The following is a 115,343-nucleotide window of genomic DNA, read 5'->3' on the forward strand; positions in this document are numbered from 1 at the left end:
GATATCGGCCGTGCCACCGGCACGCTCCTGACTGGCGGCAAGCATTTCCTCGTATTTGGTGATACGGGCCTTGCTCTTGGCCTGACGGGCCTTGGGCGAGGCGCTGATCCATTCCTGCTCGGCGGCAAGGGCGCGCTGGCGCGAGCTCTCTTCCTTCTCCTCCTGGGCAAGACGCTTGCGCTTCTGGGTCAGCCAGGATGAGTAATTGCCTTCGAAAGGATAGCCACGACCGCGCTCGATTTCGAGAATCCAGTTCGTGACATTGTCGAGGAAGTAACGGTCATGGGTGATGACCATGACGGTGCCCTGATAATCGCGCAGGGTCTTTTCGAGCCAGGCCACGCTCTCGGCATCGAGATGGTTGGTCGGTTCGTCGAGCAGCAGCAGGTCAGGCTTTTCGAGCAGCAGGCGGCACAACGCCACGCGACGGCGCTCACCACCAGAAAGCATGGTGACGGGGCTGTCGGCAGGCGGGCAGCGCAGGGCTTCAAGCGCGATCTCGAGCTTGCGATCGAGCTCCCAGCCGTCGCCGGCGTCGATCTTTTCCTGCAACTCGGCCTGTTCGGCCAGAAGAGCGGTCATTTCATCGTCGGTCATCGGCTCGGCGAACGCCATCGAGATCTCGTTGAAGCGATCCACCGCGTGCTTCAGGTCACCGAAGCCGAGTGCCACGTTCTCACCGACGGTCAGGGACTCGTCGAGCTTGGGCTCCTGCTCCAGATAACCGATGCGCGCGCCTTCGGCGCCCCAGGCCTCGCCGCCATATTCCTTTTCGATACCGGCCATGATCTTGAGCAGCGTGGACTTACCGGCACCGTTCACACCGAGCACACCGATCTTGACGCCGGGGAGGAAGGACAGGGTGATACCCTTGAAGACTTCACGCCCCCCGGGATAGGCCTTCGTCAGGTCCTTCATGACATAGACATACTGATAGGCGGCCATGACGGATCTCCTGATGAAATGGTCGGTCGGAAAAGACGAGAACGCGGCTCGAGTGCGCTCCTGTACGGAGCGAAAACCCCTGCGCCCGGCAGGACTCGAACCCGCAACCAAGCCGTTATGAGCGGCCTGCTCTAACCAATTGAGCTACAGGCGCACAGGTTAGGCTCGGAATCGCGCAATTCCCTTCTTTTTGCAAGACGGCGCGGCAAAGAAATCCGTATTCGCCCCAAATTCCCGGTGTTAGGGAAATCCAGTGTTCGACCACCCGGGACCGGTGGCCAGATTCTTTTCCAACGCCTGCTGCAGTGGGAATGCACCCCATGACGACACAGCCTTCTCTCCCCGATGATTCCTCGAAGCCGCGTATCGCGATACGCTATTGCACGCAGTGCAACTGGATGCTGCGCTCCGCCTGGATCGCGCAGGAGTTGCTTTCCAGCTTCGGAACCGACCTTGGTGAGGTCGCACTGGTGCCGGATACCGGGGGGCATTTCAGCATCACGGTCGGGGACGTGCTTCTGTGGGAGCGCAAACGCGATGGGGGCTTCCCCGGCCCGAAGGAGATCAAGCAGCGTCTGCGCGATATCATCGCTCCGGAGCGGGACCTCGGTCATGTGGACCGCTGAGAAACGCCGAACGATGACGCGTATAGAACACATCAAAACGGAAAAACGTGGCGATGTTAACAATATGTCCGGTACATAACGTTACGGCGTCTGTGCAGCGTCCTGTCGAACCGCTAGGATCGCACCATAAATTCAACCCTTCCAGGAAATGAAGTGATGGACGTCACCAAAATCTCCCCCGGCAAGTCTGTTCCCGACGACATCAATGTTGTCATCGAGATCCCTCAGGGCTCTTCGGTCAAGTATGAAGTCGATAAGGAGAGCGGCGCGGTTTTCGTCGACCGCTTCCTGTTCACCCCGATGAACTACCCGGCTGCCTACGGCTTCATCCCCAACACGCTGGCCGCAGACGGCGATCCGGCTGATGCGCTTGTGCTCGCTCCGGGCCCGATCGTTCCGGGTGCGGTCATCCGTGCACGTCCGATCGGCATGCTGAAGATGGAAGATGAGAGCGGCCAGGATGAGAAGATCATCTGCGTGCCGCATGACAAGATCCATACGCAGTACACCGATGTAAAGACCATCAACGATCTGCCGGAAATCACGCTGAAGGCTATCGGACACTTCTTCGAACGCTACAAGGATCTTGAGCCCAACAAGTGGGTGAAAGTCTCGGGCTGGGAAGGCCCGGAAGAAGCAAAGAAAGCGATTCTTGCAGCACTTGAAGCTGCCAAGTAATCAGCTCTCGCTGTAATAAACAGTGACCGGAAAGACACACCGTCTTTCCGGTTTTCTGTATCACAGGGCTGTGAGGCCATATACCGCCCCAGTCATGTTGCCAAATCTAAATCAAATGTAATAAAAGGGTCATGTTGGGATCAGGAAGGAAATCCTCTTCCCTCAAAGCACCGGAACCCTGCGTTATCCATCCGACTGGCGGACTGCCCTCATGTCTCTTCCCCGTACTTCCCTAAAGGCGCTGGGTGTCGTCACCACAGCCCTCGCCACCTTCTCAGCCATCCCGTCAGCTCAGGCGCAGTCGCCTCTGGCGGGCGGCGCACCGAACAGCACGGGTCTCGCCCCCGCCGTTCGTGTCTCGAGCCCGATCGGCACCGTCAATTTCCAGAACTCCTCCGTCCCCCCGCTGCCTCATCCGGAAGCGATCTTTGACGATCCCTGGGGCTGGAATACCTGGCTGCGCCAGCATGGTGTCGCGATCCTGCTCGACACGACCAACGAATTCGCTGGCGCCATCACCAGCCCGACCAAGAATCTGGGCTTGAAACAGGGGAGCAGCAACGCGGGCCAGTATGGCTTCGAAACCGATATCGACTGGGAAAAGCTCGCTGGCGTAAGAGGGTTTTCAACCCACACCATGATGGTCGGTCGCTACGGCATCCCCGCCAGCCGCATGTTCGGTGACAACCTGAACCCCAGCCAGGAAATCTATGGCGCTGGCGGCAACGTGGTCGTCCATCTCGTCTATGTCTATGGCGAAGAGACCCTCTACAACGGTCATCTCGATATCGCAGCCGGTCGTATTCCCCTGCTGACCGACTTCTCATCGAACCCGCTGTACTGCAACTTCATGAACAATGCTTTCTGCGGTAACCCGAAAGCATCGTCCGACAATACCAGCCACTCGTCCTATCCTGACTCGAACTGGGCCGCCCGCATTCGTGTCCGTCCGTCGCAGTACACCTATATCCAGGCCGGTGTGTACTTCAACACGATGGGCATTTACGGCGTCAAACAGATGCGTACAGGCTTCAAGTGGAACGGCGCCGATATCAACGGCGAAGCCGCACCGGTCGAAGCCGGATGGGAACCCATCTTCGGCAAGGATAAGCTGCCCGGTCACTACAAGATCGGTGGCATTGTCGATACGGCACCTCATCCCGACGTACTCTACGATATCAACGACAATTACTGGGCTGTAACAGGTCAGGCCCGCAAGGTGCATAACAACTCGTGGTCTGCCTATGCCCTGGCTGACCAGATGATCATGCGCCACAAGGGTAATGGTCCCGATGCCGGCATGACCCTCCTTGGCGTCTTCTACAATAACTCGCCCGTCACCCAGACCCGCGAGCGCCAGTTCTCTCTCGGCGTGCTGGATCGCGGCTTCTGGAAGTCCCGTCCGCTCGATGCCTGGGGCGTGAACTTCAGCTACATCCAGGTCTCCAAGAAGGTGAAGACCGCGCAGCAGATCCAGCAGAGCCTCGGCTATCAGACCCTGCTGAACGGGTCATTCTTCCCGCAGACCAACGGGATGGTGATCGAAGCGATGTATCAGATCCGCGTATGGCGCGGCATCACCTTCGCTCCCGATTTCCAGTACTTCATCCGTCCGGGTGCCCAGCAGGGCCTGAAGGACGCAGCGGTTCTCGGCTTCAAGTCCCATATCGAAATCTTCTGACCGGTCTCCGGCCCGAAAGGGCTGGATTATTCAGCAGGTCTCAACGAAAAAGGCCGGATCGCTCAGCCGATCCGGCCTTTTTCATGAACAGCGCCCGGGCAGCTCAATCAGCCAATGACTCGGCGGATCAACTGGTCGTACAGAGCAAGATAGCCGTTCAGCGAGAGATGTTTCTCCGCATAGCGGCGGGCCTCATGACGCAATGTCCCGGCCAGATCCCGGTTTTCCAGTACTTCCAAAATCGATTCTGCAATTCGATCAGGCTCCAGGAACGGGGCGAGAAGCCCGGTACGCCGGTCCGTGATGAATTCCTCGACTGGTGCGGTACGGCTCCCTACGATCGCACAGCCCGTGGCCATCGCCTCACGCAGCGACCAGGACGCTACGAAGGGATAGGTCAGATAGACATGGGCGTCTGATCGCCTGAGCGTCAGACGGAACACGTCGTAATCGACCTTGCCCATGAAATGCACGCGGTCCATGTCGATCTGCCCCTCGATCTCGCGCAGGAAGATATCGCGCCAGCTCCCTGCATCTGCCGGAGGCTGAGCGCCATAGCTGGTCCCGTCCCCCCCGATCAACACGATACGGGCGTCCGGACGTTCGCGCAGCACACGGGGCAGTGCTCTCATGAAGCTGTGGATGCCCCGATATGGTTCAAGATTACGGGCGACGAACGTTACGAGCTTGTCCTGTCGCCGTATCAGATGCGGGCCAAGCATCACATCACGCGTGAAGACCTCCGGCTCGGGCGCACAGAGATCCAGATTGACGCCTTCTCTCAGCAGGGCAATCTGGCTCTGTGCCCACTCAGGATAGGTGCCTTTCTGGAAAAGGGTCGGTGTCTGACCGTGCTGGTTCAGGTTGAGCGCCAGTAGATTGATGCTGTTCTTGATCCGTACATTCGGAGCCAGATCCGGCCTTGGCGGGAATTCGGGATCGAAATCTACGTCATTTTTGTCAGTATGGTAGAAAAACTCGAAGTAACCAAGAATAGGTGTCGCTGGATACACGTCGACCAGATTAAGGAGCTCTCCCCATCCATGATGGCCGATGATGATATCTGGCGTGTAACCTAAACCCTTGAGTGTCTGGGCCGCCCTGGCGACAGCCTCGGCACGGCTCAGCCCCATTTCGAGTTCCCTGAGGGAGGGATGAGTGTGGGGCGAGACAACACGCTCCTGCCGGTAGAGCACGCGCCTAACCCCCGGAAGATGACCCTCATTCGCCTCAGAGATGAAGACGATTTCATGCTCCCCTTGTTCGTGCAGATGCCGGACCAGATGCAGGAACTGACCGGGGAAATTCTGGTGCACGAAAAGGAAACGCAAAGCAGGCAGGCCTTTATGGTGAGTGACGCTCAGAATGCCGAAAAGGATCCTGCCGGGGCAAGACCCTTCGGGCCGTCATACTCCATGGTCGGTGCGGAAACGCCGCCTGTCTGGAGTACTACGAGGCGCGGAATGCCCAGTGAAGGGCTCGACGGAGACTATCGGGCGAGCGGATGCTTACCGCCCGCGACCGGTTTTCCTGTCAGCCTCAGGCTGTCTTGCGACGAGCCGGCGCTTTTTTGACTGGCTTGGGCGAACGCACTTCGTTTGCAGCAGTATCCTCCTTCGAGGGTGTCGTACCATGAGGCACGATTTCGAGCTGGAAGGCTTCGAGCGGAGCCAGGGATTCGGCTTCCAGCGTCTCGCCACCCTTGAGCGGTCCGATGCGCGTGCCATCCGTGAAAGTCGCGCTGATCGCCAGATCGTATTTCTCTTCCGCACCGTTCTTGAGGCGAACACACAGGCCGAGAATAGGCAGGGCCATGCCGCGTGAGCCGCAATATTGTCCGGCTTCTGCCCAGGGAGACAACCAGCCTTTGCCCAGAACCGCCTGATACTCGATGTCTTCGGGGGAAACGAGCGCCTGCGGGGCGATGCCGAAACCCTCGATCCAGTTCTGGCTGCCGGGCTCGCCCATCCAGTCTCCGATCTTGGCAAGGACATCGCCACGGCGCTGGATATGGGCGGCAAGCTCGGGCTTCTCGTCCTGCGCCGGTGAGGCTGCCGGGGCCGCGGCAGGGTTCGTCGCGGCCGGAGCCGCATGGGCACCGGGGGCTGCGATGACCGGCTCACCCGAGAGACGAGCGACCTGGATACCCGGTGCGGGGGTTGTACTGTCAGGGGCCTGATACGTGGTCACCATCACCTGGGCTGGCCCGCGTGACACGCGCACCAACGCCGCACCGGCACCCGCGCCATGGCTGCTGCTGATGATTCCGTCATCCTCGAAGGTTTTGATCGTCACGATGCCTGCCGGCATGTTCGGTGCCTGACTGACAGTCACCGCAGGGTATCCGTTGACGCTTTGCGCCGCGTATTCAGGGGGGAGGAACACGCAATACAGCCCGGCATCGAATGTCATCAGTGAAGCGTGAACCTTGAGCTGAACTACCTGCTCCGTTCCGGAAGAACTCGCGGAATTAGACATCTATACTGACCCATCATTGATTAGAACTGGCGTGGGAGAATTTTGCACAATGTGAACGCAAAACGCTCCAGAGGAATATCTGGGATGTATAACAGCGAAAACCCAACAGTAAAAGATATATCATTCAATGTGATAAATGTAGCAACACATTACTCAATAGAGACACAGGCATTCCAAGTGGCACGACGGATCCGCGCCCGCTACTCTGAATACGCTCGGATTGCGCGCCAAGATCGAAGCATACTGCCTTGAGGCGCGCCTGCCACAGATTGGACAATGCAAAACACCATGTTTCCGGCCAGACGGAAGGAATAAGGCCAAGATCGCATTCGAACGATTCGATCAGACCGATCGCCTCCTCCTCTCGATATTCTCCCGAAATCTGCACATGGCCCGTCGCCATGAGGCGCTCGTCGTCGATTGTATAGCCAACAACAACATAGTCGAGCGGTAACCGGCGCTGCGCGGCATCCTGCGCAAGCTGCAAAAGGATATCGAAGCCTTTTTCGCGCCCGATGGCGCCCGGAACACAGACGCGACGTCTCCCCCCGTCGAGGGGGCGTATCGGTTTGACGGCCGGATAGGATTCCGATTCGAGTTTCTGCAACTCAACGGTCAGCCCGCTGAAATGGCGACGCATGCGCCGCTGCAGATCATGCGTTCCGGCAACGACCCTATTCGCGTCTCTCAGGATCCGATCCGACTGGGCAACGAGTTCAGCCACAGTGAGATGATTGTCGATCAGCGAGCCTTGCTGGGCAACACAGGATTCGCACCCGGCAAGAGCAGGTTCGCCACAATAGTGATCTCCCGGTCCTACCAGACAGATACGCGGGCAGAACCAGATATAGTCATGCAGGACAATATCCCATCGCAGTTCGAGGGCATTGGCCAGGTCGTGCATGACCGGTGCATGTCCCAGCAGGTGATGCCATTCGATGCGAGCTGGCTTCATGCGGCGCAGGACCGTCACGAGATCGAGCCATTCCCCCGGCAGGGAAAAGACCAGATTCGTCGTATCGCCGCCGCAATCCTCGATACGGCATCCTTTCAGATGCGGCCGCAGGATCAGAACCTGCGTTCCTTCGGCCTCCGCCACTTCGCGCCGATGACGGACCACTCGTTCCACGCCGCCACCTGAATCATGGGTGACCATCACCAGGCACGATGCCGCGGCTTTTCGTCGGGCAATCATCCTCACCAGTCCGGCATTCCGCCTTATCGAGAAAAGGGGATCTGCCTCGATGAAGCGGGTGACCGATTCATCGTAACCCGGGTGCAGGAGGTTGAGCATCCGCAGATTGCGCTCAAGCAGGAGGGTGCGGGTTCGACCGAAGGAAACGGAGCCTACATGGCGCACAAAGACATCGGTTGCGGCCACATGGCGCCAGCCCAGTATGGAAGCGCGGCAGCAGAAATCATTCTCCTCACCATAGCCCTGAGCGAACACCTCGACATCCAGCAGGCCCGTCTGGGCGAGGCAGTCCCCCCTGATCGCCATGCAGAATCCGTTGCCCGTTGGCAGGTCGATCAGACCTGAGCGCGGCAGCGAAGCAAAAATGCGATCGAAGGATGTTGCGGTTCGCTTATCCGGCGTCGCATTGGGCCGCGTGACCGAGGGGTAGGACAGAATACTGGCGTCATTGGAAAATGGCGTGGCGGTTCCAATGAAGCTGTCACGATCCAGCCAGGCCAGGAGCCTGGACAAGCCCTTTGCGGGGATGATTGCATCGCTGTTGAGCAGGACAACATCGCGTCCCGCAGCACGGCTCAGCCCCGCATTGGCACTGGCCGTGAAACCCAGATTGCGCTTATGCCTGATCAGGGTGATACGGCCCTGACCCGCAATATCACGCAGATAAGCACTGAGCCCAGGCTCAGGCGAGCCGTCATCGATCACGAGACATTCAAGGCCAGCCACAGTCTCCGCCAGAACCGCCTCGATACAGCTGCGTGTCAGAGTCAGGTCGCGATAGGCGGGGATAACGACTAGGCAGCCCGGCGCGCGCTCAACTGGCTTCGCATGGCTATGGGGCCGCCCCTTTCTGATCGCCGGAGGCGTCTTGTCAGGGGCGGGGGTCAACTGCCCAGCGTCACGATCGAGAAGCCCGATCACTGCCGGGCCGATGGGGCTGCCGGTCAGAGCCTGGCCATACCGGTCTTCGATAACGATCTCGCCCTTCGGCAGATCGTCGAGAGCGATGCTGAAATGTCTGGGTCTTGCCAGCGGCTTTTCCAGCCTCGTCCCCTGCTCGAGCTGATCCGCCGTGAGATCATAACGGGCGCCCTTTCCCCGGATCAGGACATGGGGGGTGAAATCGGGATCGGCCGGATACCAGATCCACCCCTCGAGGTGGTGCGCCCGTATCGTCGCGAAACCCTGTACCTGACGGATGGCCACCAGATCGATGGGAGATCCGTATAATGGCTTGCCGTCGTATTCCACCGAAAGAGACGCGGCCTGTCTCCACTCCTCCGGCAGGTCGAACGGCAGGGATGCCGCCCCGATAACCGGCGTGCCATCGAGGGCGATAGCAACAGGCCCGATCGCCTCGCCGCGCAGGACCCCGTCATTGCCGGTAGCGCACCAGCCCGCTCGCCCTGAGTGCGAGGTAAACAGCCTGATCCAGGGCAGCACTTCATCGGCGGGCGCGTAATGGGAGAGCATTCTCGCAAAGACCGAAACCGCCTCATCCATACGGCCAAGATTCGACAGGGCGATGGCCTGCCCGACGAGCGCCTTGCGAATGATGAATCGTTTGGCGACCCAGGCCATACGCGTCGCGGCTTCCTCCCAGCGTCCTGCCGAGAGAAGCGCCATGCCATAGGCAAAAATGACGTTGGGATCGCGATGCGCCATGCGCGCGGCGCGACCAAGCCAGTAAAGAGCAGCAGCGGTTTCGCCGGCATGGACGGCATCCGTTCCCCGGCGATAGGCGTCCTGAGCCTTGGCATCGTGCCAGCGCTGCCAGTTTGCCCGGTCGCTGGCGGTGACCACATGTCCATAGCCCGACTGGACGGGAGGCGGGCGGTTGGTGGGAGGGCTGGCGCTCTCAGCCACGTCCACCGAGGCGACGTTCGAGTTTGGCGAGTTCGGCTGTCGCTTCGGTCACTCCCTGCGCCTGCGCGCGCTCGAGCCAGACACGGGCTTCCACCGGATTCACCTCACCCGCCAGGCCTCGCTTGAGGTATCGTCCGAGCATGAGTTGCCCGAGACCGTGGCCTCTCTCGGCGGCAAGGCGGAACCAGCGTTGCGCCTCACGTCGATCCGCCTGGACGTCATGTCCCCCGCCGAGCATCGCACCGGCAGAGAACATGGCCTCGACAGCGCCCTGTTCCCCCGCTTGGATATAAAGCGCGAGGGCGCGGGGATGGTCGTTCCCGCCGGGCGCACGACCGGAAACACAGATCTGGGCCAGCAGGGTCATGGCTTCTGCCATGCGCGCCTGTGAGGCTTTCTCGAGCCACTCGACGGCGCGGGCATGATCTTCCGGCACGCCGCGCCCTTCCAGATACATCCGACCGAGCCAGTATTGCGCATTGACGACGCCATCGGCAGCGCGCTGCATCCAGTAAGCGGCCCGCGTGTCGTCACGCTCCGTTCCTACACCTTCAGCATAACACACGCCGAGATTGAAAGCGCCGACCAGATCGCCATTCTCCGCGGCCCTCAGGAAACGCTGCTGCATGGCGGCACGATCCTGCTCGGAACCGACACCCGTCAAGGCAAGGTTACCGAGATCGGCATCAGCAATACGATCGCCGCACTCTGCCGAGATGCGGAACCATTTTGCAGCTTCATCGGGATCGGGCTGCACGCCGGTACCGGTCAGGTAGAGCAGACCGAGACCGCGAGCGGCAGCCCCATGCCCGAGTTCAGCGGCGATCTGATACCAGGTTGCAGCCTCGAGGTAGTTAGGGGCCATGTCCTCGCCCCTGACATGCAGATCCCCGAGTAACGCGGCAGCCTCGGCATCGCCGCCCATTGCTGCACGTCTGAGCCAGGTTTCCGCGCGGTCAAGCCTGCGGGCCACTCCTTTCCCCTGCATGAGGTAGAGAGCAAAGCGCGTCTGAGCCTGAACAATCCCGCGCTCCGCGGCCTTTTCGAAATAGCGCGCTGCGGCACCCAGATCGGGAGCCTGACCGATACCTTGCTCGTTGATCCAGGCCAGGAAGTAGAAGGCCGTGGCCAAACCAGCCTCTGCAGCTTTTTCAAGCCGCTCGGTCCCGCGCGCAAGATCCTCAGGCGATTGCGGGGAACTGTGCAGCGCCATGCCAAGGCCAAGGTGACCCTGAGCGGAACCGGCGGCCGAGGCCTTTTCGTACCAGTCCCGCGCTTCTGCACGGTCCTGCACTCCCTCCGGACCATTGGTCAGGACATAGCCCAGCAGAGCCTGAGCGTCAGGCTGCCCCGCCTCGGCGGCAAGGCGGCTCCAATGCGCAGCCTGATGAAAATCCGGCACACGCTTGAGAGGACGATTATCGGTGAGGATTGCCGGTCGGTTCTCGTCGAACCCTTCAGGAAAGCCCATGAGATAGAGCGTGCCGAGCATCAGCCGGGCCTGGACATGCCCCGCCTCGGCCGCCTTTCTCATCCATCTTGTCCCGTCTTCGAGACTGGGCGGCGTTCCCCAGCCTTCAAGATAGGCCTTCCCGGTACGATACTGGGCCTCGACACTGCCCTGAGTCGCGAGTTGTCCCAGCAGGGCGAAACCCTGCACAGCGTCTTCACCGGACTCAATCAGGGTGATCGCATGTTTGAGTCGGGCATCGCGCGAAACCATCGATGCCAGACGTGTCTTCAAAGCCACCCTGCTCTCCTCCGGGGATAATCCGCCTTGCTCAGTTTGGCTCCCGCATGCCGTTCTTGATTGCGGGCATCACCTTGCTGAACATGTATTGCAGCATGGTGCGCTTGCCCACCTGGATGTCAGCCGAAACCGACATGCCCGGGGTCGGGTGGAAGAACTCCGGCACACCATGAAGCGTGTAACGATCGATACGAAGCCTGACACGATAATAGCCGCTTTGCGAGGGGTCTTCGTCTCCCGTCGGGATCTGGCCCGTTGCGCCGCTCTTCATGTCAGCGGCGGTGAACGCATCGGCACTGATCAGACGCACCGTTCCCTCGGCCCCGCCATACTGCGTGTAGGGGAAGGTCGAGAATTTGAGGAGCGCGTGATCGCCCAGCTTGACGAAGCCGGCATCGTTACCGCGCAGGACAGCCTCGACCTCAAGGGCTGCGCCTGTCGGGACGATGGACATCAGAACCTGAGCGGGAGAGATGATCGAACCGACGGAAAGCTTGGCGATATTGAGCACAACGCCGTCATCCGGCGCCTTGAGCAGGATGAGCTTGTTGCGCAAGGCCGCCTTCTCGTAGTCGCCGACCGCCTCGTCGAGACGATGCTGCGTTTCGGTAAGCTGGGTATAGACCTGTGCCTTCCAGTTCTCGACATAGGCATCGCGCTCGGCCTGGGTTGCAGCCAGCTTCGATTTGGTTGCTGCGGCAGTCTGCTGTGCCTCGATCTGGGCGCGCTCGGCATCCATCAGCTCGCTCTGCGCGGCAAGGGTAGAAAGCTTGCTGCCTACCTGATCCGCCTGAAGACGGCGACGCATCTGCAGTACCTCATTGGCCACACGGCCACGGCTCTGGTGCATGGCTGCGCTGGCAAGAGATCCCGTCATCTGGCTCTGCATCGCCGCGATTTCCTGATCGAACTGATTGATCTTCGCGGTGTATTCCGCCTTGCGACGGGCAAAGGAAGCCGCCTCGCGCACCGAGGCGCTGTCGTTCAGATTGGGCTCGAAGTTCTTGCCTTCCGCCTCAGCATGCAGACGGGCGATTGTCGCCTGATACGCATCGCGCTGCGCCTTCAGGTTGACGATATCGGCCTTGCTGATGGTGGGGTCCAGATGAGCAAGCACCTGCCCCTTCTTCACGTACTGGCCGAGTTCGACATCGATCGAGCGGATGATCGAGATTTCAAGCGGCTGAATGACGAGGTTGTTGTTCACTGCCACCAGACGCCCCGGCGTGCTCACCACCTTGTTCAGCGGGAACACCCCTGCGGCAATCAGGCTCGACAGGAAAAGGGCTCCCACCAGCCAGATGATATAGCGAGCGGATGCCGTAGGCGGCATGTTGACCAGCGCAGCGCTTGGCGAGTGGAACTCGAGCAGCGCAATCGGCAGTCCCTGAGGCGCAAAAGGGTCGTCGGCCTGGCGGGGAACATGAGGCTGGATGTCCCGGCCTTCTTCCTTCTTGTCCTCAGGGACAATTTCCTGATTGCTCATGGCTTATTCCTCATCCATCAGCATGGGATCATCATTCTGATCGGTGTTCCGGTTATGGGTGCCGTGCTCATGGCGGTTCTGTTGCATCCAGAGCATGCGATAGATCTCACAGCGCTCGAGCAGGACGGCATGAGGGGCCACATCGACAACCTTGCCCTTGTCCATGACGCAGATCTGATGGCAATCGACGAGCGATGATAGACGATGCGACACGATAACCATCGTGCGCCCCTTGCCGATACGCTGCAGGTTGGCATTCACCAGCGCCTCACTCTCAGGATCGAGGGCCGAGGTCGCTTCGTCGAGAATCATCAGCTTCGGATCGCTGATAACAGCGCGGGCAATGGCAAGACGCTGCCTCTGACCGCCCGAAATATTCGTCGAGCCTTCCTCGATCGGCGTGTCGTAGCCTGCAGGCATACGGTCGATGAATTCCTCGGCACCGGCGAGACGGGCAGCGCGAATGACGTCATCCATCGTGTAGCCGGGCCGACCGGCTGTGATGTTGTCACGAACCGTACCACGGAACAGGAAGTTGTCCTGCAGCACGACGCCGAAGGAGCGGCGCAAATGGCTGAGATTGATCTCACGCAGTTCCACGCCATCGAGACGGAGATAGCCGGTATAGCTGCGGCTCACGCCCTGGAGCAGACGGGTAACGGTCGATTTTCCCGAGCCGGAACGACCGACGAGCCCGAGCATTGTCCCCGCCGGGATCTCGAAATTGACGTCGTTGAGCGCCTTGATGGTGGTCCCGGGATAGCTGAAATCGACCTGGGCAAAGGACAGGGCGCCCTTGATCGGGGGTCTCAGCCCGGAGGTCAGGGCCTTGGTTTCGGTCGGCTGGTTCAGTACGAGCCCGGCCTCGCCGAGCGAGGTCATGACCTCGTTGACGTCCTCGAGAATCTTGGCAAGCCCGACGAGCGGCGCAGCAACGCGGCCACCCAACATCATGAACGCCATCAGGGCGCCCGGCTGAATGGAACTGGAACCCGAAAGGATCAGATACGCCCCGACCAGGATGATGCCGCGATTGATGAACATGTCGAGCGGCATCACCAGCGTGCTCGGCCAGTTCTGCATGCGCCCGGCAGCGAGTTTCCAGCGGATCACGTCGGCTGTGGTCTCGTCCCATTTCTCGCGACGCGTCGGCTCGAGAGCGAGGGTCTTGACCGTACGGATACCGGCAACCGTCTCGTAGAGAATGGAGCTGCGCTCCATCTCGGCGCGGACCATCCTGTTATAGACGCGCGTCATGGGCCCGAGGAAGATCACGATGATCAGGCCGATCAGACCGGCGCAGGCAACGGTCATCCAGGCGAGCGTGGAGCTCATCCAGAACAGGATCGGCAGAATGACGAACAGCGTGAACATGTCGAGGAAGGTCGACATTAGCTTGCCGGTCAGGAAGTCGCGCACGCGATAGATCGACATGTAGCGACCGAGAATGCGCCCCGTCTGCTCACGCTCGTAGAATTCGAGCGGTAGGGCCAGAAGTCGGTTGAATGCGTGAAGGGAAATACGCGTATCGACGCGCGTGGTCATGACCAGCGTCAGTTCGCGACGTCCATAAGTGAGCAGGGTCTCGTAGAAGCTGAGCACGAGAACGATAGCGGTGATCGATACAAGGGTCGACATCGAGTGGTAATTCACCACGCGGTCGATCACCTGCATGACGATCATGGCCGGGAAGATCTGCAGGATTGCAAGAACCATGGAGGCGAAGAGAATGTCGCGCAGCGACTGCTTTTCGCGCATCACCACCCTGACGAACCACATCAGGTCGAATGGGGCATCGGCCTCGGAAAGATCGCGCCGGCGCTTGACCAGAAGGATATCGCCGGTCCAGACCTGCGTAAGGCGCAGCTCATCGACAGCGACCGGAACACTGCCCTCATCCCCCAGAGGGTCACGCAGCCAGACGATGTTCTTCTCGGGATCGGCGCGGACCATGAGAGCGGCCGAGCCATCGCGGAACATCAGGACGATAGGCGGCGTATTCTGCATACGGACCAGAAAGCGCCACTTGATGCGCATACCCTTGGCGACGGCACCGTTCTCGTTCAGCCAGCGCGCAAGCGCGGCAGGGGACGGCGACGCCTCACCCGGCTCAGCCGCGAAATCGCGCATGTCGAGATCGAGGCCATGGAACTTGGCAGCCGCCATGGCCGCACGGAGCCGGATGTAGACGGGATTCTGGGTTTCGCTGTCTGCAGCGACGCCATCACGATGCTTCACGAAGCTTCCTCTTGTGTTTCACTAAGCCGCTCAGACTTCAGGCTGCCCGAATAGCGCGAAAACCCCTCCCCCTGTCGAGCGAGAATCTTCCAATTTAACCATAAGTCATAGAAATCGCTGAACTTGGCGTCGAATCTGTTCATGTTGTGTAACAGTTACTGTACAAATTTCCAATCGTCCGCCGAAAAACTACATATAATTTAAAATCGGTAACGTGCTCTGACTAGCGCATCTTGTTGCAGTAACTCATGCATCTCTCTCACGCCCGTTTCCCCACATGTCAGGACAACTGCGTGAAAAGCGGGATACAGTCCCCTCACCTGTTCGATGAAGATCTGGTTGAGCGCTGCCGGGACCGGGCCAGGACCACGACAGCAGACACATGACTGGCCCAGAACCCCTATACGATGCGACGATGGAGCAATCTGCCGGAAAACGCGCCATGTCCCTTCCGGGGCGCAAAGCCCCTCCCCTGCAGCCAGGCAGGCCATCTCGTTTCTGTATCGTTCCATATCCGGCGTCATTTCCGCCAGATCCTTCAGGATTATCAGCCTGATTCGCCCGTCGCCCGCCATCAAGCTTCTCCTGGTTCCCGTGATCCCCGCTGTCAGGCTAGACCCTGTCTTTACTGGACAGAAGCGACCGCCTCTGAAAAAAGCAGCTTTCGCCATGTCAGCAAGCAAGACATGACCTGATTATATGATCTTTCAGCGAGATACCTTGCCATCATGACACGTCCCCATCTTCTCGACGCCCTGCGCGACCAAGTCCTGCTCTGCGACGGCGGCATGGGATCACGTATCCAGATGCTGGATCTGGAGGTCGAGCGCGATTACTGGGGGCAGGAAAACTGCACCGAGATCCTGACCCTCTCCCGGCCCGAACTCATCCGCGAGATTCATCGCGGCTATTTCGAGGTCGGCGCAGATATGGTCGAGACCAACACCTTCGGTGGCTCGATCGTCACCCTTGCCGAATTCGGCTTGCAGGACCGCGCCCGCGAGATCAACCGCAAATCGGCCGAGCTGGCGCGCGAGGCCGCCGAGACCTTCAGCGACGGACGTCACCGTTATGTTGTGGGCTCCATCGGCCCGGGCACCAAGCTGCCCAGCCTCGCCAATATCGACTACGACACGCTCGAGGCCGGGATCATCGAGCAATGCCGTGGCCTGATCGATGGAGGGGTCGATGCCTTTCTGATCGAGACCTGCCAGGACACGCTTCAGATCAAGGCAGCCGTCAACGCCGCCAAGGCTGCACGGCGCGAACTGGGCTCGGACGCCCCCATTTTCGTTCAGGTGACGGTCGAGACCACCGGCACGCTTCTGGTCGGCCCCGATATCGCCGCGGCAGCCACCACCATTCATGCGCTGGACGTGCCCCTCATCGGCATGAACTGCGCCACGGGCCCGCAGGAAATGGCGGAGCATGTGAAATGGCTGTCGGAGAACTGGCCCGGGCTGATTTCCATCCAGCCTAATGCGGGGCTTCCCGAGCTGGTGAACGGCACCACGCATTACCCTCTCACCCCCGGTGAAATGGCCAGCTGGGTCGAGCGATTCATCGTGGAGGACGGGCTCAATCTGGTAGGCGGATGCTGCGGCACCTCCACCCCGCATATCCAGGCGCTGGACGGTATGCTTCGCAAGCGCGGCCGGACCAGTCACCGCCCTGCCCCGGTCAGGCGCATTCACCACTGGGTGCCCTCCGTTGCCAGCCTTTATACCCAGACGCCGCTGCGTCAGGAGAACTCCTATTTTTCCATCGGCGAGCGCTGCAACGCCAATGGCTCCAAGAAATGGCGTGAGTTGCAGGAAGCCGGCGACTGGGATGGCTGCGTTGCCGTAGGGCGCGAGCAGGCCACCGAGGGCTCCAATGCGCTCGATCTCTGCACGGCCTTTGTTGGACGCAATGAAATTGCCGAGATGAATGAGGTCGTCACGCGCTTCACGTCTTCAGTGAATGCACCTCTGGTGATCGACTCAACCGAGACCCCAGTCATTGAAGCCGCACTCAAACTGCATGGCGGCAAACCCATCATCAACTCGATCAATTTCGAGGATGGTGAAGGCCATGCCGAAGACCGTATGGTTCTGGCGCGCAAGTTCGGCGCCGCGGTGATTGCGCTCACGATCGATGAAGTGGGCATGGCCAAGACGCCGGAAGACAAGCTGCGCATTGCCGAGCGTCTGGTCGATTTCGCCTGCACGAAGCACGGTCTGCCGCAATCCGATCTGATGATCGACCCGCTGACCTTCACCATTGCCACGGGCGTGGAAGACGATCGCAAGCTGGGTGTCTGGACGCTGGAAGGCATCCGGATGATCCGCGAGCGCTTCCCCGACATCCAGATCATCCTGGGGCTGTCGAACATCTCCTTCGGCCTCAACCCGGCGGCGCGCGCCGTGCTGAACTCGGTCTTCCTCGATCATGCCGTCAAGGCCGGCATGACCGGCGCCATCGTGCATGTCAGCAAGATCCGCCCGCTGCATCTGATTGCCGCCGAGGAAGTGAAGGTCGCCGAGGATCTGATCTTCGACCGACGCAGCGAGGACTACGATCCGCTCCAGAAGCTGCTGAAGCTCTTCGCAGGCCGAAAAGCCGCCGATGCCGTTCAGAAGCGCCGCGCCGAGACGCCGGCCGAACGTCTGAAGGACCGTATCGTCGATGGCGACCGCAAGGGCATCGAGGACGATCTCGCCGCGGCAATGGAGGAAATGCCTCCGCTCGACATCATCAACACCGTGCTTCTGGATGGCATGAAGGTGGTGGGCGAGCTGTTCGGCGCGGGCAAGATGCAGCTTCCTTTCGTGCTGCAATCGGCCGAGACCATGAAGACCGCCGTGGCGTGGCTCGAGCCCTACATGGAGCGTGTAGAGGGTCAGGCGCGTGGCACGATGGTCCTCGCGACCGTCAAGGGCGACGTCCACGATATCGGCAAGAACCTCGTCGATATCATCCTGACCAATAACGGCTACCGCGTCATCAATCTGGGCATCAAGGTCCCTCTGGCCGATATGATCGCTGCAGCGCGCGAGCATAACGCGCAGGCCATCGGCATGTCGGGCCTGCTTGTGAAATCCACCGTGATCATGCGCGAAAACCTTGAGGAGATGGCGCGGCAGGGTATCGATATTCCTGTCTTCCTCGGTGGCGCGGCACTGACGCGCAACTACGTGGAAGATGAATGCGCCCGCTCCTACGGTATCAATACAGCAGGGCGCGTCGCCTATGCACGCGATGCCTTCGATGGGCTGTCGCTCATGGACAAGGTCGTGAATGACCAGTTCGACGACTATCTGAGCGCCATCCAGACGCGTCGGGCAGGCAAACAGCGCAAGGTCGAGCGTGCGCCTGAGCTGGCCGAGACACGCGGCTTCGCGCCCATCGACAAGGACGCCGCACGCACCCGGCGCGCCCATGTGGCCGGAACGCAGCCCGTACCCGTGCCACCTTTCTGGGGTGCCCGTGTGGTCGAGGCCACGCCCGCCGCTGTGCTGCCCTTCCTGAATGAGCGCTCGCTCTATCAGTTCCAGTGGGGCTTTCGGAAACAGGGGCGCTCGCTTGACGAGTTCATGGTCTATGCCAAGCAGGAACTGCGCCCGGTGCTCAAGCGCATGCTGGCGCTCTGTGCGGAAGAAACCATTCTCAAACCCCAGGCCATCTATGGCTACTGGAAGGCCGCAGGCGAAGGCAATGACCTTGTGCTCTTTCACGAGGATGGCTTGACCGAGGCCGCGCGCTTCACCCTCCCCCGCCAGCCCCGCGAAGATGGCGAGTGCATCGCCGATTTCGTACGTGACATCGACGAAACCGAGCGCGATGTGGTGGGTCTGCAGGTCGTGACAGTGGGCCAGAAGGCCTCTGACCTGGCGCGGGACTGGTTCGAGGCCAACCGCTATCAGGATTATCTGTATCTGCACGGGCTTTCGGTCGAAATGGCCGAGGCCATGGCGGAATACACGCACAAGCGCATCCGTGCCGAACTCGGCTTTGCGGGCGAAGATGACCGCGACATGGAGAAGATGCTGGCTCAGTCCTATCGTGGCTCACGCTATTCCTTCGGCTACCCGGCCTGCCCGCGCCTTGAAGATCAGGAGCCCATTCTGAAGCTCCTCGATGCGGAGCGCATCGGGGTCTCGCTTTCGGATGGCTATCAGTTGCATCCCGAGCAATCGACTTCCGCTCTCGTCATGCTCAACCCGCGGGCCAAGTATTTCACGGTCTGACCCGGGTGTGATGCCGCGTTCCGTCAGGCGCGGGGCCATACTTGCCCGCAATGAAAACCGGCGTCGCATTTTCCCAGCAAATGCGACGTCACCCTACCCGGTCACTCCCGCGATCGGTCCGGAGAAACAAAGGCGATGGGACAGAAATGACACATCCGGATTTTTTCGCTCTGGAACAGCCCGAGATCAGGGAGGCCGCCGATCGCATTGCTGCCTATCTGGCTCTGACCAGTGTTGACGATGCGCCAAACCGGATCGACCTCGTCTGCCTTGCTGGCAATGGCTTACTGGCCTGCGTGGATCATGCTGCGAGCCTGGCGCGGCAACATGGCTGCCTGTTGCTGATCACCGGCGGCATCGGGCATTCGACCCCGCCGCTGGTGGCGGCCCTCGCTTCACGTCTCGATTGCGCGCCATCTGCCCTTGCCGATCTCTCCGAAGCCGAGTTGATCTCCCGTCTCATTGCATCGGATTCCCTGATCGCCCGTGACCAGATTATCCTGGAGACCCGCTCGACGAATACGGGAGAGAACGCGGCTTTCACGCGCGACACGCTCGATGAACTCGGGCTCAGGCCGCATCATGTTGTTCTGGTTCAGGACCCGCTCCTGCAACGCCGCACCGATGCGACGTTCCATCATGTCTGGCGCGAGCGACCAACACGTTTTTTCTCGTCCCCGCCTTTCACGCCCCGCCTTAGAGAGACGGCAACGTCGGAATCCTGGACGGAGGAGCGCTACCTATCCCTGCTTCTGGGAGAAATTCCCCGGCTTCAGGATACGACCACCGGTTATGGCCCTAAGGGACGCGGCTTTATCGGGCACGTTGATATACCCGGAATAATTCTAGAGGATCACGCGCGGCTTGCGGCTCTTTTCACGACGCAGGCGGGGCGCTAACCCTGTAACTCGGCATAGGGAGACATTCCCGTGCCGGACTACTCTGCGACTACTTCAATACGCGTAGGCGAGACCTGCGCGCAGGGTCAGGCCGTTCTGGATGCCGCTTGAGGTCCAGCGTCCTGCGACCTGCCCCTCACTCACGGTCTGATAGCCATACTGGTCTTTGTCGTGGCCATAGGATGTATAGGCATAGTCCCCCCCGGCCGTCAGATGCCAGTGGCGCGTCATGCGATAGTCCGCCCCGAGGCTGCCTTCCCAGCGCGGCCGCGTCGCAGCGCCCTTAACACGATAGGTCCCCGTGTCGAGAATCTCGGCCCAGCCAAACCGACCACGAAGGACCAGGCGATCGGTGAGCGCATAATCTGTATTCACGCCGAGACCAACAAAAAAGGCATTCTGGCCGCCAAAGCTATCGTAGCCATAGGAGTCATATCCCCCTTGAACGAAGGGGGTGATGAGCGCCTTGTCCTTCAGGAACAGGAAACCCTTGCCGATTTCGCCACGGCTATAGGTCGAGTTAGCACTCTCGCCCCCGCCACCCTGCCACGAATCGCTGCCATAAGATGAGTTGTAGCTGTACGCATATTTGTCATTGCGAGTACCGGAACCGAGGCGGAAAAGTGCCGAGGCATAGAGGTTTTCCACCCGCCCCACAGACACCATGGTCGAGGCGTCCACCTGAAATCCCGGGACCCAGCCGATACGGCGTGAGCGGGATTGCGACGTCCAGTGATAGGGGCGGTACCACTGCCCCCCCGTCGTCTGATACTGGTCGCCATAACCCCCTACCAGATTATCGAAGATCCCGGCCATCGAAAGGCCGATTTCACGATTGACCGCCACAACGGGAAGCGGATCGGCCATTGCTGCTGAGATCGAGAGGGCCGAGAGACAGGCAAGAGAGAAGGCTGACGAGAAGCGCATGAAGGTTCCAGAAAGAAACGAAATGTATCTTCCTGAAACCCAACTGCTTTACGAGGTCAATATGCCCGGCCAGCTTTCACGACAAAGTCATGATTTGTTATAAAAAGGGTAATCGATGTATCCCTCGTCGCCACGGCTATACCACGTCTTGATATTGTCCGACTGAAGCGGAAGATCCTCGACCAAACGTCGCGGCAGGTCAGGATTTGCGATGAATTTGCGTCCGAAAGCGATGGCATCGGCAATGCCGCCAGCGACGGTTTCGATCGCTTCCTCCCGTGTGTAGTCCTGATTGAGCACGAGTGGATTGCTGAATACTTCGCGAATCGGCCCATGCAGCTTGGGCTGGTCGGTCTTGCCGAAGGTTCCGTCCGGGCCAGGCTCACGCAGCTCGAGAAAGCCGATCCCCAGATCGTTCAGCATTCTCGCAGCAGGAACGAAGACGGTCTCGGGCGCGCTGTCGATGCAGCCCTGGGTATCCCCGTTTGGAGAAAGGCGCACAGAGGTACGCTCTGCGCCGATGGTCGCGATCACGCGCTCCGTGACTTCGCGTAGCAGGCGGATACGGTTTTCGGGTGACCCGCCATACTCGTCCTCGCGATGATTGGTGCCGTCACGCAGGAACTCGTCAATAAGATAGCCATTGGCGGCGTGGATCTGCACCCCATCGAACCCGGCGGCGATAGCGTTCCGCGCGGCGGTTTCGTATTCGCCCAGAATACGCGTGATGTCTGCCTTGGTCAGCGCACGCGCCTGCTCCGGGTCCTGCTTGCCGTCATAGGTGTGCAACGGTGCGGGCGCGGAGGTTGGCGAACTGGACACAGGCTGTTGGCCGGTCACGCTGGAATGCACCATGCGGCCCATGTGCCAGAGCTGGACGATAATCTTGCCACCCTTGTCATGTACGGCCTTTGTGACAGGTTTCCAGGCCTCGACCTGCTCCTGCGACCAGATGCCGGGGGCATAGGGCCAGCCCAGCCCCTCGCGGCTGATCCCGGTGGCCTCGGAGATGATCAGCCCGGCTTCCGCACGCTGGGCATAGTATTCTGCCATGACCGGAGTTGGCACGTGTTCACGCGTGCCACGGCCGCGGGTGAGTGGCGACATCAGGATCCGGTTCTTCGCATGGATAGTGCCAAGCTGGATCGGATCGAACAGAGTTGTCATAATGCAATGTCCTCATGAACCCGTGGGGGTTTAATTCGATTTTGATCGAACAATATCAGGAATGGGGATGCGACCGTCATACGGCAACCCCTCCCCCGAGTTTTTTGGAATCGGACAGCGCAGATGCCTGACTATGACCACCCCGCCTCAGACGACCTTACTCTTCTGGGTGTTCTGCGCGGACTGGCCGACCCGATCCGTCTTGAGATCGTCCAGCACCTTGGCAAAGTTCCCGAGGCAAGTTGCGCGGCGCTTCTTGGCGACCGCCCCCGGTCGAGCATGTCTCATCACTTTCAGGTGCTGCGCGATAGCGGTTTGTTGCACACCCGTATACAGGGCGTGCAACACTTCAACTCCCTGAGGAAAGAGGATCTGGACAGGCGTTTCCCGGGACTGATGGATGCCGTCCTCGCGGAGTGACGCCGACGGATTCCTGGTGCCCAAGGGACCGGGTTAAACAAGAGAGAAACAACGATGGCACGATTTCTTCTGACCTGGCACGGCGCCATCGTTTGCTGGGAACATGGCATTCTGAGGCCTGCCAGCCTCACCGAGGTCGCTAAAGGACACGTCACACCTCTTCTGCTCGATGAGTCCCTCTCGATCGTTGATGGCCCCTCCTGTATCCGGATCGAACCGGCCCATTCCGATGCTCATCCCGGTGCGATTGTCATCCGATCGGGCAGTCTTCACGTGAGCTGCCGCAATGGGCAGGAATTCCTGCCTGTACCGCAGCAGGCCGGCTGGGAGCATTTCATGCCCCTCATGCCTGAAAACGTCTCTCTCCTTGCGTATTGCTGCGAAACGACGTGGGTGACAGAGGATCGGCATCTTGCAAAAGCCCAATGCAGCGAGTTCGCGCTGTCATTCGGGAATGAGCGTTTTGCTCTGGATGCCCTTCACCTCTCACCGGGCGGTGACACTCTCACGCTCCCGGATGGACGCCGATACACCGCTTTTCCCGATGTGGCGTTTGCGACGGCCGTAAAGACCGTTGAAACCCTGCTGCGCGATCCCGAGACCATTCATATATCGAGCGTTTGGGCGAACGGCTCCCAACTTGCAGAAGCCCTCTTCCACGTCATCACCATCCCCCATCACGCGCCCCACCTCTATCATCTGGCGCGGCTCTGCGCCCTACTCGATCTGAATGAAGCCGCGCTGGCCTGCCTGGATGCCCTCGTTGGGCGTATGACGACAGCCGAGCTTTCCTGGGCAAGGGCGATCGTCGTGTACCGTCAGGGCAAGGAAAACGACGCCCGAGATTGTTTGCGTGATGCGCTTCTCGACGCCGCAACACGGTCACAGCGTGAGCCCCTCATCCTGAGAACCATGGAGAGATTTCTGGCCCCCGGATTTCATCCGCTGGTCGTTTCCCGCATCGCAAATGAATTGTACCAGGTTTACTTTGACGCCGAATTCCTGAAACCTCTTGTCCCCTCACGCCTCCCTGCGGATGCAGGATACGAACTTCGACAGGCCTATCTTCAGACGATCGAAGAACTATGGGGACACTGCCATTCGGACAAACGTGAGCTGTTCATCGAGACGGAGCACGAAGCCAATGGTGAGTCTCATGCGCTTCGCATCGTGCAGGGACATGAGGCCTGGTATCGGGGTGCGACCGATCAGGCGAATGCTCACTACGAACGGGCCCGTCAGCTCTCCATGGAGTCCGGGTTGCACTTCGTACATTTCAATTGCGGGGCCTATTCCTGGCTGACCGGTTCGCCCCGTTCCGCTGAGCCCGATCCTCTCGATCTGTCAGGCTGGACGTGGGACTGGCATGGTGGAGAGGACGGTGAGGAGCAGCCCGATCTTTGCGTGGTGGCGGGCAGCGACAAGGGTTATTTCCGGTTTGTTCCCAAGCTGATTGCCTCCCTCGTGCAGGGCTGTGCCGAGGGTACGCGCCCGGGCATGATCCGCCTCGTGCTGGGCATTGCAAGCCCCAATCCTGATCAGATCGCTTTTCTGCAGCGCGTTGCGCTGGCGTTGAGCGCTGCACGCAGCCCTGTTGCCCTGAGTTTTGCCCATGGGATTCTGGCGCATAATGACGGCGCGACCTTTTCGTGCATTCGCTATCTGATGATGCCCGAAATCGTCACGCGGTTCTCCTGCCCCGTCATGACGACGGACATGGACGCCATGTTCCCCGCCGATTTCCTCCCCCTCTCCGAGGATTTGCGGGCACGATACGATTATGGCTTCCGACTTTATGCCTTCGACAAGGAAGGCAGACAGTTCATGGGGGAACCCTGGGGGTTCGGGGCCGGGGTCTCCTTTTTCGGCGAGACCGCGCTACTACCGACCCTGGCGCAGGGTTTGCACGACTATATCCGCACGGCCTATCTCACAGCCAATCCCACCAACTGGTGCATCGACCAGTGCGCCCTGGCGGCCGTGTTCCATCACCACCTCAAACCGAGATGGGCCGCGCTGCGCATCCGCTTCATGGATATTCCACCCACCCCGGTCGTGATGCCGCACCATACGGGTATGGACAAGAATGGCTTCGCCGCCTGGGATGGTATCGTGTCGACAGACAGGATCTATAGCGCGCTCGGCATCGACCCGGCAGAGGCCAACGCTCTCATCACCTGAGAAACCCGGCAGCTTCTGTAATCGAGGCTAGGCTCGCGGATGCCTGGGTCGCAAGTAACTATCGACAAGTGCCTGCCCGGTTACGGGCCCCGCTCCTCTTTACTGCGGTGAGAGGGCGAACTGTGCTGTGACGAGCCCCGTATCCGGGTTCCACACGACAACCTGTTCTCCATCGGGGTTGCCGATCAGCAGCACGATGGAGCCATCCGGCCGGACGGATTGCGCTATGATATGCCCGGTCCCATGATAGACGACACCGCGTTGGGGGCTGCTCTTTGGCGCGATCATGGGCGCAGATGCGCTGTGATGGCCTATACTGTCCCCTGACAAGGCTCTATGGGCAATTACGCCGATCAGCCCCGCCACGCCGAGCACGATCATCACACCCATGATGATGACGGCTGCCATGAGCGTTCGGGAAACGGGTGGGGCCGGGGTAGTCATGGCGAGGCGCGATCCTAATTGCTAAAGGGGCACATGACCGAAGCCTACGCCCCCGATGCCGACCGATTCGATTTCGATGTCACGCCCGATCAGGCCGGGCAGCGCCTCGACCGCTTTCTCGCGGAATCGATCGGCAGCCTGTCCCGTTCGCGCGTCAAATCCCTGATCGAGGCCGGACAGGTTTATTGCGATGGCGCCATCATACGCGAGCCATCAGAAACCACCAGAGCAGGGCGTCATGTCACGCTCATCCTCCCCCCCGCAGCCCCGGCCCGCCCACAGGCCGAAGATCTTCCCTTGCCCATCCTGTTTGAGGACCGCGATCTCATCGTGCTCGACAAGCCCGCCGGACTGGTCGTGCATCCCGCCCCCGGTAATGAAACAGGCACTTTAGTCAATGCTCTGCTCGGCCATTGCGGCGACGATCTGGAAGGGATCGGCGGCGAAAAGCGCCCCGGCATCGTGCATCGTCTCGACAAGGATACTTCGGGACTCATGGTCGTGGCCAAGACCCCCATGGCCCATAACGCCCTTTCCGACGCCTTCGCCGCACGTGACATCGACAGGGCCTATCGCGCTCTGGCCTGGGGCTTGCTCCCCTCCCAGATCAGCTATGACGGGGCCATCGGCCGCGACAAGCGCGACCGCAAGCGCATGACCGTGGTCACACAGGGCGGCAAGCATGCCCTTACCCATGTGCGCTGCCTCGAAGCCTTCGACGCCTCGGTAAGCCTCGTGGAGTGCAAGCTCGCCACGGGGCGTACCCATCAGATCCGGGTCCATCTGTCGCAGGCAGGCCATCCGCTTCTGGGCGACCCGGTCTATCTGCGCCGCATTCCCGCTGCGGCACGCGGCCTTCAGGACCCGGCAAAACGCGCCGCGCTCGATTTTCCGCGTCAGGCCCTGCACGCGGCGCGTCTGGGTTTCACGCATCCACGGACGAAAGAGACGCTCCTCTTTACCTCAGAGCCCCCTGAGGATTTCCAGACCCTGCTGCGCACCCTGCGCGGGGGTTAATTAGGAGTAATGTGGTACGTTTTCTTGACTCGAAAATCGGTGTATGATCCACTCATGGTCAATCCGACGAAGTGACGCGCCGCCGGAATGGACGTACCGTCTGGCATCGCTCATGCTGAGGATGCTGCGCGGGGACGATAGTCCTTCCCTAAACAAGCGTCACCCGGTGTCGGGAACCCGGACGGGGTCACCCCCGTAGATAAGGTTCCTCTCTACACCGGGCGAAAGGAGTTGCAGCCCAATGGCCTCTTCCGCCGTGATGTCTCTCGGTCCTGAAAACAACCTGACCCGTTATCTCCAGGACATCCGTAAATTCCCCATCCTGACCCCCCAAGAAGAAGGTGAGCTTGCCCGGCGCTGGCGCGACCGTCAGGACGACGCCGCGGCCCACAAGTTGGTCACCTCCCACCTGCGCCTCGTCGCCAAGATCGCCATGGGCTATCGCGGCTACGGCCTTCCGCTGAACGAATTGATCAGCGAAGGCAATATCGGCATGATGCAGGCTGTCAAACGCTTCGATCCCGATCGTGGCTTCCGGCTGGCTACTTATGCCATGTGGTGGATCCGTGCCGCGATGCAAGAGTACATCCTGCATAGCTGGTCGCTCGTCAAAATGGGTACCACGGCCTCGCAGAAGAAACTGTTCTTCAATCTGCGCCGTCTCAAGGGCCAGATGCAGGCGATCGACGATGGCGACCTCAAGCCCGAGCAGGTCGACAAGATTGCAACGACGCTGGGTGTGCCCGAGCAGGACGTTGTGTCGATGAACCAGCGTCTCTCTGCGCCGGATCACAGCCTGAATGCCCCCCTGCGCAGCGACAGCGAGGGCGAATGGCAGGACTGGCTGGTCGATGACCAGGAGAGTCAGGAGACTACGCTCGGTGAGGCTGAGGAAATGAGCGGGCGTCAGGCTTTGCTGACCGAAGCCATGAAATCGCTCAATGAACGTGAACGCCATATCCTGACCGAGCGACGCCTCAAGGACGAGCCTTCCACGCTGGAAGAGCTCTCGCATGAATATGGCGTGTCACGGGAGCGTATCCGCCAGATCGAGGCTCGTGCCTTCGAGAAACTGCAGAAGGCCATGGCAGCGGAAGTCGAACTCCGCCGAAAGCAGGATGAGGGAATTTCCCTTCATCATCATATTCAGGCGTGACCTGAAGAAAGGGAGGACGAATCACACTCATCCTCCCTTTTTTACGTCTTTCAGCTAGGCCACTTCTTCATCGTATCCTGATGCCGCAGCTTATTGCTCAGATATTCGGCCGCACCTCGGCCCGTCTCTCAGGCTGCTGAAACAAATGGCTCCGTCCCACCCGTATTCTGCTCATCCAGCCGGTAGGGGCCACAGGCGCGGATCTCGATCGTCAGGACGCTGTCGGCGCTGGATGCCGTTTCGGCAAGCGACAGGAAACCGGCGCCGTCAGTCCAGTTCTCTCCGGAGCAGCTCTTGTGCCATCCCAAGTCCCGCATGGCTCCGTGATGGGACGTCACGCCCCATTGCCCCGATGCCGTGAAATGGTTGATCGCGCCCACGCTCACCCCCAGTCGCCGACGATCATCGACAAAAGGTCCGATGAGGTCGCAGGGCCGCGCCACGCGGGAGACGATGTGAAGCGCGCACGTATCGGCGGGCAAAGTGAAGACATAGCTGTCACCAGCCCGGCGCGAAGGGGTGATTTCCCGCCCGTTCTGGCAAAGAAGGCGCAGATCCGGGTCATGGGTTACAGCCATCCCTTCTGGCTGAGCATCCTCCCCCGCGAAACGCGTGTGAAGCTGCTCGGCAAATTTCCGGTCAACGCGAAGTGGCAGAGCCCGGTTAGCGGCCTGACCGTCGCGCAGCACGGCAACGTTGCCTCTTGCCTGAAAGCCCTCGCGATTCCCGGTGTCCAGATAGCTCTCAGCCGGTGTGTTTTCTGCGAGCAGGATGGCATGATCGGCCAACTCGATATGGAAATATTCGTAGCTCAGCATCGCCCGGTCGTAAAAGATCGTCCGACCATTCACGAGCATACGGATCGGAATGAGTGCCCCTTCGAAAGCAAAGCAATGCTCCGGCGTGACCAGCAGGTCGCGGGCTGGAATACCCGGCTCGAAGGCGTTAGCGAGAATGCGTACGGGATAACCGGCAAGGTCGTCAGGCTGGTGAGATTCCAACCGGTTGAAACGGCTGCCGATCCACAGGATCGGACGATACACTACGTCGTCTCCCACCACGCAGGCCACAGCCTCGCCGATCTCGAGATCCTCCACCCGGATCTCACCACGCGCGGTGCGGATATGGGTGCCTTTCAGAAAGCAGACTTCCGTGACGGATTTATTGACCACCAGATGGCCACCCGTGCTCACCGAGGGGTCGAGCACAACGGAGCTCGTATAGGCTGAGACGTTCCCGCCCGATCCCACTTGCGGGCTGATCAGTGAGCCACCTGACTGCACGGTCGAGAGATCGACCCCGTAACCATTATTGTAGTAGAGATCATTGACCGAACTGCCCCCGGCAAGAACCGAAACGGGCACCGAATTGAACTGATTGCCACTCGTGATGCCACCGGCGCTGACATAGACCGTTCCATTGCCGATATAGGAACTCAGCAATGTTCCGCCGTTCTGGACATAGACGGTGTTCGCAACACCCGACAGACCGCTTGCCACAGCGCCACTCATGACCGTGAGAACGGCTCCGTTACCGAGTGATGCCGGTGCCTGCACAATAGTCGCGCCGCTCTGGAATACCGTGACGCCCCCTGAATTCACGGCGCTCCAGACGCCGACGAGTACAGTACCGGAGCCTGCGGGAGGCGTCGTGGGCGGGGTGATCGTTCCCCCCATCGACGTGTAGGTTTCGAGATAGGTATTCGCTTCCGCGTGCAGATCGGAAAGGTTCACGCCCGAACCGATATAGGCCGAGCCGCCCGAGGTGATATCGACCCCGTTGATCGTTGCCCCGGTTGCAGCACTGAGCATCGTGTTGTTGTTGATCGTCGCGTTGTTGAGCGTTGCACCACTGGCAACCGTCACGGGCTGCACCGCATAATTGTACCAGGAATAGGTGTCGTCAGTGGACACTGCCCCGGGATTGAGCGTGACTGCACAGCCGTCGAAGCGGTTATCGCTCACCGAAGCGCCACTATTGACGCGCACATAGGTACGGGTCACATGCGAGTCCGTGAGCGCCCCGCCGGCATAGATGCTGATCGTGGGAATTGTAGCTTCGATGCATCCGAGGCCGGTTACCGTGGCACCGGACATGACATAAAGCGTGGCCGCATTGAGAATGACGGGGCCACTGACGGTCATAGTGGTGTTTTTATAGACCGTCTCACCGCCAATATTGACTGCCGACCATGTGCCTGTGAGGACAGCGCCATTCCTGATATTGTCGCCATTGCCCATATAGCCGGAATAAACCATCCCGCCATTGCTGATATAGCCACCGCTGACAGCTATGGTGCCCGGCGCGGATACGGGAATCACGGCCGATCCGCCGTTCGTCGCAAGGACACCAGAAACAGTCGCGCCCGCCGCCACATTGAGGGTCACACCCGACATGACCGTCGCCCCGAGGAGCGTCCCCCCACTGCTGACATAGTTGGTGAAAGCGCCGTTCGACGCGAAAAACGTGTCATCGACCGAGCTTCCGCCATTGCTCACAGTCAGATTGACCCCGTTAAACGCATTCCCGCTGGTGATCCCCCCAGCAGAGACACGTACGGTGCCTGCATTCAGCGCTGCGCCGGACAGGGTTCCCCCATTCAGCAGCGTCACAGTTATGTTTGCGGCACTCAGGTTGGCGACGACCGCTCCACTGGAGATCGAGAGATAAGCCCCGGTAGCGAATGACTGCGGTGGCTCAACCGTGGTGTTACCGCTCTGATAAACGGTCTTCCCGCCAACCAGTCTCGCAGCCCAGCTTCCCGACAACGACACGGCCATGTCTCTCTCCTTTATGATGGCCGTGACGGCCCGATACTCTCTTCCCACGGCATCAGTCTGGGATCGGCGCCTGCGGGCGCCCATCCATCGAAAGGAGGAGATTAGCCCCAGCGGGGAAATACGATATGCCGGAAATAACGCCTAAGGGGATATTCAATCAAGAACGACAATATTTCAAAAAAATAAATGACAGACATAAAAAGTTGCACAAAAAGAGCAGTCAACTCCCATTGTGGGATGAAGAGAATTAATACTTTATTATATTTATACTATTCTATCGATCATAAATATATCCCATTTTTGATTGCATTTCGCTTTCGTATTCACGACCCATATTTCCCGTCTCAAGGCCAATTTCCCCCTCCATCGCGATTGATGTCTGGAATGCCACCAACGCGCGACACGATTACTGTCCCGGAGATCATTTGCCCCCCTCCGCAGAGGGATGACGGAAATCGTTACACGATCCTGCTCTCGACTGCTCAGCACGAGGAAGCGGCAGCCGCGTTTTGCATCCGGCCTGACAGGATGGCGGCACATCGATCGTCGTTCGTCTGCCACACAGGAACTCATCACTCCATCTGGGCATTGAGACGGCATGGTCGACATCCTGCCTGAGGGGGCGATATGACGCAGACTGTGCACAGTAACGTGGCCGCTTCTTCCGCTAGGCCGCCATGGCGCTCGGGATTTGAGTTCGCGCTTCTCTTCGGCGGGGGCCCTTTGCTCATTCTGGCCGCTCGACGTCCGTTGCTGCTTTTCGTTTTGCTCTGGGGCGCGGCCCTCGTCGCCGCATGGTTCATACGTGGCAAACGGGCCCTTCCTCATCATCCCCTGCGCGAGATCAGCGCTGTCATTGCGCGCTTCCTTTTTCTGGGCTTGTTGCTGACCCTTCTGTGCTGGCTGCTCTCACCCGCCCATTTTCTGGAATTGCCCCGGCAACGACCGCGGTTCTGGCTGATCCTGATGGTGCTTTATCCGTTGCTTTCGGTATGGCCACAGGAGGTTCTTTATCGTCAGTTCCTGTTCTCGCGATACGCCGCGTTGTTCAGGACGCCTTCACAGCGTATTGCGGCGAGTGCCGTCGCTTTCGGTTTTGCCCATGTCATCTTCCTGAACTGGATCGCCATTGCGCTGACCGTCGCTGGCGGCCTTCTGTTTGCGCGCGATTATGAGCGTCACCGCTCTTTGCGTCTTTCCTGCCTCGAACATAGTCTTTTCGGCTGCCTGATCTTCACACTGGGCATGGGCCGCTATTTCTATACCGGTGCAGCATGGCATCACGGATGAGCGTCTGGGGGAGGCTCGGAGGGCCTCGCCGTCTGCTACGGCACGAAGCCCAGCATTCATCCCCCGGCCTCCGCTCCGGCCCCCTTATGGGTTCAGCGTGGTTTCAGGCCCGCTTCCTGACGCACCCTCTCCTGAAGCACGACGAAATCGCGTCCCGAATCCCCGGCAGCGACAGAAGCCAGAAGCCGGTCACGCATCACCGAAGCAAAGGGGAGCGGGACTTTCTGCTCGCTACCCGCAGCGAGGAACATCGCAACATCCTTGAGCCCTAGAGTGACCGGAGCACCGGGATGGTCATAATCCTGCTCCACCATCAGCTTTCCGTAATTGCGATGCACCGGAGCGGTATAGAAGCTGTTGGTCATGATCTCGAACATCATTGCAGGATCGGTGCCCAGCTTTTCGTTCAGCGTGAAGACCTCGGCCATCTGCTCAATCGTGGAGTAGATCATGAAATTGAGGGAGAGCTTGACGAGATTGGCCTGAACCGGGTCCGATCCGGCGATGAAGACCCGCTGACCGAGGCGCTCGAACAGGGGCATGGCGCGCTCGATCTGCACCGCCTCGCCCGCGGCGATGACATATAATGAGCCGTCCTGCGCCGCGGGCGGACGCCCAAGGACATTGGCCGTGACATAGGCCTGACCACGCTCCCCGTGGCCATCGCGCAGTCTGCGCGCCTGTTCGAGTGAGAGCGTGCTGCAACAGATATGCAGGCCGCCCTCGCGCAGGCCTTCGGCGATACCGTGTGCACCGAAACTCGCTTCCTGGGTCGTGGCATCGTCGAACAGCATCGAGAACACGATGTCGCAGCGTCTGGCGAGGTCTGCCGGCGTTTCCGCAACGAATGCGCCCACCCGCTCGAGCGCATCGGCCTTGGACCTCGTGCGGTTCCAGACGGTCAGATCATGTCCCGCCTGCTGCAGGCGCCTGGCCATGGCTTCTCCCATAGCGCCAAGACCGACAAATCCGATATCCATGATGTCTCTCCCTCACCCGGGGCTCTGCCAAACCGAAAGCCCATGCCGGATACTAACCACGGTCGATTTGGCGCTCTGCCGCTTCTGCGCCATAAAAAGACTCATGTGCGCCAAACCCTGCATGAGCCCGACCGAGATCGAGAGCCAAACCGGGTTCTGGCTCCTGGGCGGCTCCATGGCGCAGACCACACGCCGGACCGCCGCGCGCCATTCCCATGATCGCGGGCAGATCTTCGGCATCAGTTCGGGCCTCATGGCGCTCCGCACGGAGCAAGCCTATTGGCTGATCGGCCCCGGGCAGTTCCTCTGGCTCCCGCCTTTTGTCGCCCATGATGCCCGATCGCACGGAGCTGTGGAGGGCTGGAGCCTCTATCTTGACCCTGCGCGTTGCAGAAATCTCCCGGCAACGCCGTTCATGGCGCAGGGATCGGCTTTGCTGAACGCACAGGCGGAGAGGCTGGCGCGCGATACAAGACAAAGCCCGGTTTCAGATAGAACCGCGCGTCTTGCCGAAACATTATGGGACGAATTCATCGCATTGCCGCGTGAGGATACTGCTCTGCCCCTACCCCGCGATGAGAGGCTCAGGCGAGTCACCACCATTCTTTCCAGTGACCCGGCGGATCGACGCAGCCAGACCGACTGGGCCCGTCTGGCGGGGATGTCGCCGCGCTCCTTCGTGAGGCACTTCAGCCAGGATACGGGAATTGGCTTTGGCGCGTGGCGGCAGAAACTGCGTATCCTCAATGCGCGCGAACGTCTGGCACGAGGCGAGCGCGTGACCCAAGTCGCCCTTGCGGTGGGCTATGAAAGCCAGGGCGCCTTTGCCGCCGCCTTCAAGGCACTGACCGGGATGAGCCCGGGACGTTACCCTTCCTCCTGAGCTTCAGTTTCGGCCATGGGAGAGGAAGTCACCCTCATGCAGGCTGCGCTCGATCGCCTCGAGTGAGCGGCCTCTGGTCTCCGGCACATAGTGGCGGATGAACAGCCAGCCGAGACTGGTCATGCCGGCGAAAAGAATGAACGTGCCGGACACGCCGATCAGGGAGATGATCGACAGGGTGACAAGCGAGATCAGCAGATCGAACGACCAGTGCGAGATCGTGACCAGTCCCATGCCCTTGCCGCGCACCGACAGGGGGAAGACCTCGGCCCCCACCAGCCAGAGCGACGCGTTGATGCTGCCCAGCGTGCACAACACATAAACCAGCAGCCCACCCACTGCGAGGAACTTGCCCATACCGCGCGGGTCCCCGCCGAGGAAAACAACGGCGAGCACGGTGAGCGCCAGAATGGAGCCCGGCAGAACGCGAAGCATCAGGCGGCGGCGCCCCCAGTGATCGACTGCCCAGAAGCCGAAAACCGTTGCGATGGTGATGGTCACACCGATGGCAATCGAAATCAGCAAGGCTGAATTGCGGTCAAATCCGGCCCCCGCCAGAATGGTGGGTGCGTAGGTCAGCACGGCATTCGTGCCGGTGATCTGGCTGAACATGGCCAGGCCGGTTCCTGCAATGAGGGCAGGCCGCATCCGCCGCGAGAGGAGCAGGCGCCAGCTCCCTGTCTCCCCCGTCGCTCCCTGGATATCACGCATCTCCGCCTCCGGGTCTTCGTCGGGGCCGCGCAGCGACCGCAGGATCCGGATCGCCTCGGCAGCATGGCCTTTCGAGGCAAGGAAGCGTGGGCTCTCCGGAAGGAAGATCATGCCGATCATGAGCAGCAATGCCGGAATGGCCCCCAGCAGGAACATCATGCGCCAGTCACCCCCACGACTGAAGAGTCTGATCAGCAGAGGATCGTCGCTCAACGCCCAGCCTATGAGTGACGAGAGAAGCACCCCGCCCACAATCGCCAGCTGAAACAGCAGGACCAGCCTGCCCCTGCGGGCTGCCGGGGCCAGTTCGGCAATATAGACCGGCACAATCTGGCTGGCCCCGCCAACCGCGAGCCCGAGCACGACGCGTGTGAGGGTCAGTTCAGCGGGTGACATGGCCAGAGCCGAACCGATCGACCCGATCAGGAAAAGTGCGCCAGCGAGCGCCACGACCGGGCGCCGCCCCCAGCGGTCTGAAAGCGGCCCCGCCCCCATGCACCCCAGCAAGGCTCCGGCCACCATCCCGGCAGCGATCGCCTGCTTGCCCAATGTGCCAAGCGGGAAACTGTCTCCCAGCGTCAGGAGTGCCGCCGAGATGATCCCCTGATCGTAGCCAAAAAGAATGCCCGCAAGTCCCGCCACGCAGGAAGCGATGAAGACGCGTTGCCGTCCCTTCGTGTCGAGCGGCTTTGGGGTGGAGTGCGCGGTTGCGTTATCCTTGCGCGATGCTGCGGGGTGCATGATGGCTCCTGTCCTGACCGCCGCCTTTGCGCGGCATTACAGGAAGGTAACAATCATATTCTTTCGGTTTGAAAGACACGTTTTCGTGCTGAAACCTCTCCCCCGAGACCCCGAGCCGCGTTGCCGCCATCTCCTGACCCGATAATCTGGCCAGCACCTTCGCCGTTTTTCTCGCCTCGAAGCTTAGAAAGCAGACACAAAAAAAACCCCGCCGGTCAGGGCGAGGTTTTCTTGGGGGGTGTTTCGCCTGAGCGGAACCTGTTCCCGATCAATCCTCGAAAGGGTCGCGCATCAGAATGGTGTCGTCACGTTCAGGACTGGTCGAAAGCAGCGTCACAGGAGCCTCGATCAGTTCCTCGATACGACGGATATACTTGATGGCGGCAGCAGGCAGATCGGCCCAGCTACGCGCCCCAAAGGTCGTTTCCTGCCAGCCGGGCATCGATTCCAGAACCGGCTTCAGACGCGCCTGTGCGGCGGGGCTGGACGGGAAGGAGGTGATGACCTCGCCGTCCAGTTCATAGCCCACGCAGATCTTCACTTCCTCGAAGCCGTCGAGCACGTCGAGCTTGGTCAGGGCGATGCCGCTGACACCGCCAACACGCGCAGCGCGGCGCACCAGTACGGCGTCGAACCAGCCGCAACGGCGCGCACGGCCCGTCACTGTGCCGAATTCGCGCCCACGTTCGCCCAGATCCTGCCCGACCTGATCGAACAGCTCGGACGGGAACGGCCCCTCGCCCACGCGGGTGGTGTAGGCCTTCGCAATACCGAGCACGAAACCCACCGTACCGGGGCCAACCCCGCTGCCGCTGGCCGCAACTGCCGCAACGGTGTTGGAACTGGTGACGAAGGGATAGGTGCCATGGTCGACATCGAGCATGACGGCCTGCGCACCTTCGAACAGGATGCGACGACCGGCGCGACGCGCCTCGTCCAGGCGTTCCCAGACCGAGCAGGCGAAGGGCAGCACACGCGGGGCCAGCTTCGCCAGATGATCCAGGATTTCCTGCTTCGTGAAAGTCGGCGCGCCGAGACCAGCCAGAAGCGTGTTGTGATGGAGCAGCAGCTCATCGAGCTTCCAGTCCAGCGTTTCGGGCTCCGAGAGATCGCACAGACGAATGGCGCGACGCGCGACCTTGTCCTCATAGGCAGGGCCGATACCGCGCCCCGTGGTACCGATCTTGCGGTCGCCGCGTGCCGCCTCGCGGGCGCGATCGGTCGCGACATGCAGCGGCAGGATGAGCGGCACGTTATCCGCGACCCACAGCGTCTCGGGATTGACCACCAGACCCTGGGCGGAAACACGGTCGATTTCGGCCAGCAGCGCCTCGGGATCGACCACGACGCCATTACCGATCACGCCCGTCTTGCCACGAACCAGACCGGAAGGCAGGAGGGAGAGCTTGTAGACCTGATCGCCGACCACGAGTGTATGACCGGCATTATGGCCGCCCTGAAAGCGGACGACGATATCCGCACGGCTGGCCAGCCAGTCCACGATCTTTCCCTTGCCTTCGTCACCCCACTGGGTGCCGATGACGGTGACGTTGGACATGCTCTTTTCCTTTTACAGCGTGATGAGTTCGTCGGCGACGAAAACGAAGGTACAATTCAGGCGCTGCGCTTCGGCAGACAGGTCCTCGACGGGCTCGAGACCGGCCACGGTAGCGTACCCCTCCTCCCGCAGCCGCGCCGCGCCGGGTGAATCCTGCATCTCGGCGGCAATATAGACGCGTGGGCGCAGAATGATGGGACGGGCCGCACGCAGCAGCACCTCAGGGCGGAAAGTCAGACCGCAGGCCGGTTCCTCTCCCTGCGCCTGATAGCGACCGCCACGCCCCAGTTCTTCGCGCTGGCTCTTGGCAAAGACGGTCATGCAAACACCCGTGTGATACTGCCAGCCCCGGAACTCGGCGGGATCGACCGTCAGACGCAATGCGGGTGCGCGGGCATGAAGCATGCGCACAACGGCCATCAGACGCTCGGCATGGATACGGATCTCGGGTGGGAGGTCGAGTTTTTCCAACAGCAGCAGCGCCGCTGCGGAAGGACCGCAAGCCTCGACCAGTGCCGTAAGCACCGAGGCGACCGGCCCGCCCAGCTCGGCCACAGCAGCAATATCCTTGCGATCGAGCGCATGAACGAGTTGTGCACGCCGCGTCCCGGTATAGCCCGAAAGCGCCACAAGTGCCTGAACGAGCGCCGGGCAGGAGAGATCGAAGGAATAATCCTCGATCCCGAGCTTTTCGAGCGCCTCAGCCGCAATCAGCACGACTTCGCAATCCGCCTCGACGGAATCCACACCAATCAGCTCGATCCCGGCCTGACTGATCTGACGCTCGCCTTCGCGCCCGGGACTTCCGACGAGAATGCATGACCCGGCATAAGACAGACGCAGAGGACGCGATGTGCCAGCCAGCCGCGTGGCGGCAATACGCGCGATCTGGGTGGTCATGTCCGGGCGTAGCGCCATCATGCGCCGGGAATCCGGGTCCATCAGACGAAAAGTCTGCTCCTCGAGCGCTTGGCCCGCGCCATGGAGCAACGAGGTTTCGAATTCCAGCAAGGGGGGGCGTACCCGTTCATAACCATGGGCGGCGAACACATCCATGACGGATTCGATTCCCTGCGCCTCGGCCTCGGCCTCGTGCTGCAAAAGGTCGATGAACCCTGAGGGCAAAAGGGCGGTATCGGGCTCGTCGGTCAGTTTCATGCGGCGTATTCCATGCTGACACTCTCATAGGCCCAGTCGAGCCAGGGGAGAAGCGCCTCGATATCCTCGGCCTCGACCGTGGCCCCTCCCCAGATACGCAGACCGGGCGGCGCATCGCGATACGAGGCGAGGTCGTAACCCGCCCCCTCATCGGCAATCAGCCCCGTCAGGCGCTTGACGATTTTCTGCTGGGTATCGACAGCTTGGGCCGTGAACCAGGGGGCCGTAATACGCAGGCAGATGGACGTGGTCGAGCGCTGCGTAGGATCGCTGGCGAGAAATTCCACCCAGGATGTCTCAGCAACCCAGCGTGCCACCACGTCGAGATTACGGCGTGAGCGTTCTTTGAGCGCCTTGAGTCCACCAATAGCGTCGGCCCAGCGCAACCCGTCGAGCGCATCCTCGACGCACAGCATTGAGGGTGTGTTGATGGTATCGCCTGAGAAGATGGCGTCGATCAGCCCCTTCTTGTTAGTCAGGCGGAAGATCTTGGGCAGGGGGCGAGGCGCGGCCTGTTCCAGACGCGCTACAGCACGGGGGCTGAGGGCGATCATGCCATGAGCGGCTTCACCACCCAGCGCCTTCTGCCACGACCATGTGACGACATCCAGGCGTTCCCACGGCAGATCCATCGCAAAGGCGGCCGAAGTGGCGTCGCAGATCACCAGCCCCTCATGCTGCGCCGGAATGCTGTCCGGGCCGGGCAGGCACACCCCCGAGGTCGTGCCGTTCCAGGTCAGGACCACGTCATGCGACCAGTCGACACGGGCCAGGTCCGGCAGTTCTCCGTAAGGGGCTTCATGGACAGTCAGGTTATCGAGCTTGAGCACATCGCGCAGGTCCTGCGCCCAAAGCCCAGAGAAGCTCTCGAAGGAAAGCACATCGATAGGGCGCTCCCCTGCGAGCGCCCAGAGGATCATCTCCACAGCGCCGGTATCGGAGGCCGGAACGATACCGATCTTCCAGTCCGAAGGGGCTCCGAGCAGGGCATGAGACCGGTCGATCACGTCCTTCAGCCGCGCCCGCCCCTCAGCCGCGCGATGCGAGCGGCCCAGCAGGGCGCCATCGAGCGCGTTCAGCGTCCAGCCCGGGCGCTTGGCGCAGGGACCGGAGGAAAAGAACGGACGGGCAGGTTTCTGAACGGGACGTTGGGGCATGATCGGTCCGGCAAACTCCAGGAAAGTTTGCGAGATATGCCGGAGGCAGACCCACAGGCGCAAGTCACGGCCCGGTCACTCACCTGTTTTCGGTGAAAAATCTGGTACGAGAGGGGGGATTCGAACCCCCATGCCTTGCGGCGGTCGATTTTGAGCCGACTACGTCTACCGTTCCGTCACTCTCGCCTGATGGCCGGATTGTTAGCGGGGTTCGATGGAAAAGGCAATTGATACGCGTCAGCCCCAAACCCTCTGTCCCCCCATTCAGACGGGGAGGCAGGGCGTCTCGGAAAGAAGTCGCGCGAATTCTGTCGAGGCAATGGGCGGCGAAAAGTAATAGCCCTGCCCGATGGGACATCCGATGCGCTGCAGAATGGCCAGTTGGGCCGGGGTTTCGATCCCCTCCGCCACCACATCGACGGAAATCGCCTCACCAAATCGAATGATGGCTTCGACGATGACTTCCATCGAGGGGTCCGTGCAGATCTGCTTGATGAAGCTCCGGTCGATCTTGATGGAGGAGACAGGAAAATCCCGCAGAAACCCGAGCGAGGAATAGCCTGTGCCGAAATCATCGAGCGTGATCCGCATGCCAGCGCGCCTCAGCAGCGTCAGGGCACGGTGAATATAATGCGCGCTGTTCTGGTACAGGACATGTTCGGTCAGTTCGAGCTCGATCAGCTGCGCCGAGAGACCGTAGCGATCAAGTCGTGCGAGCAGCTTCTCGGCATAGTCATCCTGCATGAATTCGACAGGGGCCACATTGATGGAAATATGAGGCGGCATGATCCCATCGCGCTGCCATGAGACGATATCCTGAAAGACGCGATCATGCACCCGTGCCGAAACACGCGTCGCCAGATCATACGACCTGAAAATTTCCGGAAAAGCTTCTGGCCCGGCATTGGCAACCTTGTCTCCATACCAGCGCATCAGGGCTTCAGCTCCGATGATCCGCCCGTCAGCCATGGCCACCTTCGCCTGATAGACCGGGTAAATCAGGTCATCGCGCAAAAGCCGCCGTATAAGATTGGATTGCGCCGTTACACCATCACCCGCCTTGACCATGGACCGGTCGAATAATCTGAATCCGCCGCGCCCATGGGCTTTCACGTCATTGGCGGCCAGAAGGGCGTGATGTTGCAGATCGGCCAGGGTCCGGCCATCGCGCGGGAAGAGAGCCGCCCCTATGCTCAAGCCGAAAGTGATCTGCTGCGCCCCTATACGGATCGGCAGATCGACAAAACTGAGCAAGGCCTGAGCGTGAGCGGCGAGCGTTTCAGGGATCACATCACCGACAATCAGCACGGAGAACTCGTCGTCTCCGCTGCGCGTCATCATCCCCTCTCCTGCCGTGAGCAGGGTCAGCCTGTCCGCGACAAGGGTGAGCACCAGATCGCCGATCTCGCGTCCATACAGATCGTTGAGATCGCCGAGGTAATCGATGTCGATCAGAAGGAAACCGAGCGATTGTCCCTTGCCGAGAGCCGCTGCCAGTGTCTCTTCGGCCCGAGCGGCAAAAGCGCGCCAGTTTGGCAATCCCGTCAGCCTGTCACGGTCGATCCCCTGATCGTCACGGCCGGATAAATCATCCCTGAGCGCACGGAAGAAATGCCTCGGGCCATGCTCTGAGCCGCCCGTTTTGGCAGCGTTATTCGCTAAGACCGGCACTGAAGGGGTGATCGAACTGACGGTCCCGTTCACTGCGGGTCCGTCCAGACTCCGCGTGTCAACCAATGCTTTCGGAGCTGCATCGCCCGTCATATGGGGGCTTGAAAGCGAGGAAGCTGCATTGAGAAGGGGAAAATCTGCCTCAGGGTGACCGAAGAGGAGCCATCCCCCCCCTTCACCGACGCCAAGCTTCTGCCAGTGCAGATCGGTTTGTACCGGAACGCCGTCGTGATGACGCAGCCTCACGTCGTGATGTCTGCAGGAAGAGCCGGGCATCGCGCAAAAGACAGACGCTTCACCTGGCGGCGTATCGAGCAGATCTGTCCAGGGGATGGGATGCTCAGGCTGACCGAGGCCCGAGAACCTGCCCCAGTTCGTGTTCAGAAAGGAAACCTGCCCGTCCGGCTCGACATGGCAGACCAGCAGAGGAAGCCAGTCAAGGACATGGCTGCCGGAATGAGGCAGGAGAGGCTGAGGCGTTTTCCTCATTCGCCCGTTGTCCTTTCAGCCGAGCGCGCCCGGCGCTCCGGCCGGACAAACCGGATGACAGGCGGAAGCGTCTCCTTCAACACCGTTTCGCCCTCACCGTTTCTGTAACGATATCGAACCATGCGCTTTGCCTGCCTCACAAGCCCGTGAGGCAGGCATATCTGATGTTCCGAAGGGGCGAAATGATGGCAGATCAGTCCTTCAGTCCCCCCATCAGGCGAATATTCTGCAAGGCAGCACCCGCTGCCCCCTTGCCCAGATTGTCCAGCCTTGCCGTCAGAAGAACATGCCGCCAGGTTTCGTTCCCGTGGACACGCAGTTCCATCTCGTCATGATCTGCCAGACCGGCAGCGTCGAGACGGGGGAGATCATCCGCAATCACCGAGACATGCGATGATCGGGCGTAATGCGCGCGCAGACAGGCCTCGATATCCGAAATCCTGACATAGCCGGGCAGATCGGCCAGATGGAGCGGGATCGAGACGATCATCCCCTGAGGGAAATGCCCGATAGACGGAACGAAAAGCGGCCGACGCGTGAGCCCCGCATAGCGCATGATCTCAGGCACATGTTTGTGCTCCAGCCCGAGCCCGTAAAGCTCGAATGCAGGACCGTTGTTCTTTTCATGCGCCTCTATCTCGGTACGACCCCCACCACTATAGCCGCTCACGGCATTGATGGTGACCGGGTGGTCCGCAGGGACAAGACCTGCTGCGATGAGAGGGCGCAACAGGGCGGTGGCCCCGGTTGGGTAGCATCCAGGATTGGAGACACGACGCGCCCTGGCAATCCGGGATTCCTGTTCCTCCCCAAGCTCGGGAAAGCCGTAAACCCATTCCGGATCAACGCGATGGGCCGTACTGGCATCGAGAATGCGGAGATGGTCGAGTCCCGCGGCCAGAGCCACAGCCTCGCGCGCCGCATCATCGGGCAGGCAGAGGATCACAAGATCGGCACTCTGCATGAGCTCGAGCCGCGCCTCGGGCTCCTTTCGCCTTGCGGGATCGATCAACAGAATCTCGACCGGCAGTGAACGCAGGCGCTCCCTAATGCCCAGTCCAGTCGTACCAGCCTCACCGTCGATGAAGACCCTAACCATCAATTCGTTCCCTCACTAAAATATTCCATCTGGACGAAGTAAGCATTTGCATGGCTTTGTCCAACATATGATGGATAAAGATAAGCTTTCACACCAAGGTTTTTCTCGCGAGGGTGAACCGCCTCTTTTGCATGGCGGCAAGCTCAAGGATCGCCACATCGCCATGATCGCGCTCGGCGGCGTGATCGGTGCAGGACTGTTCATCGGCAGTTCGGCCGCCATCGCCCAGGCCGGGCCAGCCATCCTGCTCACCTATATCGGCACCGGTCTTCTCGTCGTTATCGTCATCCGGATGCTTGGCGAGATGCTTCTCGCCCGTCCAGGCATCGGCACATTCATCGATTGCATACGAACCGCTCACGGCAACTGGGCCGGCTTTCTCTCGGGCTGGCTCTACTGGCTGTTCTGGGTGGTGACGATCGGTGCCGAGGCGATCGGCGGCGCTATTGCCCTGCAGGACTGGTTTGCCCTGCCCGTCTGGATTCTGGCCCCCTTCCTCATCATCGCCGTCAACCTGATCAATCTGGTTTCGGTACGCGTGTTCGGAGAATGCGAATTCTGGCTTTCGCTCATCAAGGTTGCAACCATCATCGCCTTCTGCGCTCTGGGGCTCCTCAGCCTGAGCCATTTCATCGGCCCGCATCCCAGGATCGTGCACAACGTCTACAGCCATGATGGATTCTTCCCTCATGGATGGGGCGCCATCCTGGCCACAGTGCCTACCGTACTGTTCTCGATGATCGGCTCTGAATCCGCGACCGTTGCCGCCGCAGAATCGGAAAACGCGGAGGAAAACCTTGCCCGTGTGACGCGCACCATCGGCGTGCGGGTCACATTGTTCTACGTCCTTTCCGTCATCCTGATCCTGACACTGGTTCCCTGGACCGAAATCGTCCCGGGCTACTCGCCCTTCGTGACCGTGATGCGCCATATCGGCATCCCGGGCGCTGCCACGCTGATGCAGATCGTGGTGTTCACCGCCATACTCTCCTGCCTCAATTCCAGCATCTACATCACGTCACGTACGCTGCGCGGGCTCGCCGAGCTCAATGATGCACCGGCATGGTTTGCCCGGCTCTCGAAAACGCAGGTGCCGCAGCGTGCCGTAACATTCTCGAGCATTGTGGGGCTCGGAGTCGCCTTCTGCTCCATCCTCTCGCCCAAGCTGATCTTCGCGTTCCTTCTGGGGGCCACTGGCGCCGTCATGCTGCTGATCTACGGCTTCATCGTATCGTCGCATCGTGTGCTTCGCCTTCAGGACCCGCAGAACCGCGCCTTCACCCTGCCTTTCGGCTCGGTCCTCAACCTCGGCACTCTGGCCGCCATCGGCCTCGTGGTTCTGGCCATGCTTGCCCAGCAGGCGCAGCGTCAGACTATTCTGGCAAGCCTGTCGAGCGTCGCCGTCATCATGGTTCTGTATGTCTTGTGCAAGCCGAAACGATAGGACAGACTTCAACCCATCCCGCGTGACGGGATGTTTTCAGACAGGACAGCCGGCATGACGTATTCCCGTATTCTCTCCGGCGTCCTTCTCGGCGCCACTCTTACAGCCGCAGCGGGCGTTTCCAGCTCTGGCCGCGCCCATGCGGCAGGCGCTCAAGGCGCTTCAAGCACTGCAATCGTCAAGCCCGACACAGCGCTTCTGGCATCGTCGAGCCGCCCGGAAACCGATCGCGCCCGCGATACCGCACGCAAGCCGCTCGAGCTTCTTTCTCTCGTTCCCTTGCCCAAGGGAGCGAAGATTGCCGATCTGATGCCCGGCAGCGGATATTTCACCCGCCTGCTGAGCCTGGAAACAGGGGAAAGCGGCCATGTCTATGCCGTGATCCCGGCCGAGATGGCGGCGCGCCATCCGAAGATGCCCCAGACCGCGCAGGCCATCGCTGCCGATCCGGCTTTCGGCAATGTGTCGGTCGTCGTGACGCCGATCGTCGATTTCCATGTCGCGCAGCCGCTGGATCTCGTCTGGACATCGCAGAACTACCACGATGTCTATGGCGGCATGGGGCCGGAAACGGCGCAGCGTATGGACAGGGCCATCTATCAGTCCCTGAAGCCCGGGGGATACTTCATGGTCATCGATCATGTTGCGCAAACCGGATCGGGAACGACCGCCCCCACAACGCTGCATCGCATCGATCCCGCCCTGATTCTCCAGCAGGTGGAGGGTGCCGGATTCCAGCTCGTGGCCAACAGCCCCGTACTGCACAACGCCCAGGACGATCACAGCCTTCCGGTTTTCGACAAGTCGATACGGGGCAATACGGACCAGGCCGTTTTCCTGTTCCGCAAACCTGCAGGCAAGGATAATGGAAACTGAGGCTGGCGCCGCCTATACTCCGGCCTGCCTGACGAAACGGACCGGAGACCGCCTTGACCACCCCGATTGCCCGACCAGACCTGTCCCGTAATTCGCATCCCGCTGCCTCTGACCCGTCGGATTCGGCAGCCCAGCTCGAGCGCCTGATCGGCATCATGATCCGCCTTCGCGATCCCGAGACAGGATGCGCGTGGGACAGGGTTCAGACCCATGAAACCATCGCCCCTTTCGCCATCGAGGAGGCCTATGAGGTGATGGATAGTATCGCACGCGAAGACTGGGAGTCCCTGCCGGACGAGCTGGGCGATTTGCTGTTACAGGTTGTCTATCAGGCACGGATTGCCGAGGAATCCGGTCGCTTCAGCTTCGCCGATGTGGCCCGCATGATTGGCGACAAGATGGTGCGCCGCCACCCCCATGTCTTTGCGGGAGAAACGCTCGACGCGGATCTGTGGGAGCGCAACAAGCAAGCCGAACGCAATGCCAGATCGGAACATGGCATCCTTGCTGGCATCGCCCCCGCCCTTCCCGCATTGATCAGGGCCGAGAAGCTCGGCAAACGCGCTGCGCGCGTCGGGTTCGACTGGGATACGCCCGAAGAGGTGCTCGAGAAAATCAACGAGGAACTCGGCGAGGTACGGGCTGAGCTTCCCGGCGGCGACAAGGCACGGCTCGAAGACGAGATCGGCGATGTCCTGTTCACCGTTGCATGCCTTGCGCGCAAGCTGGGTCTCGATCCCGAAGCCTGCCTGAGACAGGGCAATGCCAAATTCACCCGACGGATCGAAACCATGGAAGCCGTCCTTGCCGAGAGCGGCAATACGCTATCCGATCTCGACCTTGCCGCTCAGGAAGCCCTCTGGCGAGAGGTCAAGATCAGGCTCGCTGCGCTCGCGCAGGGTCATTGAGCTCAACCCCGGGCGAATTCACCCCGGCGGATCACGCTGTGCGACCGCGCCTTTGGCGGGCTGCCGCGCCATGCCCCGGTAGTCCAGTCCGGACGGGATGGTGGAGGCAGCATCATGGAATGCTGGCCTCCCTCCGTCCAATGAGCCTTCATGCGTCCAGGGCGAGAGCGATATTCTTGGTGACGACGTCTGTGGAGATCAGCCTCGAGCACTCAAACTGACGGTCGGTGTTGGCGTGCCTGGGGCACCACAGATAGTCGTTGTGATTGAACTGGTGCAGCGGGTCGTTCCAGCAGGAATTGCAGGAATGCCAGGAGATGACACGCCAGGGCGTATGAAACTCGTTGTTCGGATGCGTGAAGCCCGAGATCATCACTGTCTTGGTGCCAGTCGCCCAGGCCAGCCATGACAGTCCCGAACTGAGCCCGATGAACAGATCGGCATGTTTGAGCCAGCGCGCGCGCTCGGCCAGGGGCCGGTTGCCCGTCTGGTCTTCGGCACCGTTGGGAATATGGTTCCACACAATCCCGGTGCCGCTGAATGGCTTCTGATCGATACAGATCACGCGATAGCCGCGCGTTTTCAGGAATGCGATGACCCCAAGCCAACCACCGGGGTTGTTCCAGTATTTGCATTGCGCCGAGGCCTGAGTGGCGATGCACACATAGGGCTCGTCAATCGGACGCGTATCGTCCTCGATGGCGATCCGGGGCGCTTCCTCCGTGGGGTCGACCCCGAGAATATACCCGGCCGTACGATGCAGCCCGACATAACGGAAATCGCAGGGCTGGTGGATGTTCTCCTTGTCATCGAAAAACAGGCCGATGTTATAGGTGGCGTAGACCTGCGACCGAAGCGGACTCTTCTCGAAATCCTCTTTCGTGCTCAGTTCGATCCCGGGGTATTCGGGGGCGAAAAGCGGGATGAACACCTTCGCAAGTGTGCAGATAACACGCGCGCCGCTTTGCTCGGCAAAACGCGCGACATAAGGGAACCAGCCCAGCGTATCGCCCAGCGTACCTACCGGAAGCTGGACATGGACGATCTTGCCCCGCGCATCGAATTCATGATGCAGGATTTTCGTTTCGGTTCCATCGGGCGCGATACGCTCAACATCCACCGCGAAACGGATGTAGAATTTCTTTGTCGAGGAGAGATGCCCCTCTTCGAGCTCACCCTGAAAAATGATCGTCGAATTATCGAGATCGGTGAGTGTGGCGCGCCACCGACCCTCACCTGTTTTCGGGAGGAGAACGCGTGCGCCCCAGTTGAAATCGAAATGAATTCCCTGCCCCGCGTCATTCGTTGGCAGATCGGGCGGAAGAATATAGGGGTTAGGCATAGGCGCCGGCTGCGCCTGAACGACGGGCGGGGTCTGGGCCTCGGCTGCGGGCGTTTGGGCAGAGCTCTCACTGGACATGGGCCGCGTCGTCACCTTTTTCATAGCGTCAGGGGCGCAGAACGCCGGATACGTTCCGCGCATATCAACAGGATCACCGTTGACGAGTGGGTTTGCTATTTAAAACTCGGCAAGAAAGAGTTCAACGCGCGAGTGCCAAGGTTCTCTTTCAAATAATATCGCTCTCGTTACGGCTCAATACGCGATCAAGATCGGAATGAAAATCATTTTGATCTTGCACTCCCCTGAAGAACAGATGCGGCAAGAGACCCTATGTGCTGCAACTTTTCTCGACAGGCTCCGTCGCGTGCCTGAACGCCCATGCCGTTGATGACTGCACTGAAATAGGCGGCAAGCCCTGCACAGTCAGCATCTTCAGGCAGCTCGCCCATCCTCACACCATCGACAAGGCGTGCCTGCATAATCGCCTCGGCGCCATGGCGCTGGTCGATCAGCATCTGTCTGAGACGGGACTGAGCCGGGGAACACTGCGTCGCGGCCACGGCAATCATGCAGCCTGAGGGGGCATCGCGGCGTGTGAACGCGATCGCCGCTGCGTCGAGCATGGTCCGAAAGGCTGCTGCAACGCCACCATCGCTTTCAAGAGCCTGCGTGAACCACGCACCTTCACGCCGGGCATAGGCCTCGATCGCCTCCATATACAGCGCCTCCTTGCTGGCGAAGCTGTTATAGAAGCTCGAAGCACTGATCCCCATCACCCCGATCAGGTCATCGAAACTCGTGCCTTCATAGCCCCGGTCCCAGAACAGGGTCATGGCCTGGCTGAGGGCTGTCTCCCGATCGAAGGATGGGGGGCGGCCACGAGGGCGGCGCGGGGCGCATTCTTTTTTTGGTGTCATCGCTCCATAAATCCTTGAAACCCGCTTCAGGCTTCTCATATGCGTTATGTTGGAGCCATCGCTCCACAAATAAAGTCCTCCAGCCCCTCTTTCTTACACCTCTTTCCTTCCGCGCCGCAGAGCACCGGAGGGAGTATGTCGAACAGGCAGGATCATCATGAGCAAGCTTTCAGGAAAAGTCGCGGTCGTCACGGGTGCCTCCAAGGGCATCGGCACCGAAATCGCCCGGGCTCTGGCCAAAGCAGGCGCCGCTGTCGTGGTCAATTACGCTTCTGGCCGGGATGGTGCCGAAAAGCTGGTTGGGGCCATTACCGCAGAAGGCGGCAAGGCCGTTGCGGTTCAGGGCGATGTCTCGAAAAAGACAGGAGCCAGTGCCATCATCGACAAGGCGATCAAGAGTTTTGGCCGTCTCGACATCGTCGTGAACAATTCGGGCGTGTATGAATTTGCCGCCATCGAGGATATCACCGAAGAGCATTTCCACCGCATCTTCGACATCAATGTTCTCGGCACGCTTCTGGTGACGCAGGCGGCCAGCCCGCATCTTTCGGCGGGTAGCTCCATCATCAATATCAGCTCGGTCGTCACGCGTATCACCCCGGCCCAGACGGCTGTGTATAGCGGCACCAAGGGCGCTATCGATGCCATTACGGGCACCCTCGCTCGCGAGCTCGGCCCGCGCCAGATCAGGGTGAATGCCATCAATCCGGGTCTGATCAAGACAGAGGGCACCAACACTGCCAGCGTCATCGGCTCTGAAATGGAGAAGGCAATCATTGCCCAGACCCCGCTTGGGCGCACCGGCGAAGTCGAGGATATCGGGCCGCTTGCGGTCTTCCTGGCTTCCGAGGATGCGCGCTGGCTGACGGGTGAGACGCTCATCGCCTCGGGCGGCTTGCGCTGACTCTTTCCTGAGGGCCGGGAAGGGTATCCTCCCTCCCGGTCCTCAGACCTCATCCCTTGCGGGTTTTTTCAGACTCAATCCATTCCGCCACGCGCTCGCGCAGCAGAGCCAGCGGCATGGCCCCTTCATCGAGGACCAGATCATGGAAGCGCCGTTCGTCAAATCGGGCACCGAGCGCCTTTTCGGCCTGATGGCGCAAATCGAGAATGGTCATCTCGCCAATCTTGTAGCCCAGGGCCTGACCCGGCCAGGAGATGTAGCGATTGGTCTCGTTCTGGATATTCTTTTCCGCCAGGGCCGTATTGTCGCGCAGGCAGGCAAGCGCCTGGTCGCGCGTCCAGTTCTTCCAGTGCAGCCCCACATCCATCACGAGACGACAGGCGCGCCACATCTCCATTGAAAGCTGGCCAAAGCGCTCATAGGGCGTTGGATAAAGCCCGATCTCACTGACAAGCTGCTCGGAATAGAGCGCCCAGCCTTCCACGAAGGCCGTCGTGGCGTAATCACGCCGGAATCCCGGCAGGTCGGTCATTTCCTGCGCGAGAGCGATCTGGATATGATGGCCCGGGACGCCCTCATGCGCGACGAGCGAAGGCAGTTCGTAAAGTGGCCTCTGATCCAGATGCGAGGTGTTGATCATCAGCCCACCCGCAATACCCAGCGTCGGGCTGCCCGGATCGTAACGCCCGGTCGTATAGCCCTCCTCGATCGCGCGCGGCACTTCGCGCACCCCATAGGTCAGGCGTGGCAGTTTGCCGATCAAATGCGGCAGCGCGCCATCGATTTTCTTGGCAAGGAAACTCGCCTTCTCCATCAGCGCCTGGCGCGTGATGACATAAAAGCGCGGATCGGCCTTGATCTGCGCGACAAACGCCTTGAAATCCCCCTTGAACCCGACCGCTGTCATCTGGCGCTGCATCTCGCCATGGATACGGGCGATTTCGGACTGCCCCAGAGCAAAGATCTGGTCGGGTGTCAGGGTTGTCGTGGTTTCGCTGCGCACGAGCCATGAATAATAGGCGCGCCCCTCCGGCAAGGACGACGCGCCGAGCGTGTCGCGGCTGGCCGGCAGGTAATCATGCTCGAAAAACGCCGCCAGTGCGCGCTCGGCTGGTTTGATCCTGTCATGCACGATGCGCGCGCCCTCGTCACGCAGGGCATGGCGCTGCGCCTGCGGCATTGTGGCTGGCAAGCTGTCGAAAGGGCGCAGGGCAGGATTGTCCTGCTCAGGCAGATCCGCCTGCGCCTTGACCGCGCGATACGCAATTTCCGCAATCAATCTGGGCTGGACGAAGCGGGTGGCGATGCCGCGGCGCATATTGGCGATCTGCTGGGCGTCATAGGCCGGAATACGCTCCATGCGCCTGAGCCAGCGTCGTGCATCGGCCTCGCTACGCAAGGGCGTGTTATCGGCTGCGTAGCCCACCTCCTGATAGAACCCTTCATCACTGGTGAAAGGCATACGCGAGGGATCGAATTTCTGGCCCTCGATGGCGAGATCGTTTTCCCATGTCATCAGCCGGGCATTCAGGCTGTCCTCGCCCTTGAGCGATTTCGGATCGAGCGCAGCGAGGCGTTGCCGAAATTTCTGTCTCTGCCTCAGCCGAGCGGCCTCAGCGGCAGGGCTGTCATCCGGCCAGCGCTCGGCCGCATCCAGATCGCCCCGTGAGGCTGCGGAAACCGGGTCGAGTGCTGATGTGAAATGATCGTAGTCGCTCACGATCTGACCGATATCATCTGCCCATACGACACTCGGCGCGAGAACAGGGCAGACCATGAAGCCCCCTCCGATAAGGAGAGCCCGTCTCCACGATGATCGGCCCCTGTTACCATGCTGAGCGCGCATTCTGCCTCCTGAGATATCGGTTCGCAGGCATAACGACCTCAAGATGGCCCCTGCGTCAACGTCCGCTCACGCGTCCAGACTGGCACCGAACCATCTGACGAGCGCCGTGTTCAGGGAGGCGCGCTCCTGAGGCGCCCCCTGCCAGACCAGACATCCATCGGGGCGCAGGAGCCATACGAATGCCTCATGCCACGACGCCAGCACGAGATTTCCCGGTATCGTCAGGCCCTGGAAGGCGTGTATCGCCTGATCAGGTACCAGAAGAACGCCCGCCCCCTGCTGCATCAACCCGAAAACCGAGCGTCCATCGGGCAGAACCTGATCGCCGGGAAGGGTTCCGAGCGCGGGACAATCCGCCGAATGCGCTATGGTGTCATAATGCATTGTGTAGCCCCTCATCCGGGCTCCGAGTGCCGCGCAGGGCTCATCGCGGCTCAGCATCTCGGCCATGAGCGCATGAAGCGCACGGGATTGTGGATCGGGTCGCATAAGGGCTGTCTGGGCCCGGGTATTGTCCAGCACATCGCGCGCAACCGAGCGGCGCTCCTGCTCATAGCTGTCCAGCAGGGTTTCGGGCATACGCCCCGAGAGGACGGCGCCCAGCTTCCAGCCCAGATTGGCGGCATCGACCAGACCCAGCCCAAGGCCCTGTCCCCCGAAAGGCGGATGGATATGCGCGGCATCTCCGGCAAGGAAAATCCTGCCCTGCCGATACTGGTCGACAAGCCTCGTATGATCGGTCCAGCAACGCCCGCCTCGATAGGCCGAGAGCTTCATCCCACGCCCGCAAACGCGCTCGATTGCGGCTTCCACCTGCATCTGGGTCGGGATGGTCTGCCCTTCTGGCGGTGGACCGGAGTAATCGACGAGGAAGAGCCGCTCCGGTATCGGACCATAGGCCATGACACCGCCCGGCTGCATCTGCCACCCGGCGGGCCGGACCGCATGCGCTCCATCGAAGGCCACGAAGACCTGATAAAAGCTGAGCGTAGGGTCTGTACCAGGAAAGGCGAAGCCCCCCAGTTTGCGCAGCGTGCTGCGCGCGCCATCGCATCCGACGGCATAGCGGCAGGCGATACGTTCAACCTGACCGTCCTCGCGTGTGAAGGTCAGGATGAGAGCCTCCTGCCCCTCCTCCACTCCCGTCACCCTGCACGGGCGGCGCAGCATAATCCCCCGTCTTTCCACCTCGTCCTGCAAGGCACCCTGAAGATGACGCTGGTCGATCAGGCGTGTCGGACGTTGACGGTCCTGCTCCTGACTGAGCAGGGAAATACCCGCAAAATGGCCGGCAAAGCGCCGCCCCTCCTTGCCGGACTGACGCCACCCGCCGCCAGATCCGGACAGGAAGGGCGCCATCAAGGCCTGGCTGCGTGCCTCCAGGGCATCGAGTTCTGGCCCCATGCCCCGCCTCATCAGGGCCTCGGCCCCAAGCGGCCCCACGGAAAGGGCTTTCTGCACCTCTTCCTGTTGCTCACGGGCCTCCAGCACGACGCACGACGCTCCTGCCCGCTCGAGTTCGAGAGCGAGCAGGAGCCCGACTGGCCCGGCCCCGACAATCACGACATCCGTATGTTTCATAGACCGAATCCATATTTGTACTCGGTCTAGTTTTCTGATAGTGGATGCGCATGTCAACAAGGATCGACCGACACACGAAAAGACGCCTCGCCACGCGGCAGCGTATCTCTGACATCGCGACCGCTCTTTTTGCCGAACACGGGTTCGACAAGGTCACGATCGATGCGATTGCCGAGGCCGCCGATGTGGGGCGTATGACCGTGTTCAATCATTTTGCGCGCAAGGAGGATCTGTTCTTCGATCGCGAAGCCGTCATACGCGACACGTTGAGCGCCGCCATTCTCGCCCCCTCTCCCCTGCATCCAGTGGAACGGCTGCGTGCTCTTGCCCATGATCTGGTGGCGCAGGACGCACCGTTCCTGCGCTTTGCGCCCCAGGCTCAGGGATTTATCGATACGCTTCTGGCGAGCGAGACCCTCAAATCACGTGCCCGCGCTCTGCGCGATGAGGTCACGGCCGACATAAGGCGCGATCTTACCCGCGCGCTGGAGGCCACCCCGCAGAAACCAGTTCGGTCGGAGGATTTGTCAGAGTCCGGACTGACGCTCGATGCCGCACTCTCGCTATGCGCCTCTGTCCTCGTGGCAAGCTGGGTCACGGCTTTCACCGAGGCACAACGACATTTCGGCGCAACAGGCAATAGTGCCTCGGCACGCTCCCTTTTCCTCTGCCTCGTCGACAAGGGCAGCACGGCGGCACTGGGTATCTTACAAGTGTGATTTGCGAACGGACCTTCTAAGACGGGTAGTGGCACAAGGTCAGACAAGAGGAAGGCGCGATAAAGTCATCGTCACGACCCTTGCCCTTGCCCAAATTCGCATCGTCGCCAATCCTGACCTGACCCGACATTAGCCTGTTCAGGAGTGCAGATATCGCATGAGCACCGTCATTCCCTCCTGGCAGATCCCCACCCGGCGTGCCCAGGTCATCCGCACCAGAAAATATGTGGCCGTAATCTGCAAGGAGCGTTGGGGAGGGAGTCACTTCTCGCGCTCGGGCTGGTCGACTTTCATTCCCCGCAAACAGGTTACGACGGAATGGATCGGGGCCAATCTCAAGAAGGCGCTATATAGCAGCGAGGATCTCGGAGCGCATTTGCCTCGGCCTATCCCTAGTGAGATCTCAAAGCCCGCATATGACGAATCAGACTGGAAGTCGCATGAATTCTGGTTACGTATCCAGCAGGAATTTGGCTTCAAGGATGTTCTGACCACCATGTCCAAATCGGCTGGTATCTATATCGACTGGCCGGACGACCAGGGAGATCAGGTGCGGATCGTCGCGACGCGTGGTCGCGGCGGTGGCTTTTCCGCCTGGGGGACCAATGAGAATTTCGGCAAGGTCTTTCACGCCTCGATCACTTTGAGCGATCTCGAATTCGGCGAGGTGGCCGTACAGGCCCTGGATCGATGCCAGCCCAACTACGCCTGAATGACCAAGCGTTCCTTCCAGCAGCCTCTCGAATGCGGGGGGCGTGCTCCGGGTGATGCGCATGTCTTCCTGTGTCTTCTGTCATTGAAACTTCACTGACGCCAGACACGCGGCGGTCTATGCCTGCCTTCAACAGAGACGGTCTGATGGCGCGGCCATGGACCAAGGAAGGATGTTTCGATGCTGCTCCCCAGACGCCGTTTTCTCCGCTCGGCTGCGCTCACCGGTTTGGCCGCCGGAACGCTCGGGCTGTCTGACCGGGCGCTGGCGCTGGTGCCACAGCGCCCGGCTCTTCTGCCGCATGAGGATTTCAGCTTCATCTTTCTGACCGATACCCATATCCAGCCGGAACTCGACGCTGCCAAAGGCTGCATGGCGTGCTTTCGCCAAGCCCGCACAGCCAATGTCGATTTCACCCTCCAGGGGGGCGATCATGTTTTCGATGCACTGGGCGTTCCGAAATCACGCGCACTCAGCCTGATGGACCTGTACAAGCAGACAGCCGATACGCTGGGCCATCAAGTGTATAATACCATGGGTAATCACGACATCATGGGCGTGTATACCAAGAGTGGCATCGAACCCACCGACCCGCTTTACGGTAAGAAGTATTACACCGATAATTTTGGCGCACCCTATTACGCCTTCGACCATAAGGGGGTGCATTTCGTGGTGCTGGATTCCATCGGCATCACATCTGACCGGTCCTATGAGGGCTATATCGACCCGGCCCAGATTGCATGGCTCAGCCGCGATCTGGCAGCCATGCCCACAGGGACACCCGTGATTGTGTCGACCCATATACCGCTTGTCACCGCCGTGGAGGATTATGCTCCGCCGCCGGGCAAGCCCCCTGCCCATCAGGGCATGCGCGTCAGGAATGCCTGGCAGGTTCTGGATCTCTTCGACCATTACAACGTGATCGGGGTGTTTCAGGGTCATACCCACGTGCTTGAAACCGTCACGTGGCATGGCGTGCCCTACATCACAGGTGGCGCCGTGTCGGGCAACTGGTGGCATGGCACACGTCTTGGCACACCCGAAGGCTATCTGACGGTGCGCGTGGAGAAAGGCCGGGTCATCCCGGATTACGTCACCTACGGGTTCAAGACCATCGACCCGAAAAATACCTGAGAAGCGTCGCGCCTCCTGATTGACTGGACGCCCGGCAAGGCGCGCGCTAAGGCCGGAGGATGCGGCGTTCCTCCCTCCTTCCAGCCCTTGTTCCTGTCGGGGCTTGCGCGTCTGGCGGCGCCCGATGATCGTTCAGGCGCTGGATTGGCGTTCGCCCGATGCCTTTGTGGCCCGATATGGCGACATGCCGTGGTCGGTGATGCTCGATAGCGGTGGCCCCATCGGCGAACGAGCGCGCTGGTCGTTCTTCTGCTGCGCACCGGAAGCGACCCTGACCCTCGACACGCCCGGTGACTGGGCGCAACTCGAAGCCCTCGTTCCGAAACCCGAAGCCCCATGCCCTCTCCCGTTTTCAGGAGGGGTAATCGGGCTTGCCAGCTACGAGGCCGGGCTCGCGCTCGAAGGCATCGTGTCGCGTCATACGCCTGTGCTCCCAGCCCTCCATGCGGCGCGCTACACGGGCGCCTTCGTGTTCGATCGACAGGAAAAGCGCCTGTACTGGAGCAGTGCTTGCGATGCCCCTATGCCGGTCGCCCTGCCATGCTGCTCCGCTCCCCTCGCCCCCATGCTCCGGCTCGACTTCACGCCCGATCTCGACCAGATGGCGTATAGAAGCGCCGTCGAAGACATGATCGCTCGGATCGATCAGGGGGAGATGTTTCAGGCCAATCTGACCACGCAATTCCGCGCGCAACGGCCCGAAGGGCTCACGGCAGCGAGGCTGTATCGCGCCCTGCGTCGTACTTCCCCTGCGCCTTTTGGCGCGCTCTTCACCCTGCCCGATTTTGCACTGCTCAGCGCGTCGGTCGAGCGGTTCCTGAGCATGACGCCAACAGGGGCGATCGAGACGCGCCCGATCAAGGGCACCGCCCCGCTCGGCGCCAGTCCTGAGGAAGACGCGAGGATTGCCGCCGTTCTCGCATGTGACGAGAAGGAATATGCCGAAAATCTGATGATTACCGACCTGATGCGCAACGATATCGGGCGTGTGGCACGGATCGGCTCGGTTCAGGTGCCCGTGCTCTGCGCCGTCGAACGCTTTGCCCATGTGCATCATCTGGTATCTTCGGTGCAGGGGCAACTCGAGCAAGGCAGAACCGCGCTCGATCTGTTACGCGCCACGCTCCCGCCGGGCTCAGTCACGGGAGCACCCAAGCATCAGGCACTCAAGGTGATCGACCAGATCGAACGCTCTGCGCGCGGGGTCTATTGCGGGACACTGTTTCGCATCGGCGCGGATGGCGCGCTCGACAGCAGCGTGATCATTCGCAGTCTACTGATGTCTCCGCAGGAAATCGGTCTCGGCGTTGGGTGCGGCATCACCACGCTCTCCGATCCGGGGCGCGAATATGAAGAACTGCGCCTCAAAGCCGCAGCCCTGCTGGCCCTGTTTGGCTCATGAGGTTTCTCTGGCACAATCAGGGGCTCGAAGCCGTTTCCGAAGCCCGCATCGACCCGCAGGACCGGGGGCTTCTGCTGGGTGATGGCCTTTTCGAGACTATGCGCCTCAGCGCAGGGAAAATCATGCGTCTGCAAGCGCATCTGGCCCGGTTGACCGCAGGGGCGGCCTTGCTGCGCCTGCCTCTGCCTGATCGCACGGTGCTGCAGGAGGCTCTTGACCAACTGGTTGCCGCCAATGGTATGGCAGAAGGCTCGTTACGCCTGACCCTGACCCGTGGCGCAGGGCCGCGCGGAGTGCTCCCCCCGGCCACCCCGTCCCCGACGCTTCTGATCACCCAGGCCCTTCCCGTCGCCGCATTACCGCCCTGCCGCGTACAGATCAGTCCCTGGCGCCGGGACGGCGCCTCGCCCCTGAGCCGCATCAAGCATCTGAACTACCTGCCTCAGATCCTTGCCCGTCTCGAGGCCAGTGAGGCGGGGTTTGATGACGCGCTTCTCCTCTCGGGTAATGGGCAGCATATCGCTGAATCCAGCGCAGCCAGCCTTGTCATTCTGGACGGCTCTCGACTGATCACACCACCGCTTGAGGATGGGGCGCTGGCAGGGATCGCACGCGCGGCGTTGCTCGCAACCGGCCAATGCGTCGAGAAGAGCATCACCCCGGATTCTCTGTGCGCATCCCGGGGAGCATGGCTGGTCAACAGCCTGTCGGTCCGTGAAATTGCGCAGTCAGGCGCGTGTGCGCTGCCGCGCCACGAAGCATGGACAGCGCGCCTCACTGCAATACTGGCGCAGGACACTCCCCAGACTTAGGGCCTCGCTTACAGAACGGGGCCGATCATCGCCAGCGTATTGTTCCACAGACGGCGATACCATGGCCAGGCGCGGACATCGTCGAGCGTAATCTCCACCGCATCACGCAAATAGCTTTCCTGGCGCGCATGGATCTGAGCCGTGAAGTCCTCGTCAGCGAAGAGGATATTGTTCTCGAAATTCAGATCGAAGCTGCGTCGGTCGAGATTGGCGGAGCCGATCATGCCCATCCCGCCATCGAGCGTCAGCGCCTTGGTATGCAGAAGTCCGAGCGGGTATTCGAAAATGCGCACACCTGCTTCAAGAAGCTCGGCGTAATAGCTTCGGCTGGCACCTGCCACGATCCAGGAATCATTGCGGGTAGGCACCGTCATCGTCACCTTCACCCCTCGACGGGCCGAGGCGCAGAGCGCCGCCTGGATGGGCTCATCGGGGACGTAATAGGGGGTGGTGATCGTAAGCTCGCGTGAAGCCGCATTCATGAGCGAAACGAACACCTCAGGCATGGCGGCATAGCGCAGTGCGGCGCTGGTGCCGATTACCTGTGCAACGAAACCCTCTCCCTCGACGAGTTTGGCAGAGTCCAGAAGCGGTCCCAGATCCTCGTCCGTATGGGCCATCCAGTCCGTTGCGAAGAGATGCTGGTTCTGCAGCACCACCGGCCCCTCGAAACGGGTCATCAGGTCCACCCATGGCGCAAAACGCGCCTTGGGGCGGAATTCGGGGTCGGCGCAGTTCTGGCTGCCACAATAGGTCAGGCGATTATCGATCACCACGATCTTGCGGTGATTGCGCATATCCATACGACCATGAAGCGGCCAGGTGACGATGTTACCGAGCGGCATCGCGCGCACAACATGGGCGCCAGCGCGTTCCATCTTCTTCCATGCTTCATGATGGATGAGATGACGCGACCCGAGATCATCCGCCATGATACGGCACCTGACACCGCGGGAAGCCGCGCGGCATATGGCTTCGACGATCTGCATCCCGTTATGATCGGTGAGCCAGATATAAAAGCAGATATGCACATGGTCTCGCGCGGCATCGATATCGGAAACCATGGAGGCAATAGCGCTGTTCGAGTCCGGGAGAAGGCGTGCCTTGTTACCGCCCTCAGGCGGATAGCCGCTGGCGGATTGGCCCACGCGAAAGAGCGGTGCAAGACGCGGCGGGAGTCGATATTTCTCCTCCGCATCGATCAGGGCCTCGTCATTCTTGCCGGGCACGCGCAGGGTCTTACGGGCCTCGGTTATCCGGTTGACGAGGCGCGATCCCATATTGGTTTCACCAAGCATGAGATAGGCAAGAGTGCCAAGCACGGGCAACGCCGCGATGATCGCGACCCACGCCACGCGCGAGGCTGGCTGACGATGCGGCCTCATGAGCGCGCGGCCGATAAAGATCAGCTGGATGATGAAGCTCAGCGCCGCGCCTGTGACGCGCCAGCCGGTCATTTCCATTCCGGATTACCCTCGTTCTTCAGTGAAAGAGTCTGAGTCCCTGTTGGGAGGGAATTACTGAGCCGCCAGTTTCTCGGTCTTGTCCGGCAGCAGGCGGAAGCGCAACCGCATGACCGAAGCGCCGACATGCGCGCCCTTGATCGACATCTTGAGATCGAGCTTCACGCCGTACTGATTCTCGAGAACAGCCGCGCCGACGCCAGAGCCGATCGCCGCATCGGCCTTGACCGTCCAGTAGGTGCCATCGAACTGGTCGAGACGGGTGAGGTCCTTCACCGTACCCGTACCCTTGACCGCAATATAGCCGATAGAAGCAATGCCGCCGCCGCCGATCTCGAAAGCATAGTCCTTGCCGTTATGATGCAGCGTACCCTTGCCCCATTCATAACCAAGACCGCCACCGACTTCCTGCAACGTGAAGTTGATGGCTGAATCCTCTACCGGGGCCGATTTGTCAGGCGTTGCATTTTCCTGCGGCGTGATCGACGTCGTGGCGCCCGGCACCGCATGAGCGGAAACCGCAAGAAGGCAAAGCGGGACAGACGCGGCAAAAGCCGCAAAAGAACGTGGGAACATGACCTTCGCCTCCTTCTTGTTCGACCAGGCTTGCTGTTCAGACGCGGGACGCTGGTCCGGGTTGCCTGGTGAGCATCTTAGCCCCGAAACCACCCTGTGCAAATCGGGCACGCGTCCTGACAACTACGCGCGGCAACGCCCTGCGCTCAGACATGAAAAGACATTTTAAGATGAAAATGGGGAAACGCTGATCACGATCGCGAGTTACTCAGAGCGAACCCTTGCCATGGAACCCAACGCACGTGCCGAGACCGAGCCCGATCAAAACGGCCCTGCGTCAGGGTCTCCATGCCCTTCGCCTGAGCCTGGCGATGCCGTTATGCCTCCTTGCTGGATGCCAGGCCGATCATATCTCATTCCTGGACCCGGCCGGTCCCATCGCCGCCTTGCAGCTTCACTGGTTCGGGCTTCTCGTTGGCGGGCTCGTCCTGGTCATTCTGCCTGTGCTGATCGGCGTACCGTTCTGCCTGTGGCATTACCGTGCCAGCAATCGGCGGGCGGCTTTTCGACCGGACTGGGACTTCGCCCTGCCACTGGAATTTCTCGTCTGGGGCTTTCCCGCCATTGTGGTGATTGCGTTCTCCCTGCTCGTCTGGGGACCGGAACGCCGATACAGCCCTGACCGCGCCATCCACGACGAACCCGCGATGACGATCGATGTGGTCGCGCTCAACTGGAAATGGCTTTTCATCTATCCTGATGCGCATGTGGCGAGCCTGGATCATCTGGTCCTGCCGCAGGGACGCGAAGTGATGTTCCGCCTTACCTCGGACGCGACCATGCAGTCCTTTCTAATACCTTCGCTGGGCAGCCAGATCTATGCCATGGCAGGAATGGTCACGCGATTGCATTTGCTGGCAGACCGGCCCGGGCGGTATCTGGGCGAGAATACGCAGTTCAACGGTATGGGATTCCAGGATCAGAAATTTGCTGTCGACGTGGTGCCGTCCGACCATTTCGAGCAATGGCTCTCTCAGGCGCGCACCAGCACGCTGCATCTCGACCCCGGAACATACGATATTCTCAGGCATCAGGAGACTGGTCGCCAGTCGGCACAGGCGCTGCTTCATGACCCCAAGGCGGCCATGCCAAGTTTTTCGGACGTGCCGGAACATTTCTTCCATGACATCGTCAGTCGCTACGACGCATCCATGACCGTTGATTCTGCACCTCATACTCCTGGCTGATCGAGCCTGACATTCCGGCGCTGCCCATACAGCGCCCCCAAGACCGGAGATCAGCATTTGCGCCATTTACTGTTCGGCAATCTTGGCTATGACGCCCTGCCCTTCTACAGCGCCATCGCCACGGGAGCCGCCTCGGTGGTGGTGCTCGGCGCTCTGGCCGTGCTGGGCTTCGTGACTTGGATCAAGGGATGGAAATCGCTCTGGATCGACTGGCTGACCAGTGTCGACCATAAGCGCATCGGCATCATGTATGTGGTGGTGTCATTCGTCATGCTGGCGCGCGCCGTGGTCGAAGCAGCCGTCATGCGCTCGCAACAGGCCGTCGCCTATAACAACCCCGGCTTCATACCGCCCGAGCATTTTGCGCAGCTTTTCACAACGCATGGCACGATCATGATCTTCTTCATGGCCATGCCGTTCCTGATCGGCATCTACAATTTCGCCATGCCGCTGCAGATCGGCGCGCGAGACGTCTCCTTTCCGGCCATGAATTCCATCAGCCTCGGCCTGACCAGTGCGGGCGCGGTGCTGATGATGATCTCACTGTGCATCGGCAAGTTCTCGACCGGTGGCTGGACAGGCTATCCCCCCTATACCGAGCTCTCTTTCAGCCCCGGTGTCGGGGTGGATTACTGGATCTGGGCTCTGACACTGAGTTCGATCGGCAACACGATGACGGGCATCAATTTTGCCGTCACCATCTACAAGAAGCGCGCGCCGGGCATGACCCTGTTCCGCATGCCGCTTTTTGCATGGACGGCTCTGTGTATTTCCATCCTGATGATTTTTGCCATGCCGCCGCTGACGGTCGCCACGCTCATGCTTGCAATGGACCGCTATCTGGGAATGCATTTCTTCACCAATGAACTGGGCGGGAACATGATGAATTACATCAACATGTTCTGGCTGTTCGGTCATCCCGAAGTCTACATCCTGATCCTGCCCGCCTTTGGCGTCTATTCGGAAACCATTGCCACGTTCTCGAACAAGCGGCTCTATGGCTACACCTCCCTGGTCTGGGCCACGATCTCCATCGCCGTGCTGTCCTTCACGGTATGGCTGCATCATTTCTTCACCATGGGGCAGGACGGGAACGTCAACGCGATCTTCGGGATCGCCACCATGCTCATTGCCATTCCTACCGGTGTGAAAGTCTATGACTGGCTACTGACCATGGTGCGTGGGCGCATCCGCATCAGCGTGCCGATGCTCTATGCCTGCGCCTTCATGGTGCTTTTCGTTGTTGGTGGCGCCACGGGCGTCATGCTGGCCAATCCGGGGTTCGATTATCAGGTGCACAACACGCTGTTTCTCGTGGCCCATTTTCACAACATGCTGATCCCCGGTCTGCTTTTCGGGATGCTGAGCGCCTATCATTACTGGTTTCCCAAGGCCTTCGGTTTCCGCCTGCACGAGGGCTGGGGACGGATCATTTTCGGCTGCTGGGTTGGAGGCTTCATCCTGGCGTTCATGCCGCTCTATATCGTTGGGGCGCTGGGCATGCCCCGTCGCAGTCAGGAGTTCTTCGAGGCCGTCTATCGGCCTTATCTCTGGGTCGCCCTTTGCGGCGCGCTGCTCGTGCTTTGTGCACTGGCCAGCATGGTAATCCAGCTCTGGACCAGCATACGTGACCGCCAAAGCCTTGCCGTACCGGCAGGCGATCCATGGAATGGCCGCACGCTGGAATGGTCGATTGCCGCCCCACCCCCGGAGTATAATTTCGCGCTCATTCCGCAGATCGACAGTGTCGATGCGTTCCATCAGGCCAAGAAGCAGCACACAGCCTGGCGTGCACCGGAACATTATTACGACATCGAACTTCCCTCGAACACACCGGTTGGCTTCGTATGCTGTGTGGCGAGCGGGGTCTTCGGCTTTGCCCTGACATGGCACGTCTGGTGGGCTGTGCTGCTGGGCGCAGGGGTGTTTTTCGGGGCGATCATTACCCGCAGCTTCAACCGCGATACGTTCCGGATCATCCCCGCCGCCGAGATCCGTGAGACAGAGGAACGCTGGCTGCTGACATTGCGTGAAAGTCCAGCCATCGCCAATGATGCGATGTTCACTACCGCCAATCGCGGTCTGGTCAGGGAGCCCGTGTGATGGCGCAGGCAATACACGGCAAGGGTCCGAGCCATATCGGTATTCGCATGAGCAATGCGGCACCTGAATCCCGCAAGGAAGCTGCGCGCTCCGAGGCCGAGGAGGCACTTTTCGGCTTCTGGGTCTTTCTCATGAGCGACCTCATCATTTTTTCGATGCTGTTCGCCACCTACGCGACGATGGGTCATTCTCTCGCCGGGGGGCCGGGTCCGCATGAACTCTTCGATCTCGGTTCGGCAGCCTGGGAGACTGTGGCGCTGCTGCTCAGCAGCTTCACATGCGGTCTTGCAACGCTTGCGATGCGCTATGACCGCTCAACCGGCAAGACACTCTTCTGGTTCGGCGTCACCCTTCTGCTCGGCCTGACCTTCCTGTCACTCGAGTTGCACGACTTCTTCACCATGGCGTCCAAAGGCGGTGTTCCCTCGCGGTCCGGCTGGCTTTCGGCAAGCTGGGCGCTGATCGGGACCCATGGATTGCATGTGACGAGCGGCTGTATCTGGATGCTGATCATGTTCGCCCAGGTCGCGAAGTTCGGCCTCGATCCGCTGGTGCAGACGCGCTTCATGCGCCTCGCCCTGTTCTGGCATTTTCTGGATATCGTCTGGATCGGCATTTTCTCGATCGTCTACCTGCTGGGAGTTCTGTCATGAACGATGATCATGCTGCGGAACGCCGGCAGGAGCTGCACGGCTATATCATCGGGCTCGTGTCAGCCATCCTGCTCTCTGCCATTCCCTTCGCCGGAGTTATGCTTGGGCTGCTCTCCCCTGCTGCCCTGATCTGGGTCATCGCTGTCGCAGGGCTCGTGCAGGTCATCGTGCATTTCCGGTTTTTCCTGCATATCGACCTGTCGCGCTCCCATCGGGACGATCTGCAGCTCATCCTGTTCTCGCTGCTGATTGTCGTCCTGATGGTGGGCGGTACGCTCTGGGTGCTGACAAACCAGCGTCACATGATGGGGTAAAGCCATCTCATACGCGCTGCGCTGCCGGCCGCAATTTGTATGGTCGGCAGAACGAAAAAGGGGAGCGTTTAACGCTCCCCTTTTCAATATCCGAACCGGATAACCGTTCTCAGAGCTGAGGCATGCCACCATGAACAGGCAGCAACGCACCGGTAGTGTAGCTGTTATTCGGATCAGCCAGATAGACATAGGCGCCAGCGAGTTCGGCAGGCTGACCGGGACGGCCCATGGGGGCCTGCGATCCAAAATCCTTGTGCTGCTCGGGCGGCATGCCGGTCGCAATGAAAGGCGTCCAGATCGGCCCAGGGAGCACAGCGTTCACGCGGATGCCCTTCTCAACGAGACTCCCAGCCAGACCTACCGTGAAATTGGCGATGGCCGCCTTCGTCATGGAGTACGGGATAAGAATGGGCATCGGCGTACGCGTGTTAACCGATGAGGTATTGATGATCGACGCCCCTGGCTTCAGATGAGGCAGAGCAGCCTTGGTCAGATAGAACATGGCGTGCACATTGGTATCGAAATGGCGACGCCATTCCTCATCTTCAATTTCGAGGAAGTCCTTCCTCGGGTGCTGGAATGCCGCGTTATTGACGAGAATATCCAGCCCGCCAAATGCCTCCACTGTCTCGCTGACCAAATTCTCGCAGACAGTTTTCTCTCGGATATCGCCCGGCAACAGCAGGCAGCGCGCACCGGCTTTCTCGACTGAGGCAGCAATATCCTGAGCGTCGGTCTGTTCCGCCTCAAGATAGGAAAGGGCAATATCGGCGCCCTCCTTGGCAAAGGCCACGGCCACAGCGCGACCGATACCGGAATCACCACCTGTGATGAGAGCCACGAGGCCTTTGAGGCGCTCGCTCCCGCGATAGCTCTCGTCGCCATAATCGGGCTGGGGCTTCATCTTGGCCGAGACGCCGGGAAATTCCTGCGGCTGAATGTCGAAGGGCGGGCGCGGATAGCGCGAGCGAGGGTCGATGAGCGTCATGATGGCTTGTCTCCACGGAAGAGGAACAAGCCTGCAACGACGCCAGTCATTGAGGGTTTTACAGGTATATTATCCGGCTTTGACGGAACTTTCAGGGCCACTCACCAGATAATAACGCTTCCGGACAGACCCCTCTTCACGGGGAGGACAGATCTCGCGCGGTACGCGCATCGCCCCGCGGCAGGATCAGTCTGTTTTTTCCGGTGTTTTGTTCGCCACAATAACCCACTCTGCCGCTCTGATCCCGTCGATCCCGGCCGAGAGGATGCCGCCTGCGTAACCAGCCCCCTCACCGGCAGGAAAGAGTCCGATCAGGCCGGGGCTCTGTCCCTCGGCGGTCCGGGGCAGACGAATGGGGGATGAGGTCCGCGTTTCGACGCCAGTCAGAACAGCATCTCCCATCGAAAAGCCCTTAAGCTTACGTTCGAAGGCCGGCAGGGCCTCCCGGATGGCCTGTACTGCGAACTCCGGCAGACAGAGCGACAGATCCGTGGGCGTGACACCCGGCTTGTAGGAGGGCACGACATCGCCCAGTGTGGTAGAGGGGCGCCCGGCAAGGAAATCCTCAACCCGCTGTGCAGGCGCTCTGTAATCGCCGCCTCCGGCGACAAAGGCCGCGCGCTCCCAGTGACGCTGGAAGGCGACACCGGCCAGAACGTCATCAGGATAGTCGCGTTCTGGCGAAACATCGACCACGATCCCCGCATTCGCATTGCGCTCAGCGCGCGAATACTGGCTCATGCCATTGGTCACCACCTGATTGGGCTCCGAAGTCGCTGCGACAACGGTGCCTCCGGGGCACATGCAGAAGGAATAGACCGCGCGGCCATTACTGGCATGATGCACCAGCTTGTAGTCAGCGGCCCCCAGCAGGGGGTGACCGCCCTGATCGCCGAACCGTGCGCAATCAATCAACGATTGCGGATGTTCAATCCGTACGCCGATCGAGAACGGCTTGGCCTGCATCGGTACGCCCGCTTGACGCAGCATCTCGAATGTATCGCGCGCACTATGCCCCACCGCCAGAATGGCATGGTCAGTTTCGAGTGTGGTGCCATCGGAGAGCACGAGACCTGTCAGTCGCCGGGGCTCCCCTGCGGTTACCAGTCCGTCCACTCGGACGCCAAAGCGATATTCCCCGCCCAGCGCCTCGATCTCGGCACGGATATGCTCGACCATGGATACGAGGCGGAACGTACCGATATGCGGCTTGGAGACATAGAGAATTTCCTCAGGCGCCCCGGCCTTGACGAATTCCTCCATCACCTTGCGGCCCAGATGGCGCGGATCGCTCACACCGCTATAGAGCTTGCCATCGGAGAATGTCCCCGCCCCGCCCTCGCCGAACTGGACATTGCTTTCAGGCGTCAGCTCGGAACGGCGCCACAAGGCAAAAGTATCGACGGTACGCTCACGCACGATCTTGCCGCGCTCGATGACGATGGGGCGCAGCCCCGCCTGCGCCAGAATCAGGGCGGCCATGACGCCGCACGGCCCTGCGCCGATCACGACAGGGCGCAGGGCTCCCGGATTCGCTTTAGGCAATACATACTGCGTGTCCGGAGTCGGCATGATCGAGGGTGTATTCTCGTGACGGGCCAGCAAGGCGGCCTCGTCATCAAGCGTACAATCGACACTATAGACCAGCACGATGCGTCCCCGCTTGCGCGCATCATAGCCCCGACGCGCGATGGTGAAATCACGCAGGGCAGAGTCAGCGATGCCGAGACGAGAAATGATGGCGCCGCGTAAAGCTGCGTCATCATGGTCGAGGGGGAGCCTGAGTTCTGTGAGCCGGATCATCCCGGCTGGAAGTCATGTCCGAGGGGCTGTTGTCAAGAAGAATACAGACACCCTCTTCCTGAGGCGCCCCCTAGATGGAGGCGAAAACCACAGATAGCCTTGCGTCCGGAATAGGCCGATCAGGCCCGGTTCATGCAAGGCGGAGCATGGTGACGGACATGCACCTGCCCCGTCTATCAGAGTGCGGGGCGTTCGGAATCCGTCCGCTCACGCAGGGCCTTGAATTCGGATCCCTGTTTCCAGCTCGGCCACATGCGGGAGAAGGCAAGGCTGCGCCCGACCTCGTAGAGGGCTGCGGCATCCTCGGCGGCACCGCGCAAATCCCAGCTTGCGCTCCATGCATCGCAGGGCTGGTGATAACAGGCCATATAGGCTTCAAGCCATTTACGACCTGCGGGGACACCGCCCTGAAGCAGGTCCGGGTAGCCTGCGAGATCCATGATGGGGAGCACCGGCACACCTGCCCGGGCGAAAGGCAGATGATCCGCGCGATAGAATGCTCCACGTTCAGGCAGGGCCTCGTTGACCGTCACGCGCCCCTGAGAGGAAGCGATGGTCGCGAAATCGTCCTGAAGGCTGTCCTGACCGGCACCGACCAGAAAGGCGTTATGCGCCATGCCGCCCATCTGGAGCACGTCGATCGTGAAATTCGCAACCGTTTTGGGCAGCGACACGAGAGGGTGCTCGACATACCAGGTAGAGCCGAGCAGCCCCCGCTCCTCCGCTGTCCAGGCACCGAAAAGAATGGTGCGCTCGGGAGCGGGACCGGATTTGAAGGCTCGGGCAATCTCGAGCACGGCAGCAATGCCGGAGGCATCGTCGATGGCCCCACGGCGGATCATGGCTTCGCCATGGGGTCCCTTGCTTTTGCCGAAAGCATCCCAGTGCGCGCCATAGACGATCGTCTCGTCAGGATGGGTTGTGCCGGGCAGCTTGGCGAGGACGTTGCGGCTTTGAAGGCGCGTCGTGTTGACGTCGATACTTGTCGTCAGGGTCACGCCCGGCAGGGTGACAGGCGAGAAATCGGGGCGTCGGGCCTGCTGACTCAGACGGTCAAGATCGAGCCCCGATCTGGCAAAAAGCTCGTGAGCCGCCTGCCCTTCGATCCAGCCGCGCATGACGAGAGATTCGGACTTCCCCTTGCGGTCGAGGTCGAATGTCTCTCCGCCGGGAGCAATCACTGTGCTCCACGGATACGAAGCGGCTGCCGTGTCATGAATGATCAGGGCCCCGATCGCTCCGCGCCGGGCGGCTTCCTCATATTTATAGGTCCAGCGGCCGTAATAGGTCATCGTGCGCCCGCCGAAGCGACCCGCAACCGGCTCCCCCGGTTCCGCTCTGAAATCGGGATCGTTGATCAGGATGACGGCAATCTTGCCTTTGAGATCGACATTCTTGAAGTCATCCCAGTCACGCCCGGGGGCTGTTACCCCATATCCGACAAAGACGAGAGGGGCATCGGCAATGCGGATCTGCGAGGAGGGCGTGCTGGTGGTCAGATAGATCTGTTCGGATTGATGAAAATCGAGCCCGTCCGAAGCGCCGATCCTGAAATGCGCAAGCGCATCGGGAGCGACCTTCGTGTGGATCATCGGGACTTCCTGCGTCCAGGTCCCGTTATCGCCCGCAGGTTCGAGACCGATCGCCTGGAACTGCGACACGATGTAGTTCACGCTGCGTATGGCCCCGATCGTACCCGGCGCCCGCCCTTCGAAGGGGTCGGAAGCCAGGGTACGAATGACGTCAGACATACGCGCCGGATTCATGGGCGCATAGACCAGAGGCTCTGCGGCTTTGGACGGAGAGGCAAACAGCCCCATGCCGATCAGAAAAGCGGCTGCCGAAAAACGGGCTGATCGCATCATGTTATCCTTGCTCTTGTGTGACACGATGGCATGTCAGTTGGTCGGCCTGCGCGCGAAGCGCAGGGCTGTGTCGGAAACGGAACACCCTGCCCTGATCCATTCAGATCACCATGGCCATAAGACGCTCAGCGGCCGCCCCGCGGAACATAGCGACAATGAGAGCCTGCACCGTGTCCTGCTCCCCGGCGGAGCTGCGTGCAGGCGCGCCCCAAACGGAACCGTCGAAACGGGCCGGGTCAGGGAAGACATGGAGTGGATTTAAGCCAAAAACTGGCACGCGCCTCACCGGATTCTCAAAAACGTTACAATTTCGTTAACAGACGAACGCTGTATTGGATGTCCCGCATACCACTCCACCGGGGTCGATAATTCAATAACGAAATCGCCCTGTTCGATGACAAACCCTTTCTGACGCTTATAATCGCCCGATCCAGTAATTAACCGTAGCGTTAAGACGCTCAAATCCTCGCCGGTTCTCGCTCTGCAACAATCTGGACAAGAGAAATCGCATCGGGCACCTCCAATATTCCCTCCGTGATTACGTTAACTATTTTACGCGACTCGTTCACGATAGCCGACGCATGGCATGCTGACGGACGTTTGCGCTCAGTCGTGGCGTAGGCGGGCGCGATGCCGTATAGGAGCGTCTCATACGATCCTGAAGCGAGAGCGACCCCATGGCCGAAACCGAACGCGACCATGCCCATGATATGGGCCATGGCCCCCATGATCATGCCCCGTCGGTGGCTCCCCCGGTGATAGAGGCCGAAGACCATCACGAGCTCGATCACGCCTGTCACGATCATGAGCACGAGCATCATGTGCATCACGATCACGAGGGGCATGGGCATGAAGAGCATGGGCATCATCACGGCCATGGACATCATCATGGTCCGGGCCATCATCACGTTCACGCCCCGGCAAGTTATGGATCCGCCTTCCTCATCGGCATGGGGCTGAACGTCGCCTATATCGTGGCCGAGACCGTCTGGGGCATTCTGGCGCATTCCCTGTCACTGCTCTCGGATGCCGGACATAATCTTTCTGATGTGCTCGGACTGGGCGCCGCATGGCTCGCGCACAGCCTGGCGCGACGCGCGCCCTCCGCACGCTTTACTTATGGCCTCAAACGGTCGACCATTCTTTCTGCTCTGGGCAATGCCGTTCTGCTCCTGCTCGTCACGGGCGGGATCATCTGGGAAGCCGTGACGCGCCTGGCCAATCCCGGCGAAGTGGCCGGGCGCGTGGTCATGCTGGTGGCCGCAGGTGGGATACTGGTGAATGGGGGGACGGCGCTGCTTTTCATGCGTGGAGGCAAGGACGACCTCAATCTGCGCGGTGCCTTCCTGCATATGGCCGCCGATGCACTGATGTCTCTGGCCGTTGTCGTGACGGGCTTCATCATCATGATGACCGGATGGACCATTCTCGACCCGATCGTCAGTCTGATCGTCTGTTTCACCATCATCTTCGGCACATGGTCACTGTTGCGGGCATCGCTCGACATGGCGCTCGATGGCGTGCCCGAGCAGATCAGCCTCGATGAGGTGTCCGCAGCCCTGCGCAGCCTCGACGGTGTCGAGGATCTTCATCATCTGCATGTCTGGTCCCTGAGCACAACTGAAACCGCCCTGACCGTGCATCTGGTCAGCGAGGCGCCGCTTCCCGCCCATGACGCGCTGTTGCGTGCAGCGGGAAGCATGCTGTCGAAGCGCTTCAGGATCGGTCATGCCACCTTCCAGATCGAGGCACCTGGCGCGGCTTTCCCCTGTGGCGCGCCAGGCGGGGCCATTTGCTGCGGAACCGGCGAGTCATGCTGAAACAGCCGGAAAAAACCGTATTCGGCTGGATGTCTCTGGCGGTCAGCCTTGTTGCGCTCAGTCTCAAATATATTGCCTGGCGCGTGAGCGGCAGCGCCGCGCTGCTTTCTGACGCGCTCGAGACAATCATCAATGTCGCCGCTGCCATCGGTGCGCTCTGGGCGCTGAAAGTCGCGCAGCGCCCCGCCGATGACAATCACACCTATGGCCATGACAAGGCCGAGTATCTCTCGGCCGTGACCGAGGCTGTGCTCGTGGTCCTGACGGCTATCGGTATCGCCTGGGTGGCGTGGAAGAGCTGGCTCGCTCCCAATATCGAAATCGCCCCGTGGCGCGGTATCGCGTTTAATGCGCTGGGCGGGGTGGTCAATCTGGTCTGGGGCCTCATCCTGGTGCGTCAGGGTACATTGCGCCGCTCCCCTGCGCTGACCGCCAACGGGCGGCATGTGATCTCCGACGTCTGGACCACGGTCGTTCTGGTTGTCGGGATCGCCTTCATTCCGCTGACCGGCTATGCGCGCCTCGATGCCATTCTCTCCGGGCTCGTGGCGCTCAACGTGCTGCGCGTCGGCTTTGACATGATGAAGCATTCCATCGCCGGCCTCATGGACGAGGCCCCCGATTCCGACACGCTCCAAATGATCCGTGCCGTGATTTCCGAACATGCGGAAGGCGCGATCGAGGCGCATGACATCCGGGTGCGCACAGCGGGCAGTGTCAGCTTCATTGAATTCCATCTGGTCGTTCCGGGTACCATGAGCGTGTCGGCCTCGCATGATATCTGCGATCGTGTGGAACATGCGCTGCGCCGCCATATCGGCCGCGCCATCATCCATATTCACGTTGAGCCCGAGGAAAAAGCGAAACAGACCGGCATTCCGGTTCTGGCCTGAACCGGGGCGGGCGAACCCGAAAGGGTGAAGCCCGTTACGTTCTCTTCAGAAAAGAGTTTCCTGATCAGTCGTTTCTTGACCAGTTGCCCGGTGTGCTGGCAGGAGCATCCCCCATCGGTCGGTGCCTCCCGATCACCAGACAGGCGAGACTTCATGCGCCCCAGCACCGCATTGCGTCAGAAGAACCGGATCCAGCATCTTCGCCGTTCCGCCCGCCGAACCACCTCGCAATGGCGGCGGACCCTGACCTATTGGCTGGGTGCCGTTCTGGTAGGCGTGGTCGCCGTGGCCTTTGCCGGAACGGCAGACTGGGCCGCGCGTGCGCGCGGACGCCTGCTCCATTGGGACCCCTACGTCATGTTGGTGGTTGTTCCCGCTGGTCTGGCGCTCTCGACCTGGCTCACACGCCGGTTCTTCGCCGGCGCTCAGGGAAGCGGCATTCCGCAGACAATTGCCACTCTGCACATCGAGAATTTCTCGATCGTCAATCGCGTGCTGTCGCTGCGTATCGCCTTTGCCAAGATCATCCTCACCTGTTTCGGCCTGCTGGTCGGCGCCTCCATCGGCCGCGAAGGACCGACCGTGCAGGTAGGGGCAGCCATCATGCATGGCTTCTCGCGCCTTCTGGGGACATCCAGCGTGGCTGCGCGACGTGGGGCCATTCTGGCTGGTGGTGCCGCGGGGGTCTCGGCCGCGTTCAACACACCTCTCGCAGGGATCGTGTTCGCCATCGAGGAGTTATCGCATTCCTTCGAGCAGAAGACCTCGGGCACGATGCTGACCGGCGTCGTGCTCTCGGGTGTCACGGCCATCGCACTCGTGGGAAATTACTCCTATTTCGGTCATACCGATGTGGATGTGCCCATCGGGACGGCCTGGATTGCCGTCCTCACCTGCGGCATTGTTGGCGGTGTCGCAGGTGGCACCTTCTCGGCCCTGCTGATCCGCTTTTCCAAGGGCATACCGGGACGGCTCGGCGCGCTCATCAAGGCGCGGCCCGTTGCCTTCGCCGCCCTGTGCGGTCTGGTTCTGGCAGGGCTCGGCATTGTGTCGCATGGCGCGACCTATGGTACGGGTTACACCCAGGCCCGCGCCATCATCGACGGGTCCGAGCACTACCCGGCCTCGTTCTTCGTGCTGAAATTCATCGCAACTGTCGTGTCTTACTGCTCTGGTATTCCGGGCGGGCTTTTCGCGCCCTCCCTTTCCGTCGGTGCGGGGATCGGGGGCTGGATCGAGCAATATCTCCCTCATACGACAGCCGGTGCCGTGGTGCTTCTGGGAACGGTCGCCTATTTCTCGGCGGTGGTACAGGCTCCTCTGACCGCCACGGTCATCGTCATGGAGATGTGCGACAACCAGCAGGTCACGCTGGCGCTCATGGCCACCTCCTTCCTGGCCTTCGGTGTCTCGCGCATGATCTGCAAGCAGGCGCTTTATGGCGCTCTGGCCGATCGCTTCATGGAAGCCGCCCATAGTGCAGCGCCAACCCCCATATACACGCGCAGCAGCGCGAGCCCCGCTATCGAGACGCTGGTGGAAGAGAAAGAAGCCGAGCGCAAATCGCAGACCGAACTTAATGATGGTGTGACTCGCGAGGATGAGCTCCCCAGACAGCCTCCCCAGACCTGATCTAGCCCCATCCCAGGCTCTTCCAGGCTTCTGTCATAGTAGAACGGCGCGCGGAGAAAACTGAAATGCGCCTCGCGCCGATCGTCTGACCTCTTGGAAAAGCAGATCTGGGGGCATAAGGGCAGGCCTCTTTGACGACGACCTACCCCTCCCCATATCGGGAGGATGATACCGCTCTCCATCCTCGATCTCTCCTTCATCCGTGACGATGGCACCGTCAGGGAAGCCCTGCTCGAATCGCGCGATCAGGCCATTCATGCTGAAGCGCTCGGCTATCATCGCTACTGGGTGGCCGAGCACCATGCCATGCCGGGCATCGCCTCCGCCGCGACAAGCGTGGTTATCGGTCATCTGGCGGCTGCCACCCAGCGCATGCGTATCGGTGCCGGGGGCATCATGTTGCCCAATCACGCCCCGCTCGTCATTGCCGAGCAGTTCGGCACGCTCGAAGCCCTCTTTCCCGGTCGTATCGATCTGGGACTGGGCCGCGCTCCCGGCTCGGACCAGCGCACAATGCGCGCTCTTCGGCGTCACGGCGACCATGCAGAGCGTTTCCCCGATGACGTGCAGGAGCTCATGGCCTATTTCTCGCCATACGGCGCCCCGAACGGGGTTGTAGCCACGCCGGGTGCCGGGGCTGATATTCCCGTCTGGCTGCTCGGCTCCTCGTTATTTTCGGCCCAACTCGCTGCGGTGCTCGGTCTCCCCTTCGCCTTCGCATCGCATTTCGCGCCGCAGATGATGGAACAGGCCATCGATATCTATCGGTCAAGTTTTCGCCCCTCAACACATCTGGCATCGCCTTATGTTATGCTGGCGATGAATGTGATTGCTGCCGATACGCTTGAGGAAGCCGATTATCTGGCGACATCGCGACGTCTTTTCGTCGCCGGGCTGCGTCAGGGGCGGCCGGGCCGCGTCCTCCCCCCGATACCGCCCGGAGACCTTCCCTGGTCACGCGAGATCAGCCAGCAGCTCGACACGGTGCAGGCAACGAGCCTGATCGGCACGCGAGAACAGGTGGCCGACGGCATGGCGACTTTCGTTGCGCGCCATGCCCCTGATGAGGTGATGATCAGCGCGCCGATCTATGCGCCTCAGGCGCGATTGCATTCACTCACTCTGGCGCGTGAGGCCTGGAAGATAGCGGGTCTGGACTGAACAGGGCTCCCGTCAGATACCGAAGATAGCGAGCGCGCCGTGCCGGGAGAGTGACAGGGAAGTGATCGAACGTGTCGGCTCGAGAGCGGAACGGGATGGTCCCTGCATCCTGCGGAGAATGGATTCTCGGCAATCGACCGGCATCAGAAGAAGAGGGTATTCCGAACTTGCAGCTTGAACCTCTCCCCCTCACGCACTTTGTTGCACTCGACGTTTCGGGGGCAGGTTTGGGGACCATGTCACGTTCGGGGTGCCGAGGTGCGGCTAGGTTTTCTCCGCCGCGCCTGTGAGGAAATATCGGGCCATCGCGGGAGACCGGGCATCTCGTGAGACGCCTGCAATGTCAGAACCTCATGATCCTCATGACTTCGCGGTGCATCGCGCAGCGGTCCCTTTACGGCCCCTGCTCATAGCAACAACGTGAGGGAGGAGGCACCACTATCCTTTTTGCCTCTGCCATCGCCATCAGCCCCACCTCGCCAGTCACGACAGGGAACAGAAATTGTCAAAGTGCCGTGGGATTATGAGCATAAGATACTACCGGCCCTGAGGAACCACGAAACCGACTCCCCCTCCTATGGAGTGCGCCCTTCCTCAGCCCGCAGAGAGCACATAGAGATCCCTGTCCTAAGGTTTGCTCGGGCGAGAGACGTTTGCAGCGAGAAAAGGCCGCATCCGAGGGGCCCAGCCCTAAGTCGCTCTCAGGACAGATCGAACGCCTTCATCTTGTTGCCCGCCAATGCACATGCCGCATGGATCACGCCCAGATGGCTCAACCCCTGCGGCGTATTTCCCAGATACATACCTGTCTCTGGATTGATCATCTCGGCAATCACGCCGGTATTGTGGGGCAAGCGTCCCAGGAAAGCCGCGTAGAGCTTTTCGGCCTCCTCCTGCTCGCCCAGCAGGGAAAGTGCCTCGACCATCCAGCAGGAACAGGCGAGAAAGGCCCCTTCTTCCTCCCTCATGCCGGTATAGCGGAACAGGAACGGTCCATGGCCTAGCTCCTCGCGTATAGCCCTGAGCGTGGAGAGCATGCGCTCTTTGCGATCAAGCCCGAAAGGCACGGCGAGAGCGATCGAGGCATCGAGCCCGTCAGATCCTGGGTAGAAAAGATAGGCCTTGCGTTTGTCGCACCAGCATTCGCTGTCGATCCAGTCCAGGATACGGTCTCGTTCGCGCGCCCAGCGCGGGGCGCGATCCTTGGACAGATGCCCGCGCTCAGCCATCTGGCAGGCGCGATCCAGCGCCTGCCAGCAGCTGATCTTGGACATGGTGTAATGCTGGTCTTCCGTCAGCTCCCATATCCCGGCATCTTTCTGACGCCAGTGATCGGCGCAGCGATCCGCCAGATCCGCCAGAAGCTGTGCAGTCTTCTGATCCAGCAGATTGCCACGCGACACAAAGAGCGCGGCCGTCTCGAATATATCGCCGTAGATACCATGCTGGTGCTGCCCGGAGGCGCGATTGCCGCTGAGCACGGGCTTTATGCCGCGATACCCCTCGACCTCGTCATAGATAATCTCGTCCTCGACCTTCTGGCCAGAAAGCCCATACATTACGAGGGGGCCTTCCTCGCCCAGATGATGCACAAGCCAGGCCAGCGCGGCCTTCACCTCGGCCACAGCTCCGAGCCGGAGGAACGCATTGGCCACATAGGCGGCGTCACGTATCCAGGCATAGCGATAATCCCAGTTCTTGCCGTCACGCAGCCTCTCGGGAAGCGAGGTGGTGGCCGCAGCGGCGATGGCGCCGCTCGATGAGTAAAGCAGCAGCTTGAGCGCCAGAGCACTACGCCTGACCTGTTCCTGATAGGGGCCTGTGTAATGCAGGGAGTGCGCCCAGTTGCGCCATGCAGCATCGCTTGTCTCGATACGTCCGTCGATTTCCTCCACAGAAGGGACGGCCAGTGGCTCGTTTTCGGTGGCGACGAGCGCCACGAGAGCGTGGGTCTTCTCCCCCACCACGATCTCGGCTTCGATCGCCTCGTCCTCCTCCCGCAGGATACGCATGTTGGGCGTATGAACCATATGGGCCAGCACGGAGCCCACGTGGAAGATATTGCCATTCTGGGTGGACTGGATCCACGGTGCCACCGTGCCGCAGCGCGTGCCAAGACGGAAACGCACGATGAACGTCATCCGGCCCGAGATTCCCTCAATACGACGGGCGAATTCCGTCCAGGGCAGACGTCCGGCAAAGGTGCTGTTCAGTGATTCGGTAAGACGCGCCGTGCCGGTCTCGGTTTCGATCAGCGTCTCCAGCACGTTGCTGTCTTCGCGGTACCGGCGAGTGGCCTTGAAGGCGCCCACGGGACGGATCTGGAAGAACCCGCCCGGGCGATGCAGCAGCCTGTCGAACATGGGCGGGGAGTCGATATTGGGAACGCAGAGCCAGTCCACGCTGCCATCGGGCGCCAGCAGGGCGACACAGCGCCCGTCCCCGAGCGCTGCATAATCCTCGATGGGCCAGAACCCGTCGAGTGGCCCTTGCGGAGAGAGCTCTCTGGCAAGGGCGGGCAATTCATGAGTCATGAATGTCTCTTTCGATCGTGCAGCGCTGCATCCTGTGGGGCACATGCAACAATCGAAAGCGGTGCCGGGTTTCGCCCGGCAATTTTTCAGAAGATTTCTATGTGGCTCTTGAAGCCCAGCATCGCCTGATCCCGAAGCTGCTTCTGACCGCCCGGATTGAAATAATACTGGAAATCGGGCGCGAAAGTGACCCCGCGCAGCACATGAATCTGATAGGTCGCTTCGACCACATAGGCGCTGGTCTGCGGGAAGAGCGACCCATTGGGCAAGGGCAGACCCTGCGCTGCATAGAGACGCTGCGACCGTGTCAGATCGTCGGAAACATGCGTCCAGGAGAAATTGACGCCAATGCCATCCAGCGGGCGCGATTTCCAGAAGCCGCGATCAAGCACACCAAGTGAAAGCTGGTCCGCACGGGTAGAGGTCTGGGCCTTGTTGAAATAGGCGGCTCCGATCAGGGTCACCCCGGCATCGGGGGCCTGACCCGGATGATGATACACCATCTGGTCGACCAGCCCCCAGGCCGCCCAGGCGCCATGAACGTCACGCGGCTTCAGCCCGCTCAGGGCAAAGGGATTGCCATCGCCGTCGTAGTAATTGTCCTTGTGGTCCGCCGTATCATAGGCGAAGCCCGCCTTGTAATGGCCCGGCAGGGAATGGTCGTGGCCAAAACGCGGTTCCCAGATGAACTCGACCGGCATGGCCTCACCATCGATCGTGGCACCGTTGAACTTGAAACCCGTGCGCATCTGGGCATTGCCGTAAATGGCCTGTGTCTGGGTGAAGTAGACACCGAACTGGAAGATCGTGTTATCGGTCGGTCTCAGGCGGAACCGTGCCGCCCAGTTGGCATCGGGATAGGAGGCATGGGCGGTATTGTCACTCGATGCCTTGGGATTGCCGCAGAACGCATTATTCATGAAGTTACAATAGAGCGGATTGGCCGAGAAATCCGACAGGAAGGACATGCGTCCCGCCGCTACATCGAAACGATCGTTGAACAGGGTTTCCTCACCATAGGCATAAACCAGATGGACCACCACATTGCCGCCACTGCCGTAGATTTCCTGGCTGGGGTTGAGGTTGTCGCCAAACATGCGGCTGGCGGGAATACCGTAACGCCCGACGATCACGTCATGGGTCGAGAACCCGGTCCAGCCTGCCAGACGCTCCCAGTCGATATCGTTCTCCATCGAGTACTGGCCGGCATTGCTCGCGCCCTGGCGCAGGCCGAGACCCTTGGTGGGGGCATTGAGCATGCCCGACATTTCATTCGTGTTGTCGAGCAGGATGGCAATACCCCGCTCACGCAGCCAGGCATTGATGCCCAGAGGATTGACGAAAATCGCCTCGGGCTTCGGCAAGGGCGCGACCGTCGTATCCTTATGCAGTTCCGACAGAGAGGTCTGAGTCAGGGCAGAGGGCTGCTGGCCCGCATTGATCGCCCCGAGCCCGGCGGGAGCCGGTGCCGTGTCGGGCGACGATGCAGGAGACACTGCAGACACGGCCTCCTGAGCGTGGGCGCCAGAAGCCAGACATGGCACGGCAAGGCAGACGGAAAAGAAGCGCAGGACGGAAGAGGACAATGTCTGGCTCAAGCTCCCTGTGGACGGATGACCGTCTTTTAAGAAAACCGACAGGTTTTTTGGACCCTGAGAGTCGTCATTTTATGCCGGTTTCGTGAGCAGAGCATCATTCAGAGGGAAAAAACACCGTTAAATCTGACTGCAAGCCATCATGACAAATCATGACAAAACGGGTTTCGCGTTCATCCGACAGCTCAGACCCGCGCCGTTCTCATGTGTGATTGACAAAAATTGACGATATGCCAGCACCCGACCACGCGCGGTCACACCCAATTCCCAGCCGAGCCTACTCGGCCGTGCCCTGTCGGCAGCGGAGCGACTTCTATCGAGTTCCTAGATCGGCACAATGAAGGACGACGTGGATTTCGGCTCTCCTGCTCAGGGCGGATGGAGAGATCCGAGAGCCGGTCGGAACTCTGGCAAACGGACCCGCCCCACTCCGAACAAGGGGCACGGACCTGCCCAATAAGGGAACAGGATGAGACCGGATTTTTTATGGGGATCGCATGTCTGACAGGCCGTTCGCGCTGATCCCAGGGGCTGATTTCCCGCGCAAGAGTCCTCACGCAGGAACATCCGGGGAGAGCATCCGGCATCGAAATACAGACCCCTCCAAAACCTGAAGAAGAGGCATGGCTCCACCACCGGGGTCATATCCCCGGAAATCGGGGACATCATTATCCGGATACCCTGGCGGCAGGCAGACTAGATCAAGGATGACGACTGCGGCAATGGGAAATCCGCCATCTCGCACTGCAATCCCAGATTAACGATCTGCATCTCGAGATCACAGACAATAATGATGCCTTTTATTTCCCAGTGTTTCCATGTCGATATTGATGAATGTTTTTTATTTACAATCACTCGGCATGAAATGATGATAATGCGATCTGCAATTCAAAAAAAGAACAACAAGAGCACCAGAATGGTCAATTACATCGTCCAATCCGGCATAACCAGCGACCTCACTTTCGCCAAGTCAGGTGATAGCTGCACCGTCATGAACGGCGGCACAGTTTCAGGCGCCTATATCCGCGGGGGCGGAGTTATGAACGTATACCCCGGTGGTACAATCACAAACCGTATCGACATTGGCAGCGGCGGCTCGCTGAATATGTCGGGGATTATGAATGCGAACTCATTCATCATGGCCAACGGCGTGATGAATATCGCTCCAGCCATGCAAAATCCCAATAACCTGCAGATCAATCTGATCGGTGGCACGATTAACATGGGTGTCGCCACAGGGATCATATGGGGACAGTATGGGGGCACTGCCAATATCATGGCGGGCGTCACCTATAACTGTACCAGTCAGATTGCGGCAGGAAATGCCCGCATCGTCGTCCTCAATGGGGCCCGCCTTGGGGCATGTCAGCTTTCCGATGGCAATGCCATTGTCATATCCCAAGGTGGAACCCTGCTGACGGCGCAGACGCTGCCCGCAAACACATCCATCGACATTGCAGGCACATTGAACGCGAGTGTGACCGTCACGAACGGCGCAACCGCCATCATCCGGCAGGGAGCCACACAGGCAAGTGGCAGTGTTAATCTGCGCGGCGGTGTTGTCAGCGCCTATCAGGGTATGCCGTTTACCTGGGACGGGTCGGGCTCGACACTCTACCTGATGAGCGGTGCGCAATATGTCGCGGGTTATGGTCTGGCCGCGGGACCGAACAGGATTGTCGTCAGCGCGGGGGCGTCGCTCAACGGAGCCTCCATTCCCAGCCAGAACACAATCAGTGTGGTTTCCGGAGGCGTCCTGTCTGGCGGCACGATCGGATCGGGCGCTACGGTGATTCTCGATCAGGGCGCAACCATCCAGGGCACGGTCAACCTCGCAGATGGAGCCTCTCTGACGGCATGGGCGGATGCAGGCGGGGCCGTCAATCTTCTTGGCTCCACAAATCAGTCTCTCGTCATATCCGGACTGGCAGGTGGCGGAACGCTGAATACCGAAATCCGTGGCTTCGATGGTCAGAGCCCCGGTAATTCGGATGTCATTCAGTTTGCGGGCCTCACGAAAGACGACATTCAGTCCGTCACTTTTCCCGATCCCGACAGCGTTTTTATCACCTTCAAGAACGGTAAAGGCATCTGGTTCGCCATGCCGGGGGCAGAGGCAACCGGATACAGCCTGACCACGCGTAATGGCAATCTGGCCTATGAGGTATGCTTCCTGCCAGGCTGCATGATCCGGACGCCTGAAGGGGATCGCGCCGTCGAAACCCTGCAGGAAGGGGACATGATCTTTGCCATCGAGCCCGATAGCGGCGAAGAGATCATCCGCCCCGTCATCTGGACAGGCAAGGGCACCGCCCATATCCGCCCCATGCTCAAGGACGACGAGGCCGGCTATCCCGTCCGGATCAGCAAGAACGCGTTGGCGGAGGGCGTTCCCAGCGCCGACATGCTTGTCACCGGGGAACATTGTCTCTTCCTCGAAGGGCGCTTCGTTCCCGTACGCACGCTGGTGAATGGCCTGAGCATTGCGTATGACCGGTCTTTCAGCTCGTACGACTATCACCATATCGAACTGCAGGACCATGCGGCGATCTGGTGCAACGACGCAGCGACCGAAAGCTATCTGGACACCGGAAATCGCGCGCTCATGACCGGGATCGAAACAGATCAGCCTTCCAGACTGCACACACCCCAGAGATCACCCTTGATCGGCACTGATCCTGCTTTCGTCACCCCTCTCTGGCAGGAAATATTTGCACGATGCGCAGCAGAAAAAGCCCCGGTCACGCCGTCTCCGGCGCTTATGACGCACGACCCAGATCTCACGCTCATCATTCCTGGTGGAATACGTCTGAAGCCCGCATCGGTCGATGAACGAGGCTATCGCTTCGTTCTTCCCTCCGGATCGAAATCAGTACGCCTTGCGAGCAGACGGGCCCGCCCATGCGACGCCATTGGCCCCTATCACGACGATCGTCGGACCCTGGGTGTGCTGGTGGGTGAAATTCGATACGGAATCGAGGGAGATGAGGTCTCCACAAAGGCTCATCTCACGCCCGATCTTGCAGGATGGCATGCCGCCGAAAAAGACACTGCGCGATGGACGAATGGCGATGCACAACTGCCACTTCCTGGAAGCAGCATGACGCAGCCATTGACCCTGACCATAAGGCTCCTGGCAGCAGGCCCTTATCTTGTCGATTTCCGCGGAGAAACGGCGCAGGAACTCGACTGCGCTGCATGATCCGATACGGGCGGGGCTTTATGTCCCGCCCGAAGACCGGTCACGCCCGGACATTTTCCCATGCCCGAACAGATGATCCGGTACGTCAGAGATCGTAATTGACCCGGAAGTAATAGTAGCCCCCGTTGATGCCGAGCTGCGAGGTGCTCATGTAATATTGCGGGGCACCGAGATAGCGGTTCCCGTCAGGCACGCGCGTCGGATAGGCCGAAAAGATGTTGTTGCCGCCAATCGTGGCGGTCCAGCGGGGGGTGATGCGGTAGCTCACATCCAGATTGGTCGTCCATTTCGGCTTGTTCTGATATTCCAGAAAATGCGTCGTGCTGAACTGGTAAGGGCCCGGGGCATAATAGGTCAGTTGGTTGGTCGTCTGGCCCCAGCGGATTTCATGAAGCCCGACAACCCATTTTGCATGGGTCCAGTTGCCACCGAAGATGATCTTGCTGCGCGGATAGGCTGTCGTCAGATAGGCAATCGACGCTGCATTGAGCAGAGGCGCGCCCGTGACGGGGTTGCTGGCCTGATGCGACAGACGCGTGCGGTTGAGGTTGATCGCAGCATCCCAGTCGATACGCCCAAAGGCGCCCAGCCTGGTCAGATAGGTGACGGTGATATCCAGACCCTGTGTGCGCGTGCTGGCCACGTTGGCAAACCAGTTGGCCGTGATCGCACTCTGGTTCCAGGTGCTGATATCCGCAGGCAGCGCAAACCCGTTCATCTGCATGGCGCTGATGGCGGTCGCCCCTGAGATATTGCCCCCTGGCATGATCCGGTCGCGCATGTTGATCTGATAGATATCGGTCGTGACATGCAGATCGCGGATGGGCTCGACAATGAAGCCGCCCTCTGCATTGGTCGAGCGTTCCGGCTTGAGGCCGGACGAGCCATTGGCCAGCGCACCGGGCGAGCCCGCACCGATCAGGCCACGTGCCGCCGTCGGCGAAATATTGAGCGCCGAGTAATATTTCTGGGCCAGCGTCGGCGCATGAAAGCCATTGCTGATCGTGCCGCGCAGGGCAATGCGCCGCGTGATGTCGTAGCGCAGCGAGACCTTGCCGTTCTGGGTGTTGCCCACATCGGTATAGTGCTCGTAGCGCCCGGCCAGATCGAGTTGCAGCCCCTTGGCGAGATAGGTCGAGATATCGAGATAGCCCGCCGCGACATCGCGGCTGTAATTGCCCGCATTGCCCGGGTTGGTGCCTGCCAGAGCGTCGGAACCATTACCATAGAGCGACCCCGGCGATCCCGTGCCCACGGAATAGCCTTCATAGCGATAGGACGCGCCACCGGCGAAGTTCACGCTATGCGGCCAGCCGCTGAAGGTAAATTTGCGGCTGAAGTCGAAATCATTCGTCCATTGCTGGTTGTTGAAACCCTGGACATTGAACGAGGTCGGCGTGGCGCCAGTCGCCTTGTTGGTCGAGAGATTGACCGAGTTGATCAGCCCGATATCGTCATAATCGCGGCCATAGACGCTCGACACATCCCAGTGCCAGCCATGGAAATCACCACGCAGGCCGGCCTTGAGTTCGTAGTCATTCTCGTTGAGCGTCTCGACCGGCGAATAGCCCCAGGGATAGATTGCCTTATAGGCAGGGTAGGCATTGAGCGACGAGGCCAGACGATAATTCTGGTAGGATTGCGCATAACGATGGGCATAGGTGCCCAGTGCATAAAGCTGGATATCGTCGGTCAGGTCGTAACCGGCATTGATGGCCACACTCTCACGCGTCTGCTCGGGCTGGCTCAGGATGTTATTCTGATAGGTACCGGTGCGGTTATCGGCGGCGCTGCGATAGGTGTGATCCTGATGGACGAAATCGCCGCTGACATGCACGTAGCCGCGTGAGCCGAGGCTGGCACCGCCATCGAGATAGACACCCTGCTGGAAGCCATCGCCCTCCGAGGTGATTCCCGTGATGCTCTGGGCATGGAGACCATGCGCCTGCTTCTTCAGGATGATGTTCACGACACCCGCCACGGCGTCGGAACCGTACTGGGCCGAAGCGCCGTCACGCAGGACTTCCACATGGTCGATGGCCGCCATCGGGATCATGTCGATATCGGACGCTGTCGAGCCCTGCTGCGGGCCGGGATTGGAATAGATATTGGCCGTGTTGTGACGACGCTTGCCATCGACCAGAACCAGCGTCTCGTTCGGGTTCAGGCCACGCAGGCTGATGGTGTCGGTCATGGCGCCCGCATCGAACCCGGCCGTCGGCGTGGTGAGCGAGGGCAGAAGCAACGCAAGGGCGTCACGCAGCGTGCCCTGTCCGGTCGCCGCAAGCTGCTTGTGCGAGACGATGTCGAGCGGCGCGATGGAATCGCGTGCCTTCTTGCCGATCTCACGCGTGCCGGTCACCACAATGGCCTCGCTACCGCCTTCGGACTCACCCGAATGGATCGGGGCCGACTGGCGCGTACGCAGCGCATTGCGGGTTTTTGCAGCGGGCTTACCGGTCACGGCTCGTGTGCTGGCAGTACTGGCAGACGGAGCGGCCTTGCCCTGCACCCGACCTGGGGCGGCGTCTACCGATGATGCGCCCGCGCTCTGTGCCAGAGCCGCTCCTCCGCAGGACATCAGGCACGTCGTGGCAATAAGGGACAGCATCCCCTTGCGTGCGGCTGATGGCAGGAAGGACCGGGAGCGTAACAGCATGATAAACCTTACCGTTGATTCAGGATTTGCCTACTCCTCTTTGCTTGGTTGCACTCTGTCAACGGATCGCGGGTATTTGCGCAACAAACCGTCCATGATTGTTGAAAAAATGCAACAGAATGGCGTGTCCCTGCGCGGGGGCCTTGTCCTCCATTCGAAAAGTGCGGTCCTCGGCCAGAGCCAGCAGGACGCGGAGCGGCCCTCCATGGGTAATCATGCAGCAGGGCTCCGCCGCCTCGATCCGCTCCTGCCAGAAGGCGGTCACACGCTCGATTAGTGAATTCACGGTCTCTCCGCCGCCGGGCCGATAGCCCAGAGGGTCAGCAGCCCAGTCATCGACTTCGCCCCGGTCAATATCCGCCCAGCGTCGCCCCTCCCAGGAGCCGAAATCCATCTCGCGCAGACGCTCATCGATTACGAGCGGCAGGGGAGCGGGCAATAAGGCTGCAAGGGTCTGTGCCGCCGTACTGCAGCGTGTCGATGGGGAGGCATAGAGCGTTCCCTGCTCCCTGCCCTCCAGAAGAGCAGCCCATAATGCGACATGATCGTGCCACCCCACTGCGAGGGCGAGATCGGACCGCCCATAGCAGAGCCCGCTCGCGCCCTCGACAGGGGGATGCCGCGCCAAAAGAACCGAGAACGCCGGCGCCGTTGCAGGGCGTTCATCTGGCTCGGCGCTCATTGCGCTTCGCAGAGCACATGAAAGAACGAGCCCGATATCCTCCCTCTCTGAGCGCCTGCCGCCCCGAGAGGCGTGCCCTCGCCATCACGCAGTTCCGCCAGAGGCGCGTCGTGGCCTTCATGGGTCACGCTGGCATAATGGAATTCATGGCCGCGCAGTCTCGTCCCCGCCTTCCCGAGCACGCCATTCTGCGAGAGCGTCGCCTCTCGATAGCCGAGCACCATCTTGCGTCTCGCGAAGGATGTCTCGTGAGACAGCAGGCCGAGCATGGCATGGTGCGTGCCGGTCGCATCGATCAGTCCTTGCCCCATCACCATGAAGCCGCCGCATTCTCCATGAACCGGATGTGACGCGGCAAACCTTGTCATGCCGAGGCGAAACTGGGCGGCGTTCGCCAATGGCCCGGCATGAAGCTCAGGATAGCCGCCGGGGAGCCAGCAGCAATCGGCGCGCTCAGCGGGCGCTTCGTCCCGCAAGGGTGAGAACGGCAGAATTTCCGCCCCCGCTTCGCGCCAGCTTGCGGCCAGATGCGCGTAAAGGAAGGAAAAAGCGGCATCATTCGCAAGCGCGATACGCTGGCCGGGTGGTTTGAGAGGACATTTATATGCCCCCCGTGCAGGGTCTGCCTCCCTAAGGGGAAGCGCGAGCGACAGAATGGCGTCGAGATCGAGTTCACGCTCCGCCTTATCGGCCAGAGACGCGAAAAACGCCCTCAGATTGCCCCTTTCGCGTGCTTGGACCAACCCGAGATGCCGCTCCGGCAACACAATGGACCGGTCACGACGAAACACCCCAAGCACGCTCTGGCGCATCGCGGCGCGGCAGAGTTTTTCATGACGGTCAGAGGCAATGTTGTTCAGCACCACCCCACCGATCGACACTTCTGCCGACCATGTGGCCATGCCCTGCGCCACGGCCCCGACACTCTGCCCCTGACCGCTGGCATCGAGCACAAGCAGAACCGGCAGGCCGAACCGGGCGGCGATATCGGAAGCGGCACCGCGCTGACCATCCTCAAGCGCCAGACCATCGAAGAGCCCCATAGAGGATTCGATGATCACAAGATCGGCCCCGTCGCCAGCGTGCGCCAGCCCGGCAGAGAGAGCGGCGTCCGACATGGCCCAGCTATCGAGATTGGCGCAGGGCTTGCCCGTTGCCTCCTGATGGAAGGCGGGATCGATATAATCGGGCCCGGTCTTGAGCGCACGGACCTGGAGGCCGCGCCGTCTGAAGGCTGCGAGAAGGGACAGGGTCAGTGTGGTCTTGCCCGATCCAGAACGCGGGGCGGCGATCATCAGAATCCGGCTCATCGGGCATCCCCTGCACAAGGAAAAAGCTGGCAGACCCTCATGAGTCGAGCCTGTGCGCCACGCTGTTGCGCCGGGACTGCCACAACCCGCGCGCCATCAGCCCGCCGAAACGCTTTTTCATATCGGCCAGCGCCTCGGGATTATGCGCCTGCAGAAAGGCGAGACAGGTGTCATCATCGAGCAGTGCAGCAAAGGCGAGATCGATCTGCGCATCCAGACGGATGGGCAGGGTCGCGGCGCAGGCCTCGAGCGCCGCCACGCCGCGCGCCATCTCCGCCGCCCCGCGATAGCCATGGCGCATCATACCCGCGATCCAGCGCGGGTTGGCCAGCCTGCCCCGTGTCACCCGTGCCACCTCCTGCGCCAGATCGCGCAATCGGGGTGTTTCGCTCTGGCTGGTATCGCCATGAACCAGATGCGGGGCCCTCCCCAAAGCAGCAGCGGCGGCGGCAAGCCCGCCTTCATGAACGGCGTGACCCGTGCCATCGAGCAGATCGGTCTCGGCATGATCCTGCACATGGAGCAGCATCTCGGCCCGACCGATACGGCGTATCAGAGCGTCCTTCTCGGCTATGCCATCCTGACCATTGCCATAGCTCCATTGCGAGCCCTCCAGATAGAGGTGCCCGAGCGCATCCCGATCCTTCCAACTCCCTTCTGCAAGGGCCGATTCAAGACCCGTGCCATAGGCGCCGGGGGCCGCACCGAAAATGCGCGACGTATCCGGGTCGAGGGTCAAAGGGTTCCATTCCGGCTCTTCCGCGCGAGCGGCGACGGCACGCGCCGCCTGATCGAACAGCGCGATCAGCCCCGGAAACGCATCGCGAAACAGTCCCGAAATCCGCAGGGTCACATCCACGCGCGGCCGGTCGAGCACGGTCAGCGGCACGACCTCGAAACCGGTCAGACGACCGCTCGTGGCGTCCCAGCGCGGCTGCACCCCCATGAGCAGGAAAGCAAGGGCCATATCCTCTCCCCCGGTACGCAGGGTGGCGCTTCCCCAGAGATCGAGCACCAGATGGCGCAGAGGCTCGCCCTCTTCCTGCATATGGCGGGCCAGAAGCAGGGCGGCCGTTTTATGGGCCAGCAGCAATGCCGCGCGTGTGGGCAGCATGCGCGGATCGAGCGTGGTCAGGTTGCGCCCTGTGGGCAACACATCCAGCCTACCGCGTGTGGGTGCACCGGAGGGACCGGGCGGAATGAAACGCCCGTCCAGCGCTGCCAGCAGCGCCAGACGCTCGGCCTCCGGGCAGGCATCGAGACGCTGCGTCACATGGTCGGGCGCGACATGCGCTGTCTCTGCAAGCATGGCCACCAGAATGCCATGATGCGGCGGGGTACGACCGAACACATGCAGCCCGTCGCGTATCTGCAGGTCTTTCACGTCGCATAGATAGGCATCGAGCCGGGCCAACGCCTCGGCTTCATCCTCGACCCCGCTTGCCACGCCGCTTTCCGACAGCACGCCCAGATCGGCTGCGCGGTCAAGGATCTGGCGGCGCAGCACCGTGCCGCGTCGGCGGTCAAGCCCGTCAGCTTCGGCATATTCGTCGATCAGCCGTTCCAGATCGGCCATGGCCGTATCCAGACCGGCACGCTGTACGGGCGGGGTCATATGCCCGATCATGACCGCATTGAGCCGCCTCTTGGCAGCAGCGGCCTCGCCCGGGTTATTGACGATGAAGGGATAGATGACGGGCACACTGCCCAGCAACACAGACGGGGCACAGCTTTCCGAAAGGGCGACAGTCTTGCCCGGCAGCCATTCCAGAGTGCCATGCGTGCCCAGATGGATCAGCGCGCTGATATCGCGGACCTGGCGCAGCCAGAGGTAAAAACCGATATACTCATGGCAGGGCGGGATATCCGGGTCATGATACTGGGCCTTGCGCTGCTGGGGCAGACCGCGCCCAGGCTGCAATGCCACGACCAGCTTGCCGCAGGAGACAAACCGCACCGTGACCGGTCCTGACGGCAGACCCCAGGCCGCCACGACGCGCGCGCGAAACGCCTCCGGCAGCGCCTCGAAAGCTGTGCGATAGTCGGCCTCGTCCAGCACGAGTGCCGGATCGGACCGGCATAGGGCATCGGGCAGAGCCTGTGCTTCGAGGGGGGAGAGATCATAGCCCGCCTCATGCAACATGCTGGTGATGGCGGCGACACTGGCAAAGCTGTCGAGCCCCACCGCATGCGCCGCCTGGCCTTCTGCACCGGGATAATCCGACAGTACAAGGGCGAGACGCCGTTCCTGCGGGGTCTCGGCCGCAAGACGCAGCCAGCTCTGCGCCTGCGCGACCATCAGGGCGATACCCGGGGCATACGGAACGCGTCGCGCGGGCAGGCCGGGTGGTGCCTCGTCACGAAACGAGATGGGCGCCCCGTTCAGGCGGCCATCAAGCTCGGGCAGCACCACCTGCATGGCCAGATCGGAAGGGGAAAGCCCGCGCAGCGCCTTGGCCCAGCCCGTTTCTGTCGTGCTCGGTTGCAGGATCTGAAGCACCGGCACACCGGCCGCCTCAAGCACGGAAATCGTCCCATCCTCGCCCCGCGCCGCGAAGAAGGTAGCGTTCAGAATGATGTCGGGCGGCGTGTTGATCAGCCAGTCATCGAGAAAAGCCTGGGCCTCGGGCGCGCGCAATGACGCCGCATAGACCAGATCGACCCCGATCCCGGAGGCATCGAGCGCATCGGCCAGCGCATCGACCCCCGCCAGATCGGCAGCCAGAAGATGGGCGCGATAGAAGACGATCAGCGCCCGTGTGCGTCGTGACGGCGCAAGACGCCGATACAACGCACAGCCCGGCAGAGGCTCGACCTCAGCGCCGTCATCCTCGCCCAACCCGGCCAGCGCGCTCATCACTGTGAGGGCACAGCGCAGGTTTCGTGCCCCCCCTTCGCGAAACAGCGCATCGAGTCGCGTCCATTGATCGGGGTCGACGCTCGACAGCGCCTGGAGCGCCGGGTTGGGCGTCGCCTCGCCCGTGATGAAGGCGAGCGGGATACCGGCCGCGCGACAGGTCAGGCGCAGTTCATCCACGCCATAGCGCCAGTACTCCGTGCCACCCAGCAGGCGCACGACCACACAGCGTGCGCCTGCAATGGTCTGCTCGATATAGAGATCGACCGAAAGGGGGTGACGCAGGCGCGACAGGGTCGCGACCTGGAGGCTCGGATCCTGCGTTTCATGGATCGCCCGCAGCCCCAGAAGATCGCTTTCGGAAAACGAGAGCAGGATCAGATCGGCAGGCGCATGGGCGAGGTCCTCAGCCTGTGCCTGCCCGTCCAGATCATGCGATTCCCGAAAGAGGATATGCATGGTTCAGGCTTCGTTGAAGCTGCGCTGCACCGCCACGGGGTCCAGACCGTGCAGCCCGATCACCACGAGTTGGCCAGGGGACGCCTCGCCCTGTTCGAAGGCATGACGAATACGCGCGCCCACGGCCTGAACGCCAAGGCGCAGGCTCTTGCCCGCAATGCGCGCATAGCCCTTCATGCGCAGCACGTCATGGGTGCGTGCCACATGCTCCAGCCGCGCGATGAACGCCTCGACAGTTTCCTGCTCGCGAAGCGGCAGGACGAAACTGGTGAAATCGTCATGCTCATGCTCGTCCGCTCCGTCATGATGCGAAGGGCGCGCAGCGAGATCGTCCTCGGCCGCGGCGGAGAGGCCCAGAATGACGGCAGGATCGACGCGCCCTTCGCGTGCACGGATCAGGCGAACGCGCCGGGACCGCGTGGCGAGCCCGGATTCGATCGCTGCAAGCTCTGCCTCATCGAGCAGATCGGTCTTGTTGAGCACCACCAGATCGGCGCAATCGAGCTGGTCCTCATAGACTTCCTCGAGCGGGTTGTCGTGATCGAGTGAGTCATCCGCCTCGCGCTGGCGCTCGACCGCCTCGGGATTATCGGCGAAACGGCCAGCAGCCACAGCCGGGGCATCGACCACAGTGATCACGCCATCCACCGTCATGCGCGTGCGCACGCTCGGCCAGCCAAAGGCCTTGAGCAGCGGCTTGGGCAGGGCCAGACCCGAGGTTTCGATCACGATATGCTCGGGTGGTGACGGGCGATCCAGAAGGGCTTCCATAGTCGGGATGAAATCATCCGCCACCGTGCAGCACAGGCAGCCATTGGTCAGCTCGACAATATCTTCTTCGGGGCAGTTGGGCAGGCTGCATCCGCGCAGCGTCCCGCCATCGATCCCCAGCGAGCCGAATTCATTGACGACAATGGCGATGCGCCGCCCGTCCGATTTCTCGATCAGATGACGCAACAACGTGGTCTTTCCGGCGCCGAGAAAACCGGTGATGATGGTAACGGGGATCTTGCTCATGCGAGGTTTCCAGAAGCTTGTGGCGAGAGGGGATCTGCCAGGGCAGGGTTTCGTGGCGCAGAATCTTGTGGGGAGATCGTGCTATCCGCAGGAGAGGCCTTGCCAGGAGGAGCGTCGACCATGAAGGGAAAACGCCCCAGGATAACCTCACGCAGGCTCTCGGGGCGACGCGACGGCATGACCGTACCGGAGGGCGAACGCGCATAGGCCTGTGCATAGATCAGCAGATCGGGTGCCAGTTCGGGATGAAGACGGCCCAGAAGCCAGGACCATTTCCCCGGCATGGAAAGCGTCGCCGTGCACCCCTGCTGGCAGGCTGCCAGGCAGCGCACCCCCTGAACACGCACGGCAGTTTCCCCGGCCAGCGCGACCAACGCATCATGCAGGGCCTCGCCCCCGTCGCGACAGGTCTGGCAGACATGCAGAACAGGCGTCTCGCCTGGTGAAAGGATCGGTTCGGCCATGGGCCCTCCCGGACCGGACCCGGCGTCCCGAAAAATCCGGGCGACAGGCAAGAAAGGCGCAAAGTCGATTGCCGGTACGAACCGGCCCACCCTGACCTGCACCTCTCGGCGCTGGACAGGATCCGTCTCTCTCCGGGCACCCCGCCGGACAGCGAAATCAGCGATATGACGGCAGGTCTCCTGGCTCATGGCACCGGTTTCCCGGAGCCGTCGCCCCCTTCCCGGAGTGCACTCCAGTGGGATATGGCGACGGTATTGCACCATCTACAGTTGCGGGGGCAGCGCGGGACTGGCGCGTTACTGCGCGCACCCGCTTCCCTTTTCACCCCTTGCAGGGCACCGTCGCCCCTTGTCTAGCAGATTTGCCGAAACCGATGCAAAGCGGCAGAGCGCGGTGCGGGTCATTCTGTTTCCATCTTGAAACATCATGTCGACCCCTGACATCATCGGCGCTCCACCCCATGATACGAGTGAGGGATGACCCCCATGCCTCATCTTCTTGTTGTCGATGACGATCAGGACATCCTGACGCTGCTCGGCACGTTCCTGCGCAAGCATCAGCATCGTGTCTCCACCGCGCAGGACGGCGCAGCGATGTTCGCCATTCTCGACACCGAGCCGGTCGATCTCATCATTCTCGACATCATGCTGCAGCATGAAGACGGCTTCAGCCTCTGCCAGCGACTACGTGCCACGTCGCGCGTGCCGGTCATCATGCTCTCCGCCATGGCCGACCACACAGATCGGGTGGTGGGGCTGGAAATCGGCGCCGATGATTATCTGACCAAACCCTTCGACCAGCGCGAATTGCTCGCCAGGGTGAAAGCCGTGCTGCGCCGCAGCAATGCTGCGGACGACCCGGCGCCCTCCCTGCGTCCCAGCCTGCGTTTCGGAAGCTGGATTCTGGATGTCACAAGGCGTGAATTGCGCGCCTCCGATTCCTCACTGGTTCCCCTCTCAGGCGGCGAATTCGACCTGCTGCTGTCCTTCGCCGAGCATCCACAGCGTGTGCTGACACGCGACCAGCTCATGGATATGGCGCGCGGCCCCGATCATGCCGCATTCGATCGCAGCATCGACGTGCAGGTGAGCCGCCTGCGCGCCAAGCTGGAGGAAGACCCCAGAAATCCGACCTTGATCCGTACCGTGCGCAATGGGGGCTATCTGTTCGCCTCTGCGGTAAAACGCTCATGACGCGGCGCTTTCTCATGCAGGACACGATCTCGCGCCGCCTGATCGTAACCGTCGCTCTGGCGGCGGCGGTGACATTGCTCCTGCTCGAACTCTTTGTGGCCTTTGGCGGTCAATGGACAAAGCCCGATATCGAGGCCACGGGCATGGTGCGCGAGGTGGCGTCTGTCATTCGCATGACCGGCGCCGCACCCGCAGAACACCGCCCCGCCCTGCTTCAAGCAGCCAATACGACCGAACTGCATTTCGCCTGGTATGCCCCGCATTCTCCCCTCGCCCTCGCCCTGGAGCACGGCCATTACCGGGCGATGGAGGTCGGCGAATCCTGGCATTTCCTCAGCCCGCATCTGGGGCATCGGCCACGCCATATGGCCGTATTCCAAGAAGATAATCCGGTCTCGTTACTTCCTGGACTGCCTTATGACCGCTCTGTTTTTCACGATGCGTATTTTGCCGGGGTTCAGCTCGATGACGGAAGCTGGATCCTGTGCGTGGCCTTGCAGAGATTCTGGGGGCTCTATGCCTTTCAGCGTCTTTGCCTCGAAGGCGCCATGCTCGCCCTCTGGATCATTGCCGTCTCGCTCATCGCATCGCGTCAGCTCTCCCGCCCGATCGAACATCTGGCTCATGGCGTACGTCAGATCGCCGGTAAGCCTGCCTCGGCACACCTCCCTGAAACCGGCCCGCGTGAACTCCGCCTCGTTGCAGAGACGATCAACGCCCTTCAGGCCCAGATTGCGAAATTCGTAGCGGATCGTACGACCATGCTGGCCGCGATCTCCCATGATCTGCGCACGCCCCTCACCCGCATCCGCTTGCGCGGCGAATTCATCGACTGCACGGAGCAGCAGAGACTGCTGTTTCGCGATGTCGACGAAATGCAGATCATGATCGATGGCGCGCTCTCCTTCTTTCGCGAAGATGCCGCGCGCGAGGAAAGCACGGCCTTCGATCTCTCTGGCTTGCTTCAGACGATCGCCTATGACTATGCCGATCAGGGGCATGATGTACGCTACGACAATCCGGGGCGTATCGGCTATCGAGGGCCAATCCATGCGTTGAAACGCGTTTTCTCCAATCTGGTGGAAAATGCCATCAAATATGCCACGCCACCCCACATCACCCTGACACAGGAGGCCGAGGGCGCGCTGGTCGTCACGATCATCGATGACGGGCCCGGTATTCCGCCCGAAGCCTTGAATGCTGTTTTCGAACCCTATTTCCGACTGGATAAATCGCGCAACCGTCAGACAGGCGGCGTGGGGCTGGGCCTGACCTCGGCACGCACCATCATGCGCGCGCATGGCGGGGATATCATGATGCAGAACCGCCCCCAAGGTGGACTCTGCGTACAGGTTTTTCTTCCCGCCAGCCCATGAATCGTCAATTGTTTCAGCGCGGGAATATGCAGGACATCAAGCAGCAAGAACCGGCCGTCAGAACAGGGTAAGCCTGCGGCCCCGGGAAGATTCGATACAGGGCCGCTCCCCGAAAGATGGAGACCCCCTGATCATGATCTGCCTTGCCCCTGCCCGACATCACTCCCCTCGTGCTCCGCTGTTCTGGCGCCGACTGATCCTGCCCCTCACCATTTCCAGCATGGGTGCCCTGACCGCCTGCGCGGGACAGGGTACGACAAAAACAGGTTTCATCGCTCCCGAAACCTACGGCATGATGGTTCACCCCAAAGGACATAGCGATGATCTGGTCTATGCCGCCCCCGTTTCACCGGGGGAACGGTATCAATACGTGATGATCGATCACGCGCAGTGGCACCCCTCTGCCAAGGCTCCCCATCTGACCCTCAAGGCAGAAGCGCGCGTGACACAGGCCTTCGATGAGGAATTGCACAAGATTCTTGCCAAGGACTTCACGATCCTGCCGCCAGAAACACTCTCTCCTCCTCCGGGCACGCTGAGAATTCAGGCGGCAATCACCAATCTGCGCCGCAGCAAATGGTATTACAACGCCTTGCCCATCGTTGCCGGCTTTGCCGCAGGCGCGGCAGGCGGCGGTCTGCCGCCTATTCCACCCCCCGCACCGGGTGGCGCAAGCGAGGAACTGGTGGCCATCGATGCGTCGAACGGAAGGACGCTGATGGCCATCGCGACCTATAATAACGGCATGCCCTGGAACATGATGGGACAATGGCTGCCCTATGCCCATGCACGACGCGCCTTTCATCTCGCGGCGGCGCTGATGGACGAGCAATTGCACCAGACGGGCATCGCCCCGTCCCCCATTCCCGGCTGAGCATTCTGACCGCCTCTGAAGCAAAGACTGCACTTATACCCCATACTCTCGCACGAGGAGACACCATGCATCCGTTACGACTTGCCATCAGGCACCACTGGCCACTTCTCGGGCTGGTTCTCAGCCGGGACACCCTGATGCTTCTGGAAACGTTTATCCCGGCCACCTTGAGCCGCCTCACCGAGCTGCGCCATAACTATGCGCAGGGTTCCAACGGGACTGAACGCATCGGGGGAGTAGACCAATCGCAGCGTTCGCGCACGGCGATCCTATGAAGGGCAACATTCCGCCGCATTCAGCCCGACCACCAATTCTGCGAGGGTCGGGCTAAATAAACGCCCACAGGCAAAGGGGACCGTAATTCGGCCCTCCCATGCCTGACGGACGCGTTTTACGCCGCCTTGCGTTCAACAAGACAGACAGGAGCAGTCTCGAGGTACGGACCCGCCTGGAGAACTTCAATCGTCAACAAGCCCTGGGTTTCCGTGGTCGTTCCAAAATCGAGCCATGCACATCCCGCAGTCCAGCGTCCCAGTTCACCTTCGGCCCGTTGGCACCAGCCCGTTTCGGCGGTTCCCTGCAGATGTTCTGTCACCACCGTGCTTGTATCGGCTCCGAAAATCGTAACCTCGCCCACGCAGATACCGAGTTCGCGACGATCGTCCAGGAACGGCCCGACGACATCACATGGGCGGGAATGGCGCGAAACGATATGAGCGCCTGCCTGGTCCGCAGGAATCGAGAATACCGCCCAACGATCATTGACGCGCAGCGGATCGACCCGCTCCCCATTCGCCAGAATAAGGTGAAGATCAGGGTTGCCGATCAGGGTCTTCATGGGTGCCATGGAAGCAAGACCCGCACGCGTGGCCATCTGATCCAGACGATCATGAATCCCCTTGGCAACGGAAACGTCCCTGCACAGGGGCGCAGCAAGGGCTACGAGCTCATTTTCGTTTTCAGATCGCGATCCTGCGGAAAACCGGCTGATATCGTCGCGGAGCGTCTCGGTAAGAGCGCCGTTGGCGCAGATAATCGCATGTCCGGCCGTTTTGAAATGATAGTATTCATAACGCGGCAGATCGTCCCGGTAAAATATGGAACGATGATTAACGAGCATGCGTGCAGGGACGAACATCCCATCGATCAGGAAACAGTGCTCCGGCGTGACCAGAAGATCTGATCGGGGAGCATCTGAACCGAAAGCCCCGGCAAGGATGCAGATCGGCCGTTTATCCACGTCGGGATGGCCGGTGTCTTGAACCACGCTGGCCTTGCATCCACTCCAGGTGATGGCCTGAAGCCCAGCGGGTTCTCCCTTCGCATCATAGGTCATGACTTTCTGACCCGCTACCAGCTTCTCAACCGGCACCTCGCCGTCTTCCGTCTCAATCAGGGCACCGGCGAGGAAACAATAGCCCGGCTTGTCGCTGTAAAACTTTGCTCCTGGCACCAGAAGTCCGCCTGACGCACCGCCAGCCCAGGGGTAACCAGGCAACACGAGCTCGATATAGGCAAGCTCGTTGGATACTCCAATAGTACTGAAATGAAGATGGTAAGTATTTGTTTTCGAATCGTAGGAATCTGAGACCGATATGGACCGATTGGAATTATTGATACAGAAAAAACTGATATCCACGCCCGTACTTCCCTGCGGGAGGGAAACATTGAACACCCACTTCTTGCCGCCCGACGTCAGCGCATTGATATCGACGTAAAAAGTCCCGCCGTTCTGCCCAAGGGCGAGGTCATAGGCATGATAAGACCCACCCTGAGGAAGGGAAGAGGATTTTACGGTAAATGTCCCACCATCCACACTATATGACTGGCTACCATTGAACTGGCTGTCGCCGGATCTCTCCACGGTTTTTATCCTTATTATGTTCTTGAGCGATCTTTGTCGGCAGTAGCCGAGGCGGCCACTATACCAATAACACAATCAACAGAACTATTATCACCATGAAAATATAAACTATCAATGCAAATAATGTTTTCAATTTGTATTTTGCATGATTGCCATAGACAAACAGCATTACTTTTATCAGATTTCCTATTGTTTTCCATATAAAAACAATAACCGCTACGTGTAAGCGTGCTGAACGTTCGCCTTCCGGTGTTCCTGATATCGAGATCCCACTCTGCCCAACTCCGGTTGGCTGATCAGTCGCCAACTGCGGCCGCAGTTCTCACGAGCTTCGATTCTCACTATTCGAGTCATGGGCAATGGCAAGATATTAAGCGGCGTACCCCCGCGTGACAAAACGTTTTCACGATCCCGTGAAGCGTTAATTATGTTATTTATAACACGACAATGATATGTTTAGATCATGCAATGTTACGACGCGGCATGTGAGTCGCGCGGAACATCCCATTTTTCAGGACATGTACCTCCACCCTCGCAGCGCCTCTACGGACAGGACCATCCTCTTCTGCACGGGCGACTGCTTCTCGTCGCGCTTCTCCTGGGCCTTGCCCCCATCATGTCGTTGCACAGTCGTCGGACGCCCCCTTGGAAAGCCGCCGACTGCATTTTGGACAGTCACACCATGAGCAGAATCAGTACTGGTCTCGCCTCTCTTGCGCTGGTCACAACGGCCCTTTTCGGCCCCCTTGCCACAGGTTCGGCCATCGCAGAGGACAAGCCTGTTGTCGGCATCGCCATGCCCACCAAATCCTCTGCACGCTGGATTGCCGACGGCAATAATATTGTCAAAACCCTGCAATCGCGCGGTTATCGGACCGATCTGCAATATGCCGATGACGACGTGCCCAATCAGGTCTCGCAGATCGAAAACATGGTCGCCAAGGGGGACAAGGTGCTGGTGATCGCCGCCATCGACGGCACCACGCTCTCCGACACGCTGCACAAGGCTGCGCAGCGCGGGGTCAAGGTCATTGCCTATGACCGTCTTATCCGCAATTCACCCGACGTCAGCAATTATGCGACGTTCGACAATTTCCAGGTTGGCGTGCTTCAGGCAAGCTCCCTGGTCAAGGCACTTGGCTTGCCCGACGCCAAGGGACCGTTCAATATCGAGCTTTTCGGCGGCTCACCGGACGATAACAACGCCTATTTCTTCTTCAATGGCGCCATGTCGGTGCTCAAGCCCTATCTTGATAGCGGCAAGCTGGTAATCCCCTCCGGCCAGAAGACCATGGACAAGGTCTCGACCCTGCGTTGGGACGGTGCCACCGCACAGTCACGCATGGATAATCTGCTGAGCGCCTATTATACCGACCGTCATCTCGACGCCGTGCTCTCCCCTTATGACGGCATCTCCATTGGCATCATCTCCTCGCTCAAGGGGGTAGGCTATGGCAGTGGCGACACCAAAATGGCCTATGTCAGCGGACAGGATTGCGAAATTCCTTCCGTCAAATCCATTCTTGCGGGCGACCAGTACTCTTCGATCTTCAAGGACACGCGCAAGCTGGCCGGCGTGACCGCTGACATGGTGGACGCCATGCTGGCGGGCAAGACGGTGCCGGTCAACGATACCAAGAGCTATAATAACGGCGTCAAGGTGGTGCCCGCCTATCTGCTGACACCGGTGGTCGTAACCAAAGCCAATATCCGTCCGACCCTGATCGATAGCGGCTATTATACCGCAAGCCAGATCGAGTAGCGCCATGAGCCCCATTCTGGAAATGCGTAACATCGCCAAGCGTTTCGGCCCCGTAAAGGCCCTGAGCGATGTCAGTTTTTCGGTCGAGCCCGGCGAAATTCATGCCCTTTGCGGTGAGAACGGCGCGGGTAAATCGACCCTGATGAAAATCCTGAGCGGGGTCTACCCCGCCGGGAGTTACGACGGACAGATCGTGTTCGATGGCGAAGAGCGCCGTTTTGCCGATATCAACGGCTCCGAGGCGCTCGGCATCATCATCATCCACCAGGAACTGGCGCTCATCCCGCTGCTCTCGGTGCAGGAGAACATCTTCATCACCCATCCGCCAGGGCGCTTCGGTGTGATCGACCGCGATGTTGCGCGTGTTCGGGCACGGGATCTGATGCGTCAGGTCGGGCTGACAGAGGCCCCCGAGACGCTTGTCACCCATCTGGGCGTGGCCAAGCAGCAGCTCGTCGAGATCGCCAAGGCACTTTCGAAGAAAGTGCGTCTGCTTATTCTGGATGAACCAACGGCCAGTCTGAACGAGCGCGACAGTGCGGCGCTGCTCGATCTGCTCCTCGCCTTCAAGGCCGAGGGGCTGTCGTCCATTCTCATCTCGCACAAGCTGAACGAGATCTCTCGTGTCGCAGATCGCATCACCGTGCTGCGTGACGGACGCAGTGTCGGCACGATCGATTGCCGCAACGGTCCCGCGGATGAAGACGAAATCATCCGCCTGATGGTCAATCGCGATCTGGAACATCGCTACCCGCCTCATACACCGCGGATTGGCGAAATGCTGATGGAGGTACATGACTGGTCAGCCTGGCATCCTCTCCACGCTGACCGCCAGGTGATACGCAATGTCGATTTCCACGTTCGTGCGGGTGAGATCGTGGGCATTGCGGGTCTCATGGGGGCGGGGCGCACGGAGTTTGCCATGAGCCTGTTCGGGCGCTCCTTCGGCACACGCATATCGGGCGATGTCACCATGCGCGGCAAGGCAGTGGATGTCTCGACCGTCAGCCGCGCCATCGCAGCGGGGCTCGCCTATGTCACCGAGGATCGCAAGGAGCTGGGGCTGCATCTGAGCAACGAGATACGCCACAACATCTCCCTCGCTGAACTGCGCGGCATCGCCCATCATGGCGTGATCGATGAGATCGCCGAGTTGCGCATCGCGCAGGACTACCGCGCCAAAATGCGCATACGCTCGCCGGATGTGCAGCAGATGGCGGGCAAGTTGTCGGGCGGTAACCAGCAAAAGGTGGTGCTGTCCAAATGGCTCTTCACCAATCCAGACGTGCTCATTCTGGACGAGCCCACGCGCGGCATCGATGTGGGGGCCAAATACGAGATCTATGCGCTGATCCAGCAAATGGCCGATAGCGGTCGCGGCTGCGTGGTCATCTCATCCGAAATGCCCGAGTTGCTCGGTATCTGTGACCGTATCTGCGTGATGAATGAAGGGCGTTTCGTGGGCGAGTTCACCCGCGAGGAGGCCAGTCAGGAAAAGATCATGCGCGCCATCGTGCGCAGCACAACAGAGTCCATGCCCATTTCCACCATCCCGAGCGAAACAGCCAATCTCGCTGTGTCCTCACTTGCTGCGGGAGCATCATGACCATGAGTGAGCACATCCTTCTCCCCGGCAACCCGCTTTCTCCTGCGGGTGACACCGGCCCCACGGGTGGGGCGCCGGGCGGCCATAAGCTGGGCAACAGCGCGATGGGGCGGTTCATCCGCAACAATCTGCGCGAATACGGGATGTTCATTTCACTGGTCGCGATCGGTCTGTTTTTCGAGATCATGACCAACGGCACATTGCTGCGTCCCCTCAACCTGACCAATCTGGTGCTCCAGAACAGCTATATCGTCATTATGGCGCTGGGCATGTTGCTGGTGATCATCTCGGGTCATATCGATCTGTCGGTCGGCTCGGTGGCCGGATTCACGGGGGCCGTGGCGGCGGTGCTGATGGTGCAATGGCACTGCAATGTGGTGGTGACAACTCTGACCTGCCTTGCCACGGGGGCACTGATCGGTGCGGCGCAGGGCTACTGGATCGCCTATTTCAAGATCCCCTCCTTCATCGTCACTCTGGCGGGCATGCTCGTGTTCAAGGGGCTGGCGCTGGCGCTGCTCGGGGGACAGTCCCTCGGGCCATTCTCCACCGTGTTCCAGAAACTGTCATCCGGGTTCATCCCTGAATTTCTACCCAAGATTGGCCCCTATAACCCGACCTCGCTGATTCTGGGTGTCATCGTTGCTGCGGCGATGGTGGTTGGTGCAGCACGTGCCCGCGCGCGCTACCAGCGCAACGAAATCGATGTTGAGCCCATGCCCCTCTTCATCGGCAAGAATATCGCGGTGTTCGGGATCATCGTCTATCTGGCGACTCTGGTGTCCAGCTATCGCGGTCTGCCCAACGTGCTGATCATCATGGCCATGCTGATCGCGCTCTACAGCTTCATGACCAGCCGGACCACACTGGGACGGCAGATCTATGCGGTGGGTGGCAATGTACGCGCGGCGGCCCTTTCGGGTATACGCACCGAGCGTCTTACCTTTCTGACCTTTGTGAATATGGGCGTGCTCGCAGCGCTTGGCGGTCTGATTTTCGCAGCACGGCTGAACACAGCCACCCCCAAGGCGGGACTCGGCTTCGAACTCGACGTGATCGCCGCATGCTTCATCGGCGGCGCCTCGGCCTATGGCGGTGTGGGGCGGGTTGGCGGCGCCGTGATCGGTGCCATGATCATGGGCCTCATGAATAACGGCATGTCGATCCTGGGTATCGGCATCGACTACCAGCAGGTGCTCAAGGGGCTGGTGCTTCTGGGTGCCGTTTGCGTGGATGTCTATAATCAGCGCAGAGCCTGAAAACAGACAGGGTCACCGGAAGCACACCGGTGACCCTTCTCTTCGGGAGTCGCTTCCCCGCTTCAGTGACCGCGCTTTACCCGCGATCCGCAGTAGCGGGCATCACTATCGCTGAACGTCAGAAACGATAACCCAGACCCAGTTCCAGCACCGGATAGACGGGAATATTCACATCATGCTGGATACGGCGACGCTCCCGCTCAACGCTGTCGGTGAATGACGGCAATGACGCCGCTGGTCCTTCGGTGGTCATTGAGACCTTGGGGTCACCCTCGGCCAGGATGCCAGCATCGACCGAAAACACGATATTGCTCACGATCCGTCCGGCATAACCGAAGCCGATATAGGGTGCGACCTGATTTGGAATTGCCTTGAGCGAGACACTCCCAGCATCCTGCACATCATAGATGCGACGCCCGATGCGTGCGTCGCCTGTTGGCGTGGCGCGCGCTGTAACGCGGTTACCCACGCCATAAACACCAAGGGACACACGCAGTCCCGACCCCAACGGATAGAAATCGGTCGTCAGCCCACCGTTAAAGAACCTGAATGACCCTCCGAATTGAGCATCAAGGTCATAACCTGTGGCGGGATTATCATTGGTAAATCGATGATGGTAAATAGAAGAGTCGTTATAAGTGAAAAAATTGATATTTCCACGAAATCCCCAATGCGAATTGGGAATGCGGATACTGACTTCAGGGCCAATACCCAGCGTGCCGACGCGGGCGGAAACTGTAGGTTGATACCCGGCAGGCAGTGAGGAGGCAAAAGCCTGCCCTGCTGCCGCGCCTGAAAGAGCCATGGAAATCAGGAATGCTGCTGGAAATCTGAATGACACGTGAATGCGCCTCTGCGGTTCCCCCCGCCATCAATAACGGAAGAGGTCCGGACATTAATGAAACGCATCGATCCGGCAAAGAAATTAATGACTTTGTAACGTAAATTTCTGCAATATCTTCCTGGCCGTCTCTTTCGCCAAGAGGCTCTTGGGGCTTCGAGCCTGAAGCGCTCCAGCCTTTCAGTCCTTCTGAAAAGCTGTAATCTTGCTTGCTTCGTCGCAAACCCGTGTCGCCCCTCTACGCCCTGAATAACAGTCAGGTAGTCGGGGAGTCACCCCCCTGCCTCCAGGCTCGATCAGAGGCGGGCGGATCATTCGCTCATGCACCCCATGCATCATGCCTCGACTATGGGGAGCTCCCCCCAGCTCCGATCGACTGTGCCACGCACGCTGGATACATGCATCGCCGGGAGGCCGCATCAGCGTATCGGGGCTGATTCCGCGGAAGACGCATGGTCAGGGACAGTCTGGAAGCAGAAAACCCTGTCTCTCAGCCCGATGGAGAGCCGGCCGCACCGTAGGCCAGAAGATCAAAAGACCAGATACTGCCCAGGCGAGAAAGACGAGGCATGCGCGACGAGGGGTCTATTTCTCCCGCGCCGGGGCAGGCACATTGCACAAGGCAACCCCATGTGCCGGTTTGATGAAAAACGGATCCTGGCGCGCCGCCCGTGCGGCAAGATAATCCCTGAAGCTCTGACTTTCGATCCGCATGACTTGCATCACTGGCCGCTGTGCGGATGGGAGATCTGCAGCCAGCTTTATGCTCACAATCGGCACGTTCTGGCGCTCATCTGTGTAGAAACCGAGTGCCCCCGTTCCGCGTGGCAGGGCGCCCAGATACTCCATTCCCGCAAGCACACGCCCGACAACGGCCAGGTTACGATCAAGCTGTCGCGGGGCCTCGCCATTGACCACATATAATTCGCGGCCATCTCCCGTATCGGGGGGCATATCCCGCCCGACACCTACCACACCGTAACACTGGGTGGGCCAGATTCTGGCTCCCTCGCGTCCGACCAGCCAGCCTGAGGCAATGCCTGACTGTTCGGCATAAGGGTCGGGATAAGGCAGCCTCATGTAGGTGAGCCCGTCTAGCGGTCGCTCATATTCTGCCGGAGGATGGGCCACAAACCCTTCAGGCAAAGGTGCTGCTTCGTCATGCACACGCCATTGCACAACATAATTGTCCTGCACACGCGTTATGGCGCCACCATCCCATTGGTTGGATCGGGTGAGACGGATGATATTGGCCACGTGAATAGGAGCAAAATCCGGCGCAAGTTCAATCACGATGCGCTTGCCATCGGCCAGCTTCATGATGAGCAGATGCTCCGGCGCCACGCTGCGCCAGGCGGTATCCGGCGCCTGGGCAACGATCTCGGCAGGGCTCCGCATGGGGGCCGCAAAGGCATGAGCAGGAAGCAACAGGGTAGTCAGGGCGAGGATGCGACGCATGAAAACAGGATGCCCCTTCGTTGCGTTCTTGCACAGTATTATCTGATGGCGTCAACGCTTAGCTCGTCAAGGTCTCCCTGAGCAGAAAATCTGCGGTGGATACAGAGTATCCTGCAGGCTCAAGCCATTGATCTCATCGGACAGGTCGAGCGATTGTCGTATTAACGATGTACGAAAACACCCTTGCGTTTGCGGACCTGTCAGAACTAGCTGTAAGCAACCTCCCCCCTATCTTTCTCAGCGCGTATCTATCGCCGCGGCTTTATGTCAGGGAGAGCAGCGATCGAGCGCTCGACCCAAAGCCGGAGTTCTTCAGGGCAGGTATGTGAAGCCTGGGGAATGACGACATAGGTCTTGCTGGGTGCGGCTTGCGGCTCATAGCGCAGGGGCTGCGCACCTGGCAGTGCCAGCAGTGCTTCCCGTTCATCTTGAGCGCCAGACCAATATTGGACAGCGAGGCAAAAACCCTGCCGCCCGCATAGCCCATGATCCCGCCGAACATCGGCCGGAACGACAGATCAGGTGCTGCCAGTTCAGGTCTCATCAGTATTTTCTGCATACCCGCAGGATCTCAGACCACCAGATCACCACGCTCCCCTTCTTAACCTGCAACCATTGCTTCCCGAGAGCGAGGGTGGTGTGCTTCATTTCCCTGCCTCGAAAGCAGGAAGACACTAGCCGAGATCCCACACCTCCAGTCTTGCCATCATCCCATCTATTTCCTCCTTAGATGCAGCATTACTACGGAGAGGTTGCCATCTGTCGCTGACACGAGGGGATGCGCGGTATTCCACGCTCTACCAATGAATCATGTCTTTCATTTGTACAGCGATACGTTCAACCCCGCGTACTCGCCCAGGACGCCAGCCATTTGAACCCTATTCTATGGCGATAGCACTCTTCGGATGGCTACTGGACAACACCCGGGCATGAGCCCTTCTGCTCCGGAAACGCTCTGGGTGCACGGATGCCCCTCAACTGCCCTTCCGACAGGTAACAGGTCGGCTGCCTCAGGAACTCACCCGAGGGACTTCAGCTTTTCAAGCATCTTTAGGTCAGTCAACGATGGCTTCAGCACCCCAGGCAGATCAGCCACTGTGGAACGTTTTCACTCCGACATATGCAAAAACGTCGGCATCATCAGGTGGAAAAGCTCGGCCTGAGAAGAGATGGCACATCGTGCGTAGATCTGCCGTCTGAAAACCTTCACCGTCTGGGGGCTGACGCCGAGAATCGTGGCAATCGACTCCGACGAATGGCCGCGCAGAATCAGTAAGGCCGTCTGCGCCTGTCGCGGTGTAAGGGTGATTCCTTCTCCCTCCTTCAGACGCGCCCAGAACAGGCTCGCACGATCTACCTCTTGCCCAGGCCCGTGCATTTCCAGATCGGACCAGTGCTGCGTCGTCAGAGCTTGAATCACGGGGGTCAGTAACGCGGCCTTTACTCTCTCCTCGGCGCTGAACGCCGTGCCTGAGCTCTCATCCCGACCGAGACAGAGATGCACGGAATACGCAGAACCGATCCGAACGAGATAGACCATCTCATCGACGATCCCCGTCTTCTGATAATACTGCGTGTAATACTCGGATCTGTGAAAGTGATCGGGCGCCACGTCCTGCAGATGATATACTCCGGGCGCCGCCGCCTTACGATCAAGAGCGTGAAACGGATCGAGCAGATAGAGCCCGGAACAGTAAGTGCTTTCGAACCCGGCATGAACGGCACAACTCTGCGCATGCGAATAAAGACAACGCGGAGCAGCGTCTCCCGCACAGGCAAGAATGGTCAGATTGTCCGGCGAGAGGCAGGCCTTGAGCCATAATCGCAATGCCTCCGGGAAAGCCGGGCCGCGAAGGCACGAAATTGCCGCACCGAGCAGACCGGGCCGCATATCCTTCATCCGCGCCATACCCCTTTCGGGCGATATACGTGCCCTTGCTCACGGTCCTAGTCTCGACCCGTTGCGCTGCGCCCTATCGCAGCCCTGTTTGTCCAGGGAGAGAAACCATGTCTGTCACAGTGTCCAGAACCGACGCCTCCGATACGGCTCCAACCGGTCTCGACTTACCCAGGACCACCGAGGCCATTCTCGCCGCCGATGGCCATCTCGTCCAGTCCTGGGCCGATCTCAACGGGCTCAAGAAACCAGGAGCCCGGACGGCCATCGTGGCAGCCAAGGGAACCATGGTGCGTGACAGCGACGGCAACGACCTGATCGACGGCATTGGCGGATTGTGGTGCGTCAATGTCGGCCATGGACGACGCGAGATCATTGACGCGATCGCCCAGCAGCTCTCGACACTCGACTTCTATTCCACCTTCTACACTTTCACCCATCCCGCAGCCGCGGCGCTGGCGCAAAAACTCGCAACGCTGGCGCCGGGCAGTCTGAACCGCGTCCATTTTTCCAATTCCGGCTCGGTTGCCAATGACGGCGCCGTGCGTATCCTGCATCATTATTACGAACGTCTCGGTCGCAGGACCAAGAAGCTCGTCCTGAGCCGTCATGGGGCCTATCACGGCTCGACCTATCTCTCGATCGCCATGACCACCCCGCCCTATTCCAAGGGGTGGTCCAAAGCAGAGGGGATCGTCCATCACCTGAAAAAGCCGCATTACTGGCGCGAAGGGGCGGACATGACCGAGGCCGAGTTCCTCGATGCCCTGATTGAGGACATGCGCACGCAGATCGAACATCTGGGAGCCGAGAACATCGCCTGTTTCATCGGCGAACCAATCATGGGAGCCGGAGGGGTCATCGTACCGCCCGCCGGCTATCACAAGCGCGTCCAGGAGCTGTGCGCGCACTACGACATCAAATTCGTGGCCGATGAGGTGGTCACGGCGTTCGGTCGTCTGGGGCATTTCTTCGCGTCGGAAGCTGTCTTCGACACACAGCCCGACATGATCACGGTCGCCAAAGGTATAACCTCAGGATATCAGCCTCTCGCCGCAACCCTGATGACGGATGAGATCCATGAGGTGATTTCAGGCCCGGATGGTGTCTTCACCCATGGCATGACCTATGCGGGCCATCCTGCAGCTGCCGCCGCTGGTCTGGCCAATATTGCCCTGATGGAGGCCGAGCATATTCCCGAGCGTGTGCGGGTAACCGGCAAGTTGTTCGAAAACACTCTACGTAGCCTTGGAGATATCGACATCGTTGGCGAAGTACGCGGCAGCCATTTCATGATGGGGATCGAGTTCGTCCGGGACAAGGCGAGCAAGGCGCTGTTCCCCGAAGCACTCAATATCGGCATGCTTGTCGCCCGCAAGGCCCAGGAAAAAGGATTGATTGCACGCCCTCTGGGCCACATCCTGATCCTCTCCCCGCCACTCGTCCTGACCGAGGTGGAAATTGCCAGGATTGGAAGCATTCTACGTGACAGCATTCTGGAAGTGATGCGAGACCTGCCCTCACTTAACCGTTGATGACGCGGGGGGCTGGGGCCCTGGTCCCTGCCCGCCATGACGCGCGCGCGTGCCGCGTCCGGGACAGGCAGCATCTCAAGGATCGGGGAGGCTATCCTCACGAATAGCCCCCTCGGAGGGATTTTCAGTATTTGACCCAGATCGTCTTGAGCGCGGTGTACTTATCGAAGCTGTGCAGCGACAAATCACGCCCATAGCCCGATTGCTTCAGCCCACCGAAAGGCGTCATGGGCGAGAGCGCATCCACCGTATTCACCGAGATCGTCCCCGCTTCAAGTCGCTCGGAAAGCGAGAGTGCCCGACCGAGATCACGGGTCCAGAGCGACGCCGCAAGACCGTAAACGGTGTCATTGGCCAGAGCGACCGCATGGTCTTCATCCTTGAATGTCTGGATGGCCAGGACTGGGCCAAAAATCTCCTCGCGTGCCAGAAGGCAATCGGAGGGTACATTGGCAAACACTGTGGGCTGGACATAGGCTCGTGAGCGCCCGACGCTGATCTGACTACCTCCTGCAACCAGGTGCGCATGCTCTCTGCCCGACTGAATGAACCCGGCGACACGATCGGCATGCTCATTCGAAACCATGGGGCCGAGCAGTGTCGCCGGATCAAGAGGATTTCCCGGCGCGAGCGCCTCTGCCTTGCTTTTAAGGCGGGCGATCATGTCTTCAGCGAGGCTCTCATGAACGAGGAGACGTGAATTGGCGGAGCATATCTGCCCCTGATTGAAAAAAATCCCCCACGCAGCTTTTTCGGCTGCGGCCTCCAGATCGGCATCGGGGAAAACGAGAGAAGGGCTTTTACCCCCCGTCTCGAGCCAGACAGGCTTGAGGTTGCTCTCTCCCGCATAACGCAGAAAACGTTTCCCTGTCTCGGTCGAACCGGTGAAGGCAAGGCAATCGACATCCTGGTGCAGTCCGAGCGCCTGCCCGGCTTCATGGCCCAGACCAGGTACCACATTCAGTACTCCTTCCGGCAAACCCGCCTCGGCAGCAAGCTCGGCAAGACGCAGGGCCGAAAGTGGCGATTGCTCGGCGGGTTTGAGGACAACCGAATTACCTACAGCGAGGGCAGGCGCAATTTTCCAGATGGCAAGATCGAGCGGGAAGTTCCATGGCACCACCACGCCTATCACTCCGAGAGGTACCTTGCGTATCATGGCCAGATCGCGCCCCCCTGTGGGCGCGATCTCATCATAAATCTTGTCGAGCGCTTCAGCATGCCATTGCAGGATATCTGCGGCACCCGGCACGTCGATCGAGAGCGTATCGGCAATGGGTTTGCCCACGTCGAGCGTATCGAGGAGCGCCATTTCTTCGAGATGATCGCGCAGCAGTTGCGCAAGACGCAAAAGGATTGTCTTTCGCCCGGCGGGAGTCATGCCCGACCATACCCTGCTTCTGAACGCCTTGCGTCCGCTGGCCACGGCCAAATCGATATCAGCGGCCTTGCCCCGGGCGATATCAGCCAGCACCTCGCCAGTCGCCGGGTTAATGGTTTCGAATCGCGCATTGTCATGGGCGGGCAGGAAACGCCCGTCGATCCAGCATCCTGTCCTGAAAGACAGCGCCGCTGCGGCCGTCGTGAAATGTTCAACTGTCCGGCTCATGATTTCTTTTTCCTTTTTCTACAGGAGGCTCCGAAATAGACAGATGCGTCGTCCCTCATGGCAGACCAGACAGACCCTGCACCATGAAACGCGCATCTGACGCGCGACGTCCTTGAAACGCCCGAGGTTCGGGAAGCGCGTCCTGACATCAATCCAACTAACCCGGCTGGAATGACCTTTCGTCCCTCAGGCTTTTGCGGCGCTGTCCCGCTATTCGCGCTCGAAAACCGGCTTTCCCGCCATCATCGTCATCAAGACCGGAATGTCCCGGATCGCGTCGGGCGCGCAGATTGCGGGATCACTCGCCAGCACTACGAGATCCGCCCAGTTCCCGATACGCAGCGCCCCCTCATCCTGCTCGCGATGACAGGCAAGCGCGCCGGCTGTCGTGTAGGCGTTGAGCGCCTCATCAAGGCGGATGGCCTGACCGGGCACGAACACCGTTCCATCCTCGCTGCTACGCCGTGTCACGGCTTTCGCCACACCGCGCAGAGGCGAGAGCGAGACAATCGGCCAATCCGTGCCGAACGCAACCAGAGCGCCCAGATCGAGTAGCGAGCGGTTGGGAAAAGCGCGGTCATGCTCCTCGGGCCGAACACGCTGCTCCCATACGCCGCCCATACCCATCCACTCATCCGAGGGCGCCACCATGACCGGCTGCAGACAGGCCACCACACCGAGGGAAGCAAAACGCGCCATATCCGTCTCGAGTGGAATCTCGACATGTTCGACACGGTGCCTGAGCGCGCGGGTCTCATTCGGAGTCTGGGCATAGGCGTCCAGCGCAAGCGTGATGGCGCCGCTGCCTATGGCGTGCGTCCAAATCTGGAATCCTGCCTCTGAAACTGCCTGCACGGCCTGTTTATAGGCGGCCACCGGCCAGACCAGCGTACCCTGCTCATCAGGGCGATCGCGATAGCCCTGCGGCATGGAAGCCGTATGGGATTCGAGCACACCATCCAGGAAGAACTTCACGCCGTCCAGGCTCAAGGCGGGCGAGGCATAAGTCCGGCGCAGCGAGGCGACCTGCGCGAGACGCTCGGCGCAAAAAGCGGGTGGCAGCATCTCGACCATAATGCCGATACGACAGGTCAGCGCATCCTGGCGTTCGAGGTCGTGCAGGATCGGGAACAGCCCTTCATCAAAGGCCGCACTTTCCACACGGGTGATGCCGCATTCGGCAATCTCGGCCAGAACGCGGGTCATGCCGTCGCGCAGCATCGCTTCATCCATGGGCGGCACATGACGGGCCACGAGCCGGCTCGCCTCTTCCTTGAGCCAGCCCGAGGGCGTGCCGTCAGGGCGTCGCATGATTTCGCCCCCTTCGGGATCGGGCGTCGAGGCATCGATCCCGGCATACTCGAGCGCCTTGCTATTGGCCCAGGCCGCATGCGCCATGCCCGAACGCAGGAATACCGGGCGATCGGGCACAATGGCATCGAGCAGGGCCCGATCGAAGCCCTCGGGCGGCAGGTCTGGATAACCGTAGCTCCATTCCAGGCCGATCAGCCAGGGGCGCTCGGGATGCTCGTCCGCAAAGCGCGCAACGCGTGACAGGACCTCGCGCATACTCCGGCAGTCGCGAAGACCGATATTCGACAGATATTCCGCCCCCATGCGCAAATGCAGATGACTATCGATGAATCCGGGCAGGACAACAGCCCCCTCCAGATCGCGGCGCTCGATCCCGTCGGGACATTGCGCGATCATTTCGGCATCAGGCCCCATCGCAGCGATACGGCCATCGCGTATGAGCATGGCCCCGCTCAGACGCGTCTGATCCGGCATGATGAATTGTGCGTTATGAAGCAGCATTATGCGTTTTCTCCGCCCGGCAGTACCTTGGACCGGAAATGCCGCTCACTCAGGACGTAAAGCGGCGGTGTGACGAGCAGGCTGACCACCCAGGAGATGTCGACGCCACCCAGGAGCCGCGCCATGCTGCCCGTATAGAGTGCGGTGGAAAGGAACGGGAACTGGATGACAAGTCCCAGCATGTAGCAGATCAGGGCGGGCAGGTTCCAAAAGCCGTAGATCCCGCCATCGCGTTTGAAAAATGAAGCGACATCGTATTCGCCGTGATGCAGCAGGTAGTAGTCGGTGAGATTGATGGCCGTCCATGGGATCATGACGCACATCAGCAATTCGAGGAACTCGCTGTAAGCGGCCATGAAACCATCCGCCATGAGCGTGGCCATACTGAAGGCGAAAACCAGAAGCACGATTGTCACGGCCAGCCGCATACCCTGACCATGATGGCGATGCGTGCTGAAAGTCTGCGCTACCGTCAGGGTCGAGAGCGCGCCACAATACACGTTCATGGCATTGGCCACCGCAATCCCCAGCGAGAAAGCAAGCAGCACAGGTATGGCGGCCTGACCCAGGACACCCATGAGCGACTGCACCACATGCTGCCCTCCGGCCAGACTGCCGACGACTGCGCCTAAAGCCATAGCCAGCATCGAGCCCGAGATAGAGCCTGAGAAACAGGCAAGGAAAGCGTGGCGCTCGCTAGCTGGCCCTGCGGGGAGATAGCGCGAGGAGTCCGAAACATAAGGCGCATAGGCGATCTGCCAGAGGGCCGCGAGGGACAACGTGCGCAGGAAACCGGTCCAGCCATTCGTGAAAGCCGTCGCGCCGTGCATCTCCCCATGATAGAGCGCGACATAACCCAGACAGACCAGCACCGCGGCTCCGCAGACCACGGTGAGAATGCGTGCCGCAACATGGATGACGCGATAGCCCAGGATCGCAGGCGCGATCGATACGATCTGGATGATGACAATTGCTGGAAAGCGTCCAAGCGTCGGGAAACAGGCTTGTAGTCCTTCTGCGCCGAGCACGAGATTGGATGCGGCAAATCCGACATACATCAGCACGATGATGGCCGTGATCGGCACCGCACCATAGAGCCCGAATTGCCCCCGCGTCTGGATCATCTGCGGCACGCCGAGCCTTGGCCCCTGCGCCGCATGAAGCGCCATGAAGACACCCCCCACCAGGTTACCGATCAGAAGCGCCAGCAGCCCCTCGAGCAGCGAGAGCCCGAACAGGGTTGTCGCCAGTGCCCCCGTCACCACGGTCAGCATCATCAGATTGGGACCGAACCAGACCGTGAACAGGTCTCTGGGCCGGCCGTGACGACTGGCGGCGGGAATCGGATAAATCGTCTCTGCTTCCACTGTGCCGATACGCTCCATCCTGTCGCTCCCTGCCAATTTTGCACATGGTCATTCTGGTGAAACACCGACAAACCACGTCAAACCGCAGAAATCCCGCGCTCCCACGTTGCCGTTTCGGATCATTATGGAATCATATCAATACAGGATCGCGACTAGAAGAGGGCACGCCCGCCTTCTGCTGCATATTTCCTGAAGCCTTGATCCGGAAAAACCTATGCGCCTGACTTGGCCGTCTCTATTTTCATTTCGATGACAGTATATTTATAACTGCATCAGTCCAATCGCTTCTATCTTTCTCCCGAGCCGGAGGCCAACCACATGCTGGCGGCACGTCTGTATGGCGGAAACGATACCTGCATCGTACCAATGCCGGTTCCTTCCTGATCCTCTATGCCGACGTGACTATACGAGGGGAATCCACCTTGCGGACTGACCGCCGGACAGCGCCCTTGAAATCTCAATCGCCCTTAGTGGCGAGAAAAGTGACCCCAACGCAAGTACCCGGGAGTGCCCTCACATGACCCAAGCACCTGCCTTATTTTCGCTACAGGGCAGATCAGCCCTTGTCACGGGTGGCGGACGGGGGCTTGGCCGGGCCATGGCGCTTCACCTGGCCGCCGCCGGCGCCCAGGTTTGGGTCACGGGGCGTCATGCCGCAGCGCTCGAGGAATGCTGTGCGATGGCAGCGGCGCAGGGCAACGTGATGACCCCCCTGGTGATGGATGTCCGGGCCCTTTGCTCGATTGAAGCCGCATTCTCCGCGATTGCAGCTTCCGGTCGCCCTCTTGATATCTTGATCAATAATGCCGGAGACGAGAGACTTTGTGCCAGCGATGCCGTGGATGAAGCGCTCTGGGATCAGTTGCTGGATACCAATCTGAGGGGAGCCTTCTTCGTCGCCCAGCGCGCTTCACGTCTGATGGGATCGGGGGCGAGCATCGTCAATCTCGCCTCACTTGCCGCCGCGACAGGCATCGCGAAGGCCGTGCCCTACAGCGCTTCAAAATCCGGCATTCTGGGCATGACGCGCAGCCTTGCCGTTGAATGGGCGCCCAGGGGAATACGGGTCAATGCCCTGGCGCCGGGCTACTTTCACACAGCCATGACGGCAGCGTTTTTTGAAGATGGCGCATGGCAGGAGAAGATGCGCGCGCGCATTCCGCTTGGTCGCTTCGGTATTGGCGAGGATCTCGCCGGACCTCTCCAGTTCCTGTGCTCTGATGCCTCTGCCTATGTGACCGGTCAGACCCTCTATGTCGATGGCGGTGCGCTGGCCTCCCTCTAATTCCCTCTTTTTATCCGGAAAAGCGCTTCATGACCGACAGAATCAGCTTCCATGATTTTTCAGGGGCAGCCCCCATTCCCGCAGAGCTACTGCGCCGCACGGAGAGCGACCTCACCCCCTATCTCGAACGGGTGGCGCCCATCATCGAACGCGTCCGCCAGGAGGGTGATGACGCCCTGCGTCATTTTGCCCGGCAATTCGACAAGGTGACGCAGCCCGACCTCGCTCTCAAGGTCACTGAAGCCGAGATCGACGCGGCCATGGAGGCGATGGACCCGGAGATTCTGGACTCCATGCGCTATGCCATCGCCAACATACGGCGCTTTCACGAAGCACAGAAACCCGAAGAGAGTTGGATGATCGAGGTGCGACCAGGAATCTGGGCGGGTGATCGCACAATCCCCATCGAGTCGGTCGCCTGTTATGTGCCCCGCGGCAAGGGATGTTTTCCAAGCGTGGTGGCCATGACCGCCATCCCCGGCATGGTCGCGGGCGTACAGCGCCTGGTGATCATCACCCCTCCTGCCCCCGATGGCAGCGTGGATGCCGGCACACTCGCCGCGGCCAGACTGATTGGCGTGACCGACATCTACAAGAGCGGTGGAGCCCAGGCCGTCGCGGCTATCGCCTATGGCACGCAGACCATTCCGGCCTGCGACAAGATCGTAGGACCGGGCAGCCCCTATGTGGTCGCGGCAAAACGCCTTTTGAGCGACCGACTTGACCCCGGCGTTCCTGCAGGGCCGAGCGAGAGCATCATCCTGACCGATGACAGCGTCGACCCTGTTCTTGCCGCTCTGGACCTGATCATCGAGTCCGAACACGGTCCGGATTCTTCCGCATGGCTCGTCACCAGCAGTCGGCGCGTGGCTGAAGGCGTCATGGAGGCCCTTCCCTTGCATTGGGCCGCCATGGAACCGGGAAGGGCCGCTTTTTCGCGCGCGGTGCTCTGCGGGGCGCATGGTGGCGTACTCCTCACCGACACGATGGAGGCCGCCATCGCTTTCACCAACGCCTATGCGCCCGAGCATCTGGAAATTCTCACTGCCGATCCGATGGCCGATCTGGGGCGCATCCGGCATGCTGGCGAGGTTCTGCTGGGCAGCTCAACGCCCGTCACGCTCGGCAATTACGTGCTGGGCCCCAATGCGGTGCTTCCCACCAACCGGGCGGCCAGAACCCACTCCCCGCTCTCCGTGCATGATTTCACCAAGCGCATGTCCTTCGCGCGTGTCGCGCAGAACGCCTACCCTGAGGCGGCACGCCATGCGGAAAGACTGGCACAGTATGAGCAATTTCCGGGTCATGCCCGTGCCGTCTCCACGGCGCGCCCACAGCCGACACCCGGATCGGATCACATGCCTCTTCCTGGCGCCAATATGCCGACGTCATGAGCCACGCCCTGCCCACCCCCCTGAACCTTCCCCCTGCCGGAAAGAACGAGACCCGACCGATGGACGACACCCTTCCCCTTTCCATCGAGAACGAGACGATCTTTCCCGTTCCCGAGGCACGTCGCCACGGCAATGCCTGGTCGCTTTTCAAAGTCTGGGTAGGGGCCAACCAGAATGTCATGGCGGTCATGACAGGGCTGCTCTATCCCGGCATCTGCCATCTTTCCCTCGGCTGGTCTCTCCTCGCCATTCTGACGGGAAATATTGTCGGAGGCGTGTTCATGGCGCTTCACGCCGCCCAGGGGCCTCATCTCGGCATTCCGCAAATGCAGCAGACCCGCGGGCAGTTTGGATCGACCGGGAGCCTGCTGATCATTGCGGTGATCATCATCATGTATGTCGGCTTCACCACCACGTTCTTCGCCATCGGGCGGGAAGAGGCGCGCAGCCTGTTTGGCAGCGGGTTCGGGCAGCTTCCCATCTGGGGCACCGTGCTCGTCACGGCCCTTCTCTGCATGATCGGTCATGATCTGATCGAGCGATTCATAGCAGGTTTCATCCCTGTGGCCTCGCTGGCCTTTCTTCTGGTCGGACTGGCCTATCTGGATCTGGCGCAGGGGCATCTGGCCCAGGCCATCTGGGCGACGCCGGCTCTGCATGATTTCCTCAAGGCGCTCTCACTTGGTGTGCTGTGGCAGATCGCCTATGCCCCTTATGTTTCCGATTACACACGCTATCTTCCATCCAGCACAGGCGAGAGAACGGCCTTCGTCGTGTGTCTTGCAGGCAGCGTTCTGGGAACGGCCTACCCGATGGTCATCGGAGCGTTCATCGGCAGCACCGGGTTCAACGGATCCATGTACGATGCGGTACGCCCCTGGGGCACAATCCTGCCCGCAGTGCTGTTTCTGGTTGTCATGATCTCCACACTCGTAAGCTGCACGATGCAGATCTATTGCGCAGCCCTGTCCTCACTCACCTTCCTGCAGACATTTCGCCAGAACTGGCACCCAACCGGTCGTGCGCGCGGCATGGCCGCACTGATCCTGCTTCTGATCTGCGCGCTGATTACCGAGATGCTGAGTGGTGATGTGCTGACCATTCTCGACAATGTCATCGCGCTCCTCTTGGCCGTACTCTCGCCGTGGACCGCGATCAATCTGGTCGATTATTATCTGATCCGTCACGGACATTACGATATGGAATCGCTCTTTCGTCGCGATGGCGGTATCTACGGCACAGCCAACCGACCGGCGCTTTCGTGCTATGCGCTGGGCGTGCTCGTCCAGATCCCATTCCTGTCCAACGGGCTCTATACTGGTCGCATCGCTCATATGCTGGACGGGATCGATCTTTCTTGGATACTGGGCATTTTTGTACCGGGCGCTTTCTACTGGGCATGGTCTCGGACGCGGCCATGCAAGCGATGAAAAGACTCTCCTGCCGTATATGACGTTCTGATACTGCATCAGAGCAGCAGCCAATCAGGCACGACGCCCATGCCAACCTCTTCTTAGGTTTTTCCGAAGCTCTTCCCCATACTTCCGTTCTTTCATTCGTTGCGTCGCCTTGCAATCATTACTTTATCGCACCGAATAACATTGCAGATCGCAAGTCAGGGGAGAGATATCCATGCCTGTCCATACCCGCATACGGCCCTTCAATACGAAAGATACCTATCCGGAACAGAATCTCGACAACGACCTCTGTCAGGCAGTCGTGGCAGGGAAGACTGTATACCTGCGCGGCCAGGTGCCACAGGATCTCGACACCCGGGAAAATATCGCGATCGGCGATCCGGCCGGGCAGGCCGAAAAGGTCATGGAGAACATCACACTCCTTCTCGAAGAGGCCGGATCAGCCCTTTCGCATATCTGCAAGGTCACGGTCTATCTCACTGATATTCGCCACCGCGAGACGTGTTACCGCGTCCTGGGAAAGCATCTCAAAGGCGTGTTCCCAGTATTCACGGGGCTGGTGGTGGTTGCCCTTGCGCGACCGGAATGGCTGATCGAGGTCGATGTGATCGCGGTACTGCCAGACTGAGGGGCGGAACACCCCCTCAGCCTTCCCACTCCCCCTCGCCCCTCGCCTCACAGGCCGGGGGAACCACCCGCTCAGAGATACCGCCATGCAGACGAAACCCACGCGCTCTTGCCTGCTCCTGTCATCAACCTTCCTCCTGCTCGGGGGATATGCGCAGGCTGCAGCGGTCACCTCTGGCAAGCATTCCAACCCCCACGTGACCCGCAATCACCGCACGCCCTCTTCTGTTGGGGCGCCAACAGCCACGACGCCGGGTCAGCCCTCGACATCGCAGCAGGCTAAGAAAGCCTCTTCCCGCACGGCAAGCGGTCCAGGCGAGACCATCAGCATTTCGGCTAATCGTCATCGCCCGGGCGGGGGGCTGATCCGCCCGGAAACAGCGGCACGCTCCATCAGCACTGTCGAGCACGAATATATCGCCAAGCAG

The 115,343-nt window shown here is 60.4% G+C and carries 84 protein-coding genes, 2 tRNA genes, 1 pseudogene and 1 riboswitch (2 of these 88 only partly in view); of the genes and pseudogenes, 42 read left to right on the plus strand and 45 right to left on the minus strand.

Features of this window, described 5'->3' with window-relative positions:
• Both ettA and AA0535_RS04080 read right to left on the minus strand, forming a co-directional pair.
• A protein-coding gene (gene ettA, locus AA0535_RS04075) for an energy-dependent translational throttle protein EttA (RefSeq protein WP_023979103.1) crosses the window boundary here: on the minus strand, positions 1-945 show its 5' portion. 735 nt of this gene lie to the left of the window's left edge; only the first 945 of its 1,680 coding nucleotides appear in the window; its start codon is at positions 943-945; its stop codon lies off the left edge, out of view.
• A gap of 80 nt (positions 946-1,025) precedes the next feature.
• A tRNA-Ile gene (locus AA0535_RS04080) sits at positions 1,026-1,099 on the minus strand.
• Between the two features lie 166 nt (positions 1,100-1,265).
• On the opposite strand from AA0535_RS04080, the gene AA0535_RS04085 reads away from it, so the two are divergent.
• From AA0535_RS04085 to AA0535_RS04095, 3 genes are all read left to right on the plus strand, one after another.
• Positions 1,266-1,571: a SelT/SelW/SelH family protein gene (locus AA0535_RS04085; protein ID WP_264814608.1), complete on the plus strand. Its 306-nt coding sequence runs from the start codon at positions 1,266-1,268 to the stop codon at positions 1,569-1,571.
• A gap of 156 nt (positions 1,572-1,727) precedes the next feature.
• On the plus strand, positions 1,728-2,249 hold the full coding sequence (gene ppa, locus AA0535_RS04090; RefSeq protein WP_264814609.1) for an inorganic diphosphatase: 522 nt from the start codon (positions 1,728-1,730) through the stop codon (positions 2,247-2,249).
• 211 nt (positions 2,250-2,460) lie between these two features.
• Positions 2,461-3,930: a carbohydrate porin gene (locus tag AA0535_RS04095; RefSeq protein ID WP_264814610.1), complete on the plus strand. Its 1,470-nt coding sequence runs from the start codon at positions 2,461-2,463 to the stop codon at positions 3,928-3,930.
• A 107-nt stretch (positions 3,931-4,037) separates the two neighbouring features.
• Here AA0535_RS04095 and AA0535_RS04100 read toward each other — a convergent pair whose 3' ends face one another.
• The 6 genes from AA0535_RS04100 to AA0535_RS04125 form a co-directional block, all read right to left on the minus strand.
• Positions 4,038-5,261 carry a glycosyltransferase family 4 protein gene (locus AA0535_RS04100; RefSeq protein ID WP_264814611.1) on the minus strand — a complete coding sequence of 408 codons (1,224 nt, stop codon included), beginning with the start codon at positions 5,259-5,261 and terminating at the stop codon, positions 4,038-4,040.
• 208 nt (positions 5,262-5,469) lie between these two features.
• Positions 5,470-6,408 (minus strand): hypothetical protein, encoded by a 939-nt coding sequence (locus AA0535_RS04105; RefSeq protein WP_264814612.1) that lies wholly within the window; start codon positions 6,406-6,408, stop codon positions 5,470-5,472.
• A 124-nt stretch (positions 6,409-6,532) separates the two neighbouring features.
• Positions 6,533-9,469: a glycosyltransferase gene (locus AA0535_RS04110; RefSeq protein ID WP_264814613.1), complete on the minus strand. Its 2,937-nt coding sequence runs from the start codon at positions 9,467-9,469 to the stop codon at positions 6,533-6,535.
• Positions 9,462-11,219, minus strand: coding sequence for an SEL1-like repeat protein (locus AA0535_RS04115; RefSeq protein ID WP_264814614.1), 1,758 nt, complete (start codon positions 11,217-11,219; stop codon positions 9,462-9,464). The genes AA0535_RS04110 and AA0535_RS04115 overlap by 8 nt, the downstream gene beginning before the upstream one ends.
• A gap of 31 nt (positions 11,220-11,250) precedes the next feature.
• Positions 11,251-12,705 carry an HlyD family type I secretion periplasmic adaptor subunit gene (locus AA0535_RS04120; RefSeq protein ID WP_264814615.1) on the minus strand — a complete coding sequence of 485 codons (1,455 nt, stop codon included), beginning with the start codon at positions 12,703-12,705 and terminating at the stop codon, positions 11,251-11,253.
• Between the two features lie 3 nt (positions 12,706-12,708).
• Complete coding sequence (locus tag AA0535_RS04125) at positions 12,709-14,871, minus strand: peptidase domain-containing ABC transporter (protein WP_306310217.1); 2,163 nt, start codon at positions 14,869-14,871, stop codon at positions 12,709-12,711.
• A gap of 800 nt (positions 14,872-15,671) precedes the next feature.
• Between AA0535_RS04125 and metH the strand changes: the two genes are divergently transcribed.
• Together metH and AA0535_RS04135 are read left to right on the plus strand one after the other, a co-directional pair.
• Positions 15,672-19,172 carry a methionine synthase gene (gene metH, locus AA0535_RS04130; RefSeq protein ID WP_373319271.1) on the plus strand — a complete coding sequence of 1,167 codons (3,501 nt, stop codon included), beginning with the start codon at positions 15,672-15,674 and terminating at the stop codon, positions 19,170-19,172.
• Between the two features lie 146 nt (positions 19,173-19,318).
• Positions 19,319-20,071, plus strand: coding sequence for a YdcF family protein (locus AA0535_RS04135; protein WP_264814617.1), 753 nt, complete (start codon positions 19,319-19,321; stop codon positions 20,069-20,071).
• 54 nt (positions 20,072-20,125) lie between these two features.
• On the opposite strand, the gene AA0535_RS04140 is transcribed toward AA0535_RS04135, so the two are convergent.
• Entirely contained in the window at positions 20,126-20,998 is an 873-nt protein-coding gene (locus AA0535_RS04140) for a hypothetical protein (protein WP_264814618.1), read from the minus strand.
• A gap of 87 nt (positions 20,999-21,085) precedes the next feature.
• The gene (locus AA0535_RS04145; protein WP_264814619.1) at positions 21,086-22,165 is read right to left on the minus strand and encodes an alkene reductase; all 1,080 of its coding nucleotides are present in this window, start codon (positions 22,163-22,165) and stop codon (positions 21,086-21,088) included.
• Positions 22,166-22,288: 123 nt separating this feature from the next.
• Between AA0535_RS04145 and AA0535_RS04150 the strand changes: the two genes are divergently transcribed.
• Positions 22,289-22,585, plus strand: a complete 297-nt coding sequence (locus AA0535_RS04150; protein ID WP_264814620.1) for an ArsR/SmtB family transcription factor — start codon at positions 22,289-22,291, stop codon at positions 22,583-22,585.
• Between the two features lie 54 nt (positions 22,586-22,639).
• Entirely contained in the window at positions 22,640-24,766 is a 2,127-nt protein-coding gene (locus tag AA0535_RS04155) for a hypothetical protein (protein ID WP_264814621.1), read from the plus strand.
• Positions 24,767-24,865: 99 nt separating this feature from the next.
• Here AA0535_RS04155 and AA0535_RS04160 read toward each other — a convergent pair whose 3' ends face one another.
• The gene (locus AA0535_RS04160; protein WP_264814622.1) at positions 24,866-25,210 is read right to left on the minus strand and encodes a hypothetical protein; all 345 of its coding nucleotides are present in this window, start codon (positions 25,208-25,210) and stop codon (positions 24,866-24,868) included.
• Positions 25,211-25,243: 33 nt separating this feature from the next.
• On the opposite strand from AA0535_RS04160, the gene AA0535_RS04165 reads away from it, so the two are divergent.
• The gene (locus AA0535_RS04165; protein WP_264814623.1) at positions 25,244-26,227 is read left to right on the plus strand and encodes an RluA family pseudouridine synthase; all 984 of its coding nucleotides are present in this window, start codon (positions 25,244-25,246) and stop codon (positions 26,225-26,227) included.
• Between the two features lie 241 nt (positions 26,228-26,468).
• Positions 26,469-27,383, plus strand: coding sequence for an RNA polymerase sigma factor RpoH (rpoH, locus tag AA0535_RS04170; protein ID WP_264814624.1), 915 nt, complete (start codon positions 26,469-26,471; stop codon positions 27,381-27,383).
• A 128-nt stretch (positions 27,384-27,511) separates the two neighbouring features.
• On the opposite strand, the gene AA0535_RS04175 is transcribed toward rpoH, so the two are convergent.
• Positions 27,512-30,163, minus strand: a complete 2,652-nt coding sequence (locus AA0535_RS04175; RefSeq protein ID WP_264814625.1) for a Hint domain-containing protein — start codon at positions 30,161-30,163, stop codon at positions 27,512-27,514.
• 627 nt (positions 30,164-30,790) lie between these two features.
• Between AA0535_RS04175 and AA0535_RS04180 the strand changes: the two genes are divergently transcribed.
• On the plus strand, positions 30,791-31,453 hold the full coding sequence (locus tag AA0535_RS04180) for a CPBP family intramembrane glutamic endopeptidase (RefSeq protein ID WP_264814626.1): 663 nt from the start codon (positions 30,791-30,793) through the stop codon (positions 31,451-31,453).
• Between the two features lie 92 nt (positions 31,454-31,545).
• On the opposite strand, the gene AA0535_RS04185 is transcribed toward AA0535_RS04180, so the two are convergent.
• On the minus strand, positions 31,546-32,433 hold the full coding sequence (locus AA0535_RS04185; RefSeq protein ID WP_264814627.1) for an NAD(P)-dependent oxidoreductase: 888 nt from the start codon (positions 32,431-32,433) through the stop codon (positions 31,546-31,548).
• Between the two features lie 103 nt (positions 32,434-32,536).
• Here AA0535_RS04185 and AA0535_RS04190 point away from each other — a divergent pair, with 103 nt between their 5' ends.
• On the plus strand, positions 32,537-33,316 hold the full coding sequence (locus AA0535_RS04190) for an AraC family transcriptional regulator (protein WP_264814628.1): 780 nt from the start codon (positions 32,537-32,539) through the stop codon (positions 33,314-33,316).
• 3 nt (positions 33,317-33,319) lie between these two features.
• Here AA0535_RS04190 and AA0535_RS04195 read toward each other — a convergent pair whose 3' ends face one another.
• The 7 genes from AA0535_RS04195 to argC all read right to left on the minus strand — a co-directional run bounded on the left by AA0535_RS04195 (position 33,320) and on the right by argC (position 41,900).
• Positions 33,320-34,768, minus strand: coding sequence for a sugar porter family MFS transporter (locus tag AA0535_RS04195; protein WP_264814629.1), 1,449 nt, complete (start codon positions 34,766-34,768; stop codon positions 33,320-33,322).
• Positions 34,769-35,036: 268 nt separating this feature from the next.
• Positions 35,037-36,326, minus strand: coding sequence for an adenylosuccinate synthase (locus tag AA0535_RS04200; protein ID WP_264814630.1), 1,290 nt, complete (start codon positions 36,324-36,326; stop codon positions 35,037-35,039).
• Positions 36,327-36,338: 12 nt separating this feature from the next.
• Positions 36,339-37,484 carry an ATP phosphoribosyltransferase regulatory subunit gene (locus AA0535_RS04205; RefSeq protein ID WP_264814631.1) on the minus strand — a complete coding sequence of 382 codons (1,146 nt, stop codon included), beginning with the start codon at positions 37,482-37,484 and terminating at the stop codon, positions 36,339-36,341.
• Positions 37,481-38,641 carry a phosphoserine transaminase gene (locus AA0535_RS04210; protein WP_264814632.1) on the minus strand — a complete coding sequence of 387 codons (1,161 nt, stop codon included), beginning with the start codon at positions 38,639-38,641 and terminating at the stop codon, positions 37,481-37,483. Before AA0535_RS04210 ends, AA0535_RS04205 begins: the two co-directional genes overlap by 4 nt.
• A 102-nt stretch (positions 38,642-38,743) precedes the next feature.
• Positions 38,744-38,827, minus strand: a tRNA-Leu gene (locus tag AA0535_RS04215).
• Positions 38,828-38,905: 78 nt separating this feature from the next.
• Positions 38,906-40,801 carry a putative bifunctional diguanylate cyclase/phosphodiesterase gene (locus AA0535_RS04220; RefSeq protein WP_264814633.1) on the minus strand — a complete coding sequence of 632 codons (1,896 nt, stop codon included), beginning with the start codon at positions 40,799-40,801 and terminating at the stop codon, positions 38,906-38,908.
• Between the two features lie 193 nt (positions 40,802-40,994).
• Entirely contained in the window at positions 40,995-41,900 is a 906-nt protein-coding gene (gene argC, locus AA0535_RS04225; protein ID WP_264814634.1) for an N-acetyl-gamma-glutamyl-phosphate reductase, read from the minus strand.
• A 163-nt stretch (positions 41,901-42,063) separates the two neighbouring features.
• Here argC and AA0535_RS04230 point away from each other — a divergent pair, with 163 nt between their 5' ends.
• From AA0535_RS04230 to mazG, 3 genes are all read left to right on the plus strand, one after another.
• A complete protein-coding gene (locus tag AA0535_RS04230; protein WP_264814635.1) occupies positions 42,064-43,344 on the plus strand; it encodes an amino acid permease in 1,281 nt (426 codons plus the stop codon).
• 54 nt (positions 43,345-43,398) lie between these two features.
• A complete protein-coding gene (locus AA0535_RS04235) occupies positions 43,399-44,220 on the plus strand; it encodes a class I SAM-dependent methyltransferase (protein ID WP_264814636.1) in 822 nt (273 codons plus the stop codon).
• A gap of 80 nt (positions 44,221-44,300) precedes the next feature.
• Positions 44,301-45,128: a nucleoside triphosphate pyrophosphohydrolase gene (mazG, locus tag AA0535_RS04240; RefSeq protein WP_264814725.1), complete on the plus strand. Its 828-nt coding sequence runs from the start codon at positions 44,301-44,303 to the stop codon at positions 45,126-45,128.
• A 148-nt stretch (positions 45,129-45,276) separates the two neighbouring features.
• Here the strand turns inward: mazG and AA0535_RS04245 are convergent, their stop codons facing one another.
• Both AA0535_RS04245 and AA0535_RS04250 read right to left on the minus strand, forming a co-directional pair.
• A complete protein-coding gene (locus AA0535_RS04245; protein ID WP_373319272.1) occupies positions 45,277-46,548 on the minus strand; it encodes an autotransporter strand-loop-strand O-heptosyltransferase in 1,272 nt (423 codons plus the stop codon).
• Between the two features lie 203 nt (positions 46,549-46,751).
• Complete coding sequence (locus AA0535_RS04250) at positions 46,752-47,387, minus strand: TetR/AcrR family transcriptional regulator (RefSeq protein WP_264814637.1); 636 nt, start codon at positions 47,385-47,387, stop codon at positions 46,752-46,754.
• Positions 47,388-47,544: 157 nt separating this feature from the next.
• Here AA0535_RS04250 and AA0535_RS04255 point away from each other — a divergent pair, with 157 nt between their 5' ends.
• On the plus strand, positions 47,545-48,291 hold the full coding sequence (locus AA0535_RS04255; RefSeq protein ID WP_264814638.1) for a glucose 1-dehydrogenase: 747 nt from the start codon (positions 47,545-47,547) through the stop codon (positions 48,289-48,291).
• 49 nt (positions 48,292-48,340) lie between these two features.
• Here AA0535_RS04255 and AA0535_RS04260 read toward each other — a convergent pair whose 3' ends face one another.
• Together AA0535_RS04260 and AA0535_RS04265 are read right to left on the minus strand one after the other, a co-directional pair.
• Positions 48,341-50,068, minus strand: a complete 1,728-nt coding sequence (locus AA0535_RS04260) for a DUF885 domain-containing protein (protein ID WP_264814639.1) — start codon at positions 50,066-50,068, stop codon at positions 48,341-48,343.
• A 135-nt stretch (positions 50,069-50,203) separates the two neighbouring features.
• Positions 50,204-51,718 carry an FAD-dependent monooxygenase gene (locus AA0535_RS04265; protein ID WP_264814640.1) on the minus strand — a complete coding sequence of 505 codons (1,515 nt, stop codon included), beginning with the start codon at positions 51,716-51,718 and terminating at the stop codon, positions 50,204-50,206.
• Between the two features lie 50 nt (positions 51,719-51,768).
• Here AA0535_RS04265 and AA0535_RS04270 point away from each other — a divergent pair, with 50 nt between their 5' ends.
• From AA0535_RS04270 to AA0535_RS04290, 5 genes are all read left to right on the plus strand, one after another.
• On the plus strand, positions 51,769-52,437 hold the full coding sequence (locus AA0535_RS04270) for a TetR/AcrR family transcriptional regulator (RefSeq protein WP_264814641.1): 669 nt from the start codon (positions 51,769-51,771) through the stop codon (positions 52,435-52,437).
• Between the two features lie 157 nt (positions 52,438-52,594).
• On the plus strand, positions 52,595-53,149 hold the full coding sequence (locus AA0535_RS04275; protein ID WP_264814642.1) for a hypothetical protein: 555 nt from the start codon (positions 52,595-52,597) through the stop codon (positions 53,147-53,149).
• A 180-nt stretch (positions 53,150-53,329) separates the two neighbouring features.
• The gene (locus AA0535_RS04280; protein ID WP_264814643.1) at positions 53,330-54,283 is read left to right on the plus strand and encodes a metallophosphoesterase family protein; all 954 of its coding nucleotides are present in this window, start codon (positions 53,330-53,332) and stop codon (positions 54,281-54,283) included.
• 124 nt (positions 54,284-54,407) lie between these two features.
• Complete coding sequence (locus tag AA0535_RS04285; RefSeq protein WP_264814644.1) at positions 54,408-55,685, plus strand: anthranilate synthase component I family protein; 1,278 nt, start codon at positions 54,408-54,410, stop codon at positions 55,683-55,685.
• Positions 55,682-56,497 (plus strand): aminotransferase class IV, encoded by an 816-nt coding sequence (locus AA0535_RS04290; RefSeq protein ID WP_264814645.1) that lies wholly within the window; start codon positions 55,682-55,684, stop codon positions 56,495-56,497. The genes AA0535_RS04285 and AA0535_RS04290 overlap by 4 nt, the downstream gene beginning before the upstream one ends.
• Positions 56,498-56,505: 8 nt before the next feature.
• Here AA0535_RS04290 and cls read toward each other — a convergent pair whose 3' ends face one another.
• Positions 56,506-57,954, minus strand: coding sequence for a cardiolipin synthase (gene cls, locus AA0535_RS04295; RefSeq protein WP_264814646.1), 1,449 nt, complete (start codon positions 57,952-57,954; stop codon positions 56,506-56,508).
• A 60-nt stretch (positions 57,955-58,014) separates the two neighbouring features.
• On the minus strand, positions 58,015-58,536 hold the full coding sequence (locus AA0535_RS04300; protein ID WP_264814647.1) for a hypothetical protein: 522 nt from the start codon (positions 58,534-58,536) through the stop codon (positions 58,015-58,017).
• 242 nt (positions 58,537-58,778) lie between these two features.
• Between AA0535_RS04300 and AA0535_RS04305 the strand changes: the two genes are divergently transcribed.
• The 4 genes from AA0535_RS04305 to cyoD all read left to right on the plus strand — a co-directional run bounded on the left by AA0535_RS04305 (position 58,779) and on the right by cyoD (position 62,793).
• Positions 58,779-59,723, plus strand: a complete 945-nt coding sequence (locus AA0535_RS04305; protein ID WP_264814648.1) for a cytochrome ubiquinol oxidase subunit II family protein — start codon at positions 58,779-58,781, stop codon at positions 59,721-59,723.
• A 69-nt stretch (positions 59,724-59,792) separates the two neighbouring features.
• Entirely contained in the window at positions 59,793-61,826 is a 2,034-nt protein-coding gene (locus AA0535_RS04310) for a cbb3-type cytochrome c oxidase subunit I (RefSeq protein WP_373319275.1), read from the plus strand.
• Positions 61,826-62,479, plus strand: a complete 654-nt coding sequence (locus AA0535_RS04315) for a cytochrome c oxidase subunit 3 (protein ID WP_264814650.1) — start codon at positions 61,826-61,828, stop codon at positions 62,477-62,479. Before AA0535_RS04310 ends, AA0535_RS04315 begins: the two co-directional genes overlap by 1 nt.
• Positions 62,476-62,793, plus strand: a complete 318-nt coding sequence (gene cyoD, locus AA0535_RS04320) for a cytochrome o ubiquinol oxidase subunit IV (RefSeq protein WP_264814651.1) — start codon at positions 62,476-62,478, stop codon at positions 62,791-62,793. Before AA0535_RS04315 ends, cyoD begins: the two co-directional genes overlap by 4 nt.
• A gap of 109 nt (positions 62,794-62,902) precedes the next feature.
• Here cyoD and AA0535_RS04325 read toward each other — a convergent pair whose 3' ends face one another.
• The 3 genes from AA0535_RS04325 to AA0535_RS04335 form a co-directional block, all read right to left on the minus strand.
• Complete coding sequence (locus AA0535_RS04325) at positions 62,903-63,781, minus strand: SDR family oxidoreductase (protein ID WP_264814652.1); 879 nt, start codon at positions 63,779-63,781, stop codon at positions 62,903-62,905.
• A 186-nt stretch (positions 63,782-63,967) separates the two neighbouring features.
• Positions 63,968-65,584, minus strand: coding sequence for an NAD(P)/FAD-dependent oxidoreductase (locus AA0535_RS04330; RefSeq protein WP_264814653.1), 1,617 nt, complete (start codon positions 65,582-65,584; stop codon positions 63,968-63,970).
• A 176-nt stretch (positions 65,585-65,760) separates the two neighbouring features.
• On the minus strand, positions 65,761-67,449 hold the full coding sequence (locus AA0535_RS04335) for a M28 family metallopeptidase (RefSeq protein ID WP_373319273.1): 1,689 nt from the start codon (positions 67,447-67,449) through the stop codon (positions 65,761-65,763).
• Positions 67,450-68,207: 758 nt separating this feature from the next.
• Here AA0535_RS04335 and AA0535_RS04340 point away from each other — a divergent pair.
• From AA0535_RS04340 to AA0535_RS04355, 4 genes are all read left to right on the plus strand, one after another.
• The gene (locus AA0535_RS04340) at positions 68,208-69,269 is read left to right on the plus strand and encodes a cation diffusion facilitator family transporter (RefSeq protein WP_373319276.1); all 1,062 of its coding nucleotides are present in this window, start codon (positions 68,208-68,210) and stop codon (positions 69,267-69,269) included.
• Positions 69,263-70,162: a cation diffusion facilitator family transporter gene (locus AA0535_RS04345; RefSeq protein ID WP_264814655.1), complete on the plus strand. Its 900-nt coding sequence runs from the start codon at positions 69,263-69,265 to the stop codon at positions 70,160-70,162. Before AA0535_RS04340 ends, AA0535_RS04345 begins: the two co-directional genes overlap by 7 nt.
• 153 nt (positions 70,163-70,315) lie before the next feature.
• The gene (locus AA0535_RS04350; RefSeq protein WP_264814657.1) at positions 70,316-71,794 is read left to right on the plus strand and encodes a chloride channel protein; all 1,479 of its coding nucleotides are present in this window, start codon (positions 70,316-70,318) and stop codon (positions 71,792-71,794) included.
• Between the two features lie 165 nt (positions 71,795-71,959).
• Positions 71,960-72,955: an LLM class flavin-dependent oxidoreductase gene (locus tag AA0535_RS04355; RefSeq protein ID WP_264814658.1), complete on the plus strand. Its 996-nt coding sequence runs from the start codon at positions 71,960-71,962 to the stop codon at positions 72,953-72,955.
• A 701-nt stretch (positions 72,956-73,656) separates the two neighbouring features.
• On the opposite strand, the gene AA0535_RS04360 is transcribed toward AA0535_RS04355, so the two are convergent.
• Together AA0535_RS04360 and AA0535_RS04365 are read right to left on the minus strand one after the other, a co-directional pair.
• On the minus strand, positions 73,657-75,489 hold the full coding sequence (locus tag AA0535_RS04360; protein ID WP_264814659.1) for a glycoside hydrolase family 15 protein: 1,833 nt from the start codon (positions 75,487-75,489) through the stop codon (positions 73,657-73,659).
• Between the two features lie 86 nt (positions 75,490-75,575).
• Positions 75,576-77,087: a carbohydrate porin gene (locus AA0535_RS04365; RefSeq protein WP_264814660.1), complete on the minus strand. Its 1,512-nt coding sequence runs from the start codon at positions 77,085-77,087 to the stop codon at positions 75,576-75,578.
• A gap of 913 nt (positions 77,088-78,000) precedes the next feature.
• Here AA0535_RS04365 and AA0535_RS04370 point away from each other — a divergent pair.
• Positions 78,001-80,286 carry a Hint domain-containing protein gene (locus tag AA0535_RS04370; protein WP_264814661.1) on the plus strand — a complete coding sequence of 762 codons (2,286 nt, stop codon included), beginning with the start codon at positions 78,001-78,003 and terminating at the stop codon, positions 80,284-80,286.
• Between the two features lie 85 nt (positions 80,287-80,371).
• Here AA0535_RS04370 and AA0535_RS04375 read toward each other — a convergent pair whose 3' ends face one another.
• The 6 genes and pseudogenes from AA0535_RS04375 to AA0535_RS04400 all read right to left on the minus strand — a co-directional run.
• Entirely contained in the window at positions 80,372-82,945 is a 2,574-nt protein-coding gene (locus AA0535_RS04375) for a TonB-dependent receptor plug domain-containing protein (RefSeq protein ID WP_264814663.1), read from the minus strand.
• A gap of 58 nt (positions 82,946-83,003) precedes the next feature.
• Complete coding sequence (locus AA0535_RS04380; protein WP_264814664.1) at positions 83,004-83,627, minus strand: histidine phosphatase family protein; 624 nt, start codon at positions 83,625-83,627, stop codon at positions 83,004-83,006.
• Entirely contained in the window at positions 83,624-84,937 is a 1,314-nt protein-coding gene (locus AA0535_RS04385) for a cobyrinate a,c-diamide synthase (protein ID WP_264814665.1), read from the minus strand. The genes AA0535_RS04380 and AA0535_RS04385 overlap by 4 nt, the downstream gene beginning before the upstream one ends.
• 37 nt (positions 84,938-84,974) lie before the next feature.
• On the minus strand, positions 84,975-88,253 hold the full coding sequence (gene cobN / locus AA0535_RS04390) for a cobaltochelatase subunit CobN (protein ID WP_264814666.1): 3,279 nt from the start codon (positions 88,251-88,253) through the stop codon (positions 84,975-84,977).
• A gap of 3 nt (positions 88,254-88,256) precedes the next feature.
• Positions 88,257-89,270: a cobalamin biosynthesis protein CobW gene (gene cobW / locus AA0535_RS04395; RefSeq protein WP_264814667.1), complete on the minus strand. Its 1,014-nt coding sequence runs from the start codon at positions 89,268-89,270 to the stop codon at positions 88,257-88,259.
• 116 nt (positions 89,271-89,386) lie between these two features.
• Positions 89,387-89,734 (minus strand): annotated as a pseudogene (locus tag AA0535_RS04400) (DUF1636 domain-containing protein); the annotation flags it as partial.
• A 153-nt stretch (positions 89,735-89,887) separates the two neighbouring features.
• A riboswitch (cobalamin riboswitch) is annotated at positions 89,888-90,093 on the minus strand.
• Between the two features lie 118 nt (positions 90,094-90,211).
• Between AA0535_RS04400 and AA0535_RS04405 the strand changes: the two are divergent.
• The 4 genes from AA0535_RS04405 to AA0535_RS04420 all read left to right on the plus strand — a co-directional run bounded on the left by AA0535_RS04405 (position 90,212) and on the right by AA0535_RS04420 (position 93,453).
• On the plus strand, positions 90,212-90,928 hold the full coding sequence (locus tag AA0535_RS04405; protein WP_264814668.1) for a response regulator: 717 nt from the start codon (positions 90,212-90,214) through the stop codon (positions 90,926-90,928).
• Positions 90,925-92,304: an ATP-binding protein gene (locus AA0535_RS04410; RefSeq protein WP_264814669.1), complete on the plus strand. Its 1,380-nt coding sequence runs from the start codon at positions 90,925-90,927 to the stop codon at positions 92,302-92,304. The genes AA0535_RS04405 and AA0535_RS04410 overlap by 4 nt, the downstream gene beginning before the upstream one ends.
• Before the next feature lie 133 nt (positions 92,305-92,437).
• Positions 92,438-93,178 (plus strand): DUF3313 domain-containing protein, encoded by a 741-nt coding sequence (locus AA0535_RS04415; protein WP_264814670.1) that lies wholly within the window; start codon positions 92,438-92,440, stop codon positions 93,176-93,178.
• Positions 93,179-93,243: 65 nt separating this feature from the next.
• The gene (locus AA0535_RS04420; protein WP_264814671.1) at positions 93,244-93,453 is read left to right on the plus strand and encodes a hypothetical protein; all 210 of its coding nucleotides are present in this window, start codon (positions 93,244-93,246) and stop codon (positions 93,451-93,453) included.
• Positions 93,454-93,569: 116 nt separating this feature from the next.
• Here the strand turns inward: AA0535_RS04420 and AA0535_RS04425 are convergent, their stop codons facing one another.
• Positions 93,570-95,042, minus strand: a complete 1,473-nt coding sequence (locus AA0535_RS04425; protein ID WP_264814672.1) for a Hint domain-containing protein — start codon at positions 95,040-95,042, stop codon at positions 93,570-93,572.
• Positions 95,043-95,724: 682 nt separating this feature from the next.
• Between AA0535_RS04425 and chvE the strand changes: the two genes are divergently transcribed.
• From chvE to mmsB, 3 genes are read left to right on the plus strand one after another with little or no spacing between them, the layout of a single operon-like run.
• The gene (gene chvE / locus AA0535_RS04430; protein WP_264814673.1) at positions 95,725-96,804 is read left to right on the plus strand and encodes a multiple monosaccharide ABC transporter substrate-binding protein; all 1,080 of its coding nucleotides are present in this window, start codon (positions 95,725-95,727) and stop codon (positions 96,802-96,804) included.
• A gap of 4 nt (positions 96,805-96,808) precedes the next feature.
• Positions 96,809-98,410 carry a multiple monosaccharide ABC transporter ATP-binding protein gene (gene mmsA, locus AA0535_RS04435; protein ID WP_264814674.1) on the plus strand — a complete coding sequence of 534 codons (1,602 nt, stop codon included), beginning with the start codon at positions 96,809-96,811 and terminating at the stop codon, positions 98,408-98,410.
• A 2-nt stretch (positions 98,411-98,412) separates the two neighbouring features.
• The gene (mmsB, locus tag AA0535_RS04440) at positions 98,413-99,669 is read left to right on the plus strand and encodes a multiple monosaccharide ABC transporter permease (RefSeq protein ID WP_306310216.1); all 1,257 of its coding nucleotides are present in this window, start codon (positions 98,413-98,415) and stop codon (positions 99,667-99,669) included.
• A 118-nt stretch (positions 99,670-99,787) separates the two neighbouring features.
• Here mmsB and AA0535_RS04445 read toward each other — a convergent pair whose 3' ends face one another.
• The 4 genes from AA0535_RS04445 to AA0535_RS04460 form a co-directional block, all read right to left on the minus strand.
• Positions 99,788-100,510, minus strand: a complete 723-nt coding sequence (locus AA0535_RS04445) for a hypothetical protein (protein WP_264814675.1) — start codon at positions 100,508-100,510, stop codon at positions 99,788-99,790.
• Positions 100,511-101,095: 585 nt separating this feature from the next.
• A complete protein-coding gene (locus AA0535_RS04450) occupies positions 101,096-101,968 on the minus strand; it encodes a peptidylprolyl isomerase (protein WP_264814676.1) in 873 nt (290 codons plus the stop codon).
• A 262-nt stretch (positions 101,969-102,230) separates the two neighbouring features.
• Positions 102,231-102,512, minus strand: coding sequence for a hypothetical protein (locus AA0535_RS04455; RefSeq protein ID WP_264814677.1), 282 nt, complete (start codon positions 102,510-102,512; stop codon positions 102,231-102,233).
• 564 nt (positions 102,513-103,076) lie between these two features.
• Complete coding sequence (locus AA0535_RS04460) at positions 103,077-103,868, minus strand: helix-turn-helix transcriptional regulator (RefSeq protein WP_264814678.1); 792 nt, start codon at positions 103,866-103,868, stop codon at positions 103,077-103,079.
• A 107-nt stretch (positions 103,869-103,975) separates the two neighbouring features.
• Between AA0535_RS04460 and AA0535_RS04465 the strand changes: the two genes are divergently transcribed.
• A complete protein-coding gene (locus tag AA0535_RS04465) occupies positions 103,976-105,400 on the plus strand; it encodes an aminotransferase class III-fold pyridoxal phosphate-dependent enzyme (protein WP_264814679.1) in 1,425 nt (474 codons plus the stop codon).
• A gap of 124 nt (positions 105,401-105,524) precedes the next feature.
• Here the strand turns inward: AA0535_RS04465 and AA0535_RS04470 are convergent, their stop codons facing one another.
• The 3 genes from AA0535_RS04470 to AA0535_RS04480 all read right to left on the minus strand — a co-directional run bounded on the left by AA0535_RS04470 (position 105,525) and on the right by AA0535_RS04480 (position 110,209).
• A complete protein-coding gene (locus AA0535_RS04470; RefSeq protein ID WP_264814680.1) occupies positions 105,525-107,009 on the minus strand; it encodes an aldehyde dehydrogenase in 1,485 nt (494 codons plus the stop codon).
• Between the two features lie 210 nt (positions 107,010-107,219).
• A complete protein-coding gene (locus tag AA0535_RS04475; protein WP_264814681.1) occupies positions 107,220-108,824 on the minus strand; it encodes an amidohydrolase in 1,605 nt (534 codons plus the stop codon).
• Positions 108,824-110,209: a purine-cytosine permease family protein gene (locus tag AA0535_RS04480; RefSeq protein WP_264814682.1), complete on the minus strand. Its 1,386-nt coding sequence runs from the start codon at positions 110,207-110,209 to the stop codon at positions 108,824-108,826. Before AA0535_RS04480 ends, AA0535_RS04475 begins: the two co-directional genes overlap by 1 nt.
• 499 nt (positions 110,210-110,708) lie before the next feature.
• Here AA0535_RS04480 and AA0535_RS04485 point away from each other — a divergent pair, with 499 nt between their 5' ends.
• From AA0535_RS04485 to AA0535_RS04505, 5 genes are all read left to right on the plus strand, one after another.
• Positions 110,709-111,476, plus strand: a complete 768-nt coding sequence (locus tag AA0535_RS04485; protein ID WP_264814683.1) for an SDR family NAD(P)-dependent oxidoreductase — start codon at positions 110,709-110,711, stop codon at positions 111,474-111,476.
• Positions 111,477-111,505: 29 nt separating this feature from the next.
• The gene (gene hisD / locus AA0535_RS04490) at positions 111,506-112,870 is read left to right on the plus strand and encodes a histidinol dehydrogenase (RefSeq protein ID WP_264814684.1); all 1,365 of its coding nucleotides are present in this window, start codon (positions 111,506-111,508) and stop codon (positions 112,868-112,870) included.
• On the plus strand, positions 112,867-114,300 hold the full coding sequence (locus AA0535_RS04495) for a purine-cytosine permease family protein (RefSeq protein ID WP_264814685.1): 1,434 nt from the start codon (positions 112,867-112,869) through the stop codon (positions 114,298-114,300). The genes hisD and AA0535_RS04495 overlap by 4 nt, the downstream gene beginning before the upstream one ends.
• A 202-nt stretch (positions 114,301-114,502) precedes the next feature.
• A complete protein-coding gene (locus AA0535_RS04500; RefSeq protein ID WP_264814686.1) occupies positions 114,503-114,916 on the plus strand; it encodes a RidA family protein in 414 nt (137 codons plus the stop codon).
• Between the two features lie 85 nt (positions 114,917-115,001).
• On the plus strand, positions 115,002-115,343 hold the 5' end (the start) of the coding sequence (locus AA0535_RS04505; RefSeq protein ID WP_264814687.1) for a TonB-dependent receptor. It continues 2,046 nt past the right edge of the window; only the first 342 of its 2,388 coding nucleotides appear in the window; its start codon is at positions 115,002-115,004; the stop codon falls past the right edge of the window.

It is taken from the genome of Asaia krungthepensis NRIC 0535, from assembly GCF_025995175.1.
GTDB lineage: Bacteria > Pseudomonadota > Alphaproteobacteria > Acetobacterales > Acetobacteraceae > Asaia > Asaia krungthepensis.

Excerpts from the sequence above, each read along its gene's own strand:
- AA0535_RS04285 (WP_264814644.1), top strand. The coding sequence starts at position 54,408 with ATGATCGTTCAGGCGCTGGATTGGCGTTCGCCCGATGCCTTTGTGGCC.
- AA0535_RS04370 (WP_264814661.1), top strand. The coding sequence starts at position 78,001 with ATGGTCAATTACATCGTCCAATCCGGCATAACCAGCGACCTCACTTTC.
- AA0535_RS04455 (WP_264814677.1), bottom strand. The coding sequence starts at position 102,512 with ATGAGACCTGAACTGGCAGCACCTGATCTGTCGTTCCGGCCGATGTTC.
- AA0535_RS04315 (WP_264814650.1), top strand. The coding sequence starts at position 61,826 with ATGGCGCAGGCAATACACGGCAAGGGTCCGAGCCATATCGGTATTCGC.
- AA0535_RS04260 (WP_264814639.1), bottom strand. The coding sequence starts at position 50,068 with ATGGTCTGCCCTGTTCTCGCGCCGAGTGTCGTATGGGCAGATGATATC.
- cls (WP_264814646.1), bottom strand. The coding sequence starts at position 57,954 with ATGACCGGCTGGCGCGTCACAGGCGCGGCGCTGAGCTTCATCATCCAG.
- AA0535_RS04345 (WP_264814655.1), top strand. The coding sequence starts at position 69,263 with ATGCTGAAACAGCCGGAAAAAACCGTATTCGGCTGGATGTCTCTGGCG.
- AA0535_RS04160 (WP_264814622.1), bottom strand. The coding sequence starts at position 25,210 with ATGACTACCCCGGCCCCACCCGTTTCCCGAACGCTCATGGCAGCCGTC.
- chvE (WP_264814673.1), top strand. The coding sequence starts at position 95,725 with ATGAGCAGAATCAGTACTGGTCTCGCCTCTCTTGCGCTGGTCACAACG.
- AA0535_RS04245 (WP_373319272.1), bottom strand. The coding sequence starts at position 46,548 with ATGTCCAGTGAGAGCTCTGCCCAAACGCCCGCAGCCGAGGCCCAGACC.
- mmsA (WP_264814674.1), top strand. The coding sequence starts at position 96,809 with ATGAGCCCCATTCTGGAAATGCGTAACATCGCCAAGCGTTTCGGCCCC.
- cobW (WP_264814667.1), bottom strand. The coding sequence starts at position 89,270 with ATGAGCAAGATCCCCGTTACCATCATCACCGGTTTTCTCGGCGCCGGA.
- AA0535_RS04125 (WP_306310217.1), bottom strand. The coding sequence starts at position 14,871 with ATGGCGGCTGCCAAGTTCCATGGCCTCGATCTCGACATGCGCGATTTC.
- mmsB (WP_306310216.1), top strand. The coding sequence starts at position 98,413 with ATGAGTGAGCACATCCTTCTCCCCGGCAACCCGCTTTCTCCTGCGGGT.
- AA0535_RS04375 (WP_264814663.1), bottom strand. The coding sequence starts at position 82,945 with ATGCTGTTACGCTCCCGGTCCTTCCTGCCATCAGCCGCACGCAAGGGG.
- AA0535_RS04190 (WP_264814628.1), top strand. The coding sequence starts at position 32,537 with ATGTGCGCCAAACCCTGCATGAGCCCGACCGAGATCGAGAGCCAAACC.
- AA0535_RS04410 (WP_264814669.1), top strand. The coding sequence starts at position 90,925 with ATGACGCGGCGCTTTCTCATGCAGGACACGATCTCGCGCCGCCTGATC.
- AA0535_RS04350 (WP_264814657.1), top strand. The coding sequence starts at position 70,316 with ATGCGCCCCAGCACCGCATTGCGTCAGAAGAACCGGATCCAGCATCTT.
- rpoH (WP_264814624.1), top strand. The coding sequence starts at position 26,469 with ATGGCCTCTTCCGCCGTGATGTCTCTCGGTCCTGAAAACAACCTGACC.
- AA0535_RS04195 (WP_264814629.1), bottom strand. The coding sequence starts at position 34,768 with ATGCACCCCGCAGCATCGCGCAAGGATAACGCAACCGCGCACTCCACC.
- AA0535_RS04095 (WP_264814610.1), top strand. The coding sequence starts at position 2,461 with ATGTCTCTTCCCCGTACTTCCCTAAAGGCGCTGGGTGTCGTCACCACA.
- AA0535_RS04355 (WP_264814658.1), top strand. The coding sequence starts at position 71,960 with ATGATACCGCTCTCCATCCTCGATCTCTCCTTCATCCGTGACGATGGC.
- AA0535_RS04405 (WP_264814668.1), top strand. The coding sequence starts at position 90,212 with ATGACCCCCATGCCTCATCTTCTTGTTGTCGATGACGATCAGGACATC.
- AA0535_RS04480 (WP_264814682.1), bottom strand. The coding sequence starts at position 110,209 with ATGGAGCGTATCGGCACAGTGGAAGCAGAGACGATTTATCCGATTCCC.
- AA0535_RS04265 (WP_264814640.1), bottom strand. The coding sequence starts at position 51,718 with ATGAAACATACGGATGTCGTGATTGTCGGGGCCGGGCCAGTCGGGCTC.
- AA0535_RS04500 (WP_264814686.1), top strand. The coding sequence starts at position 114,503 with ATGCCTGTCCATACCCGCATACGGCCCTTCAATACGAAAGATACCTAT.
- AA0535_RS04175 (WP_264814625.1), bottom strand. The coding sequence starts at position 30,163 with ATGGCCGTGTCGTTGTCGGGAAGCTGGGCTGCGAGACTGGTTGGCGGG.
- AA0535_RS04485 (WP_264814683.1), top strand. The coding sequence starts at position 110,709 with ATGACCCAAGCACCTGCCTTATTTTCGCTACAGGGCAGATCAGCCCTT.
- cyoD (WP_264814651.1), top strand. The coding sequence starts at position 62,476 with ATGAACGATGATCATGCTGCGGAACGCCGGCAGGAGCTGCACGGCTAT.
- AA0535_RS04470 (WP_264814680.1), bottom strand. The coding sequence starts at position 107,009 with ATGAGCCGGACAGTTGAACATTTCACGACGGCCGCAGCGGCGCTGTCT.
- AA0535_RS04300 (WP_264814647.1), bottom strand. The coding sequence starts at position 58,536 with ATGTTCCCACGTTCTTTTGCGGCTTTTGCCGCGTCTGTCCCGCTTTGC.
- AA0535_RS04165 (WP_264814623.1), top strand. The coding sequence starts at position 25,244 with ATGACCGAAGCCTACGCCCCCGATGCCGACCGATTCGATTTCGATGTC.
- metH (WP_373319271.1), top strand. The coding sequence starts at position 15,672 with ATGACACGTCCCCATCTTCTCGACGCCCTGCGCGACCAAGTCCTGCTC.
- AA0535_RS04255 (WP_264814638.1), top strand. The coding sequence starts at position 47,545 with ATGAGCAAGCTTTCAGGAAAAGTCGCGGTCGTCACGGGTGCCTCCAAG.
- AA0535_RS04105 (WP_264814612.1), bottom strand. The coding sequence starts at position 6,408 with ATGTCTAATTCCGCGAGTTCTTCCGGAACGGAGCAGGTAGTTCAGCTC.
- AA0535_RS04475 (WP_264814681.1), bottom strand. The coding sequence starts at position 108,824 with ATGCTGCTTCATAACGCACAATTCATCATGCCGGATCAGACGCGTCTG.
- AA0535_RS04220 (WP_264814633.1), bottom strand. The coding sequence starts at position 40,801 with ATGAGGAAAACGCCTCAGCCTCTCCTGCCTCATTCCGGCAGCCATGTC.
- AA0535_RS04145 (WP_264814619.1), bottom strand. The coding sequence starts at position 22,165 with ATGACAACTCTGTTCGATCCGATCCAGCTTGGCACTATCCATGCGAAG.
- AA0535_RS04135 (WP_264814617.1), top strand. The coding sequence starts at position 19,319 with ATGACACATCCGGATTTTTTCGCTCTGGAACAGCCCGAGATCAGGGAG.
- AA0535_RS04200 (WP_264814630.1), bottom strand. The coding sequence starts at position 36,326 with ATGTCCAACGTCACCGTCATCGGCACCCAGTGGGGTGACGAAGGCAAG.
- AA0535_RS04235 (WP_264814636.1), top strand. The coding sequence starts at position 43,399 with ATGACGTATTCCCGTATTCTCTCCGGCGTCCTTCTCGGCGCCACTCTT.
- AA0535_RS04280 (WP_264814643.1), top strand. The coding sequence starts at position 53,330 with ATGCTGCTCCCCAGACGCCGTTTTCTCCGCTCGGCTGCGCTCACCGGT.
- AA0535_RS04385 (WP_264814665.1), bottom strand. The coding sequence starts at position 84,937 with ATGAGCCGGATTCTGATGATCGCCGCCCCGCGTTCTGGATCGGGCAAG.
- argC (WP_264814634.1), bottom strand. The coding sequence starts at position 41,900 with ATGGTTAGGGTCTTCATCGACGGTGAGGCTGGTACGACTGGACTGGGC.
- AA0535_RS04460 (WP_264814678.1), bottom strand. The coding sequence starts at position 103,868 with ATGAAGGATATGCGGCCCGGTCTGCTCGGTGCGGCAATTTCGTGCCTT.
- AA0535_RS04205 (WP_264814631.1), bottom strand. The coding sequence starts at position 37,484 with ATGAAACTGACCGACGAGCCCGATACCGCCCTTTTGCCCTCAGGGTTC.
- AA0535_RS04275 (WP_264814642.1), top strand. The coding sequence starts at position 52,595 with ATGAGCACCGTCATTCCCTCCTGGCAGATCCCCACCCGGCGTGCCCAG.
- AA0535_RS04150 (WP_264814620.1), top strand. The coding sequence starts at position 22,289 with ATGCCTGACTATGACCACCCCGCCTCAGACGACCTTACTCTTCTGGGT.
- AA0535_RS04180 (WP_264814626.1), top strand. The coding sequence starts at position 30,791 with ATGACGCAGACTGTGCACAGTAACGTGGCCGCTTCTTCCGCTAGGCCG.
- AA0535_RS04085 (WP_264814608.1), top strand. The coding sequence starts at position 1,266 with ATGACGACACAGCCTTCTCTCCCCGATGATTCCTCGAAGCCGCGTATC.
- AA0535_RS04210 (WP_264814632.1), bottom strand. The coding sequence starts at position 38,641 with ATGCCCCAACGTCCCGTTCAGAAACCTGCCCGTCCGTTCTTTTCCTCC.
- AA0535_RS04335 (WP_373319273.1), bottom strand. The coding sequence starts at position 67,449 with ATGATGCGATCAGCCCGTTTTTCGGCAGCCGCTTTTCTGATCGGCATG.
- AA0535_RS04270 (WP_264814641.1), top strand. The coding sequence starts at position 51,769 with ATGTCAACAAGGATCGACCGACACACGAAAAGACGCCTCGCCACGCGG.
- AA0535_RS04250 (WP_264814637.1), bottom strand. The coding sequence starts at position 47,387 with ATGACACCAAAAAAAGAATGCGCCCCGCGCCGCCCTCGTGGCCGCCCC.
- AA0535_RS04330 (WP_264814653.1), bottom strand. The coding sequence starts at position 65,584 with ATGATCCGGCTCACAGAACTCAGGCTCCCCCTCGACCATGATGACGCA.
- AA0535_RS04420 (WP_264814671.1), top strand. The coding sequence starts at position 93,244 with ATGCATCCGTTACGACTTGCCATCAGGCACCACTGGCCACTTCTCGGG.
- AA0535_RS04230 (WP_264814635.1), top strand. The coding sequence starts at position 42,064 with ATGATCGCGCTCGGCGGCGTGATCGGTGCAGGACTGTTCATCGGCAGT.
- AA0535_RS04360 (WP_264814659.1), bottom strand. The coding sequence starts at position 75,489 with ATGACTCATGAATTGCCCGCCCTTGCCAGAGAGCTCTCTCCGCAAGGG.
- cobN (WP_264814666.1), bottom strand. The coding sequence starts at position 88,253 with ATGCATATCCTCTTTCGGGAATCGCATGATCTGGACGGGCAGGCACAG.
- ppa (WP_264814609.1), top strand. The coding sequence starts at position 1,728 with ATGGACGTCACCAAAATCTCCCCCGGCAAGTCTGTTCCCGACGACATC.
- AA0535_RS04140 (WP_264814618.1), bottom strand. The coding sequence starts at position 20,998 with ATGCGCTTCTCGTCAGCCTTCTCTCTTGCCTGTCTCTCGGCCCTCTCG.
- hisD (WP_264814684.1), top strand. The coding sequence starts at position 111,506 with ATGACCGACAGAATCAGCTTCCATGATTTTTCAGGGGCAGCCCCCATT.
- AA0535_RS04325 (WP_264814652.1), bottom strand. The coding sequence starts at position 63,781 with ATGACGCTCATCGACCCTCGCTCGCGCTATCCGCGCCCGCCCTTCGAC.
- AA0535_RS04450 (WP_264814676.1), bottom strand. The coding sequence starts at position 101,968 with ATGCGTCGCATCCTCGCCCTGACTACCCTGTTGCTTCCTGCTCATGCC.
- AA0535_RS04185 (WP_264814627.1), bottom strand. The coding sequence starts at position 32,433 with ATGGATATCGGATTTGTCGGTCTTGGCGCTATGGGAGAAGCCATGGCC.
- AA0535_RS04120 (WP_264814615.1), bottom strand. The coding sequence starts at position 12,705 with ATGAGCAATCAGGAAATTGTCCCTGAGGACAAGAAGGAAGAAGGCCGG.
- AA0535_RS04465 (WP_264814679.1), top strand. The coding sequence starts at position 103,976 with ATGTCTGTCACAGTGTCCAGAACCGACGCCTCCGATACGGCTCCAACC.
- AA0535_RS04155 (WP_264814621.1), top strand. The coding sequence starts at position 22,640 with ATGGCACGATTTCTTCTGACCTGGCACGGCGCCATCGTTTGCTGGGAA.
- AA0535_RS04495 (WP_264814685.1), top strand. The coding sequence starts at position 112,867 with ATGAGCCACGCCCTGCCCACCCCCCTGAACCTTCCCCCTGCCGGAAAG.
- AA0535_RS04380 (WP_264814664.1), bottom strand. The coding sequence starts at position 83,627 with ATGAGCGCCGAGCCAGATGAACGCCCTGCAACGGCGCCGGCGTTCTCG.
- AA0535_RS04415 (WP_264814670.1), top strand. The coding sequence starts at position 92,438 with ATGATCTGCCTTGCCCCTGCCCGACATCACTCCCCTCGTGCTCCGCTG.
- AA0535_RS04290 (WP_264814645.1), top strand. The coding sequence starts at position 55,682 with ATGAGGTTTCTCTGGCACAATCAGGGGCTCGAAGCCGTTTCCGAAGCC.